This window comes from Bacillus cereus group sp. MG1 (genome assembly GCF_040460035.1).
Classification (GTDB): Bacteria; Bacillota; Bacilli; order Bacillales; family Bacillaceae_G; genus Bacillus_A; species Bacillus_A cereus.
In genome coordinates this window covers 1,210,116-1,325,458 of record NZ_JARVGY010000001.1, presented here as the reverse complement: position 1 = coordinate 1,325,458, position 115,343 = coordinate 1,210,116, and the positions used below count along the sequence as shown (strand labels likewise).

Genomic DNA, 115,343 nt, shown 5'->3' with positions numbered 1-115,343 from the left:
AGCAAAAGCAAATGCTACAAGTCTTATTAATTCAGGGTTCGGAGGACATGTCCGTATTTATCCAGATCGTATTTTAATTATGGACACGAAAGATGAAAAGAGTGCTAAAAAGGTTTGGCAATGGAACCTGAATGGATTAGGGTATTCTTCCACAGGGGTGAATGGACCATATGGAACTGCTATTACAAGTGACGGCAGAATTGTTGCTGATTTTATTACTGCAGGTACGTTGAGTGGAAATCTTGTGCAAGGTGGAGAAATAACAGGTGCAACATTACGAACTTCAGATAGTGTGAACTATGTAAATATTTCAAAGCAATTTATACGTTTGTATGAGTCATCTAAAACAAGGGTGTTTGTAGGGTATTACAAAAATAGTAGAAATGAAATACAGCCTACTCTTATTTTAGGTGGAGATTCAGATTCCACAGGGGCAAATGGAGCTATTATGGTATACCAATTCTCAGATACAAGTGTTAAGTCTGGTGGAATTGGAATTACAAAGGGACTCGATGGCAATGGCTACTTGAATGCAGCTTCTTTATACTTTTCGCAAACAGGGAATGCAATGCTTGATGCTGACAAAATGATTGTCCTAAATGCTCAAAGTGATATGAGGTTTAAAGTCAAAGATCAGTTCCGCTTTTATCGTAATGACAATTGGATTGCGAGTATTGGGGTTTCATCTGGAGGAGATACAGATATCGTACTTCCAAATGCAATGATACGAAATTCGAGTTACGAAAATGGTTATATTCAAATAAAGACAGCTCTTGGATCGTATTATCACGGGATAATCGCTTCAGATTTCAAAGTTTCTTCAAAAGAAACATATAAAACTAATATCCGGCCTATTGCATTCAGCGCACTTGAAAAGGTAATGGAATGGGAAATTAAACAGTACAATTTGAAAAACGATATTCCAAAACTGTATGAGATGCGTATGAATCGTAAAGAAGGAGAGCCAACGATTACTACAGATGCAATTCCTACACATTATGGTTTAGTTATTCCAAAAGAAGCAGAGGAAAATGGTGTAGGCCTATACGGGATGCTTTCACAATTGACAAGCGCGTTTCAAGAGTATGTGATGAAAACGGACGCCAAATTGGAAGAACTAGAGCCGTTAAAACCTAAAGGAAACATAAAGAATAGGAACAGAGTAAAACGTCAGAGAAGACCGCCCAGACACGTAAAAAGGAGTAGCTAGAAAGAGGTGTAGTCATGCGAAATGAGGAAATTATGATAGATTTAGCAGATCCTGTGTTTACAAAAACAATTCGTTCTCGGCAGAATGACAAGAATGGATTGAAGCTTACGGTGTACGTAAGAGAAAAAGGGGAGAAGGTGGATTTAACAGGATATGTGGTTAAATATGAAGCGACAAATCATACAGGAGTATTCATTCGAGATGATGCTCAAATAGTTGATGCAAAGAATGGTGTGTTTTCATATTCGTTTACATCTCAAGCTGTTTCTACATCGGATGATTGGACAGCTTATTTTGTGATGGAAAAAAATACAGAACGAATGAGTACACCAGACATTCGAATTGCATTAAGACGTGATGTGAAAGAAGGAAATATTAAAATAGAAAATTATATTTCTGATTTTGAGGTTCTTAAGAAAACGATAGATGCTTTACAACAAGCTGTTGATAAAATGGACGTCGTAAAGCGGTCAGGCGGGATGATGACAGGGTATCTAACAATGAGACCGACACTCGGTTCGAATATCGGAGTTGGATTCAATAGTGAGGATAAGCTATTAGATACCGGTCTTGTGGGAGTCTCTGATGGTCAATTATATTTAAAAGACTGGAAAAATAATAAAGTATTGTTTGAAAAATCGCCTACTGGGACATTCAATGTTTTTGCTGATAATCTTCTAAAAAAAGCTGGCGACATCATAAATGGATTACTTGAATTTAAGAGCGATAATGCAATTGTTTTGGGAAGTCGTTCTTTCAAGTCAGTTATTCATAAAGGGGCGCAAGGAGAGCTGATTTTTGCGCCTTCCACAAAAGAACAAGGGGATACTTGGGATTGGTCTAAAAGAGTAGAATTTCGAACAGATGGGACAATTAGACAAGCAAATGATACAGGTTGGATTAACCTTCCTACAACTGGGGTAGAGAATATTCCTGATAGAATTTTGAAGTACAAGAGAAGTGGGGAACAAATATCTGTCATTGGATCAGTTAAATATTTAGCAAATACAACAGTATTTGCAACCCTTCCGGCTGGATTTCGCCCTGTACAAAATATTGCTTTCCCAGCACTTGCATATGGCAATGGACCAACGGCTTGTGAAGTTACAGTTAAAAGTGATGGTGGAATTTTCTTGAATGGTGTTCAAAATGGAAATGTCATCCATATTGCGATGAGCTTTTTAATTTAGATATTACAGATTAAGCGTGCATAAGCAGGCTTTTTTATTTTGCTAAAAGGAGGATAAGAACAGTGGAGGAACAGATTTTCAATTCAATGATTCAACAAGGAGCATTCGCAGCGTTATTTGTGTGGATGCTTTTTACTACGCAAAAAAAGAATGAACAGCGTGAAGAACAGTATCAAAAAGTAATCGAAAAAAACCAGGCAGTCATCGAAGAACAAGCGAAAGCATTCGGTTCACTTGCAAAGGATGTATCAGACATTAAACAAAAAATTATGGGGAATGGTGACGACAAATGAAAAAATCTATTAAATTATTAGCCTCAATTTCTACGGCAGCTATCATTGCATTTACTTCAACAGGTAGTGTTTTTGCTGATCGAGAAATGATTATTCCAGGGTTACCTAAAGTTGAATATCGCAATGGATATGGAGCGTATGAAGGTGTAGTAGCACATTCTACAGCAACTCCTGAAGCGCCTGCTATTAATATCCGAAACTACGAGGCAAGAACATGGCGCTCTGCATTTGTACATTATGCGACAGATTGGGATGAAACAATCCAAATTGCTTCTACTAAGTATCAAGCATGGGGAGCAGGTCCAGCGGCCAATAAGCGATTTGTTCATGTAGAGCTCTCTGAAACTAGTGACTCTATTAAATTTAAAAAATCATATGAAAGATATGTAAAGTTACTTGCTAAAATTTTAAAAGATAGAAATATCCATCCAAGCATTGGATTGTGGACGCATAAAGATATTACGTATAAGCTTGGTGGCACAGATCACGAAGATCCGATTGACTATCTTCGCAGTCATGGTGTATCAGAATCACAATTTAGAGCGGATGTACAAAAGGCGTATGAAGGCGAAACAGTTACAGTTAAACCAAAGCCACAGCAACCAAATGAAGTACCTGGTGTTATTAATGAAGTGGGAGTAGCGTATATTGATGGATACAATGTAAACCTTCGTTCTGGTCCATCCACAACAAATAGTGTTATTCGTAAATTACAAAAAGGTGAGGCATATAAAGTCTGGGGTAAAGTAGGAAATTGGTTGAATCTTGGAGGGAATCAGTGGGTTTATAATGATTCATCATACATTCGCTATAAAGAGGAATCTTCATCTGTGGAAGGTAAACGTGTTGTTTCTAAAGTGAATGACTTACGATTCTATTCAAAACCTTCCTGGTTAGATAGGGATGTAGCAGGGACTGTCGATAAAGGATTAGGATTTACTATCCTTGATAAAGTATCTGTAAATGGCTCTTCACAATATAAAGTAAAGAATAGTAGAGGTAATGTGTACTATATTACAGCTAGTTCTTATTATGTAGAAATTAAATAGTAAACATAAAAAGTGCCGGCTCTTAATTGAGTCGGCTTTTTTTATTGAGTATGTTAAAAAAGTAATGGAGTCTTCTAAAAATACCTCTAAGTTCGTCAAAGTTTATTTTTAGAACAAAACTTTGATTTTCATGTTTAAAGGTCTCAATTACATTTACAACATGTTTATTAGTTATTTGTACAGATAAATTTCGGTTTTTATTATCTGTCACTGTGACAATTCTTTTTTCATCGTCCACTAGATGTGGTCCCATTCCCCAAAAAATATTATTAGGATTTGATTTGTATTGTTGCCTTAAAGAATTATCAACGCATTCTTTTACTAATTTATCCATTTCAATATATTCATCATAAGTCATTTTAATTTCATTTATGCTTTGTGTTTTAAAATATTCTTGTTTAATCTCAATTAATTTCTTTTCTGAATCAGCTCTTAAAACAATCTTTTGATAAGTATTTTCCTTGAGTAAGCTTGTACGTCGCAATATAATCACCGTCAACTTTAATAAGGATAGGGTTTATTATAAATCAGAAATTCTTCTAACTTGTTTTTTCTTCTTCTTAAAATTCCTTTTATATTCTTTAAATTCTTGCTTATCCACATGAAATTTTTCACCTGTAGCTACATTTTTAACTAAGTATGTTTTGCATGTGAATTCTCTTATATAGTAAATAATAACTCCTAATATAAGAGATAAACAAAATGTTGGAATAGCTAAGATAATTGCAAGTGCAGCTAGTATATTATCAGTTTTATGATCTCTCTGTAATACTAATCTTTTTCCCGCAGCAGCCTGAGCTTGTTCTAATTGCTGCATGCGTTGTAGTGATGCAATCGTATCATAACTCATGAAAAACCCTCCTTAAGAGTAGTAGACAAAGTCCCACTTGTATAAGAGAGACTTTGGATTTTTATTATTTAACAGTAACAAACTTTTTGAAGAATGCACTGCGTTTGTCTTTGTCATAAACATAAGGCTTATCAAACTTCTGTTGCCAAGATTTATCTTCAGTTTTTAAATTCTCTATTTTATATCCAATGTAAGAATTTAATTCTTTTCTATCTAAATTTATACTGTATGTTTTCCCTTCAAATGGTATTGTCATCTTTACAGTGCTTAAAGTTGGGAATTGTCTTAGTAGTCTAGCTGGTTCGCTTACTAATAATTTTTCAATTGTATGTCCCGTTGAAAAGTATTGCTTATATGCTTTATCATCTAATTTATTGTCAGGGTTGTCAGTTTTATAAGATTCAAATGAATCATAGAAAATAATTTCAGCTTGATTATTATTTACTTTCATTTCTTTTACGAAGCTTGCTCCTCTAATATTTTTAGCGTAGGAAACAAATTCTTCTTGTGTTACGGTTTCTTTGGTAGCAGAGCTTTTGCGAGAAGGATCTAAATTAATAAATACCATACAGACAATAAATGAAATTAGAGCTGTAGAAAGATAAATTTTTACTACTCGTAAACGATTGATTTTCTCTCCTCGTAATACAATTTTAGGCATGAATAAGCCTATAACTAGAACGATAATTGACACAATAGATACTAGAAATAGTATCACTTCTAATGCGTTTAACAAAAAATCCACTCCTTAAAATTAAAATTGGTATAATACCTAAATCATACCAATTTCATGTAATACCTGTAAATGTTCGTTTCTAATTTATTGACGAAACAGAACGATTGTTCTATAATTTACACAAACAAACGTTCTTGTGGAGGTCATTTTATGAATCATTTACTTACATGCTCATTCAATCAAAAAGTACCAATTGAATTAATATATTTAAACGGTTCAGGAGATTTCTCTCAAAGAACTGTAATTGTTAGAAAGATATATGAAGATCGTATATTGGTGTATTGCATGAAAAAACAACAAGTTAGAACAATGAAATTAGCTAATATACTATCTGTTGATAAAGTAAGAACAAAATATCAGTACGCTTAAAACGCTCAATGAGGTGATATTATATGACAAATGGAGTACCAAAACCACCAAAGAAGAAAAGTGGTTCAAAGAAGGAACCTAGACCATACATGGATGAATTTGAACAACAAGAAGCTGCTGAATTAATACAATTGGCGGTACAGGATGATACAGAATTAGTCTTTACTGTGTATAGAAAATTTAATGAACCAACTATTATTCAAGGTGAAATTGTTAAACTGGAACAACAAATGGGTAGAATTGTAGTAAGTGAAGATCTAAATACAATACATAAGATTCAATTCATGGATATTTTGAAAATCGCAACGCCTAGTTAATTTAGCTAGGTGTTTTTTATATGGTCATAAATTCTTTATCAAAGTAGAACTTGTCCATTAATTTATTTACAATCCCGTTGAAATAAGCGAATTTACCCTTTTTCATTTTCGTTCCAGACTTAATTTTCATAACAAACTCTTTAATAGCTTTTAAGCCAATAGTAAGTTCCTGGTCTTTAGTAAATGCTTTATCACCTGTAGAGAAGTTTGTAACTTTATTACACTGTCTTACGACCTTCCACAGTTCTTGAATTGTTTTAGATTCACTGTAAAAAGAGCTAACTAAAGAAATAAAACGTTCTGGTACCCAGTGAGCAACAAAGTTAGCTTGTTCAATATTCTCTTTTGGAGTATTGCTATTCTCATTACTATTACGTTTGTTTATATCTTTTATATTTTGTTTTAAGGTTTTAGTAGTTGTTTTATTGGTGTGACATTTTTCTTCATTTTTAATAGGTGCTTGTGTGACAACCTGTTCCTTCACAATGATTGGTTGAATAACAATCGCATTGCTTGTTTGTCTCATATCGCTTTTACGCTTCATTTCTAGTTGTTTAATAATACCTAAAGACTCTAAGTGTAGGCATGCGCGAATAACCGTTCTACGGCTAATATTGAGGTCTTCAGCGATGTGTTTTTTTGTTCTGAATGATACACCAAAGAACTTAGAAGAGTAGTTGTGTAATTTATTTAATACAGCCAATTGAGTTTTATTTAACTGATCTACGAATTTTTCTTTGTATGCACGAACAGTTTTGTTTAATTCATCGACTGTTTTAAATGTTGCTAGGTTTTCGTATGTGTCATTACCCGCAATAATTGTAATTCCTTGTTTCTTTTCCATAACGATTTGTCTCCTTTTTGGAAACAAAAAAGCAACGTCACCAATAATTTGGTAAACGTTGCTTAATATACCCTGCATGATGTACAATAACTCATGAGAGTATAGCAAGTGTTTACCTGGTCAGCTCAGGTGAACGGTATATAAAGTGTTAGCGCACGATATATACACGCTGTGCTCTTTTGTTGTATTTATATGGTGTTTGGTCAATTGATGACTGGGCCACAGCTTTTAGCTCATTTAGCACAAATTCATGTTTGGTTTAAAGAATATGGGGTAAATATTAAGGAATAAGGGAAAAGCGGCTTACAATTATGTAAGTCGCTTTTTATTAAAGAAATTATCATATAAAATTCAAAATCACCTTATAAATAATACTTAATTAGAATTATTATTTTGACGTACTTATTATTACTTGTTATAATTGGAAACAAACGTTCTGAAAAAGATTCTCATTTATAAAATTGAGGTGTTATATAGATGACAAAGAAAAGAATAGGTTTACTCGTAATGGCGTATGGAACACCAGAATCATTAGACGATGTAGAGGCATATTATACACATATCCGTCACGGGCGTACGCCATCAGAAGAAGCGCTTGAAGATTTAATTGGGCGCTATAAAGCGATTGGTGGAATTTCACCGCTTGCAAAAATTACGAAAGAACAGGCGCATAAATTAACAGATTCAATGAATAACATATTTACAGAGTATGAATTTACTTGTTACTTAGGTTTAAAACATATTGCACCATTTATAGAAGATGCGGTAGAAGAAATGAAGCGTGATGGGATTGAGCAAGCGATTAGTATCGTATTAGCGCCACATTACTCTACATTTAGCATTAAAGCGTATAATGACCGTGCTATTCGTCTTTCGCAAGAAATTGGTGGTCCTGTTATTGAACCAATTGAACAATGGTATGATGAACCGAAATTTATTTCGTATTGGGCAGACCAAATAAAAGAGACGTTTACAGAAATTGATAATAAAGAGAAAGCAGTCGTAATTTTTTCAGCGCATAGTTTGCCAGAAAAAATTATTGCAACAGGAGACCCATATGTAGAACAACTAAAGCATACGGCAGATTTAATTGCAGAAGCTGCAAATATTCAAAACTATACAACGGGTTGGCAAAGTGCTGGGAATACTCCAGATCCGTGGATTGGTCCAGATGTGCAAGATTTAACGAAAGATTTATATGAAGAGCATGGGTACGAATCTTTCGTATATTGCCCAGTTGGTTTTGTAGCGGAGCATTTAGAAGTTTTATATGACAACGATTATGAATGTAAAGTTGTAACGGATGAATTAAATGCCAAATATTTCAGACCAAATATGCCGAATGCACAATCTGCATTTATCGACTGTTTGGCTGAAATTGTTTCCAAAAAAGTGAAGGAAATAGTTGACAAAGATTTAGTTTTAAATAATAATTAATTTATAATAATTTTAAATAAATAATGATTACTACGAAAGAAAGAGGAGGATCCCCCTAGATGAATCCAAATAATCGCTTAACAACAAACCAAGGTGCTCCAGTTGGAGACAACCAAAATTCTCGTACAGCTGGTCGTCGTGGACCAGTATTATTAGAAGACTATCATTTAGTAGAAAAACTTGCGCACTTTGATCGTGAACGTATTCCGGAGCGTGTTGTGCATGCACGTGGTGCAGGTGCTCACGGTGTATTCGTAACGAAAAATAGTATGAAGCAATATACGAAAGCAGCATTTTTACAAAATGAAGGAACTGAAACGCCTGTATTTGTTCGTTTTTCAACGGTTATTCATGGTCAAGGTTCTCCTGAAACAGCACGTGACCCACGTGGGTTTGCTGTTAAATTTTATACAGAAGAAGGAAACTACGATATCGTAGGTAATCATTTACCAGTTTTCTTCATTCGTGATGCAATTAAATTCCCTGATATGGTACATTCCTTAAAACCAGCACCTGATACGAATATTCAAACGCCAGATCGTTATTGGGATTTCATGACGTTAAGTCCAGAATCTACACATATGATGACATGGGTATTTTCTGATTACGGTACACCAGCAAGCTATCGTGAAATGGAGGGTTTCGGCGTCCATTCATTTAAATGGATTAATGAAGAAGGTAAAATTGTTTATATTAAATACCACTGGAAACCACAGCAAGGTGTACGTAACTTAAATGCGAAAGAAGTGCAAGAAGTACAAGGGAAAGACTTCAATCATGCAACTCGTGACTTGTTCGATGCAATCGAAAAAGGAAATTACCCAAAATGGGATTTACACGTACAAGTTATGCAATTAGATGAAATGGACTCTTTAGACTTTGATCCACTAGATCCAACGAAAGTATGGCCAGAAGATCGCTTCCCATTAATGGAAGTAGGGACAATGACGTTAAATCGTAATCCGAAAAACTTCTTTGCAGAAGTAGAGCAAGTAGCGTTCTCTCCAAGTGCAACTGTAAATGGTATTGAGCCATCGGAAGATAAATTATTACAAGGTCGTTTATTCTCTTACCCAGATACACAGCGTTATCGTCTTGGTGCAAATTACTTACAAATTCCTGTAAACTGCCCATACGCAGCTGTTCATAATCAACAACGTGATGGTGCGATGCAAGTGAATCAAAACCCATCTACAATCAACTACGAACCGAGTCGTCATGCAGAGAATCCAGTTGAAGACAAAGCTTACCGCGATTCAACTATGAAAGTAGAAGGCTATGTATCTCGTGAAAAAATTGAGAAACCAAATGACTTCAAACAAGCAGGTGAGCGTTACCGTTCATTCTCTAAAGAAGAGCAAGATAACTTAATTGCAAACTTAACAAATGATCTAAAAGACGTAAATGAACGCACAAAATTATTAGCTGTTTGTAACTTCTTCCGTGCAGATCAAGAATACGGTATGCGTTTAGCGCAGGCATTAAATGTTGATATTACGCAATATGTAGGAAATGCTCCGAAATAAATAGGAAAAGACGACCGGGTTTCGGTCGTCTTTTTTGTATAAAGTTATGTCGGTATTTTGCATGTAAAACATGTCGCAATTTGTTGGTAAATCGATATGTTGTGTCGAACCGTTGATATATTGAAAGAAACAATCGATATATTTGAAAAATCGTTGATATATTCAAAAAATCGCTGATATATTCTCCCTAATACCAGATTGGGTATTGAGAAATCTATGTAACAAGTTCCCATTATTTAATAAGGCTAAGTGGCCTGAGTTCTACGATAGATAGGAACTCAGGCTTTTTTATGCAAAAAATTTATGAAATCTTTTTGGAATAAAACTGAGGACAAGAAAGAGGGCGATTTCTCCTAAAATAGCGACAATGATATTGAATAAAAAGGTACGGAAATTTGCAGTGATATGAGTAAGAATCGCGTATTTCCAATAAGATAAGCTCATGAAAATCACTCCTTGTAGCATTTTTTATAGTATATAAAATTTGTTTCGTAAAAGTGCGTGTCTTAGTTTGTGATTTGCGAAAAAACAAAATAAATTCTCAATATAATTTCAACAATTGAGTAATAAAACATGGAATATATTACCTGTTTAATTGCATAGGAATAGGAGTGTTTACAAAAATATTTTCTGAATTAACATAAAATTTACAAAAAACTAATAAATTGTTGAAATAATACAAACGTAAATATATACTCTATATATACTTTTTACAAAAAAAGGATGTGATGAAATGAATTACATGTTTACTTGGTAGGATAAGATTGATTCATTTTACAAATTCGAAAAAATTAAGTGAGGAGAAATGTACATGTTTCAATTTATGAAATCACCAATCGGTATAGCGGTTGGAGTAGCAGCGGTTATATTAGCGTCACCAAAAGCGAGAAAGGGGCTAAGAAAGCTAGCGGTAAAAACAGTATCTGCTTTTCTCGGTGCAAAAGAACAAATTCAAAATGCTAGTTCAGAAATGGAAGAAGCTTTACCGAAAGTAAAAGAAGCGGCACGTAAAGTGGCAGTAAAAACAGTATCGCCAATTATTGGAGCAGTAGAAGCTGTACCGACAACTATTTCTAAATTCCAGGAAAAATGGGCGTCTCGTGTAAATGCATATCATTCTGAGCAGAGTGTAGATTACGAAAGCATACCTGTTACTCCTTAGATAGTAAGTGATTTTACTTCCTTTACAAGGATAAGGAGGATGATGATGCAGAGTAAATTATTAAAAACGAGATTTATACGATCGTTACCTGGAAGAATTCGAATTGAAATATATAAACTAAAATACAACTTGGACATGGCGAACTTGATAGTAGAACGTTTTCGTGACGTGGAAGGTATTTATCAAGTGAGTCCCTCTATCTCTACAGGAAGAGCCCTGATTACTTACGATATCAACAAGACCTCTCTACATACCGTTTGTGAAATAATTAAACTCCTAGAAGAACAAACTACAAAGAATACTAACTTTAACAATATTGAAGAAACGAAGAAAGCAGAAGATTCTTCATCTAGTGTAATTTCTTACGAGAAAAAAGGTGAAGGTGTTCCATTGCCACTAGCGCTTTCTGTCGCTGGATTAGGTGCGTTCGGTATAAAGCAACTATTTATGGGAAGATCAGCTTTAGCTAGAAGTCCAGGGCTTTTTTACTTGTCGGGGGCTTTATCTGTTTTGACGGGATACCCGTTTTTAAAACGAGGATTCAAAAAAATGGTTGCTAGCAAAAAAGTGAATTCTGATCTAGTGCTTGGCATAGGAACGCTTGCACTCGCACTAGCGCGGGAAAATATCGTCGTACTAGCGGGACTTAGTCTATTAAATTATTTAAATTGGAAGCGTAGTCAAGCGAACATAAATGAAGAGAAAGATTCGTATAAAGAAAGAATTTTATCCCCGGAGATTAAAGCATACAGTGAAAAGCAATCGAAATGGGGCATGCTTTTTGGGGGAGCAACATGGGCCTTTACGAGAAATCCACTACGCGGAATGGCGGTTTTATTAGCTGCGAATCCGAAACCTGCAGTTTCGTCTGCTGAGTATGCATGGCGACAAGGAGATCTCGTTGCGAGGGAAAGAGGATATCTTATTCCAAATGAAGGATCATTATCTCAACTGTCCCGAACGAGAACAATCGTATTTGACGATGTATCGCGTATATTCTGTCATGAAGAAGCGGAGATTAGCTGCATTTCAGAAGATGAAGGGCAAGTTTGGTGCACGGCAGCCTCACTGCTGGAGAAAAGTGGGCATGATTGGAAAGAGGAAGTTGTGCAACGAGCGAAGCAAACAGGAAGAACGTTAAGGAAAGCTTTTGAAATCGAAGTTGATGACGAAGGGATAAAAGGTGACATACAAGGCATTCCATCCTTTATCGGGAGTAAAGTATTTGTGCAGCGAAATGGTGTAGATATAAGTGCTTATGAGTTAGAAGCGAAAGGACTTGGCAAAGAAGGATTTAACGTTCAGTTCGTTGCTAAAGGTAAAAAATGTGTAGGATTGTTAGTTGGATCGAAAATGACGATTACACCTGAATTCACAGAAATAATGAAAGAATTAGGTGAAAATCAGTGGAAGTTTGCAGTTTTGCAAAATAGTTTACATGTAAATCATAGTGTTCTTTCGCAGCACGGTATTGATGCAAGTTGGCAACATAGTGATGTTGTAGAGCGTGTGGAGCGTATTCGTTCGGATGGGGAAGAAGTATTATTTGTTTGTGAGGATAATATTGAATTTCCGTCTGTATCTTATTATGAAATGAAAAATATATTTCAGTCAATCGCCTATGCGAAACAAATCGATTTATTAGTGAAAGAACATTTTCGAGTAGCGAAAATATGGAATATTGCCGGGGAGATGCTGGCTGTTTGGTCTATATTCACGGCACCTATTATCGCTTTAATGGCAAATGCTCTATCTTTAACGTTTTTATCTAGAGCGAAGCGAGTAAGTGAGAAGATTTTTTCTAATAAAAAGTTACTGAATATGAACCACTCGGTAGCTAGAGAAACTTCTACAAAATGGTATGCACTCTCGCAAGAAGATGTAATAAAAGATTTACAAGTGGAGAAACAGCAAGGGCTAAGCGCTCGAGAAGTGCAAATGCGACAAGAAAAGTATGGAATGAATAGAATTGAACCGAAGCAGTCTGTTCCTTGGATTGTTTCATTTATGGGGCAATTTAAAGAGTTTACATCGCTTATTTTACTTGGAGCAGCTGGATTATCTGTATTATCAGGTGGGGTGTTTGATGGATTAGCGATGGGGACAATTCTCGTCGTCAATGCGGTAATTGGAACCCTTCAAGAGCGAAAAGCAGAAAAAGTAGTAGAAGCTTTAAATCAATTCCGTGCGCCAAATTGTATAGTAACCCGTGAAGGGGAAGAGATAGAGGTAGCAAGTAGTGAGCTCGTCCCAGGTGATGTTGTCTGCCTTCAAGCTGGAGACCGCGTACCTGCGGATCTTCGTATTATAGACTCTTGGAATTTAGAAGTTAATGAAGCGATGCTAACGGGTGAGTCTCTACCAGTTGAAAAGAAAGTGGATGCGGTAGGGGAAGAATGTTCGTTAGCGGAGCAGAATAATATGCTCTTTATGGGCACATCCGTAACGCGCGGCAAGGCGAGAGCTATAGTAGTGGAAACCGGGATGAGTACAGAGATGGGCTATATGATTTCCTTAATGAAGGGGGAAGAAACAGAGCCTACACCACTACAGCAAAAGGTGACGTCTATTAGTAAAACCTTTATTAAAGGAGCATTTGTGGCTGGCGGTATTGTGCTTGTAGCAGGATTGCTACGCGGTTTACCGATTACGCAAATGATTACAACATCAGTTGCTCTTACAGCATCTGCTGTGCCAGAAGGTTTACCGATTATGATTACAATCGCTTTAAGTGCAGGAATCTTTCGTATGCAAAAGCAAAATGCACTTGTTCGGAAGCTTTCTAGTTTAGAAACGTTAGGTAGAACAACTGTTATTTGTTCTGATAAAACAGGTACTCTTACGAAGAATGAAATGACAGTTAAAGTCATTGCCACACCAAATCGTATGTGGAGTGTATCGGGTGATGGATATGAACCAGTTGGTACAATATCGGATGTAACGTCGTCTAAAGTCGCAGCTGCTGTAGAGATGGAAGTAGAAGAAGCGACTTATCAGGAAAGTGAAAAAACGCCGTTAGAACATCCAGATTTTGTTCGCGTTCTGCAAATTAGTGTTCTTTGTAATAATAGTAAGTTAGAACATGAAGACGATCAGTGGATTGTGAAAGGTGACCCAACTGAAGGGGCTTTATTAAGTTTTGCTTCTAAAGCGGGTGTTTCATATAAGGATATGGCATCATTTGAACGACATCATGAAGAACCGTTCGATTCTGAGACGAAAATTATGAGTGTCGTTTGTAAGGAAAATGAATCATTGTATAAGTTTTCGAAAGGATCTGTAGAGGCGATCCTTACTAGATGTAAATGGTATCAACATAACGGTGAAATCTATCCGTTATGTGATAAAGAAAAAGAGGTCATTTTACAACAAAATGAAGGTTTTGCAGAACAGGCATTACGTGTATTAGGTTTTGCGTATAGTAATGTTGAGAATAATGACCTTATTTTTGTTGGGTTAGTTGGTATGATTGATCCGCCAAAACCTGAAGTGGAAGAGAGTATTCGTGAAGCGATTGAACTTGGTGTAAAACCTGTCATGATTACTGGGGATCATCCGACTACGGCAATTTCTATTGCGAAGCAGACCGGTATTTGGAATCGTGATGATCGTGTTTTGACAGGGGTAGAAATCGACAATGTAACAGATGAACAATTAAAAGAAATTGTAAAAAATACTTCTGTTTTTGCTCGCGTAACACCGGCACATAAGTTACGTATAGTAGCTGCATACCAAGCGGACTGTCAAATTGTAGCGATGACTGGGGATGGTGTAAATGATACACCTGCTATAAAGAAAGCGAACATTGGTATTGCGATGGGGCAAACAGGAACAGAAGTAACGAAAGAAGCTGCCGATCTTATATTGAAAAAAGATCATTTCGGTTCCATTGTGGAAGGGGTAAAAGAAGGTAGAACGATTATTGGTAATATTCGTAAAGCGGTTGGATGTTTATTGACGGGAAATTTAGCTGAAGTATTAGTGACAAGTGCGGCAGTTATTGCGGGAATGCCGATTCCGTTAGTACCAATTCAAATTTTATTAATGAATCTTATTACAGATGCTTTACCAGCGATGATTTTAGCTGTAAATCCTGGAAACAAAACGAAGCAAACGAAACGTCAAGACATTGTTGATAAAGAGTTGTACAAAAAAGTTGTAACGCGAGGAATACTGCTTGGAGCAGGGTCACTTGCTTTATTCGGTATGAGCTTAGCGGCTGGCGTGCCTCTTGCGGTAGCGCAAACATCAGCATTTGCAGCATTAGTTGCAGGTCAACTTATTCAAACATTCTCTTGGAGACAAGAAGGATCGGACGAAACGATGCGTGATTGGTCAAAAGATCGTTTCTTTGTGACGGCGTTAGGAACGTCTTGGCTTGTATTATTATCAGCTATATATGTTCCGCCATTTGCTCGTATATTCCATACCGCTCCATTAACATTTATGCAATGGGTACCTGTTCTTTTTGTAGCTGGTACAGTATCTCAAATTTCAAAACCTATTATTAAATTAATCTCATATAAGAATGATGACTCGAAAAAGTTGGTAGTTAATGAACTAGCATTATTAAAAACAGTGTAAAGGAGTAATGAAAATGATACGAAAAATTGTTATTGGATCTACTTTAGCGTTAGCAAGTGCCGCTTTATTACCTGTTGTAAGAAATACACTCCGTCCACTTGTTGAATCAGGTGCAAAAGGTGTGAAGTCTACTTTTGAAACGATTAAAGAAGAAGTGGAAGATATTATTGTAGAAGCGAAAATGGATAGAATGCAAAAACAATTCGAGAAAGAACTTTCTTATGTTGAAGAAGAACATTCTAATGAACAAGAGATAATTGAAGCAGCTGCAAAGGTTGAGGAAAAGGAGGAAGTAAGAAATGACGCATAAAGCTGTTGAACAAGATGTGGATTACCATTTAGAAAAAGCGTTAGTACATTTTGAACAGGCGCTAGACTTGAGTGTAAAAGCGGCATCTGAAAATAAGGCGATGCAAAAAGAGATTGCTACTAAAATGGGATCTTTTACGGGAGATATCTTTCAATCCGTTCGTGAAAAAGGAAAAGTGAATCGCATGAATATAATGAAGTGGTTCACTCTACCCCGTTTTTAAACAGAGCTGTTAAGTGGAAGGAATATAGGGAGTTATTTTCTCCCTATATTCATATTCCATGCTATGTATGTCACGTTAGTTTCCGGGATGTTCAACAATACGAAGGGGTGAACGAAATGGCAGCATGGATGATGGTATTAGCGCTAACGTTTTCATCAAGTATTGACAACTTAGGGGTAGGGATTTCTTATGGCATTCGAAATATAAAAATTAGTCATCTATCAAATTTTATTATTTCGGTAATTTGCTTTTTATTTAGTGTAGTAGGAATATATTTTGGCTTATGGCTATCAAAAATTTTACCTGGGATAATGCCGGTTGTAATCGGTTCGTTCTTATTAGTTATAATCGGTCTCCGAATCATCTTACTAGCAATTCCTCGGAAGGTTTCGGTGCAAGAGATTGAAGGAGAAGTGGGGGACACTGAAATAAATGGCTTAACGAAAAATATCGGTAAATCTGGGGAAATCGGTTTTGTGGAGTCTATTTTTCTTGGGATTGGTTTATCTGCTAATGCGCTCACAAATGGATTAGGAGCGGGTTTGTTCGGTTTGAATCCAATTGCTATTTGTATTGCAGCTGCAGTTGGTAGTTTTATTACAGTATGGGGCGGAGTTGTGTTGGGAAGAAAGATAGCTCACGTTCGCATCGGTAAATTCACTTTAGGTCAGTTTGGTACATTGATTAGTGGAACATTATTATTAGTTATTGCCTTTGCTGCATTTTTTGATTAATTCATAGAAGGTGAGTGAAAGTGAGATTACTGTATAAAAGACTGAAATATTCTGAATTAGAATCGGAGTTACAATTAGTAGAAAGTGTTTTAAGTTCGGGGTATTTTATTTTATTGGATTTAATCTTCGTATCTTTCTTATTAATGGTACTGACCTTTTCTATGCATCATTCATTTTTTATAGCAATTGTCACATTCGTGAGTTCTTACATAATTTGTGGTAGTGTATTTTTATTATTACGGAAATGGTTAAAATGAGTTGAAAAGCTATCTTAATTTTTTAAGATAGCTTTTTTGTTTACAAAATGTAAACATATAAAGGACTTCTATCTTGTAAATAGTCGAAAAAATTTGTTAATATGAATTGTATAGAGATTATAGTTGTTTTTCTTATAATAACTATGGTTATTCTCGTGAATAAAGGGGAATGAGATATGTCTCAAGATAATGAAAAAAGTAATCTTGGATTGTTGTTGAAAAAGTTACTTAAGGAAAAGTCTTTATCGATGCGAAAGCTTAGTTTGCTTACTGAAATTGATACGGCTACTATTTCAATGATTGTAAATGGTAAGCGAAAGGCAAATCCGAAGCATTTGCAAAAGTTCGCGGAGAGTCTTGGTGTTCCAGTTGGTGATTTGTTTGTGGCAGCAGGCTATTCTATTGAAACGAAACAGGAGGAGCAATCGGATATTCATGTTTCCATTAATAACATTGAACATTTACTTGAATCCGCACAGCTCTATGATCAAAAGTTTAGTATATCGAATGTAGAGCAGCAATTAACGAATTATGAACAATATTCGCAAACAGAAGAAGGCAAAGAAACGATTGAAAAGGGGTTTCTTGAAAAGATTCAAAAGGTAAGCAGTATTGGCCCGTTTATTAATGATTTAAAAGAATTGTATGAAAGATTTACGAAGAAGAAGGGAACGACTGCAGAACTTGCTTTAATGGGAAGTGCGCTGATCTACTTTATATTATCGGTCGATGTAATTCCGGATTATATATTTCCAATCGGCTATTTAGATGATGCGGTTGCAGTACAACTCGTTTTAAATGCACTAATGAAAAGGTAAGATGTTTATATGAATAGATAGATAAGGATATTTATATACCAATAGTTTGAGATAATTGTATCGTTATGAATATACGAAAAAGGTGTACCCCGTGTTAGAACGGAGTACACCTTTTTCGTTTTAATTTGCCGATTCTTCTACATACTCATAAGCTTTCTCACCATGCATCGAAATATCAAGTCCCATGTGTTCCTCGTGCTCATCTACTCGAACGGGGAGGAAAAAGCTAATAACTTTAATAATGGTGTACGTCATTATGATTGTAAAGGCATAGGTTGCCCCGATTGCTACAAGTTGTTTAAACAGTAACGCGGCGTTTCCGTAAAACAATCCGTTCGCACCATCCCCGTTTACGGCAGTAGTTGCAAATAGTCCTGTTGCAATACCGCCCCAAGTTCCTCCGATGCCGTGGCATCCAAAGGCATCAAGTGTATCGTCATACCCGAATTTTGTTTTTAAGAAGAAAACGGCGCCAAAGCATAATATACCACCAATTGCTCCGATAAGAAGGGCGGAGAAAGGTGTAACGAACCCGCAAGCTGGTGTAATAGCGACTAGACCAGAAACAACTCCGCAAGCAGCTCCCATTGCGGTCGGTTTTGATTGGAAGAACCATTCAGAAAGCATCCAAGTTAGAGCCGAGGCAGCGGCGGCTATATTTGTATTAATAAATGCAGTTAACGCTACGTCGTTTAAGGATAATGCGCTGCCGACGTTAAAGCCGAACCAGCCAAACCATAATAAACCTGCGCCTAACATTGTAAATGGCAAATGGTGAGGAGAAGAACCATTTATGTTTTTTCGTTTTCCAAGGAAAATAGCTAATACAAGACCAGCAACTCCGGAAGTGATGTGAACGACGTTTCCGCCAGCGAAGTCTAGGGCGCCAAGTTCCCTTAGCCACCCACCGACGCCCCATACCCAATGAGCGACAGGATTGTAAACGATTGTTGTCCATAGAAGGATAAAAATAAGAAAGGCAGAAAATCGCATTCTTTCAGCAAATGCACCTGAAATTAAAGCTGGAGTTAAAATGGCGAACATGAGTTGAAACATCATGAATAAATTGTGAGGAATAGTAGATGAGTAGTCTGGATTTGGTGCGTAGGTAACTCCGTTTAGACCGAACCAATCAAGTGTACCGATAAGCCCGTGCCAATCTGGTCCGAATGATAAAGAATAGCCGATAACAATCCATTGAATCGAAACGATAGCCATTGCACTATAACTATGCATCGTTGTACTGAGTACATTTTTGCTGCGAACCATACCTCCATAAAAAAGTGCCAATCCTGGTGTCATCAACATGACCATTACTGTCGCCATAAACATAAAAACTGTATCTCCCATATCCATGATCTCTCCTCCTATAATGTTAGAAAAAATAACATATATTTGTTATGTTTCATATCATATTCGAAATTAAACCGAAAATCAACTAAAAATTCAGAAGATTATATATATGATGTAATAAAACCTAACATGAATTATTTTGTGAGGATTAAAATCGACATATGCGCTTCATTCAGAAAATTGGTATAATATTCTTACAATTAAAGAACTTGGGGGATGCGTGTGGGAAAAATACGGACTAGGAAACTATTCATTTGTTTTTGCTTAGCTGTTGTTTTGTTTGTACCAATACATACTTTTGCAGACGAAAAAAGAGAGTGGCGAGATGAAGTTATATACTCCATTATGATTGATCGCTTCAATAATGGAGAACCGAAAAATGACAAGCAGTTAGAAGTTGGTAATTTAGAAGGGTATCAAGGCGGGGATATAAGAGGAATTATAAAAAGGTTGGATTACATAAAAGAAATGGGTTTTACTACCGTTATGCTTTCGCCGCTTTTTGAAAGTGGAAAGTACGATGGATTAGACGTGCGAAATTTTAAAAAGGTAAATGAACATTTCGGGACAGACAATGATGTGAAAGAACTTGTAAAAGAAGCTCATGCAAAAGGAATGAAAGTTGTATTTCAATTTCCACTTGGAGAAAACGAACGACAGGTAATTGACGCAATGAAATGGTGGATAAAAGAAGTTGATTTAGACGGAAGCTATGTTATACATAGTGAAAAAAAGCCGCGTTCCTTTTGGGATAACGCGCAAAAAGATATGCAAGTGATAAAGAAAGATTTTCGTATTATGACAAAGGAGGATGGTGAATACAACGAAAAAATAGTAGAATCGTTTTCTAAAGCAGATGTATCGGTGAAATCGTTATACGATGTGAGTAAAAAAGAAGGAGAATTTGTTACGTTTTTAGATGATCAAGAAACAAAAAGATATGCGCGTATTGCAAAAGAAAATATGTATTATCCGCCATCACGTTTAAAACTGGCGCTTACTTATTTGTTAACATCACCTGGAATTCCGAATTTTTATTACGGAACTGAAATTGCATTAGATGGAGGAAGTGTACCCGATAATAGACGATTAATGGATTTTAAGTCAGACGAAAAATTTATGCAGCACATAACAAAACTAGGTGAACTTAGGCAGGCGAGACCGTCTTTACGACGCGGTACGTTTGAGCTTCTGTATGATAAGAGCGGGATGAGCATACTAAAACGAAAATATAAAGATGAAGTAACTTTAGTAGCAATTAATAATACGAAAGAAACACAAAAAGTCTCCTTACCTGCAAGTGCAATTGGTGAAAAACAAGAGTTAAGAGGATTGTTGCAGGATGAAATTATAAGAGAGGGAAACGGAAAATTTTATCTCGTTTTAAAGCGTGAAGAATCAAACGTGTATAAAGTTAACGGAGAAACAGGTGTGAATTGGTTATTTATCTCCTTAATCGTTGGTGTGAATGTATTATTTATTGCGTTTTTAATTGCAGTTAAAAGGAAACGTAGATGAGAAGTTGCTGGCTCTATGTTCATGTCTTCTTATTGTATATGTAAGTTTGTTCGGTGGCGCGATAGTATTTATTCTGTTGATATGAAATTTCTTAAGAGAAACGATGTGAGAATGAAAACGTCCCTAGTGAGAGGAGGGCCAGGTTAGGAAGGGGATGTTCTTCCTAACCTGTTTTTTGTGTTAGCACCGATAGGGAAGAATCTTTGAAGCAATCAATAATTGTAACTATATTGATTTTACATTACATTAAAAGTTAGAGAATACTCTTATACTAATACAGTGCTAAATAGTAGGTGGAAAATGGAATTTTACGATTTGGGTATTGCCATTAAAGAGCTTAGAATTAAAAAAATATATCACAATCCGAATTATGTCATGGAATATGTTCACAAAGTCAAATTAGCTATTAATCTAAATACTTTATACTTATTAGGTGAACTTTACTATTTAAAGGGATGGAATTTATTGAGATTTAAACAACAGAATGAAGAAGATATTGCAAATAACATGAAAAAAGCATTATTTATATTTGAACTAACAGAAAAAGAAAATCTGATAAAAATGGTTAAAGAAAAATATTTTGAAAACCAAAATGAAAAAAGCCACTCATAATTCATTTGGGGATTACTTGAAATATAATAGAACCTACAGGGAAAATCCCTGTAGGTTCTAAACTTATAAACTTTCTTCTAAAATATTAGTGTTTAATATAAATTTTTGAATAAGAGTTTACTTAGTGTACTTTTTATTTTGAAGTCTGCATCTTTATTAACCATTTATGCTTCTTTTTAACTCCATCCAAATATAATTAAAATTAAGATGGTTCAAGTCGGAGGAAGGCGCTTTGAGGTGTCTTTTTTTATGACTTTTATCATTAACTATTTAATGTTTTTTAAATGATTACATGACATAGTTTTTTTGTACCAAGCTTTGTTGATACAGTTAGACTTATCCGTTAGTGAATTCGCATTATTAGAACATCCTACAGTATTTAGGGAGAATGTGGCCAATAAAAACCATAGTATTAATTTCTTCATATAACCACTTCTAACTCTTTTTTAATTAACATTTTTTAAGTTCCTTATTAATTTTACAATACATTAAAGGTTGGGAAATATTCTTATACTCATAAATTGTTACGTTTTGGCGGGGGGAGGAATTATGAGTTACAGCGATTTTTAAGATGACTTTGGTCTAGGGTGTAGTTACTAAGAAAAGTAATTCAAATCGAAGGGGGAAACGTCTTGAGGTGTCTTTTTCTTATTTTCAATAAGGTCTGCTAAATACATGTATAAAACAAATTCTACAATAAGGCCTAGTTTAATCATACGGTCACTTGTAAAGTATGCGTATGGTTAGACCCTGTTCACTTAGCGATTTTCACCGCATATACCTTTTTCTATAGTTTGTTCTCGTAATATTGTCTCTACAAGACAAAAAAGAAAACTCCTCTAATTAAGAGGAGTTTTCTTTTTAGCGGTAGTTAATGAACTGTACGTCGATTGGTAAATCAGCGCTACGAACAGCTGCGATTACTGCTTGTAAGTCATCACGGCTTTTTGCTGTAACGCGTACTTGATCATCTTGTACTTGTGTTTTTACTTTTAATTTCATTTCTTTAATGATGTTGTTAATTTTTTTCGCGTTATCTTTATCGATACCTTGTTGAAGTGTTGCGCGTTGGCGAACAGTGTTGCCAGTTGCAGCTTCAACTTTTCCGTAATCTAAGTTCTTAATTGGAACGTTACGTTTTACAAGTTTAGAGATAAGAACGTCTTTTACTTGCTCTAATTTAAACTCGTCATCAGAAGTTAAAACAAGTACTTCTTTTTCTAATTTAATATCACTTTTACTTCCTTTAAAGTCATATCGGTTCTGGATTTCTTTTAATGCGATATTAATTGCGTTTGTTACTTCAGGTAATTCTACTTTCGAAACGATGTCAAAAGAACTATCTTTTGCCATAGTTAGCACCTCCAAATAAATTTCTAATCTTTTTATGTACTGTACATACTAAAGTATAGCTGAAAACGAGTCTAGACTTAAGTGTTTTCGTACTTATATTCATGTAACCTCATTTTATTATAGTGAATTTTGGGCAGTTGGACAAATATAGGAAAAATCATGTTATAATTAACTTTTGTTTGGAATGATAAAAAAGATAATTTTATATATATAGAAGGGAATTAAAAAATATGTATTTGCAAATAGGATCGATTGAACAGGTAACTGTTTTACGCGAAACGGAAATCGGATATATGGTTGGGAATGAAGAAGAAGAAATTTTCCTACATAAAAACGAAGTGGCTGGAGAAATTGAAGAAGGCGATACGATTGATGTATTCTTATACCTTGATCACCAAAATCGTATTTCAGCAACAATGAAGGAACCAATTATTACAACTTATGATTGGAACTGGGTAAAGGTTGTAGAAGTTATTCCTAGTTTAGGTGTGTTTGTTGATATTGGTGTGTCAAAAGATATACTAATTCCAGCTGATGAGTTCCCGATTTATATGCCGGTATGGCCAGAAGTAGGCGACGAATTATATTGTACGTTAAAATTAACGAATCGTGATCGTTTAATTGCTCTTCCGGCAAGAGACAGTGATATGCAAGAAATTATCGTAGATGCAACGCCATCTATGCGTAATAAAAACGTAAACGGACGTGTATATCGTTCACTTCAAGTTGGTTCATTCATACTAACGGATGAGCATTTCCGTGCTTTCCTACACCATACAGAAAGAAAAGAACAAGTCCGCATCGGTCAGCGTGTAACGGGCCGTATTATTGACGTAAAAGATGACGGTACAATTAACATTTCACTTCTTCCTCGTAAAGAAGAAGGAATGGAAGATGATGCTGCAGTAATTTATGCATATATGGAAGAACGAGGCGGAGCAATGCCGTTTTGGGATAAGAGCCATCCAGAAGATATTAAAGAACGCTTTAACATGAGTAAAGCTGCATTTAAGCGCGCACTTGGTAAGTTGATGAAAGAAGAAAAGGTTTACCAAGAAGAAGGTTGGACGTACTTTAAGAAATAAGGTGGATGAAAAAAGAACTATTCTTTCTCTGAATTTTTAAGAGAAGGGATAGTTCTTTTTATTTTTAATAATGTATTCGCTCTATAAGGTAGATATTGTGAAAGAAGTAGGCAGGATGGAAACTAAAGTTATAGAAGAGGTATGTTATAAAGTTTTAAAAATATATGGTTAATTATTATGTAGTTTTTTAAGTGAGATTTTGATTGTAGTATTTCTTATGTGATTCATTAAAAAGGCTAAAAGAATATAAGAGATTTATCGCAGTGTTTGTACTGCCTATCCTGCTATTTGCCGGGCAGTAAGATCATCACTGATTAAAGTTTCATTTTATGTATAAAATTGTGATAGCTTTTACACTGTGTTTTGAATTTTTACAACGCTGACAGTATTAAAAATATAAAATAATTAGGATGATTATATGCATATTTGGATACTAACAAATTGGCGGAAATATTATAATCTAGAAGAGAAGAGTCATCGCATGGGACTACGAGTAAAATTCGATAAAGATGTTGATCCTGAAGTGAGAAGAGCTATTAAAGAGTTTTGTAAATGGATACGCCGAGAATATTTTTTTCCAATTAGAGTACCTATTTATGTAAAATCTTCATATAAAATAAAGGCGATGGATGGTGAGTTGGTCTATGGTACTTTCTTTGAACCATTTGATCGAAATGATGAGCCGTATATTCGTATTTCGACAGGAGATTATTACGATGAGCTAGAGAAAAGAGGGAAAGATGACGCTTTGGGAGGATATTTGTTTACTATTGCGCATGAACTAACACATTATTTTCAATGGATTAATGATATAAGACTAACGAGAATTGGATATGAGAGGCAGGCTACTGCTTATTCAGGATATATTATTGATGAGTATAAAGAAACTAGAGAGCATCCGTGAAATAGAAACTTTATGGATAATTGGAAGTATGATAATTAGCAATGGGCTTGAATGAATGCCCTAATATTTAGGGGCTATCCGGGATTAGATATCTGAGTTATTAAACAAAAATAAGTGTGGGTAATACGCTTTGACGAAAAGGTGTGTATATGAAATTTTATAACGCAGTATATCTTATAATTTCTTATGATGATGAGATATTGAAAGAGAGGTACGAAAATGCAAGATAATGTACTGGAACAATTGATAAAGAGTCTCTCGGTATTATCCCTTGAAAAAGAACACGAAATAGCAGCAGTTGATTTACATGATATATATGAGAGCACTGAAAGATTCGAACAATTACTTGAAAATATTATGAACTCACAACAGTCTAAAGAAGAATTAATAGATGCGCTAATTGAAGTGGAGATAGAATTAGATCACATCAATTGGCATTACAAAAGCTTGAAGAAAAAGTTGGAAATATTGATGAAAGATTAAAAAGCACAACCTTATTTAAAAAAATAAGGTTGTGCTTTTTTAATTTCCTTGCGGAGAAACAAGAGTAAATGTATCTTTCAAATCACTATCATTTATTTTAATATTTGCCTTTTTTAATTCCTCTTGTAACAATTTTTTGCTGAATACAGGATCAGCAGTACGTTCTTCCTCTAAGTTTTTGCGAATAGAGTTTTTTACCTCATCGTAAGGTTTTAAATCTTTTTTATCAGTTAATTTAATAACGTGATAACCGTTTGATGATTTTACGGGATTGCTAATTTGTCCAACATTTAGTTTGTAGGCAGCCCTTTCGAATTCAGGAGCCATTGTACCTGAATTGAAGTATCCAAGGTCTCCGCCTTTATCTTTTGATAGTAGATCTTGTGATTCTTGTTTTGCTAATTCTTCAAATGAAGCACCAGCATCTAGTTTACTCTTTATTTCTTTCGCTTCATTTTCGTCACTTACTAAAATGTGACTCGCTTTAATTTCTGGCTTATAGTGGTCTTTTACGTCTTTCTCTGTAATGCTTTTCTTAATCGCTTCATTCATAGCAAGTTTGAACTTAATTTGATTTTTGAAATCCTCTTCATCTTTTAAACCATTATTTTCTAATACTTTTTTGAATTGATCTCCATATTGTTTTTTTACTTTTTCTACTTCTTTATTTACCTCTTCATCAGATACTTTATATTTTTTTGTGATGACGTCTTGTGCCATCATTTCGTATAGCATGTCTTTTCCGTAACGATCTTTCAATTGTTTTTCGAAGTTATCCTTTGTAATGGTCGAGTCTGTTGCTGTAGCGACTGTAGCTGAGCCGTTTTTTTGTCCGCAAGCAGATAACATCAATATACTTATTAGTGCAGTAATAATGAAAATATGTTTCCCTCTCATGCCAACACCTCATCCGAATATGTTATCGCTATTGTAGAATATAGAAGTGAACATGAAGTGAATTTTTAATGTTTTTTTCCTTTAAAATGTAAAAAAGTACATCAACATAATTGTTGATGTACGATGGAATCAAAGGTGATCGGTCTTTTTAGAGTATGCACGTTTACCTTGCTGAATATTTTTTTGCTCTTGCTCATTTTTTTGTGTGCGTTTTGCGTTATTATCGCGTGCTTTTTTGTCGTTATCACTCGTATGTGGCATATGTATCAACTCCATTTCTAAACGTTGTACGTTTATCATTTCCTTTTTCGTAAAGACTATGTATAGCGGTGCATTTATGAAGGGTAAAGGTGGATTCGAAATGGATTTGAAGTTGAATTATACTGAACTTATAAAGAAGTTAATCGTTGTAATCATCGCAGGTTTATTAAACGCGATTGGGATGAATTTATTTTTAACGCCAGCAAAAGTGTATGCGAGCGGCTTTGCTGGATTGTCTCAATTATTATCACAAATATTAGGTGATTTTTTATCGATTCACATATCTACGGGAGTATTGTTTAGCTTATTTAATATTCCTGTCGTTATTTTAGCGTGGAAAAAGGTTGGAAAGGCCTTCACCTTTTTTAGTTTTCTTTGTGTTATATTTATGACTCTGTTTCTAGAAATCATCCCTGTTAGAGCGGTTTCGAATGATATCATATTAAATGCGATTTTTGGCGGGATTATTTCGGCAATTGGAGTAGGGATTGCTTTAAAGTGGGGTGCTTCTACAGGTGGATTAGATATTATCGCCATGATTTTATCAAAAATAAAAGATAAGCCTGTCGGTACATACTTTTTCTTTTTTAATGCAATTATCATTATCGCTGCTGGCTATGTATATGGATGGGAAAAAGCGTTGTATACGCTAGTGACTTTATATGTATCAACGAGAATTATTGATGCAATTCATACTCGTCATGTAAAGATTACAGCATTAATTGTTACGAAGAATGGGGCAGACGTAAGAAAGGCGATTCACTCGCGATTAGTAAGAGGGATTACAACGATACCAGCAACAGGTGCTTATACGAATGAAAATAAAGAAATGTTAATGATGGTTATTACCCGTTACGAGTTATACGAATTAGAGAGGATTATTAGACAAGTGGACCCAGGTGCATTTACAAATATACTGCAAACAGTTGGGGTGTTCGGATTGTTTCGGAAAGATTAAAGAGGACCAAAGTTGGTCCTCTTTTTTAATGTAAATTCGTAATGTTTTGCAATTGCTCTTGCATTTCACGGAGCTGAACTTTTTCAGCAGTTGAAGAGTTTGCGTAAGCGGATTGCAAAGCATTTTTTGCTCTATACACGAGATCTTGTTGCTCAGTACCGCTTGAACAAGATACGGCATTTTCAACAGCATCTCTAGCTTGTTGGAATAGTAAGTTCCCCATTTAAACCCCTCCAAAAGAAGAGTTACTTCTTGCTTTTTCTGCCTCAGCTAATGTACCTCTGTACGGGAATCTTGCATCATGCTTCATAACAGCATCGGCTCCTTGTTGGATAAAACGTTTTGATTTGTTCTTTTTACCCATTCGAAAAACCCCCTTTATTTAGCTGAAAACAATCGACGCAATGTCTCATGCGTCTACTTATAGTATGGACATTTGGCAGGAAACTATAAGTAGGGAATTTTTAGATTACAACCCAAGAACCTCTTCTAAATATAAAGCAATACCATCTTCTTCGTTCGTTAACGTCGTATGGTTTGCGAGTGATTTTAATTCAGGGATGGCATTTCCCATTGCGATGCCATGACCAGCAAATTCAATCATTTCAAAATCATTATCTTCATCACCGAAAGCGATAATGCGCTCTTGTGGAATGTTGTAATGACTAGAAATTTTTTGTAATCCAACTGCTTTATTTAATCCGCTTTTCACAATTTCAATAATCGGCCAAGGTGCGCCCCATTTTCTATGGTCGATTACTTCCGCATGCATATCCGTTAAATGTTGACGAATTGCAGTAGAATGCTCGTCATGTGCGTCAATTAATAAGCAAGTTGGATGATCGTTTAAAATATTTAATAAGTCTCCGGTAAAAATCTTAGGAGAGCCGAATTCGAAAATATGTTTTTTATCTTCATCAATTTCACGAACATACACATCGTCCATTACTTCCGCGTATATATTTTTTACGCCAAAATCAAAGCAAGCTCGGACAATTTCTTGCGCTGTTGCTAGCTCAAGAGGAGAGTGATGTGTTCCCCAGTTTGAATCAAGAGGATGATGTACGTAAGCGCCGTTAAAGTTTACGATAGGTGTGTTAAGATCAAGTTCTTTATAGTAATCGTAACTAGCACGGAATGGACGTCCTGTTGAAATAACAACAATATGTCCCTGTTCCTTTGCTTTTGCAATTGTATGTTTCGTTCGAGTGGAAATTATTTTGTTGTCTGTTAATAAAGTGCCGTCTAAGTCTAATGCGATTAAATGTTGTTTGTTCATAATTTCACCTCTTATAATAATTTTTTTGTATCTATCTGTATTTCCGTTTTTAATATGCAGAAATAAGAGGTTAGGCTCGGTGAAATCACCATAGATGGAAGTTTCACTATATATCCATCTTACGTCTCAAAGTGCTGTGGTGTCTACTATTTATCGTTGAAAATTAAGAAAAGTCAACATCTTTTTAGAAAGTTCAAACAATGTTTCTTTCATTATGTACAAATTGTGAAAAGGGTTACATTGCTCGTGTGGTGAGGCATATAATGAACATGTAATCTTCTCGTATATGTTTGACTCTCCTTTGAAACTAGCCTAGAGTAGGTTGGTTTCTTTTTTTTTCTACAAGTAGGAAAGAAATCCCTGCTTACGCTTGTGTCATTCATATATATGTACAAGAATGAGATGTAGTACTGTTTCCTAAACATGACAGAAAAGCTTTCTTTTAAAATGGATATACTAATGAGGCAAGACGTCATGGAAGGAGAATGAAGATGGGACAAAATCGCAGGTTTCGTTCTGGACAAAAAGCGCCGAATGATGGCATTTACGTAGAAATTGGTGAAACGGGAAGTATGGTGAAAGATCCGCAAATGGTGAAATTAACTGCCGGTGAAAAGTTTCCGGATAACACGAATCATAACCGCCAGTGGACATATAAAAGAAAACCGTAACAGAAGCCGCAATCATTATTGCGGCTTTTTTGTCGTTACACATTGTAATTTCATTTACCGTATTTTTTAGCAGTATAATGAATGCTCTCTTTTTCTTTTTCAAATAATAAGTTTGAAAATACATAGGCAAAATTATTGTATAAAAAAGTCAGTTGGCGTATAATCAAATCAAAGGTCAAAGAAAGTCAAACTTTTGGAGGGCTGTAAAGATGGACTTAAATCAAATGACAACAAAAACACAAGAGGCGATTATGAGTGCCCAATCTTTAGCGGTATCTCATCATCACCAAGAGGTGGATACTGTTCATCTATTACTTGCATTATTAGAAGAGCAAGATGGATTAGCAGTACGTATATTTCAAAAAATGAATGTTGATATAGAAGCATTAAAGCAAGGTGCTGAAAGTTTAATTAAAAAGAAACCTTCTGTAACGGGGAGCGGTGCAGAAGTTGGAAAATTGTATGTAACGAGCGCTCTGCAACAACTGCTTGTAAGAGCAGGGAAAGAAGCAGAAAAACTGCAGGATGATTACATTTCAGTAGAACATGTGTTGCTTGCTTTTTCTGAAGAAAAAGGCGATATAAATCAATTATTTACAAGATTGCATATTACGAAAGATAACTTATTACAGTCTTTAATGACAGTTCGGGGGAATCAAAGAGTGACGAGTCAAAATCCAGAAGCAACTTATGAAGCGTTAGAAAAATATGGTCGTGATTTAGTGGCGGAAGTGAGAGCAGGGAAAATCGATCCTGTAATCGGCCGTGATAGTGAAATACGACGTGTAATCCGTATTCTTTCACGTAAAACGAAAAACAATCCGGTTTTAATTGGGGAGCCAGGTGTTGGTAAAACAGCAATCGTTGAAGGGCTAGCCCAGCGTATTGTGAAAAAGGATGTACCTGAAGGATTGAAAGATAGAACGATTTTTGCGTTAGATATGAGTGCACTCGTAGCTGGTGCGAAATTCCGTGGTGAGTTCGAAGAGCGTCTGCAAGCTGTATTAAATGAAATTAAAAAGAGTGAAGGACGCATTTTATTATTCATTGATGAACTTCATACAATAGTTGGAGCTGGTAAAACAGAAGGAGCCATGGATGCAGGAAATATGTTAAAACCGATGCTTGCGCGTGGTGAACTGCATTGTATCGGGGCGACGACGCTCGATGAATATCGCAAATATATTGAGAAAGATCCAGCGCTAGAAAGACGTTTCCAACAAGTATTAGCAGAAGAACCAACTGTTGAAGATACAATTTCAATTTTACGTGGATTAAAAGAACGCTTTGAAATTTATCACGGTGTAAATATTCATGACCGTGCGATTGTAGCAGCGTCAGTTTTATCAGATCGATATATTTCAGATCGATTCTTACCTGATAAAGCAATTGACCTTGTTGATGAAGCGTGTGCAACAATTCGTACAGAAATCGATTCTATGCCAACAGAATTAGATGAAGTAACGCGCCGCATTATGCAGCTGGAAATTGAAGAAGCGGCTCTTGGAAAAGAAACGGATCGTGGTAGCCAAGAGCGTCTAAAAACATTGCAACGTGAATTATCGGATTTAAAAGAAGTTGCAAGTGGTATGAGAGCAAAGTGGGAGAAAGAAAAAGAAGACATTCACAAAGTTCGTGACTTACGTGAACATTTAGAACGTCTGCGTCGTGAATTAGAAGAAGCAGAAGGTAATTACGATTTAAATAAAGCAGCCGAACTTCGTCACGGGAAAATTCCAGCAATTGAAAAAGAGTTAAAAGAAGCGGAAGAAATGGGCGCGCATAATAAACAAGAAAATCGTTTATTACGTGAGGAAGTAAGTGAAGAAGAAATTGCAGATATTGTTTCACGCTGGACGGGTATTCCTGTTGCGAAACTCGTGGAAGGTGAACGCGAGAAATTATTACGCTTAGAGCAAATCTTATCAGAGCGTGTCATCGGACAAGAGGAAGCAGTAAGCTTAGTGTCAGACGCAGTTCTTCGTGCTCGCGCTGGTATTAAAGATCCGAACCGCCCGATTGGTTCTTTCATCTTCTTAGGACCAACAGGTGTTGGTAAAACAGAACTTGCAAAAACGTTAGCGCAGTCTTTATTCGATAGTGAAGAGCAAATGATTCGCATTGACATGTCTGAGTATATGGAGAAACACGCAGTGTCACGCTTAATTGGTGCACCTCCTGGATATGTAGGATATGAGGAAGGTGGTCAATTAACAGAAGCGGTAAGACGTAAACCATATTCCGTTGTTTTATTAGATGAAATTGAAAAAGCACATCCAGAAGTATTCAACATTTTATTACAAATGTTAGATGATGGGCGCATTACAGATTCGCAAGGTCGTACAGTGGACTTTAAAAATACAGTTATTATTATGACTTCAAATATTGGATCTGCTCATTTACTAGATGGATTAGAAGAAGATGGTTCGATTAAAGAGGAATCAAGAGATCTTGTAATGGGACAATTAAGAGGACATTTCCGCCCTGAATTTTTAAACCGTGTTGATGAAATTATTTTATTCAAACCTCTTACAACGAATGAAATTAAAGGCATTGTTGATAAAATTGTAAAAGAACTACAAGGTCGTCTAGCTGACCGTCACATTACAGTAGAATTAACAGATGCAGCAAAAGAATTTGTTGTAGAAGCTGGTTTCGACCCAATGTACGGAGCTCGTCCATTAAAACGATACGTACAGCGTCAAGTGGAAACGAAATTAGCACGAGAATTAATTGCAGGAACAATTACTGACAATAGTCACGTAGTTGTTGATGTAGAAAATAACGAATTAGTCGTTCATGTGAAATAAAAATAAAAAAGAGTTCGGATAAAATCCGGACTCTTTTTTTAGTGTTGTTCTACTGGCTCGTTTGGAATTGCAGCTGAAATTGCTAGTACTAACACAGCAAGAACAACTGAGAAAATAGACGCTTGGTTAAAGTCGTATGTACCGCCAGTCATAGAGCCGATTACATAGCTCATCATATGTACAAGTAAGAACGACCAAATTAATGCCCAAATGAAACGCATATTTTACACCTCTATTCGTTCAATCTGTCCTTATTGTAACACAATTGAAAAAAGAATATAGAAAAATATTTGTAGATTTTTCAACGCAAATTTGCATTCCGTTCATACATTATAAAAGAGTACTTTTATATGTTTAGAAAATAAGGCGGGGGAAAAATGAGTATTACGGAACGTTTTTTTTACTTAGAAAAAGAACCATGTGTCATTTATTTACCGGAGAAGCCAAATGGATTTTCTGTTATGCTCCTCGGTGATTATAACTACTTTATTGAGAATGGTACAAGTTTATGGACACAACATGCGGGTAAATCTTATTTTTTACATGGTCTTATTGAACAAGGCTACACGGTCTTTTCCTCTAATTTATACGGAAGACATTGGGGAAACGATCAATCTGTTCGTCTGGCAAAACGTTTATATGATGTTGTTTTGAGAAAAGAGACGTTAAATGCGAAAATGCACATTATGGCAGATGGTATGGGAGCGCTTGTAGCACTTGAAATGATGAACAAATATCCTGAATGTATTCGTTCTGTTGTTATGCTAAATCCGTGTTTAGATTTACCAGAATATGTAAGTTTTGAGAAAGAGCATAAATTTTTTTACAAGAGACTCGTGAAGGAATTAAGTTTGGCGTATGATGCCAAAGAAGAAGAATTAGAATCAAAAATAAATAAGAAATCATTTACGCTTCTTCCATCTTGTGTACCTGTTAAAATTTTCGTATCAACACAAGAAAAAAGAGGAAGAAAACAGCAGTTGCGTAGATATGAGAAAATGAGGCAACTAAATCAATGTGATACTTCTGTCTTGTTCCATCTGCAAGATGTGAAATATAAAATGGTTAGGCAAACGACTGATTTCTTTAAAAAATATGAAGAAGAATTATGAAGCTCCCATATACATAAATGAGGAGCTATTTGTTTCAGAGGGAAAGGATTGGTGGTATGGAACGCGTGCTGATAATAGGTGCACTTACGTTTGTAGGTTATCACCTTGTAAATAAAATGATTGCAGAAGAAGTGGAAGTCTATGGTCTTGATTTTGATGAATTCGATAGTATGACCAAAATTAATGAAGAGAAGTTATTATTAATTGGGCGAAATGCGTTATTTACGTATTATTCGATAAGAGATGAAGATGGATGGAGATCGGTTGAGGAAGAGAGATTCGATACTGTTTATTTTTGCTTATATGAGCCAAATCAGCAAAGTGGATTTCGGAATGAAAGAGTCATATTACAATATTTAAAGCGAATTATAAGAATGTGTGAAGAACAAAAAGTGAAGTTAAATTTAATTTCTTCTATTGAAGTAGGCAGTACAGATGAATCCGAAAATAAGCGCCTATTTTTGAAAGTAGAAGAAGGATTGAAAAAAGGGAATTTACAATATAGTGTATTTCGAGTTCCAACATTATATGGACCGTGGCAACCGTCCTTTATGATGTTTCATCAGCTTATTTTATCAGAATTAGTTGAAAAAGAGTGCCGTTGTACGATTGAGGAAAAGGGGAATGATTTACTTTACGTTGAAGATGTATGTGAATACTTATGGGAACATGGAACGAACGGGGCGCATCTTGGTATATACAATTTACTTAGTGGTAAACAGTCATTATGGGAAAAAGGTATGAATCTTTTACGCGCGGATGATAAAGTAAATAAAAATAACAGCGAAGTAAGAGATGAGGCTATCGAAGTAATTTCGATAAAAAGAAATACTCCGTTAGAATACGGTTTAAATAAGCAACTGGCACACATGAAAAAATATAAAGAGTTATACGAAGGGTAGTACGCGTGTTACACTATTGTATGTGAAAGTTTTAATGGAGAGGAAGAGTATAATATGAACGAAAAAAGCATGCAGTTTTTACAAATCGCAATGAAGCATTTACCGGAAGCAAAGGCAATTTTAGATGATAATGGAATTGCACTTGATATGGAGAAGGCACAGCCGGTGTTAGAGTTGTTAATGAAAGTTATGAACGAAGCTTACGAGCTTGGGAAAGCAGATAAAGAATAAAAAGCATCTTTTTAAGATGGAAGAGAGGCCCGAACCGTGGATAGAAGCGGTCAGGGCCTTTTTTATTCTCGCCTGGGGGAAAACCAGAGATATGAAGAGGATAAAGGAAAAGTAGTGAGGAGAACTGTCTAGTTTAGAAGGAAAGCAGATAAAGAATAAAAAGCATCTTTTTAAGGTGGAAGAGAGGCTCGAACCGTGGATAGAAGCGGTCAGGGCCTTTTTTATTCTCGCCTGGGGGAAAACCAGAGATATGAAGAGGATAAAGGAAAGGTAGTGAGGAGAACTCTCTAGTTTAGAAGAAAAGCAGATAAAGAATAAAAAACATCTTTTTAGATGGAAGAGAGGCTCGAACCGTGAACAGAAGGGTTTGAGTCTTTTTATATTTGAGAGGTATGTTTCTGTTTCTTTTAATGAAAAATAAAGTGGATAATGCGTTAGCTTTCTGTTTTATGCGAAATATATTCTAGACAAAAATACATTTATGTTTTAAAATTAGTACCAAGTCATAATAATTGATATAAAACGGAGGGCTGCGATGTGAACGTGGGCATTTTAGGGATCGGAAGATATGTGCCAGAAAAAGTAGTCACAAATCACGATTTAGAAAAAATAATGGATACATCCGATGAATGGATTCGTACGAGAACGGGAATTGCAGAAAGACGCATTGCCGATGATACAATAGATACTTCATATATGGCCGTAGAGGCTGCAAAAAAAGCACTTGAAGATGCAGGGGTTAGCGGAGAAGATATCGATCTTATTTTAGTGGCGACAGTAACACCAGATCGTGCGTTTCCAGCAGTAGCTTGTGTCATTCAAGAAGCGATTGGAGCGAAACATGCAGCTGCAATGGATGTAGGTGCAGCATGCGCTGGTTTTATGTACGGAATGATTACAGCGCAGCAATTTATTCAAACGGGGACTTATAAAAACGTATTAGTAGTTGGTAGTGATAAGCTATCTAAAATTGTAGACTGGAATGATCGAAATACAGCGGTATTATTTGGAGACGGAGCCGGTGCTATCGTAATGGGAGCAGTTTCAGAAGGAAGAGGCGTTCTATCTTTCGAATTAGGAGCAGACGGAAGCGGCGGTAAGCATCTATATCAAGACGAGTATGTTATGATGAATGGCAGAGAAGTCTTTAAATTTGCCGTTCGTCAACTTGGTGAATCTTGTCTTCGCGTGCTGGATAAGGCTGGTCTTACAAAAGAGGATGTGGATTTCTTAGTACCGCATCAAGCGAATATTCGTATTATGGAATCTGCAAGAGAGAGATTAAATTTACCACAAGAAAAAATGAGTATGACAATTGAAAAGTTTGGTAATACATCAGCTTCTTCAATTCCAATTGCAATGGTAGAGGAATTGCAAAATGGACGTATTCAAGATGGTGATTTAATTATACTTGTTGGTTTTGGTGGCGGATTAACATGGGGAGCAGTCGCTCTTCGTTGGGGTAAATAAGGACTGAGAGAAAAAAAGGAGTGTATTTTGTATGGAAAAAAAGAGGGTCGTAATTACAGGACTAGGAGCTGTTACACCGGTCGGAACAGATGTTGAAACAGCATGGGAAAACATTAAAAAGGGTGTATCTGGAATCGGACGACTTACAAGAATTGATCCGGAACTATTTCCAGCAAAAGTAGCAGCAGAAATTAACGACTTTGAAGTCGAGAAATATATTGATAAAAAAGAAGCGCGCCGTATGGACCGCTTTACACAATATGCAGTAGCAGCAGCGAAAATGGCAGTTGCAGATGCAAAGCTTGAAATTACAGAAGAAAACGGACCTCGAATTGGTGTATGGATTGGATCAGGTATTGGCGGTATGGAAACATACGAAGAACAATTTAAGATTTTTACTGAGAAAGGCCCACGCCGCGTGAGCCCATTCTTCGTACCGATGATGATTCCGGATATGGCAGCAGGTCAAGTATCAATCGCAACAGGAGCAAAAGGAATTAACACTTGTTCTGTAACGGCTTGTGCATCTGGTGCAAACTCAATTGGTGATGCATTTAAAGCAATTCAGCGTGGTGATGCTGATGCAATGATTACAGGCGGAGCAGAAGCACCGCTAACAAGTATGGCATTCGCAGGATTTAGCTCAGCGAAAGCATTAACATTTAATGAAGACCCAGCAACGGCTTGCCGTCCATTTGATAAAAACCGTAGCGGTTTTGTAATGGGTGAAGGCTCAGGTATTCTAATTCTTGAAGAATTAGAGCACGCATTAGCGCGTGGTGCTCACATTTACGCGGAAATTGCTGGTTATGGTGCAACTGGAGATGCGTTCCATATTACAATGCCTGCTCCTGGTGGTGAAGGCGGAGTGCGTGCAATGCGTCAAGCTTTAGCTGATGCAGGCCTACAGCCAGAAGATATTGATTACATTAATGCGCATGGTACAAGTACGGATGCGAATGAAAAATATGAAACGATGGCAATTAAAGAAACTTTCGGTGAGCACGCGTATAAAGTAGCGATTAGCTCAACGAAATCAATGACAGGTCACTTATTAGGAGCAGCTGGTGCTGTTGAAGCGATTTTCTCTATTAAATCAATTACAGACGGAGTAATTCCGCCAACAATTAACTATGAGACACCAGATCCAGAATGTGACTTAGATTACGTACCGAATCAAGCGAGACACCAAGAAGTAAATGCAGTATTAAGTAACTCATTAGGATTTGGTGGTCATAACGCAGTGTTAGTATTTAAATCGTATAAATAATAGATGAAATAAGGAGTTTTTTCGCAATATATTGCGAAAAAACTCCTTATTTATTTTTACGCCTTTTTCTCCTGTAGCATATACATAAGAAAAAGGAGGGATAAAGATGGGGATTGTTGAAACAGCTGAATGGCTACATTTATATTATGGGCGGCCAGAAAAACTTTGTGAGAAATTTACGAAGTATATTCCGTTGCCAAAAGAAAGGTTGTATCGCTTTTTAATTTCAAAAGGGATGTATCGCCCGATTATGCGCGGAGAAAAGGAAATTAAAGAATTAGAGGAAAAGGAAATTTGGAAAGAATTGAGCCTGGAGTATGATAAACTGAAAAACTGGTTAAAAGGTCCAGATGTCCCTGTCTTTATTTTATTATCAGATTCCTATAATCGAACTGTACAAGAAGAGTATAACGGTAGGGCTGGATTATCTATGCGTCATGTTATTTTCTTATTCGTATGTGGACGGAATTCGGTAGAAGAATTAAAAGTGTTATTAGCGCATGAATATCATCACATATGCAGGTTACATCAAATTGAGACGAAAGAAACAGAATATACATTACTTGATACGATGATTATGGAAGGGCTAGCTGAACAAGCAGTAACAGAAAGGTATACAGAAAAAAACAATGCACCGTGGACGGCGTATCTTTCAAAGGAAGAGGCTATTTATTATTGGAAAAATATTGTACATGAAAGAATAAGTATAAAACGAGGAACAAGGGAACATGACATCTTATTAAATGGCTTTCACTCTTATCCGAAGATGCTTGGCTATGCGCTTGGATTTCATATTGTCAAAGATTGTGTAACTTTGGAAGGAGAAGATACACTTTCTTTATTATCTATAGATGCAAAAGAAATATTGAATAAAGCAAGTACATTTCATATATAAAAAAACAGGAGTTCTATTTCCTGTTTTTTTAGTATTAATAGAAGAAAAAATAATAATTAGAATATATTTCCTCAAGTGGAATAAAGTTAAGCAAAAATGAACATAATGATTGGTACAAACAGTAGTGAAGTGAGGGGTAGTGAATGTTATATCTACATGATGTATGGGTAAATTGGTTTGAAGGTGAAGAAAATGGGTATAACGTTTGTCATTTTTACGAATGGCGGAAAGATGATACGATTGAGCTATTAGATCAAGTGCCATTATTAAAAGTAGATGCCACATTATATCATTACATCGAGAACGAATTGTTAGAGCTTCCGCAAAAAATGCTGGAAGACGTACATCATAAGGCTTATATTCGTAAAAATCATGAACGTTTGCAGCAAGAGTATTGCTTTGTTGTTACAGATGGAAAAGGAATTATTGCGATTGACACAATTGGTTACAATGTACCAATTCGCAAAAGCAGACTTATACCACGCCAAGAGCAGATGGTATATGAGATGGTAGAAAACGTACAAGCAGAAAAGTATGAGTTCCAAGTAGAAGAAACAGAAAAAGAACATCACATTTTATCACCATCGCCTTTCATTATGAATGGCTTGACTCGTAAAGAAAGACAGCTAAAACAATTATTATTTATGGCGTTAGATCAATTACATACAACGAAAAATACAGCAGAAATTCGCTATTGGTTCACAGAGTGGGATCCATCAGCATATGGAATGGTTCAACATATGGAATTTGAAGATATTTGGGTTAAGCTGTATGATGAAGCGAAAACAGGCTGGTCTGATAAGCATGAACAATTATGCGAGCGTCTCGTAAAAGGACAGCCATTTTTTGAAAAGTTATGGGAAATGGAAAATGAGCAAAAGGTAAATTAAAAAACCGCCAATTGGCGGTTTTTTAATTTTGTAGTAATCCAGCTCCAGCGGCAAGAATGTTCGGTGGCTTCGCGCCTTCCTGCGAGGCAAAAAGCGCCTCTACGTCAGGAGCTCCATCCCCCTCACATTCTAAACGAGCCGCCTCCACCTTATATGTAATCCAGCTCCAGCGGCAAGCTCTTCGTGTCTAAGAACCTTCCGCATAAGAAGGAAAAAAGCTCCTTTTATGCGAAAGAACCTTAGCCAGTCAGAGCTGAACGAGCCGCTTCCACTTTATATGTTACCTACGTTTTCTGCTTAGTCCCATTGCGTTTTCTACTTTGCGTAGTTGTTTGAATGCAACGCGGTTTGCTTTTTCTGCACCTTTGTCTAGAATTTCGTCTAGTTCTGGTGAGTTGATTAGTTCGTTATATTTGTCTTGGATTGGACGAATTGCTTCTACGACTACTTGCGCTAGGTCGCCTTTGAAGTCGCCGTATCCTTTTCCTTCGTACATTGCTTCAATTTCTTCAACTGTTTTTCCAGAGAATGAAGAGTAGATTGTTAATAAGTTAGAGATACCAGGTTTGTTTTCTTTATCAAATTTCACAATACCTTCAGAGTCAGTAACAGCACTCTTAATTTTCTTTTCAATTGTTTTTGGTTCATCAAGCATACTGATCATTGATTTTGGATTCGGATCAGATTTACTCATTTTCTTCGTAGGTTCTGTTAATGACATAACGCGAGCGCCTACTTTTGGAATACGAATTTCAGGAATTGTGAACACTTCACGGAAGCGTTTGTTGAAACGCTCTGCTAGGTCGCGTGTTAATTCCATATGTTGCTTTTGGTCATCACCAACTGGTACGATTTCAGTGTTGTAAAGTAAAATATCAGCAGCCATTAATGGTGGATACGTAAGTAATCCAGCTGGAACTGAATCTCTACCCGAAGCTTTATCTTTATATTGCGTCATACGTTCTAATTCTCCAACGTAAGCAACAGATTGCATGATCCATCCTAATTGAGCGTGTGCTGGTACTTCTGATTGTACAAATAAAGTAGCTTTTTCAGGATCGATGCCGCATGCTACATAAAGTGCAGCAAGACTGCGGATGTTTTTACGAAGTCCGACGGGATCTTGAGGTACTGTAATCGCATGTTGGTTTACAATACAGAAATAACAGTCGTGTTCATTTTGAAGCTCTGTAAACTGCTTCATTGCGCCTAAATAGTTTCCAAGTGTAATCGTTCCACTTGGCTGAATACCAGAAAAGATAACTGACATAAGTAATTCCTCCTAAAATTGAATGCGTGATGGGGGGGAGAGAAGGCAAACAAAAAAGCCCATTCATCCCAAAAACTATAGGGACGAATGGACCGCGGTACCACCCTAATTATTTCACTACTGTGAAATCTCTCTAATCCATAATAACGTTAGGATATAACGCCAAAGCCTACTACTTTCGGTTCGGTTTGGTGCTCAAAAGCCCATTCCATACTGTACAATTACTTGTTCACACCAACCACAAGCTCTCTGAAATTGCCTCAATATGTACTCTTCTTTATCATCGCATACATATAAATTTATTTATTGTTACTTGAGCTCTTTTAATATGAAAGAACTAAAGTTTTATAACAAAATGTTTTGCTGATTATTATATCATATGGGATAGTGTTTGCAAACTACATCAAAATAGTAAAGCTAATAAGGGTCGAGAACAACCCAAGGAAGATACCTGTAATACAAATTGGATATGTCCATTTGAATGAATATGTTTTATAAATACGTTCTTTCTTATCTGTAGGTTCCTCGACTTCTTCAATTAAAGAGTCAATCTTTTTGTTCGTACCAAATACTCTTTGGAATGCGTAAATGGTTACATTGAAAAAACCATTTTGAAATATGTATAAAAAACCGCCGATAAGAATAAAAAACAGTGCAATATAAAACAAAATGTTGACAAAGTTCAACAAAAATTGAGATGAAATGAGGAATGCGCCAATACTAGAAGCAATCATCGCTATAAAAATTAGTATACAAGTATGAAAAAAAACTTTATTCAAAATATTCCCCTCCGTCAAAATATTACTAGAATTATTATACTATAAAAGCTATAATAAGTACTAGGATTAATTTTTTGAAAATTATACGCAATTAAAGGTCTGATTTTAAGATGATGGTAGCAATGTTAATGTATCCCTTTACGAAAAATTTAAAATATAAATATTTTATTAAAAATTTTAACAAAAAAACAAAAAACTATATTCACAATTGTTATATTATATGTATAATGAAAATTGTAGAAACTTGGAGATTATTCTTTCAATTCTACTTTTTAACAAGTGAGGGTACAGGAAGTGCAATTAGGGGAGGCAACACAACATGAAGAAAAAGATACCGTTATTACTTGCATCAACTTTAACTGCAAGTATGTTGCTTAGCGCGTGTAGCTACCAAAAAGATGACGCAAAAGCAAAAGGGAAAGAGAACGCTACGAGTAGTAGTAACGGAAAACAGATTCTTAATTTAACAGAGTTATCTGAAATTCCGTCAATGGATGCATCATTAGCATCTGATTCTTCATCTTCTACAGCATTAAATAATACGATGGAAGGTTTATATCGTATTGGCAAAGACCAAAAGAGAATGCCTGGAGTTGCAGAAGATGTCGAAAAGCTAGATGATGGGAAGAAATACATATTTAAATTAAGAAGAGATGCGAAATGGTCGAATGGGGAACCTGTAACAGCTAAAGACTTTGTGTATTCATGGAAAAGAGCAGTAAATCCAGATACAAAAGCAACGTATTCATACATTATGTTCGATATTAAAAATGCAGAGAAAATTCATAAAAAAGAATTACCTGCTGACCAATTAGGTGTAAAAGCGATTGATGATTATACATTAGAAGTAGAATTAGACAATCCCGTTCCTTACTTTATCGATTTAACAGTTTATCCAGTATTTTACCCACTAAATGAAAACTTTGTAAAAGCACAAGGTGATAAATTTGGTTTAGAGGCAAATACAACATTATATAACGGTCCATTCGTTATGAGTGATTGGAAACATGAACAAAGTTTCCAATTCAAGAAGAATCCTTCATATTGGGATAATAAAACGGTTAAAATCGAAGAAATCAACTTTAATATTGTAAAAAATACAGCAACTGATGTAAATTTATATGAGACAAACGCGATTGATCGGGCGGCTTTAACGTCTGAATTTGTTGATAAGTTTAGAAAAAGCCCAGAGTTCCAAACAAGAAAAGAGGCAGGGGTTGCTTACTTAAGATTTAATCAAAGTAATCAGTACTTAAGTAATAAAAACTTAAGAAAAGCAATTTCAATGTCCTTTGACCGTGATAACATTGCAAAAGTTATTTTAAATAACGGCGCAATTGGAGCTTACGGATTTGTTGGAAAAGATTTCGCTGAAGGTCCAAATAAAAAAGATTTCCGAGCTGAAAATGGAAAGCTAGTTGAAACAAATCCAAAAGAAGCAAAAAAGCTTTGGGAAACAGCGAAGAAAGAGCTTGGAACTGATAAAATCGAACTAGAATTCTTAAACTTTGATAATGAAGATGCTAAAAAAGTTGGGGAATTCTTAAAAGGTGAGATGGAAAAGAACTTACCAGGTTTATCAATTAAAATTAAACAGCAACCATTCGCACAAAAAAATAAATTAGAAGATTCTCAGCAATATGATATTGCGTTTGGTATTTGGGGACCAGATTTCCCAGATCCAATCTCATATTTAGATATGTTTGTTACGAATGGTTCTCAAAATAAAACAGGGTATTCTAATCAGAAATATGATGAGTTAATCCTAAAAGCTAAAACAGATACAAAAGATTTACAAGCTCGCTGGGACAACCTTCTAGAAGTAGAGAAGATGTTAATTAAAGAGGATGCAGTTATCACTCCAATCTTCCAAAAAGGTTCAGCGTATGTAGTAAAAGGTGCCGTAAAAGATATTATCCCAATTAACTATGGTGGTAAATTAACTTACAAATGGGCATCTGTTGAACAAAAATAATCTTTTTTTTCCATCGTTTACAAGGGTATATGCCTATGATGGGCATATGCTCTTATTTTAAAAAAATAAAAGTAAGAATATTTTAAACTATCTTATTGCTTTTGAGAAAAACGGGGAGGTGCTTGACTATGGGACGTTATGTATTAAAACGTTTCGTGTACATGGCTTTGACATTATTTTTAATTACTACAATGACTTTCTTTTTGATGAAATTACTTCCGGGTTCTCCGCTTAAAAACCAGGAGAAGCTATCACCGGCACAAAAAGAAATCATTCTTGAAAAATACGGATTGAATGATCCGGTACCAGTTCAATATGCACGTTACTTAGGTAACTTAGCAAAAGGTGATTTAGGGGTATCATTCCAATATGATAACCGCCCGGTAACAGACATGATTGTGGATCGTATTGGACCATCAGCCCAATTAGGTTTACAAGCGATTATATTAGGAACATTTATCGGTTTAATTTTAGGTATTGTTGCCGCACTTCGTAATAATACGTGGGTAGATTATAGTGCAACAGTTATTTCGGTACTCGGAATGTCGGTACCATCATTCGTATTCGCCGCATTACTGCAATATTTCGTAGGGGTAAAACTAGGCTGGTTCCCAGTAGCATTCTGGAAAGGACCAGAGTTTACTGTAATGCCTACAATTGCATTATCGATGGGAGTTATCGCGACAATCGCACGTTTCTCTCGTGCAGAATTAATTGAAGTTATGCAAGCCGATTACATTTTAACAGCGAAAGCGAAAGGAATTAGCCAAGGCGTTATCATTGTCAAACATGCACTTCGTAACGCGTTAATTCCAGTTGTAACAATTTTAGGACCAATGGTTGCGGCATTAATTACAGGAACACTTGTTATCGAGCAAATTTATGCTGTACCAGGACTTGGGGAACAATTCGTTAAATCGATTACTTTAAATGACTATACAGTTATTATGGGAACTACGATTTTCTATAGTGCGATCTTCATTTTAGTTATTTTCATTGTCGATATTTTATACGGAATTATTGATCCTCGTATTCGTTTAGCGGGAGGGAAAAAATGATGAAAGATGTACAAAAATTATCTCCAGATTTATTTCAACAAGCCAATCAAAATAATGTTGATAATGAAGTCATTGCCCGTCCAAGCTTAACGTTTTGGCAAGATGTAAGAAGACGTTTATTCCAACATAAAGGTGCGATGCTTGGCCTTGTATTGTTAGTTATCATTGCGCTATTAGCGATTTTTGGACCGATGGTAAGTAAACACTCGTATAAAGAGCAAGATTTAGGTCGTGCGAAATTACCACCAAAAATTCCAGTTATTGAAAATGTTCATTGGTTACCATTTGACGGTACAGATCAATATGGTGTTGACCAATATGAAAAACGTGATATTAAAGAGTACTTCTGGTTTGGTACAGATGACCTTGGCCGTGACTTATGGACAAGAACATGGGAAGGTACACGCGTATCATTATATATCGCTCTTTTAGCGGCAGCAATTGACTTAGTAATTGGGGTTGCATACGGAGGTATTTCAGCATTCTACGGCGGTAGAGTAGATAACATTATGCAACGTATTATGGAGATTATTAACGGTATTCCATACTTAATCATCGTTATTTTAATGGTAATCATTATGGGATCTGGTATTTGGTCAATTACACTTGCGATGGCGATTACAGGTTGGATAGGGATGTCGCGTATTGTTCGTGGACAAATCTTAAAGTTAAAAAACCAAGAATATGTATTAGCATCTCGTACATTAGGTGCAACAAATACACAATTAATTGTGAAACATTTAATTCCAAACGTAATGGGACCTATTATCGTAATGACGATGTTTACAATTCCATCAGCGGTGTTTGGTGAAGCGTTCTTAAGTTTCATCGGTTTAGGAATTCAGCCACCATTTGCGTCACTAGGTTCTCTTGTAAATGATGGTTATAAATCTATTCAAACGTATCCGCATATGATGTTCATCCCTGCGGTTGTCATCAGTATATTAATTTTAGCGTTTAACTTAATGGCAGACGGATTACGCGACGCGTTAGATCCAAAAATGCGTAAGTAAAAGAGGGGAGAGGCAAAGATGAAAACATTGTTAGAGGTAAAAGATTTACAAGTCTCCTTTGATACACATGCAGGTGAAGTACAAGCTGTACGCGGCGTTACTTTTGATTTGAAAAAAGGAGAAACATTGGCGATTGTAGGAGAATCTGGTTCAGGGAAATCAGTTACTTCTAAAGCGTTAATGGGATTAATTCCGAATCCTCCTGGACGCATTAAAAATGGTGAAATCGTATTTGAAGGTCGTGACTTAACAAAATTAACAGAAAAAGAAATGCAGCAAGTACGCGGTAAAGATATTGCGATGATTTTCCAAGATCCAATGACATCATTAAACCCAACGATGACAATTGGAAATCAAATTATGGAAGGTCTAATTAAACACCAAGGGATGAGTAAAGCAGATGCACGTAAAGTTGCTTTAGAGTTAATTGACCTTGTAGGTATTCCAAATCCAGAAGCTCGTTTAAAACAATATCCTCACCAATTCTCAGGTGGTATGAGACAGCGTGTAGTTATTGCGATGGCGTTAGCTTGTAACCCGAAATTATTAATTGCCGATGAGCCGACAACAGCGCTAGACGTTACGATTCAGGCGCAAATTTTAGAACTTATGAAAGACATTCAGCAAAAAACAGAAGCAGCAATCATTTTCATTACGCATGACTTAGGTGTAGTAGCAAACGTTGCGGACCGAGTGGCAGTTATGTACGCTGGTAAAGTTGTTGAAATTGGAACTGTAGATGAAATTTTCTACAATCCGAAACATCCATATACTTGGGGTTTAATCGCATCTATGCCAAGTTTAGATGGTTCAGAAGAAGAGTTATATGCAATCCCTGGAACACCTCCGGATTTATTGAAGCCGCCAAAGGGAGATGCTTTTGCACCACGTAACCCACAGGCACTGAAAATTGATTTTGAAATGGACCCACCTTTATTTAAAGTAAGTGATACGCACTATGCGGCAACTTGGTTACTTCACGAGCAAGCTCCAGAAGTAAAACCGCCGGCAGTCGTTGAAAAACGCATTCTTCAAATGAAAGCAGGTGAACAACATGACTAAACAACGTGAGAAATTAATTGAAGTAAAAAATGTAAAGCAGCACTTCGACGTGAGTGGTGGTGTTGTCAAAGCGGTTAATGATATTTCATTTGATATTTACCGCGGAGAAACATTTGGTCTTGTAGGAGAATCAGGTTGTGGTAAATCGACAACTGGAAGAACGATTATTCGTTTATATGATGCAACTGCTGGTGAAGTGTTATTCGATGGTGAAAATGTACATGGTAAAAAATCACGCGCAGAGCTGAAGAAATTCAACCGTAAAATGCAAATGATTTTCCAAGATCCATATGCATCATTAAACCCTCGTATGACAGTAGGGGATATTATTGCAGAAGGTATCGATATTCACGGACTAGCGAAAAGTAAAAAAGAGCGCATGGACCGTGTTCATGAACTATTAAACACAGTTGGTTTAAATAAAGAGCACGCAAACCGTTTCCCACACGAATTCTCAGGTGGACAACGTCAGCGTATCGGTATCGCTCGAGCGCTTGCTGTAGACCCAGAATTTATCATTGCCGATGAGCCGATCTCAGCACTTGACGTATCGATTCAGGCGCAAGTTGTAAACTTACTGAAAAAGCTACAAAAAGAAAAAGGTTTAACATACTTATTCATCGCCCATGATTTATCAATGGTAAAATACATTAGTGACCGTATTGGTGTAATGTACCGTGGCCAAATCGTTGAGTTAACAACAAGTGATGAATTATATGCGAATCCAATTCATCCATATACGAAATCACTATTATCAGCGATTCCACTTCCAGATCCAGATTATGAGCGCAATCGTAAACGTATCGTATATGATCCATCACAGCATAATTATGGTAGTGAAGCACCAACAATGCGTGAAATTCGCCCAGGACATTTCGTACTATGTTCGGAAGCGGAGTACAAGAAATATAAAGAGATTTATCAATAAGAAAAAGAGCCATTCTTCTGTTATGGAAGGATGGCTCTTTTCTACTATATAAAAGAATTGTATACATTTGTCGGTCAGTCGATATATTTAAAGAATCGCCGATATAAATCTCATGTATCATTAGTGATATCCATATGCAAAATTACTGAACTTGAACAGAAACATTCTCCTCTTGTTCTTCAGGTTTAACAAGTGCATAACGCTCCCATGCTCTACTTTTCCAGCGGAAGAACATAATAATGGCACGTGTCCATTCGTCGATGGCGATTGCTAGCCAAATACCAACGAGCCCCATATCTAAATGAAAGGCGAAAAAGTAACCTAGTGGTAAACTCATTAACACCATAGAGAATGCACCGATTAAAACAGGATATTTTGCATCACCAGCTGCACGAAGCGAATTAATGATGACGATGTTCATCGTACGTCCCGTTTCAAGTAGTACACTTAGTAAAAGAACACTTGCGCCTAACCCGATAATGTGCGGATTATCTGTAAACAGTCCCATTAATTGTGTACGGAATGTAATAACGAGAGCGACCATACATAAAGTTACACCAATTGCCCATTTTACACTTTTCCACAAGCGTTCGTATGCTTCATCTTTTTCGCCACCACCAACGAGGCGGCCAATAATAATGGCTGTTCCCATACCAATTGCAATTGCAAATAAATAAGTGAACATGGAAATGTTAGTAGCGTATTGTCTAGCAGCTAATGATTCCGTTCCTAAGTACGTTGCGTAATAAAGGAAGACGATTTGACAAGCTTGATACATCACTTGTTCAAATGCAGATGGAATGCCAATTTTTAAAATTTTCCCAATGTATTCTTTGGATAAAGTGAAGTAATATTGTAATTTCACACGATATTCCATAACGCGGTATAGTAACCAGAAGAAAACAATAAGTGCGATCAATCGACTGATAGCGGAAGAAATTGCAGCCCCTTGTACACCGAGCTCAGGGAAACCAAATTTCCCGAAAATGAGTACGTAGTTTCCAACGATATGAATCATATTCATTCCGAGTGAAATAAACATCGCTTGCTTTGTAAAACCGTGTACACGGATAATTGCGGCTAATGAGTTAATAATAGCTTGTAGGAAGATGGCTCCTCCGACGATAGATAAGTAGTTTTGCGCATACGTTAGTACATCGCCTTGTAAGTTCATTGCGAGCATCATATGTTTCGAAAATAAAAGAAAACCAGCGCTTATAACGAGCCCAACTATTAAATTTAATGTGACGGCTAATGCTGATATTTTAGATGCTTCCATAAAGCGTTTGGAACCGAGGTATTGAGATACAACGATAGCAGCGCCGTTCCCGATGACTTCTAATACCAAAATCGCAATATGAAGATATTGATTCGCTGCACCAACCCCAGATACAGCATCGTCTGATAATGCACTTAACATGAAAGTATCAGCGATCCCCATTAACATAAAAAGAAAAACTTCTAGAAAAATAGGCCATGTTAATAAGAATAAACTTAATTTCTCAGTAGGCCCGTTTTTTGCCTGAATTGCTGCCATGTCCGTCCCCTCTTTACCGATATCTATTTTTAGCAAAATGTATCGTAACATACTTTCTTAACCTTTGCACTCATTTTAGCCTACATATTTTTATTATGAAGAGAGTGCTATTTTATGATAAAAACAAAAGGATAATTATACATAAAATATTATGAGATATAAAATTCGTTTTTCTCTGATAATTTAGAAAAGTGTAAAAAAATATTATTTTTAACACTTTAGTATGAATAATCAGCAATATGAAACGTTTACAAAGGTATATTTTTTAACGGAAAATTTTAATGAAATAGAAATATAAATATACAAAAAATATATTTGTGTGTATAATATGAATTATTAGAACATATATATATTTCTTTTTGTTTGAAAATGAAAGGGTTAACATTTTTTTGGAGGGTGGAAGTATGAAAAAAAAGATACCAGTTTTTGTAGCATCAACAGTAGCGATGAGCATGATGTTAGGGGCATGTAGCTATCAAAAAGATGAATCGCAAGCAAACGCTAAAGGGGATAGCGGAAAAAGCGGTGCGAAGCAAGTTATTAACTTAATTGAAACACAAGAAATTCCAACGATGGATCCAGCGTTATCAGCTGATGCAGTTTCTTCAAGAGTAATGACTAATACGATGGAAGGCTTATACAGTTTAGGAAAAGATGATAAGCTAGTTCCTGGTGTAGCGAAGGAATTCAAAAAATCAGAAGATGGTAAAAAATATACATTTAAATTACGTGAAGACGCAAAATGGTCAAATGGTGAGCCTGTGACGGCAAAAGATTTCGTATATGCATGGCAAAGAGCGATTAACCCAGATACAGCTGCGAAATCAGCGTACATTATGTATGATATAAAAAATGCAGAGAAAATTAATAAAAAAGAGATGAGTCCGGATCAATTAGGGGTAAAGGCGATTGATGATTATATATTAGAAGTGGAATTAGATAATTCAATTCCATACCTTGTAGATTTAATGGTATATCCAATCTTCTATCCTGTGAATGAAAAGTTTGTGAAAGAGCAAGGTACGAAGTTTGGTTTGGAAGCGAATACAACTCTTTATAACGGGCCATTTACATTAAGTGATTGGCAACATGAACGTAGCTTTAAAATGACAAAGAGCGCGTCATATTGGGACAATAAAGAAGTGAAGATTGAAGAAGTAAACTTTAATATTGTAAAAGATACATCTACGCCAATTAACTTATATGAAACAAATGCAATTGATCGAGCGTCGTTATTAGCGGAGTTTATTGATAAATATAAAGGAAAACCAGATTTCCAAACAGTAGAAGATACATCTGTATTCTTCCTTCGTTTAAATCAAAAAGATCCAGCTTTAGCAAATAAAAATATTCGTAAAGCAATTTCACTTGCTTTTGACCGTAAGCCATTCGTGGATACATTATTAAATAACGGTTCTAAGCCAGCGACAGGATTAATTCCTGATAACTTCATTAAAGGACCAGATAAAAAAGATTTCCGTGCTGTAAACGGGGATATTGTAAAACCAAACGTGAAAGAAGCGAAGAAATATTGGGAAGCTGGTAAAAAAGAACTTGGTAAAAATGAAATCGAATTAGAATTATTAAATGAAGATGTAGAGTTATCAAAGAAAACTGGTGAATATTTAAAAGGTGAATTAGAAAAGAATTTACCAGGTTTAACAGTAAAAATTAAACAACAACCATTCGCACAAAAACTAAAATTAGAAGATGCGGGCGATTATGTCATGTCATTCTCTGGATGGAGTGCGGACTTCCCAGATCCAATTACATATCTTGATATGTTTGTAACAGATGGGTCACAAAATAAGATGAAGTACTCTAATCCAAAATACGATGAAATCATTATGAAGGCGAAAAAAGATGGAAGCGATGTAAATGCTCGTTGGAAGAACTTATTAGAAGCAGAAAAAATGTTACTTGATGATGCTGCGATCGTTCCAGTATATCAACGTGGTAGAGCATATTTACAAAGAGATTCAATTAAAAATATGTATAACCATAAATATGGCGGCGATTTAAGCTTTAAATGGGCGTCAGTAGAGAAATAAGAAAAAAAAGCAGGTGATCACCTGCTTTTTTTAATACGTTCGTTTCTTATAAATGCCTTTTCCGCCAACTTGGTTCCAGCCAGATTGTACATCCAAACTTTTGTTAACAAACTTCATTTTTTCTTTTCCACCAAAGAGCTTTTCGCCGATGCTATTTGTAATGACACCAATCAATGCTGTTATTCCGATGATGAGGGCAGCAACCGTAATAAAATCAATAAAAAAAGCAATCATTTGAAAACTCCCCCTTTGCCTGTCTGTATGTTTATTGTATGAGATAAAAAATGAAAAAGAAAGAAATGTCAGAAAAATATTTAATTTACTTTAGAAATCATGTAGACAGGAGGGAGGATATTTGTTAAAATAAGAACAAATGTTCCTTTTTATTCTCATTTGTATAGTCTTACATTTCTTAATTGATTTATCAAGAAAAAGTAAGAAAACGTTCTCTTTTTCATAGGGAAGATTATAGATAAATAACTATATATTATATGAAAAATCTATGGGAAGTGAGTAGTAAAAGGGTTGAAAGTTATTGTTAAAGTACAGCTGAAATGAGCGTAATCATGTTACATAGCAGTGAAATACACGGGAGAGTTTTCTCAACTAGCAGGAAATTTACTGTATATTTCTTGCAAAATCTATTGTATAATGATTATAGAAGTTACTTATTAAAAGTAATTGTTGTTTATTATAAGTTGTTGCTTACATGAAATGTGATTTTTGTACTTTTCAATAAGACAAGTTATCACGAAAAATTGCTGAAGTTAGAAATTAAAACTGTATTTAGTACAGAATTTGTACTCTTTAAGGAGAGTGAGCTTTGTATGGTAACATTATATAGTTCTCCAAGCTGTACGTCTTGTAGAAAGGCGAAATTATGGCTAGAGGAAAATCATATTCCCTATACAGAACGTAATATTTTCTCAGATCCATTAACGATTGAGGAAATTAAAGAGATTTTACGTATGACAGAAAGCGGAACGGATGAGATTATTTCTACTCGTTCGAAAGTTTTCCAAGAATTGAATGTAAACTTAGAGTCTTTACCACTTCAAGATTTATATAAGATGATTCGTGACTATCCAGGGATTTTACGTCGTCCAATTATGATTGACGAGAAACGCCTTCAAGTTGGTTACAACGAAGACGAAATTCGTCGTTTCTTACCACGTACAGTAAGAACGTTCCAATTACGTGAAGCACAACGTCTTGTAAATTAATTATAATAATATGAAAACCTTCTACCTATTATATAGTAGAAGGTTTTTTTTAATGTTTCACATTGCGTAATCGAACTTGTTGTACAATAAAGCCGATGCATAAAATAGTGAAAATGAACAAATAAGGAATGCTTGCAGTGAAACTTGGATTGTTATGAAAAAAGGTTGCAAGTCTGTCTTCATGTGTAACCATTTTTCCTGCAGTATAGGCAAGAATTGCTGCACCGCAATAAATGAGGAATGGAAATCGCTCCATAAGTATTAAAATAAGTTTGCTGCCCCAAATAATAATCGGGATAGAAATGAGTAAGCCGATTATGACGAGTAAAAATCTCCCGTGAGCTGCACCTGCAATGGCAATAACATTATCAAACCCCATAACGAGATCCGCGAAAACAATTGTCCGCACAGCTTGAAATAAAGTTGTTTTTCCTTGAATAGAAGAAAGATCGTTGCTATTATCGGTTAATAAATTGACTGCAATTAATGTAAGTAAAACCCCGCCAATCAATTGTAGAAATGGAATGTCGAGTAAATAGACAGCTAGTATAGTAAGGACAATTCTTAGTACAATCGCTAAAAGAGTACCGATCAAAATAGCCTTATTTCGTTTCGATTCAGGTAAATTTCGGCTAGCTAGTGCGATGACGATTGCATTGTCACCACCTAATACAACATCGATACCGACAATCATTAGTACGGATGTTAAAAACTCTAAGTCCATTCGTCTGCCTCCATTTATGATGTTTTAATAAGCGAACTATATGTATGTGATGAAGAAAGTTGTTGTTAAATAATCTCTTCTAATAGAAGTTTCACTTTATTACAGTGTACGGGGGAATGTGGAAATGTATGTCCAAATTTTTTGTAAGTAAGAAATCGCTATAATAATATATTTACGTAGTTGATCGAGTAAAGATAGGCATATAACTATTTTTGTAAAATAAATCGATTTTATTTCCATTCTGGAGAATCTTATCATAAAATGAGAGTACAAGAATCTATTGATTTGTCATATGAGTGGGGAATCCCTTCATAACAATTCTAAGCAGGAAGGGAGAGTTGTATTTTGGATATTGAAAGAATTAATGATCATACGATGAAATTTTTTATTACGTACATTGATATAGAGGATAGAGGATTTAATCGTGAAGAGATTTGGTATGATCGCGAACGAAGTGAAGAGCTCTTTTGGGAGATGATGGACGAAGCTCGTGATCATGACGATTTCTTTATTGATGGGCCGTTATGGATTCAAGTGCAAGCAGTCGATAAAGGGATTGAAGTACTTGTCACGAAAGCAGAGCTTTCAAAGGACGGGCAAAAGCTGGAACTACCGATAGGGGTAGACAAAATTATAGATATTCCTCTAGATGAAGGCATCGAATCATTATTCCAGCAAGAATTAGTCGAAGAGGTAGAAGAACAAACAGGAACAAACTTTAATGAAGATGGTACGTTTGGCTTTTTAATTAAGTTTAATGATTTTGAAGATGTCATTTCATTAAGTCATCGTCTTATCTTTGAAGATATAAAAGATGAGCTGTATTCATTTGAGAACCGCTATTATGTATATGTGGAATTCGATGAAGTGCTACATGATGAAGAAGAAATCGATCGTATTTTAAGTATTATTTTAGAATATGGAGAAGAATCAACTTTAACAATTCATCGTGTAAGTGAGTATGGAAAACAAATTGTGAAAGAGCATGCGCTTGAAACGATTCGCAATAATTTTCCTGCTAAAACGTAGGCCGATTTCTGTAGTATGAAATCGGCTTTTTATATGAAGAATAGGAAAGCTTTCTTAGTTAGGAGGTAAGAGATGAAAAATACGTTAAAGCTGATTTTCTTTATACTGCTATTGTTCGCATTATTTGTTTCGTTACGTATGTTTATTGATGTAGCATTTTATTCAGATGTGATTGGGATAAAAGATGTTTCGGTTTTAGGTATTATTAGTATTTTATTTACAGTATCTGCGTTTTTAATTGGTTGCGTTATTTTCTTAGAGAACCGTCATCCGTCAAAAACACTTACATGGCTCATTGTGTTAGGTATTTTTCCGGTATTTGGATTCTTCGCTTATTTATTATTCGGACAGAACTTTCGGAGGAAGAGAATGTTCCAAAAGAAGGCGTTGCTCGATGAACAAGCGTTTTTACAATATAAGGGGCATGAAGATTACGAAGAACGGATTTTACGCAATCATAAGCATCAAGAGCTGTTATTTCGTTTAGCGGATCGCTTAGGCGCTTTAAATATTTCATTTCAAACTGAAACGAGAACATTAACAAATGGAGATGAAACGTTTCAGGCCATTTTAGATGGATTAAAACGAGCGAAACATCACATTCATATGGAATATTACATTGTGCGTGATGATAAGCTTGGAACGGAAATTAAAGATATTTTAATACAAAAATCAAAAGAGGGCGTAGTCGTTCGTTTTTTGTATGATGCGGTTGGAAGTTTTAAATTATCAAAATCGTATATTGAAGAATTAAACGATGCAGGAGTCGAAATGATTCCGTTCTTCCCTGTACGCTTTCCGATTTTAAACGATAAAATTAATTATCGAAATCATCGAAAAATCGTTATTATTGATGGAAAAGAAGGCTTTGTAGGTGGATTAAATATTGGTGATGAATATTTAGGGAAGGATAAGTACTTCGGCTTTTGGCGAGACACACATTTATATTTGCGTGGTGAAGCTGTACAAAGTTTGCAGCTTATTTTCCTTCAAGATTGGTTTTATATGACTGGTGAGGCTGTGCTAGCCCCTGAATATTTACAAGCGAAAGCAGTTGAGGGGGAGCATTGGGGAGGCGTGCAGCTTGTTGCAGGTGGGCCTGATAATAAATGGGAAACGATTAAGCATTTATATTTTGCCATGATTGCTTCTGCTCGGAAATCCATTTGGATTGCAACGCCGTATTTTATTCCGGATGATGATATTTTATCCGCATTAAAGGTTGCTGCACTTGCTGGTATTGATGTTCGTTTATTAATGCCGAGTAAACCGGATAAGCGTACTGTCTTTTACGCATCGAGATCTTACTTCCCAGAGCTTTTAGATGCAGGTGTAAAGATATATGAATATGAAAAAGGTTTTCTTCATAGTAAAGTTGTCATCGTCGATTCTGATTTAGCTTCAATTGGGACAGCTAATATGGATATGAGAAGTTTTCATTTGAATTTTGAAGTAAATGCCTTTTTATATGATACAGATAGCATTCGAAAACTTGTTCAAGACTTTAAAGATGATTTAGAAGAATCAAGTGAAATTCATGTTGATCATTTTCATAAAAGACGTCTTCATAGACGAATTGTTGAATCAACATACCGCTTATTATCACCTTTATTATAAAAAGAGATGTCCGAAATTGGGATATCTCTTTTTTAAAAGGAATTTGTAACAAATTGTAGAATATAAGGAGCTGAAAGGGTGTGATTACGATATTTATCGCTAAAAGAGAAAACGGAGAGAAAATTCATTTACTCTATAATTGTAATGAAAAGCTTTTGCGCCGTATGCGTCAACAAGAACGATTCTTTTGTGTAGCTTGTGGAAAGGAAGTGCAAATGAAATTAGGGAAACAAAAAAGTTGGCATTTTGCTCATAAAAAAGTGGATTCATGTCTTGCCTTTTATGAAGCGGAATCAACGTATCATATGCACGGTAAAGAATTGTTATATAGATGGTTCAAGCGTCAAAACTTTCAGGTGGATATAGAGTACTACCTTCCAGAAATTAAGCAACGACCAGATGTTTTTGTAGAGAGGGCGGGCAGAAAAATTGCAATTGAATACCAATGTGCAAACCTCGCTATAGAGCAGCTGTACAAAAGAACATATTCGTATTGGCAAGCTGGTATACAGGTCATTTGGATCGTTGGTGGAAATCAATTGAAAAAGCAATCTGCATATTGGATGAAATTTTCCTCACTTATGGCTTTCTCCTTACAATCTTATCCTCAGCCACTTCTTATTTTCTTCTGTCCGAAACAAAAATCATTTATGAAATGTGCATTTGTCACTCCCTTTTCTACAAATGTCTTTTTCTCACATACTATATATTTACCAACTGATACGACTACTTTTGAAATGCTTTTTTCTCCCGTTCCTTTCGGGAAAGAAAGATTGGGTGAAGAGTGGAAGAAGAGAAAGAACTACTTCCGCAAAAATGCCCTGCCGATTTGGAATTATAATTATAAGTCATTATTACGCCTCTTATATCAATTTAAATGTACCCCAGCAAGCTTTCCTTCTGAAATTGGTGTTCCACTCCCTTCTGCATTTGCTTTACAAACAAACCCATTTATATGGCAAGCTTTTCTATATATGAAGTGTATAGGGAAGCTTGCAGTGGGAGAGTGTATTTCTCTTCAATACGTGTGTAGTTATGTAAAAAGGTATACGAAAAGGCGGATACTTCCGTACTTTTCAAAGCATATATGGAAAGTGGCAGTTACTGAATATATGACATTTTTATGCTATATAGGTGTTTTGCGTAAAGTGGGAACTTATACGTACCGGAAAATAAGGGATGTCATGATGTTAAAAACAGAGGAGGAGATTATAAAACATGATGAGATTTGCTTAATACATGCGCTATCTTTATTTGAGGCAAATTTTAACATGAGAGGAGGAAAAGGGGATATAATAAAGAATGATTGTGAAGGAATTACATAAGAAAAAAACGAATTGTACTTAAGTAGAGATATTTAAAGGAGGGCTTAAAGAATGTCTGAACAAAACAAAGCGAAAGCATTACCAGATCGCAACGAGATTGAAGAAGCAAGTACGTGGCGATTAGAAGATATTTTCCAAACGGATGCAGAATGGGAAAAAGAATTTCAAGCTATTAAAGAGCTATTGCCGAAGTTAACTGAATTTAAAGGGAAACTTGGTGACTCTGCGGACAATTTACTTGAGGCATTGCAATATGAAGATGAAATTTCAATGCGATTAGGTAAGTTATATACATATGCTCATATGCGTTACGATCAAGATACAACAAACTCTGTATATCAAGCATTAAATGATCGCGCAACAAATTTATATTCACAAGTATCTAGTAGCACAGCGTATATTGTTCCTGAAATTTTATCGATTTCAGAAGATACACTGCAAACATTCTTGAAGGAAAATAGAGATTTAAGTGTATATGAACATGCATTAGAAGAAATTACACGTCAACGCCCGCACGTATTATCAGAAGCTGAGGAAGCTTTATTAGCGGAAGCATCTGAAGTAATGAGTTCATCAAGCAATACATTCGGTATGTTGAATAACGCGGATTTAAAATTCCCATCTATTAAAGGGGAAGACGGAGAAGAAATAGAAATTACACATGGCCGTTACATTCAGTTTTTAGAAAGTGATGATCCTCGTGTTCGCAAAGATGCATTTAAAGCTGTATATGAAACGTACGGAAAATTTAAAAACACATTCGCAAGTACGTTAAGTGGAGCAGTAAAACGTAATAATTTCAATGCGCGTGTTCGTAAATATGATTCTGCTCGCCAAGCTGCATTGAGCAATAATAATATTCCGGAAGCAGTATACGATCAACTCGTTGAAACAGTAAATGACAACTTACATTTATTACACCGTTACATCGATATTCGTAAGCGTGCACTAGGACTTGATGAGCTTCATATGTATGATTTATATACACCACTTGTACCAGAAGTGAAAATGAATGTGAAATACGAAGAAGCGCAAGACCTTTTATTAAAATCTTTAAACGTACTTGGTGATGAATATGTTGATATTTTGAAAGAGGCATATGAAAATCGCTGGGTAGATGTGTATGAGAATAAAGGAAAACGAAGCGGGGCATATTCATCTGGTGCATATGGAACAAATCCGTATATTTTAATGAACTGGCATGATAATGTAAATAATTTATTTACACTTGCTCATGAGTTTGGTCATTCGGTGCATAGTTACTATACAAGAAAAACACAACCGCACGTATATGGTGATTATTCCATCTTCGTAGCAGAAGTGGCATCTACTTGTAATGAAGCGCTTCTAAATGATTATTTATTAAAAACGACAGAAGATAAGAAAGAGCGTCTATATTTATTAAATCATTATTTAGAAGGGTTCCGTGGTACTGTATTCCGTCAAACGATGTTTGCAGAGTTTGAACATATTATTCATAAGAAAGTACAAGAAGGACATGCTGTTACGCCAGACATGCTAACGGAAATTTACTACGATTTAAATAAGAAATATTTCGGTGACGCTTTAGTAATCGATGAAGAGATTGGTTTAGAATGGTCTCGTATTCCACACTTCTACTACAACTATTACGTATATCAATACGCAACAGGATTTAGTGCAGCGACAGCTCTATCTAAACAGATTTTAGAAGAAGGACAACCAGCAGTAGAACGTTATATTAACGAGTTCTTAAAAGCAGGAAGCTCTGATTATCCAATTGAAGTGCTGAAAAAAGCAGGAGTAGATATGGCATCTCCTGAACCAGTAAAAGAGGCACTACAAGTATTTGAAGAGAAATTAAATGAATTAGAAGCATTATTATTTGAAGAAAAGTAATGAAAAAAGACGAGGGATTGTATCCTCGTCTTTTTTGTTGAATAGATTTAATGTCGATATTTGTTGAAAAAAAGATGAATTTCTTTATTTTTTCTAACTGAAAGGATAGCTTTACGGCTGATTTTTGAACTTAAAACCCTTTGAATCGTTTTTTATAATTGAAATAAGAGAGTGTGATAACGATGATTCCGAATAAAAGAGGTAAGGCAATAATTTTAGGAAAAGCTTGTAGTAGAGAGAGGATGTACAAGAAAAAAGAAACGATGACAGCTAGAAAGAGAAGAGCAATATAAGATTTTTTCATAAATAAACCCCCTAAATGACCTTTTTTATAGCTTATTCAAAAATGAAAACGTTTAGAATGTGACAAAAGTGTGAAATTCGACAAAAGGGGTTGTCATCTGACGTCGAATCTTGTAATATAATAAGCGTGAACGAATTCACATACAAACATATACCCCTTTGTTTGAACGTGAAAATTTCTCCCATCCCCTTTAATATTTTTATAAGCCGTAAAGAAAAAGACCTGGTGTTTACACCAGGTCTTTTTCTTTTGCTATCCATTTCCAATAACGTTCGCATTTTACTTCAATCATTTGTACTTTTCGTTTCAGTTGTAATTTTTTTAGTTCGCGCTCAATTTCTTGCTGCGGACAGTCATAAATAAATGCTACTTCTTTTGAAGATATAAATTGTGTTGCTTCTAGTAGCACTTCTAAAGGTGGTAATGGTTCTGGCTCAATTTCACATTTTACAAGTTCTTTCAATAATTGTACGTATACATCGTAGGAATAATTTCCAGCGATTTTAATACCTTCTTCATCTGAGTTCGCATGAAAAAAGACGAGGGAAGGTATTTCTGTAATATGCATTTCATTCGTGAATTTCAAGTCACATTGGAAAGCTTTTTTTGCACTAGCAGAATGTAGATCTTTTTTAAATTCTTCTACATCAATATTGCTATCTCTCGCACATGCAAGTAATAGTTCGCAATCAGGGTTTGATACATTTTCAAGGAAAATGTATTCTTGGAGTTTTCGCAAAAACTTCGAACCTGCTTTTCGGCCTTGCAACTCCGCTGCCTTAATTGCCATCGAAACTAAATATGGTGTTGACGATGCTTCTTGCATATGTACCTTTCCATCACATGAAAAACCTTGTAAACTGGTTGTCTTTTCCCACACAAATCGAATATTAGCAGGTTTATTCCATTTGTGTGAGGAAGCGTTCGTTCCATCCACTTTCCCTGTTACGATATGACGAATAGAGAAGTATTTCCCGTATTCAAGCCATAGTTTAATAATAAAAGGCTCAATTTCCCAGCAATCTTTACAAAGTGGATCAATAAATAAATATGCTTCTACAGACTTATGCTCGCATGCGGAAGGAGATGGCATATTTATATGCTTTGCTTCCTGCTTATCCATTACACTTCACCTGTTTCGTTTGGAGTATTAACCATATGCTGAGCGGTTAATGCTAAACGTTCAAAAACAAACTCTCTTATATGACCATGCACTCCAGTATCATCCATTGCTTGCTCCATACATGATAGCCAAGCCTCTGCTCGTTTTGGGGTAATCTCAAACGGGAGATGGCGTGCTCTTAACATAGGATGACCATGTTCTTCAGTGTACAAATTAGGACCACCTAAATATTGGGTTAAAAATTGCTTCTGCTTCCTAGCGGTTTCTGTTAAATCTTCCGGGAAGATGGGAGATAAGTCAGGGTGTTTACTGACATAGGAATAAAATGTATCTACTAATATTGCAATGCATTGTTCACCGCCAATTGCTTCAAATGGTGTCATCGGTTGCTTGCTCATCCTTTATAAACTCCTTTTTCCATGAAATGTATATCTATTGTAGCAATGGAATGTTCGAGAGGGCAAATAAACAGCCTTCTCAAAGATTCTTTGCTTATTCTACGGGTGTAACCTTTTTTAGTGAGATGTATCCACTAGTGAAACATATTCACTAGTGGAATTTTCACTTTAGCGTGCTTTGTTTTGTTTGGCAAGGAAAAAGCGTTTTACTTTGTTATTTGTATGGCGAACGGGTATGTTATGTTGCGTTAATAAATCAATAAATGCAGCTTTTCCTGTTTCTTCATCTTGCACTTCAAATTCAATTTCATAATCATCGTGATTGTAATAGAAACTATGATCAAAGACAAGCGTTCCGCCTTTAAATAATGTTTCTGCTCTTTCTGTTGTTAAACTACCCATATATGTTAAAGCAGAAACAGGAATTTGTAATTTGTGTAATTGATCTACTACTGCTCCTTGAATGATTGTGTTTGTTTCCATCATCATTTTTGCTTCGTCTTCTGTTACGACTTGATGCGTTTCTAATAAACCAATTTCTGCAGGTTGTTTCAACGTTAACGTATAAGTTTTTCCTTTATGACGAATACGAAGTGCAGAGCCAGCTTCTTTTAACGAGAAGTCAGGTGTTTCAAAGTAGTGATTCACTTGTTTTGTAAATGCTTCAATAGAAAACGATTTACATAATGTATCGAATTCTTCTTTTGTAACGATATTTTTGAATTCAATTTCAATTTCTTGTGTCATTGTATAATCTCCTTTTGAAAAATAATTCTTTACACATTATCGCTTTTTCATAAATTTGGTTCAATGTTTTATTTGTTTGCGTCCATGTTATGATACAATAATACTGTTAAGTAAGACAGGAAGTTGAGATGGAGGAGTTAGAGCATGCAAAATAAAATCCAAGTTAAGAGCGTAGAAAAGAGAGAGAATGCTCTTATTTTTTGTGCGGAAAATAGTGAAATAGAGGTAAAGGAGTTAAGTGCGCGTAATCACGTACTTGTAGACTCAGACAATTTATCATTTTTATATATCTTAGAAAATGAATCATCTTTCATTTATGTAAGTATTCCGCACACATGCTGGGAAGCAATGCATGAAGCGATGAATAGCGATGTGGTTATGTTCGTTCGCGTGAATGACATTGAAATGGAATTAGAAGGATTAAAAGAAGAAGTAGAATATTTAGTTGAAAATATTGAAGGTAATGCAAATTACGGAGAAGAACTAGTAACTGCTGTAGAAAAAGTATTTCTATAAGCAAATGGATTGATTTTGGTGGTGGTTGAAATGAATCGAAATTGGGAAGAATTTTTAGCACCTTACCACCAAGCGGTGGCAGAGCTGAAAGTGAAACTAAAAGGAATGCGTACTCAATTTGCAATGTTAACAGAGCATTCTCCAATTGAGTTTGTAACAGGAAGGGTAAAGTCGGTTGCAAGTATTATTGATAAAGCGGAGAAGAGAAATGTACCGCTAGACCGATTGAGAGAAGATATGCAGGATATTGCTGGGCTTAGAATGATGTGTCAATTTGTTGATGAGATTAAGCCTGTTGTAGAATATCTTCGAAAACGAAATGACTTTGAAATCGTGGAAGAACGTGATTATGTTACGCAAAAGAAAGATAGTGGTTATCGTTCTTATCATGTTGTCATTAGTTATCCTGTTCAAACGATTCAGGGTGAACAAAAAGTATTGGTAGAAATCCAAATACGCACGCTAGCAATGAACTTTTGGGCAACAATTGAGCATTCTTTAAATTATAAATATAGTGGACGTTTTCCTGAAGATATTAAAATAAGGTTGCAACGTGCAGCTGAAGCGGCGTTTTTATTAGATGAAGAAATGTCTTCTATTCGTCTTGAAATTCAAGAAGCGCAAAAGGCTTTTTCAAGAAAGCAAGAAACGAAAGATTCTGAATCATAAACTAAAGGGTGTTGGGCGATGAAATTTACAATTATGTCAAAGGGAGATCAATCATCAGATACACTGGCAAGCACGATGAAAGAGTACTTGCTAGATTTTGGATTTATAATGGATGAAAAGGAACCCGATATTGTAATTTCTGTTGGGGGAGATGGAACGCTTTTATATGCGTTTCATCGTTATTATAATCGATTGGATGAAACAGCATTTGTTGGTGTACATACAGGACATCTAGGTTTCTATGCAGATTGGTTACCGACAGAAGTAGAGAAATTAGTAATTGCAATTGCGAAAACACCATTCCAAGTGGTGGAATATCCGCTTTTAGAAGTTATTATTCGCTATGTGAATGGAAGTAAAGAGTCACAGTATTTAGCGATGAATGAGGCGACTGTAAAAAGTGCAGAAGGTACATTAGTAACAGAAGTAGAAATACGCGGAGAATATTTTGAAACATTCCGCGGAGACGGCCTATGTATCTCTACTCCTTCAGGAAGTACCGCGTATAATAAAGCGCTTGGCGGAGCGATTATTCACCCATCTATTGAAGCGATACAAATTGCAGAAATGGCGTCCATTAACAATCGTGTATTTCGTACTGTAGGATCGCCGCTCGTATTGCCGAAGCATCATACATGTGTGTTAAAGCCAGCTGCAGGAATGAACTTACAAATTACAGTGGATCATTTAACGATGGTTCATCAAGATGTGAAATCAATCCAGTATCGGGTCGCAAACGAGAAAGTACGATTTGTTCGTTTCCGTCCATTCCCGTTCTGGAAACGAGTTCGTGACTCGTTTGTTGCGGATAAATAGAAAGGGTTATATATTTGAACAGATTTACATTGAAATGGGATATAGGTCCGGCTGAAGAGGGAACTTTAGTTAGGGAATTTTTGAAAACGAAATGTATTTCTAAAGCCGCTTTAACGGATATAAAGTTTCACGGCGGGGCAATTGAAGTAAATGGTCAACATGCGAGTGTTCGTCATCAGTTGCGTGCTGGTGAAGAATTACGTGTCTTTTTTCCAGTTGAGGAAAGAAGTGAAGGGATGATGGCAGAAGATATCCCTTTAAGCATTGTATATGAAGATGACGCGGTTCTTATCATTAATAAAGAGGCGAACATGTCAACGATTCCGTCTAGAGAACATCCGACAAGGAGTGTTGCCAATGCGCTTTTATCTCATTATGATAAGCAGCACCTTGCAAGTACAGTGCACATCGTAACACGTTTAGATCGTGATACTTCGGGGCTTATGCTTATTGCAAAAAATCGTTTCGTGCATCATCTTTTATCGAAGCAGCATCAACAAAAAGCTGTGAAACGAACGTATGAAGCAATTGTTCACGGAAAGATTGTAGAACGAGAAGGAATGATTGATGCACCAATTGGTCGAAAATCTGATAGCATTATTGAGCGAACGGTTTGTGAGGATGGACAAAGGGCAGTTACTCATTTTAAGGTAATTGATAGTACATATCATAAGACACATGTAGCGCTTGAGCTTGAGACAGGAAGAACGCATCAAATTCGTGTGCATATGGCTCATATAGGACATCCGTTACTTGGTGATAGCTTATATGGAGGGAGAAGGGATGAAATGAAACGGCAAGCACTTCATAGTAAATCTTTGACGTTTTATCATCCTATTTTAGAGAAAGAGATGTCTTTCACTATAAAGCTTCCAAGCGATATGCAAGAAGTGTTGCGGCATACTTAAAAAGGGGACAAAATTCTTATATTATAAAGAATTTTGTTCCCTTTTTTCTTAGCGGAATAATATTAAAATTTGGTTTTCACCCGTACGCTTTATAACGAAAAATCCACTTTCGGCTTTTGTAGCAATGCCATTGTCATTTGGACGACAATATCCATGTGCTTCGCAAGTGCCGTCATCACGTACTAACATTTGTCCAATTAATCCGACAGGAAGCCACTCGGCGCGATCTTTTCTTGCTACATATTTGCAAGTTGGATCCCATTCTGTATTTAAAAGAGGTTGTATTTCTTCGGCTTCCGTCCATACATATTGGCGTTTTCCAAAGTTATCTGTTTTATAACGTTTTTGCCAACTTAAAGCCCCGCTATTTCCTATAAGGGCAGGGGTTGCACTAGATATTCCTAAAATGAACGAATCGCGTGAAGTAGCTATCCGAATTTTTTCTTCGTTACTAAATGTAACGAAATAACCGACATCAATAGGTTTATAACCTTCGGTTTCAAACATTTGTGCAAAATCCGTTCCGCTTGCATTGTAAGACGCGCCCTCAATGTACATTTCTCCATTATGAGCAAGCCATTTAGCCCCGATATTATGGTCGGTGTCGCTTACACCATTTGCAATAAACCAAGAATAAGCTTCTTCTGCAATGCCGAAGCGCCCCATAATATGGCTACCTGCAAAATGAGCTGTTGATGTATGATGACCTTCCGCATGAGAAGAGGATCCGTTAGCGATAGTTGCGTTTCCTTCTGCGTGTGCTGCTTCGCCTAAAGCAATTGTCTGTTTACCCTCCGCATGAGAATAAGCCCCGCCTGCTGTCGTTTCACTTCCCTCACTATGCGAACTATGTCCAGTTGCTTTTGAGTTTGATCCTTCTGCATGAGAGAAAGAACCTTTTGCGTGTGTTAATAAGCCTTCCGCATGTGCTGCCATGCCCTCCGCATGAGAGTGAAGCCCCTCTGCATATGCATATCGGCCGCCCCTTTTAACTTTTGTATTTTCAGGTGTAGGTGTCTCAATTATGAGGGGTTTTTCAGTTTGTATATCATTCGATGAAGCCAATGCCTCTTTTATTTTTTTTACTTTGTTTATAATAGCAGCTGGAATTTCTGGTTCCACTTTTTTATTTATTGCTACAGAAATATTTTCTTCCGTCTTTTCTTCTGCTTGATTAGAATGTATTACCTGTTCATCTTGATTTGAGAGCTGTTTATTTTTTTGTTGCATCTTTATTTTTCTGCGATCGATTATGCGGCTCATCACAGCATTTTCTAAAGAGACATATGTTGGTTTTACTTTGCTTTTTTTTGATGACTCTTGTTCTTCCAGTTCTTCTATCGCTGCAGCCCGAATACTACACCAGTTGTTAATTCCGTACATGGGCAGATATAAAGGGGGAAATTTTCTTTTTTGTTTAGAAGATTTTTTCTTCATTCTGTCACCTCCTGCGACATTATATGTAGTGTAATTAAAAAAAGATGCACTTTATTGCATCTTTTTTTAATTACTTTACCTAGTTTTATATGAGATCTGCCTAAATAATGCTAAGTAAGGTAGTTATGAAATTGGACGGAATTTCTCAGCGACAAAAGGTAAAGAAGAAGGGACAGAGATAGTCTCCATTTCAGGATAACGTAATCCGGTTAATTTGCCACCAAATACAGCACCAGTATCAATATTGACTGTCTGATTGACGAATCGAGGTTCTGTTACTGGTGTATGTCCATATACAATCCAAGCTTGCCCCTTGTATTCTTGCGCCCAATCGCGACGGACAGGTGAGCCATCGGCATGCTTTTCTCCTGTAATATCGCCATATAATACAAAGGTTTGTACTTTTTTATCTCGTCTTCCTATGTAATCTTGCCGAATCCCAGCGTGACATACGATTACTCTTTTTTCATCTAGTATGTGGTAGAGCGGTGATTGTTCATAAAGAGTGATAAACTTTTCTTTTATAATGTTTTGCTTATTAGGAGGAAGTGCCTCATATTCAGCAACAGTTGTTTCAAGTCCGTGAGCGACTGTTACATTACGCCCAAGGAAAAATCGATATAGTTTATTACAGTGATTTCCAGGAGCGTAATAAGCTTCTTTTTTATGTATGACAAGTTCCCATACAATTTCAATCATACGTAATGAATGAGGACCACGGTCTGTAATATCGCCAACGAATGCAAGTTTACGTTGGTCAGGGTGAACCGGTAGACCGCTACTCCAGTTATATCCTAGCTTCTCTGTTAAATTTTGAAACTCTTGGAAGCATCCATGAATATCTCCTATAATGTCATATTTCATATTTAAACCTCCATCGTATTTTTCATTAGTATATCTAAAAAAGGATAGAGATAAAAATATAGCGTTTTTGTGTTGTTCATTTAAACATAAAGATTTTCGTTCTTGAGCGAACATTTAAAATGAATCCAATCGCAATCATGTATGTAAGCAGTGAACTTCCTCCGTAGCTCATAAGAGGTAATGTTATCCCTGTAATGGGAAGTAATCCGATTGTCATCCCGATATTTTGGAATACTTGGAAAGTAAACATTCCGATTGTACCAGCGCAAATGTAACTACCGAAAGGATCATTACTTTCTAAAGCAATATGAATCATTCGAAAAATGAGTAAGAAAAAAAGAGAAATAATGACACTTGCGCCTAGAAATCCAAATTGTTCAGCGACATTAGTGAAAATAAAATCTGTATGTGGTTCTGGAAAATATACTTGTCCATTTTCCCACCCTTTTCCTTGCATTTCTCCGGATCCAGTCGCTAAGAATGCTTGTCTTAATTGATAGCCTTGTGCATCATATTTGTAAGGTGCTAACCATCCGTAGAAGCGATTTAATTGATATTCTTTTAAAATGTGTGCTTTAAAGAAATCTGTGTGAGTAAAAAAAATATATATTAATGTAGTTCCAGCAACGAAAGTAGCTGAAACTAATCCGAAAATAAAACGCCATCGTATGCCAGAAACTAGTATCATTGCTGCAAGCATCGCTGAAATGACCATTGTATTTCCTAAATCTGGTTCCTTTGCGATGAGTAGTAGTGGTGGCAAACTTGTTGCAAATATTTTTCCAAGTAGTAAAAAATCGTCATGTATTGTTTGGGAAAAATATTTCTCATTATGGTTTGCTATAATTCGTCCAATGACGATAATTAAAAATAATTTCATAATTTCAGAAGGCTGAAAATTTCCGATGCCTGGGAGCCTGTACCAAGCGGTAGCGCCTTTAATTGTAACGGCACCTGGTACTTGAAGTTCTAGTCCAATAAGTAGTACCATTGCAAAGCTGTACAAATACCAAGCAATTTTTTGATAACGATCGAAGTCGATAATCATAATAACACCAATGGCTATAAATCCAATGAAATACCATTGGATTTGCTTTAGTACAAAATTGACGTTTTGTAAAAATGGCGGTAAAGAGGCTTGCGCACTTGCAATAGCACAACAACTAACAATCCCAATGGCAAATAAAATAAATAGTAATACGTAGTCTATTTGATATTGAGAATTTGGATCTTTCAATGTAGGTATTCCTTTCTACTGCTCTTTATAGTAATGGATTTTATCCCGCATTAATGGGCAGTAAGACCCCTACCTCAAAATTCAGCGAAAGCGAAGAAGTTAGGTGGGGGATCAACTGCCCGTAAAAGCCCGATTGGTGAGAGCTGATTAAAGTTTCACTTTATAGTATGAGAAAGAATGTATGAACTATACGAATGATTCACATATAGTCCATACACTTTTAATTTTGCAGAGTAGTTTAATTGTTTAACTCTTTAATAATTATATCCAAACAATGGGAAAGACGTACATGTGCGTCAGGAAAAATATCTAGTTGATGAAGATAGTATTTTAAGGAACTTTTACACCATTGGTAAGCACTAAGTAGAGCTGCTCTATAGTCTGTAGTATTTTGTAAAAAGCCATATTCTTTTGCTGTTATAACGAGGTGTGTGAAATCTTCACAACCTTGAAGGAGCTTATTGTGTATTTGTTGTCCAGCATGGTAGCGAAATTGACTTAAAGGCTCAGAAATGTATATTGCATTTCCTTTAGAAAGTAAAGAAATCCATGAGGCCATATCAACACTACAAGAATATTGTCGCTCTTTAAGAGTGCCAAAAGGTTCAGTGAGCAATTCCTTTCGGAACAAGGTAGTTGTAGGCTCACCGATAATGTTGTGTCCACCTTTTAACATCCAATTACCTAAAAATATCCCGTTTAATGGGGTGTCTTCACTATATAACCTTTGTGTTGGATGGGAATCACCTATTAGATTTCCATGATCATCAATGCGTACTCGATAAGAAGTAACAAGAGCAAGATTTTTATTGGGATCTTGCTCAAAATAGGTCATCATTTTTTGTATTTTATGCTTATAAAACACGTCATCGTCCATTAAAAAATTTATATACTCACCATTTGATTTTTCTATGAGCATAAGGTCATTGTGAAATTGTCCTAGAGTAGGAATATTTCGAATGTATGTTATATTTTTATAATTTGGTAAGTATTGTTCGCGTATTAAAGTTGCTGTTTCATCATTTGTACTATCATCTCCGATGATGATTTCAATATTAGAATAAGTTTGTGCCAATGCACTTTCTAGAGCAATTTTGAAATAATGAGGCCGATTATAAGTGGGAATAAGGATGGAAACGAGAGGTGGATTTTTTTCATTCATCATACATAACTTCCTTTCAGAAGCTTTTTTTTGTAAGAACAATATCTTGGTAACTTGTATATTCATGTCTGCCGCACCATAAACCGTAATGCGGCTTATTGATTATTTCTAGGCCGTACTTATTCAATAGATTGCAAATATCTGTCTCAGGATAAGCAACTGCGAAATTCGGAATATCTTTATTTACAACGTAGCAATTTTCGATTCGATGATAAAAACCTAATGTACTTTGTCCTGCATTTAAATAATAGGACGATTCAGGATTTATAAGAAAGAATGTAATGAAACATCTCCCGTCTTTTTTTAATACACGTACAATTTCAGATACGTAATGTTCTAATTCTTTTGGGAGAAGATGCGTAAATACAGAAGTTAAAAAGATAAAATCGAATGTCCCGTCTTCATAGGGGAAACGATATTGAGAGGCATCTTCTTTTCCTTCTGGATTATAGAATTGATTGTATATGTCAACATGTTCAAAGTGAAAATTATTACGCATAGTTGAAATGTTATTTTGGCACCAAGTAATTCCATCTTTAAACAAATCAAATCCATAATACGCTCCATCATCATTTAAGTAATTCAATAATGGTACAGCCATTCGACCGACGCCGCAGCCTACATCTAATACTTTTTCATTTGGTTTTAAAGCGCCAATTTGAATAAAATGCTTTAGGAACTCTTTTCCAACTTTTTTGAAGTCGCCACCTACATATTGGACGAGTTCAGGAGGGGGGAGTAAAGTCATTTCTTTGTTAAGTTCACTCATGAGTATACCCCTTTCTTGTATGAGAAGATGCAGTAAATCTATTAATAAAATTTTCAATTTGTATTGAGAGAACACAGGAAAACAATTGTTATATGTAAGGAGATTCCGAAAAAGAATACTTAATTGGATTAGAAGTGAGAGAAGGATGAGTGAAAATGAAATCTCCTATAGATTAAATCTTTTTTATTCTTTTCTCCAATAAACGCCAAATACATCAATTTTAGTAATAGGGGCTTTTAAATTTCGTTGGTTTCTAAAGTCTGTCACAGCCTCAGCGCATGGCGGTAGCCCGTAGTCATCGATAATTATATAGCCACCTTTAGAAACTTTATCATATAAGTTCACGAGACCATCCATTGTGGATTCGTACATATCACCATCAAGCCGTGCAATTGCTATTTTTTCAATTGGTGCTGTTGGTAAAGTATCTTTAAACCAGCCTTTTAAAAATTTCACTTGATCATTTAGTAAATCATATTTTTTGAAATTCTCTTGTACTTGTTCTAAAGAGACGCGTAAATAATCGAATGTGTGCAAATAATCACCGTAATCTTTTGGATATTGTTCTAGATTCGGTGCTGGCAAACCTTCAAATGAATCAGCGACCCACACATTACGATTCGTAATGTTGTTTGCTTGTAAAAAACCATTCATAAAAATGCACGATCCTCCGCGCCATACACCTGTTTCAATAAAATCTCCCTCTATATTTTCACGAACAACGGTTTCCATTGCCTCTTGTAATTGGTTCATACGTTCTCGACCGATCATGCTATGTGCTGCTCTTGGCCAATCCATTCCATCATGGCGTTCACTTTTTGAAACATTTGGTTTTACAATTTTTAAGTTATGGTTTTCAGCATATTGCTTAATGAATAAAGGGAGGGGGACTGTAACTGGCTCGAATTCTAGTTCTTTTGAAATATGTAGAGATGCGGGTAAGTATGCCTCATATTCTAACCATATTTCAAATAAAATGGTCTTCTTTAGCAATTCGAGATAAAGCTGAACAGCAGATTTACTTTCCATATTTGTGCCTCCTGCAAAATGTCATACAACAATATGATTATGTAGATAGCGAATGTTTCATGATTGAATTTGAAATTGAAAAAGCAGTAAAACTGATATCAGTTTTACTGCTAAGTAAAAATTTAAGCGATTTTTTCAATAATAATAGATGCATTTGTACCAACAGCTAATGATAGCCCAAGCCCTGTAACGATTACTTCAATTAATGATGGAGTTGTCGTAATTTGCGTAATTGCTTGAACAACGATAGGTGCTCCAACTGAGATTAAAGTGGCCCCAGTACCTGGAACAGATACCCCATTTACTTGGATTGTAAGTCCTCCTAATAGACTTACTGCTGCAGTGTATACGATAACGGTAATTTTATAGAATCCAGTTTGACTAATTACGAAAGTATCAGGATCTAATTGAGAAATTGCTGTACCAAACTGAGATCCAACAGTATTAAATGGTACTGGAGCATTAAGTCCAATATCCAAAGAAATCCCAGCGGAGTTAAATGCATACAATCCTGCTGGAAGCCCTAGTCCAGATGGTCCAGTCGGTCCAGTCGGTCCAGTAGCCCCAGTAGCCCCAGTAGGCCCCGTAGGTCCAGTAGCCCCAGTGTCACCAGTCGGCCCTGTAGGTCCAGTAGCCCCAGTGTCACCAGTCGGCCCCGTAGGTCCAGTAGTCCCAGTGCCACCAGTAGGCCCCGTAGGTCCAGTAGCCCCAGTGTCACCAGTCGGCCCCGTAGGTCCAGTAGTCCCAGTGCCACCAGTAGGCCCCGTAGGTCCAGTAGTCCCAGTGCCACCAGTCGGTCCTGTAGGTCCTGTAGGTCCCGTAGGTCCAGTTGGCCCAGTCGGTCCAGTTGGCCCGGTAGGTACAGTCGGCCCCGTAGGTCCAGTCGGTCCAGTCGGCCCGGTCGGCCCAGTCGGAAGGGTAAACGGTGGTATCGGTGGTAATGTAGGTCCTACAAGATTAGGGTCAAATGCACTAGCTGATAAAGATTCATCGGGATTTAATCCATTTGAATAATTATTATTTGACATAAATTCACCTCCATAAAGCGTTCATTATATAGTAGATGCAAAACCGAAAGAAAATGACACGGACATTTGAATTATTGAAAAGAAATCTTAAACTACTTGAACAATTTAAAAAAATGGAAAGTTTAGTATATGTATAACATATGATTGATTTGGAAGAGGGTGATTATGTTGAACAAGCAAGGAATTACAATTAGTTTATGTATGATTGTTCGAGATGAGGAGGAGACAATAGCCCGTTGTTTAGAAACAGTTGAAAAAATTGTGGATGAAATTATAGTAGTTGATACAGGTTCCGTCGATCGAACGAAAGAAATCGTAGAGAAATACACTTCTAACATATATGATTTCCAGTGGATTGATGATTTTGCAGCAGCAAGAAATTTTTCTTTTTCAAAAGCGACGCAAGAGTATATATTGTGGCTAGATGCAGATGATGTCTTATTAGAAGATGCTCAAGAAGCATTGAAACTTTTAAAAAGAGAATTAGATCCTAAAATTGATGCTGTTTCGATGCCTTATCATCTTGCAATGGATTCTAACGGGAAACCTTTATATTGTACAAAAAGAAATCGACTTGTAAAGCGTGAAAAACAATTTCAATGGTTTGGAAAGGTTCATGAGTATTTAGCTATTTCTGGTGAGGTTTTTAGTAGTAATGTTGCTATTACACATAAAAAAGAAAAAAAAGTAACAAATCGTAATTTGAAAATTTTTCAAAATACTGTAGCGGCAGGTGAAGAATTAAGTCCGAGAGATTTATTTTATTACGCAAATGAATCTACGGATAACCAAAAATATGATGATGCAGTTCTTCTATATGAAACATTTCTTAATCAAGACGAAGGATGGTATGAAGAGAAAATTTATGCATGTGGTAAGTTAGGAGATTGCTATGCAAAGCTAGGAATGTGGGAGAAGGCAATCGAATCTTGTGTGAAGTCGTTTCGGTATGACGTCCCTAGAGGAGAGAATTGTACAAGAATAGGATATATATATATGGAACAAGAAAAATATAATGAAGCGATATTTTGGTTTAAACTTGCCACGGAAGTACCAATGGCAACGGAAAGTCCTTTCCATAGTCCAGCTAGCTACACATGGCTACCCTATTTACAAATGTGTATTTGTTATAGCAGGTTAGGGGAGCAGGATAAAGCGTATTATTACAATGAATTAGCAGCTTCTTATGTTCCGAATAATGCTGCAATTGAATATAACCGTAAATATTTTCGGGGAGTTTTTGATAAACCATATAAAGTGTAATAGGTTTCGTTTTTTAGAAATGATTTATCGCTATTCTAACTCTAATAGATTGGTTATATATTAGAGTATCAGTAACGTAACCAATATAAATAAAAGATTTTATACTGCTATTTGCGGGCTAATAATCATTGGGGGATGAACAAAATCTGCACTTTATAGAATTCATATGAGATTTATATTTCTAATTCAATTTGCATAAGGAGTGTGTGAAATGAATCGCGAAAAAAGTTCTTTATATGAAGAAAAATCCGAGCATTATTATAATGCAGCGAATCCGAATTTATTAAAGCATATAAAAAAGGAATGGAAAGAAGTTCTTGATATTGGTTGCTCGAGCGGTGCATTGGGAGCAGCTATTAAAGAAAACGGTACACGTGTATCAGGAATAGAGGCATTTCCAGAGGCGGCAGAAAAAGCGAAGGAAAGACTAGATCATGTTATTTTAGGGGATATAGAAAAAATAGATCTTCCTTATGAGGAGGGGCAATTTGATTGCGTCCTATTTGGGGATGTATTAGAGCATTTATTTGATCCGTGGGCTGTGATTGAAAAGGTTAAGCCATATATAAAGCAAAATGGTGTGATTTTAGCAAGTATACCAAACGTTGCTCATATTTCAGTATTAGCTCCCTTACTTGCTGGAAATTGGACGTATACAGAATATGGTTTATTAGATAAAACACATATTCGTTTCTTTACATTCAATGAAATGCTAAGAATGTTTTTAAAAGCAGGATATTCAATTAGTAAAGTAGATCGTGTATATGTTGATCATAAAATGTATGAGCCGCTTATTGAGGAGTTATATGGAATTTGTAAAAAATATCGTCTTGGAAGTGGCTTCATGGCTGAGACAGTTGTATTTCAGTATATTATTGAAGCTGAAAAATCACAATTATGAGTGCTGCAGACAAAACAATATTATTTGTTACATGCATAAATGATCGGAAATTGTATGCAAACTGCGTGCGACATATATTGCAATTGTTAGTACCGCCAGGGTATATTGTCCAATTTATGCCGATTCGAAATGCGAAAAGTATGACGAGTGGATACAATCAAGCCATTTCGCATCCAGCGAAGTATAAAGTGTATTTACATCAAGATGTTTTTATTATAAATAGGGCTTTTTTATACGGATTACTTCAATTATTTGAGGAACATGAAAACCTTGGGATGATTGGGATGGTTGGAGCGCAATATGTTCCTCCGACTGGCGTATGGAACGAAGGGCGTGGAATTGTAGGAAAAGTCATTGGTTATATGAATGATTTGTTTTATATGGCAAGTTTAGAACAACCGTATCATGAATCAAAAACATTTATTCCTGTAGAATGTATTGATGGTTTATTAATGGCGACACAATATGATGTTCCGTGGCGAGAAGACTTATTTGACGGATTTGATTTTTATGATGTATCTCAATCATTTGAATTTAAAAAAGCAGGATATACAGTCGGTGTACCTGTACAGCGCGATGCTTGGTGTATCCATTATCATTTTGATGTGAATATGACGAACTATGAAAAGTATCGGAAAATATTTGTGGAACACTATATGTCAGATGTAAATAAGGAAGAATAAAAGGGGGGACAAAAATGAAAGATCATACAATATTAGTCGTTGTTTGTGTAAATAATGAGGAGCTTTTCAAACAATGTGAGAGCCAAATAAGAAACATTTTTGTTCCCTCTGGTTATGTCGTGCAAATTTTTCCGATACGAGATGCGCAAAGTATGGCAAGTGCATACAACCGAGCCCTTTCATATCCAGCGAAATACAAAGTGTATATACATCAAGATACATATCTTATTAATCGAGACGTGTTTTCTACACTTATATCTCTTTTTAAAGAAAATGAAAAGCTTGGTTTAATAGGAGTCGCTGGGGCTCAGTTTTTACCGAATAACGGGATATGGTGGGAAGGAAAAAATTTAGTAGGGAAAGTGATTGAGTATAGAAGACGGAATTATCAATTATTAAATTTAGATCAGGTTTTTTATGGTAATCAACCATTTTTGTCAGTTCAGGCAATTGATGGTTTATTCATGGCAACGCAGTATGATATTCCGTGGCGAGAAGATTTGTTTCAAGGGTTTCACTTTTATGATGTGTCACAGTCTTTAGAGTTTCAAAGGGCTGGTTATTTAATTGGTATCCCAAATCAAGCAAATTTATGGTGTATTCATTACAACGGGGATGAGTTTGATGCGGATACATATGAGAAGTACCGGAAAGTGTTTGTAGAACATTACAAAGATATATTATCTCCATCATAAAGGAGAGATGAAAAGTGAAAGGAATTATTTTAGCAGGTGGTACTGGATCGAGATTATATCCAATAACGAAAGTAACGAATAAACATTTACTTCCTGTTGGTCGGTATCCGATGATTTATCATGCGGTATATAAGCTAAAACAATGCGATATTACAGATATTATGATTATTACGGGTAAAGAGCATATGGGGGATGTTGTTAGCTTTTTAGGGAGTGGTCATGAATTTGGAGTGTCCTTTACGTATCGTGTGCAAGATAAAGCGGGCGGGATCGCACAGGCGTTAGGGCTTTGTGAAGATTTCGTCGGGAATGATCGTATGGTAGTTATATTAGGGGATAATATTTTTTCAGATGATATTCTTCCGTATGTTGAAGAGTTTGCAAATCAAAAAGAAGGTGCGAAAGTGCTATTGCAATCTGTAGAAGATCCCGAAAGATTTGGCGTAGCACATATTCAAAACCGAAAAATAGTTGAAATTGAAGAAAAGCCGAAAGAGCCGAAAAGTTCTTATGCGGTTACGGGAATTTATTTGTATGATTCGAAAGTCTTTTCTTATATTAAAGAATTAAAACCTTCTGCACGGGGAGAACTTGAAATTACAGATATAAATAATTGGTATTTAAAACGAGGGGTACTTACTTATAATGAAATGAGCGGCTGGTGGACTGATGCGGGAACTCATGCTTCGCTTCAAAAGGCGAATACGTTAGCGCGTGATATTAATTTTGGGAAACAGTTTAACGGAGAATAGGTGAGAATATGAAAGTTGTAGAAACAAATTTTACCGATGCAAAATTGTTAGAACCGAGGTTGTTTGGAGACGAGCGTGGCTTTTTTTCAGAGAGTTATAATAAGCAGGTGCTAGAAACATTAGGGATAACGTATTCATTTGTACAGGATAACGTATCTTATTCGGCTAAGGCAGGAACGATTCGGGGACTACACTTTCAAAAAAAACCGAAAGCACAAACGAAACTCATTCAAGTTATGCAAGGGGCAATTTATGATGTTATCGTTGATTTACGAAAAAAATCACCAACATTTAAACAATGGAAAGGATATATTTTAAGTGCAGATAACCATCGGCAATTACTAGTGCCAAAAGGGTTTGCGCATGGATTTTGCACGCTTGTTCCGCATACTATCGTTATGTATAAAGTAGATGAATATTATAGCGCAGAGCATGACTCAGGATTACTTTGGGAAGATAAAGATTTAGCAATTCCTTGGCCAGTAACCGATCCTATATTGTCCGATAAGGATCAGATATTACCATTATTAGAGGAATATGAAGATAGTTTTTAAGTAGGAGCGTTGTTTATGAATATATTAGTAACAGGTGGGGCTGGATTTATTGGAAGTAATTTCGTTCATTACATGCTACAAAGTTATGAAACATATAAAATTATTAATTACGATGCCTTAACATATAGCGGGAATTTAAATAACGTAAAATCTCTTCTGGATCACCCGAATTACTCTTTTGTAAAGGGAGAAATTCAAAATGGAGAGCTATTAGAACACGTTATAAAAGAGCGGGATGTACAAGTGATTGTAAATTTTGCAGCTGAATCACATGTGGACCGTAGTATTGAAAATCCGATTCCTTTTTATGATACAAATGTAATTGGAACGGTCACTTTATTAGAACTAGTTAAAAAATATTCGCATATAAAACTTGTGCAAGTGTCAACGGATGAAGTGTATGGCTCTTTAGGAAAAACAGGGAAGTTTACAGAGAAAACACCGTTAGCTCCAAATAGTCCATATTCTTCAAGTAAGGCGAGTGCGGACATGATAGCTCTATCTTACTATAAAACATATCAATTACCAGTTATAGTAACGCGTTGTTCCAATAACTACGGGCCGTATCAATATCCTGAAAAATTAATTCCGTTAATGGTTACGAATGCACTGGAAGGAAAAAAATTACCGTTATATGGCGATGGATTAAATGTAAGAGATTGGTTACATGTAACGGATCATTGCAGTGCGATTGACGTTGTTCTGCATAAGGGGCGTGTAGGAGAAGTATATAATATAGGTGGAAATAATGAAAAAACAAATGTAGAAGTTGTGGAACAAATTATTAATCTTTTAGGAAAAACAAAAAAAGACATTGAATATGTTACAGATCGTTTAGGGCACGATCGTCGTTATGCGATTGATGCAGAGAAAATGAAGAATGAATTTGATTGGGAACCGAAATATACGTTTGAACAAGGATTACAAGAGACGGTGAAATGGTATGAAAAGAATAAGGAATGGTGGAAACCACTAAAAGACCAGTAAGGGGCATGTTAAATGAAAGAGAGGGTTATCATAACAGGAGCAAACGGTCAATTAGGAAAGCAACTATTTGAAGAGTTAGACTCTGAAGAATATGATATATATCCATTTGATAAAAAGTTATTAGATGTGACAAATATATCCCGAATACAACAAGTGGTACAAGAAATAAAACCACATATAATTATTCATTGTGCAGCTTATACGAAAGTAGATCATGCGGAGAAAGAACAGGACCTTGCATATAGAATAAATGCAATCGGAGCTCGAAATGTAGCGGTTGCTTCACAATTAGTAGGAGCGAAGCTAGTTTATATTAGTACTGATTATGTATTTCAAGGCGCCAGACCAGATGGATACGACGAATTTCATAGTCCAGCGCCGATAAATATATATGGGGCCTCTAAGTATGCGGGGGAGCAGTTTGTCAAAGAGTTACATAATAAATATTTTATCGTTCGCACATCGTGGCTATATGGTAAATATGGAAATAATTTTGTCAAAACGATGATGCGATTAGGAAAAGAAAGAAATGAAATATCTGTTGTAGCGGATCAAGTTGGCTCTCCTACGTATGTGGCGGATTTAAATATGGTTATTAATAAGCTCATTCATACTTCTTTATACGGTACATACCACGTATCAAACAGAGGCTCATGCTCTTGGTTTGAATTTGCACAAAAGATATTTTCGTACGCCAATATGAAAGTGAATGTATTACCTGTTTCAACGGAAGAATTCGGGGCTGCGGCTGCGAGGCCCAAATATTCTATTTTTCAACATAACATGCTACGATTAAATGGTTTTTCACAAATGCCGTCTTGGGAAGAAGGATTAGAGCGGTTTTTTATAGAAACCAAAAGTCATTAACAAATTTCTGTTAATGACTTTTTTGTTTGCCTTTAAGCGGTTTTATGGTACTATAATTATAGTATCAGGTACTAATAACAAGTATAAGTATTTCTGGGAGGATATATCATGGAACTATTACAAGGGAAAACATTTGTTGTTATGGGCGTTGCGAACCAAAGAAGTATTGCATGGGGAATAGCTCGCTCTTTGCATAATGCAGGTGCAAAATTAATATTCACATATGCAGGAGAACGTTTAGAAAGAAACGTTCGTGAATTAGCGGACACATTAGAAGGACAAGAATCACTTGTATTACCTTGTGATGTAACGAATGATGAGGAACTTACAGCTTGCTTTGAAACAATTAAACAAGAAGTAGGTACTATTCACGGTGTAGCACATTGTATTGCTTTTGCAAATCGCGATGACTTAAAAGGTGAATTTGTAGATACTTCTCGCGATGGATTTTTACTTGCACAAAATATTAGCGCATTCTCTTTAACAGCTGTAGCAAGAGAAGCGAAGAAAGTAATGACAGAAGGCGGAAATATTTTAACATTAACATACCTTGGCGGCGAGCGCGTTGTGAAAAATTATAACGTTATGGGTGTTGCGAAAGCTTCATTAGAAGCGAGCGTGAAATATTTAGCGAACGATTTAGGTCAACACGGTATTCGTGTTAACGCTATTTCTGCAGGACCAATTCGTACGTTATCTGCAAAAGGTGTAGGCGATTTCAACTCAATCTTAAGAGAAATTGAGGAGCGCGCACCACTTCGTCGTACAACAACGCAAGAAGAAGTTGGCGATACAGCAGTATTCCTATTCAGTGATTTAGCACGCGGTGTAACAGGAGAAAACATTCATGTTGATTCAGGGTATCATATCCTAGGATAAATATAATATTAATTTTTAAAGGACAATCTCTAAATGCTGAGATTGTCCTTTTTATTTGTTCTTAGAAAGAACGATTTTTAACGAAAGTTCTTACCACGTGATGAATATAACTATAATAGTACACGATTTATTTAGCTACGTATGGAAGTGGGAGGGACGAGTGTGAAGAATAAAAATAAAAGTTCAACAGTTGGAAAACCGTTGTTATATATCACGCAAGTAAGTTTAGAACTTGCTGCACCGAAAATAAAAAGGATTATCCTGACAAACTTTGAAAATGAAGATCAAAAAGAGAAAAGTAATAGACAAGAAAATATTGTAAGAAGTGCTGTGGAAGAGGTAATAGAACAAGAACAACAAGAAGAGCAGCAAGTGGAAGAAAAAATAGAAGAAGAAAAAGAAGAACACATAGAACAAGAAGAGCAAGAACCAGAACCAGTAAGAACTGTCCCGTATAATAAATCATTTAAGGATATGAATAATGATGAAAAAATTCATTTTTTACTAAACCGCCCTCATTACATTCCGAAAGTAAGATGCAGAATAAAAACAGCTACAGTCTCATATGTTGGATCGATCATATCGTATCGTCATGGCATTGTATCTATTATGCCGCAAAATAGTATGAGAGATATTAGGTTGTCTATAGATGATATCCAATCGATTAGTATGGCCGGTTTTTAAATATGTAAAGGTGGTAGAAAGCTTCTACCACCCCAATAGTTTTTTAGTTTACTTTACGATAGAAACGTCGCGTAAGCATTGAATCGCACAGAAACAGCTTAAATCAACAGTAATGCAAGTAGTTGTAGATATTAATCTTGCATTTGGTACAGCTAAAAACGTACAAATTGGATCGTCACCAGGTGGTACCGGAGTACCGTCACCTAATACTACAGTTAATACACGTAGCACAGCACAGCTATCATCATCTACACTTTCCACACGGAAAATTGGAGATCGGCAGCTAGTAAGGCTTGAAGATGGTGCAAATGCTTCAAAAGGTTCTCCAGTTTTTGTGTATAAAATAAAAGGGCGTGTATTTGCTACTGATGCAGTATTGTGTGCACCTAAAAATGGGATTTCACAACCAGATCCACATGTTGTTGTAGAACAATCTTGTAATTCATTGATGAATTTTACAACGTCAACTACACAATGAGAAGAGCCATGGTGTTTATTTTCGTTACAACTCATTAATGTCACTCCTTATCTTCTTGTTTGTATTTACATTAATAAGATATTGGAGTCGAGGAGATTTGGTCACAATCTCAAGACCTTTTTTTTAAAATAGGCGAAAGAGGATAAGGGTAGGTGGAATTATGCTGTTTACAAGCTGGCTTTTATTTTTTATTTTTGCGTTAGCTGCTTTTAGGCTCACTCGTTTAATTGTTTATGATAAAATTACAGCCTTTTTGCGAAGACCATTTATTGATGAATTAGAGATTACGGAGCCGGATGGAAGTGTATCAACGTTTACAAAAGTGAAAGGTAATGGATTAAGAAAGTGGATTGGCGAATTATTAAGCTGTTATTGGTGTACAGGTGTATGGGTTAGTGCTTTTTTATTAGTCTTATATAATTGGATCCCTATCGTTGCGGAACCGTTACTTGCATTATTAGCTATTGCAGGAGCGGCAGCAATCATTGAAACAATTACAGGATATTTTATGGGAGAATAATATATTTTCATAATACGAGAAAAAGCGGAGTTTAAAAGAATGAGGGAACGGAAATAAAGAGTTGTTCATATAGTAAATAGACAGAATTGACAGTAGAGGAGATGTTTGCTGTGAGCAATAATCTAAGGCAGAATTCATATGACCTGCAGCAGTGGTATCATATACAGCAACAACACCAAGCACAACAACAGGCATATCAAGAACAATTACAACAACAAGGATTTGTGAAGAAAAAGGGATGCAATTGTGGGAAAAAGAAGAACACAATAAAACAATATGAAGAATGAAACACTCATGCTACTGTGAGTGTTTTTTATTATATATAAAAAGCGGTATTTCTGTATAAGAAATACCGCTTTTTACTAGCTAATTTGTGCAACTGTTAATGCTGCAGCACGAATGTCTACAGTTCCAATTAACTGAACTGGCACAATTTGAATTAAGTCACCAGGATTTAAGTTAATAAGAATAACACCGCTGGATACGTCTACTTCACCAGTACCAATAACGTTAGAACGAACTGCTGTACCTGATCCAGGAATAATGTTAGCTGGTGTATTTAATGATAAGAAGAAACGACCAGCTTCTGGTGCAGTAGGTACGTTATCAAGACTAATTGTTAATGTATAACTAATTTGATAAATACCAGCTCGTAGAATTCGAATGCCATCTCCGACACTTACTGTATCATTTATTACAGGAACAGTAATATTTGGGTTTGGACTTACGCTAGGTAATAATAGTGGTGTAAATAGTGAAGCAAACTGAGGTGCAGACGCGTTGAAAGCAAAACCAAAGGCAGGTAGTGTACTAGCTGGCTTCGCCTCACAATCGATTTTAGTAAATTCGCAATCAGAAGAGAACATGTTTTTCACTCCTTTATCTGTTTCTACTTTCAGTTAATGAAAAGGACAGGTTCTATGTTCTAGACAAGTTCCCAATTTTAAGAAATTTACATAAGAATACTCTTTAAGCATGGATTGGGTGGCAGAATACTCTGCCACCCAATCCATGCTTAACTCATTATTTAGTTTTAAATAGAAACATCACGTAAGCATTGAATAGCGCAGAAGCAACTTAAATCAACAGTAATGCAAGTGGAGGTTGATATTAGTCTTGCATTTGGTACAGCTAAAAACGTACAGATTGGGTCGTCACCAGGTGGTACAGCGGTACCATCACCTAAAACTACAGTTAATACACGCAATACAGCACAGTCATCATCATCTATACTTTCTACGCGGAAAATAGGAGATCGGCAGCTAGTAAGGCTTGAAGATGGTGCAAATGCTTCAAAAGGTTCTCCAGTTTTTGTGTATAAAATAAAAGGACGTGTATTCGCTACTGATGCATTGTTATGTGCACCTAAAAATGGAACTTCGCAACCAGATCCACATGTTGTCGTTGCACATTCTTGTAGTTCATGTATAAAACGAACAACATTCGATACACAGTTGAAATCACACTCATGTTGATGATCTTCATTACAATTGCAGCTCATTATGTTCACTCCTTCTCGTGAGTTCTGACATACACTATTACAATATGAGTGGGATATGGCTGATATTACGTTAATTCTCACGATAAAAACAAGGAATTTATATAGGAGGGATGTACATAACGTGATATAAAAAAAGACATCCTTATTTAGTGGATGTCTTTTCAGGTAAATCTTTTCGCACAGTATATAAAAAACGAGATATATCTAATTTCTTTCCTCTGAAAAATTGCGGAGAAGAAATGTAAAGTTCTTCTTTCGCACGTGTAATGGCAACATAAAGTAATCGGCGTTCTTCTTCTAACGCTTCAGAAGTTTCCGTAACACGATCATTTGCATCTTTTAAAGAAGAAGTATGAGGCAGGATTCCATCACTCGCTCCAAGTAAAAAGACACATGGAAATTCAAGGCCTTTTGCGTTATGAATTGACATAAGTGAAACGGCATCTTTTTGCGGCATTGTTTTTAATGCTTCCATTTCTTTTTGACCTTGAATCGCCTCGTCGATAAATTGTAAATAAGCTGGAATATCGGTGAAACGAGTTGCAGACTCCATTAATTCTTCCAACATTTCTTCTTGTATGTCTTTATGCATTGTAAAGGAAGAACGATCGTTATTTTGTAAGTACTCTAAATATTTTCCTTTACCATGAATGATTTCTTTTAATGCTTTTTTCGGTTCTAATTCTTTAATAAACTTAATAAAATCGATGCGCTCATTTACCTTTTTCACTTGAAAAGGTTTTAAGCTTGGATTTAATAGTAAGAAATGAAGAAGAGAAGGGAAGCGCCCCTCACCATATTTCCATTGTTCACGTTCAATAAATGAAATACAATCATCACGTCCGATATACATCGTCGGCAATATGTTTGAAAGTGATTCTAGTCGAAACGGCTCAATCACGAGTCTTAAATGATCTAATACAGGCTTAATTAAAGAATGTTCATAAAATGATTGGCTCGCTCCGTGTTTAATAAACGGGATTTTATGAATGGTAAGCTGATCAAGTAACGAACGACTTACAGAATGTGTGCGATACAGTAAACAAAAATCTTTAAAGTTACGTTCACCACTCTCTACTTTTTCTTGAATAAGCTGCAAAATTTGATTTGCTTCATCAAGAGTCGTAGCAGGTCTTGCATAAAAAGGTTGTACACCTTCCTCACGAACAGAGTATAGCTCTTTATCAAAACGTTCTTGATTTAATTTTATAACTTCATTTCCAAGCCCGACGATAAAGGGATTGGATCGATAATTCGTATTTAGTGCAATGATTGTTGTGTTATCAAATTCTTTTGGAAAAGATAAAATAATTTGGTGACTTGCTCCTCGCCAGCCGTATATCGCCTGGTCGTCATCACCTGCGATAAATAAATTATTTCTTGGCGTGGCTAACAATTTTACGATTTCATATTGTGCATACGATGTATCTTGAAACTCATCTACTTCAATATAGTGAAAACGTTGTTGTAATTGAGTTAGTAAAGGAGCATTATTTTCTAACATATAATATGTTTCCAATAAGATGTCATCGAAATCAATATAATTGTATCTTTGTTTTACCTCTTCAAAACGTTCGTATACTTCTTTAAATTCTTGTTCGACTGGTGTTTTCGCTTTTACATCTTTCGGACGATTTAATTTGTTTTTCTCAAGTGAAATCATCGCGAGCATCGTTTCAGCATCATAATCGTCTTTTAAACGCAATTCTTTTAAGATTTTCTTTATCATAATTTGTTTATGTTTTTCATTTGCTAAAATTTGCTGATTATAACCTTGACTACGAAGTAATTTTAAGAAAACAGAGTGGAATGTACCAGCAACTACGTAGCTACTTGCTGCATGATTCATACCTGGTAACTTCGCAACACGACTTCGTATTTCTTCAGCTGCTTTTTGTGTAAATGTAAGTAATAAAATATTTCGTGGATGAACTTGTTTTACATTTACTAAATAACCAACGCGAGTTGTTAAAACAGATGTTTTCCCGCTTCCGGCACCAGCTAGTGTAAGAACAGGACCTTCTGTTGTGCGCACGGCTTCTAATTGTTTTTCGTTTAAAAAAACATTTTGTTGTTCAAGAGCGCGGAAATAAGCCGCATCTACATCTTCTTCCATAATTAAATGGGTAGATGTTTTCGGAATATGATATGTCGCACGCGGAATATCAGCGTGTGTTAACGATTTTTGTGAAAATTTTTCTTGTGTCATATGTTCACCTTCAAAACTATAGCATCAACATTTAACTTTAGCGGAAGAAAAAGAAAATAGCAATGTAAAAAAACAGGAGGGATCACCTCCTGCTTTCAAATTACAATTCTTTTATCATTACGACGTGCGGGATATTCGCTTCCATAAATACATCAGAACTTGTTACATATCCAAGTTTTTTATAGAAATCTTCGGCATGTGTTTGAGCGTGAAGTTTCAATTTCGGTAGCGAATTTTCTTTTGCATACGCTTCAAGAGAATCCATAACAATTTTTCCAATCCCTTTTTTGCGATGGGAATTTAGCACGCAAATGCGTTCCATTTTTCCTATACCATCAAGGATGCGAAAACGTCCAGCACCAACTGGAACATCATTGTCATATATAACAACGTGTGTTGAAATTTCTTCAAACTCATCGTACTCTTCTTCAGCAGAGACACGTTGTTCATTTACAAACACTTGTTTACGTACAGAGAATGCATCTCTTAGTTGTTCGTCCGTTTGTACAATCTGTGCGTGCAAATTAGTTGTTCCCCTTTCCAAGACGGAATGTTTCGTGTACAGTCCATGTTCCATTTTCTAATTGATATAGAAGATGGAAACGATCAATTGGTTGTTCGTAATAGAAATCTTTCATACGTAATCGGCCCAACACATCAGCATGCTCTGCATCTGATAAGCCTTGTCCGATTGTTAAATGAGGTACGAAAGCATATTCGCGTTCTTGCGTGAATAACCCGCTATGCATTTCTTCATTTAAGAAAGTAAGTTCAGGTGTTTTTTCTACTTTAAAGTAAAGGACGTTATTAACAGGTGCGAATGAACCAACTTTCCCAACATGAAGGGTGAAAGGGTTCGTTTTACTTGCGATTGTATGTAACTCGTTTACAATCGACTCTAATTGTTCATCTTGCGCCTCAAAGGGTGTTTTCAATGTAATATGTGGCGGAACTAATGCGTAGTGCGGGTCATAACGTTTACGCAATCCGTTCGCTTTATCTTGAATCATTTTAGATGGAAAAATTACAATGCCTAATTTCATGTTCCAATTCCTCCCTTTGTAAGTCTAGTTAGATTTTGAGATAAATAAATCTCTTTATCTATTATATCAAATTATTCTGAATACTGCTCTCTATTATTTCATTGATAGAATATGAGAGAAGGCTTTCGGTAAATCAGTCTGCCAATATTTCCAAGTATGATTGCCTTCAAATTCCTCATAATGCGTGATGAAGTTTCTATCTGTAAGAAGTGTATTTAACTCACGGTTCGGCCCTACGAAATCAGATACTTGTCCATCAGTACGCTTTACAGCCGTTTCTTCTGTACCGATGACGTGATACAGTTCTAACGCCTGTGGATCTTTGAATTCTTTTGCTAAGTTCATCACTGTCTCATCCACAAATGGTGATTGCATAACGACTTTACCGAATGTATGCGGATACATAAGTGCAGTCATAAAGGAAACTGTTCCGCCAAGAGAATCACCAATTAAAACACGACCTTTTCCCATTTGGTACGTTGGATAATTTTCATCAATATATGGTGCAAGTTCATGAGCAAGGAAACGAATATATGCAGCATTTTTTACTTCATTTGGGAAATATTTTTCTTTACGATCATGTACATTTTTATATGGAATACCGACAATAATTGTACGGTCAATTTCTTCGGTTTCACGAAGGCGCTCAATTACACGGTGCGCTTTACCAAGCTGAAAATAATCTCTACCATCTTGTGCAATTACAACTGTATGTTTGTGCAGTGGTGTGTAATTTACTGGTAAATAAACGAGAAGTGTAACATCTTCTTGAAGTGATGCGCTATAAAATGAAATTTCTTCAATTCTCCCTATTGTTTGACTCATGTAGATCCCCCTAAATAAAAATTTACTGTAACGATTGTAAGAGCGACGCTTGTAGTGAAAAGGAAAGAAATATTCACTAATTGGTGCCTTAATTTCTATTTTACCATAATGATACGAAGAATCTAAAAAATTAGTATTTAAGTTGCGAAAGAAAACGGATATAATGAAGTGGGATTTTTGACAGGTGAGAGGGGAGACAGGATTTGAAACAAGAAAAATCAATCGCACTACCATTAGCAATTTCTATAATTGCCATTTCCTTTGCAGCAGTTTTTGTAAAGATGTCCTCAGCACCATCTTCAATATTAAGTATGTACCGCTTATGGATTATCGTACTTATTATGCTGCCTATCGTATGGAAAAAAAGAGAGGAATTTAATAGGATTCAAATGAAAGATTGGGGCTTTTTAATTGGATCTGGTTTCTTTTTAGCACTTCATTTTCTTTTATGGTTTGAATCTTTAAAGCATACAACAGTTGCTAGTTCAACAATTATTTTGGCACTTCAACCAATCGTATCTTTAGTTGGAGGTTTTTTTCTATTTAAAGAAAGAACAACATATTCAGCCATTGCAACGATGGGAATCGCTATTTTAGGAGTAATGTGCATTGGTTGGGGAGATTTAGGTTTAAGTAAGCAAGCAATTTATGGTGACATATTATCCTTTCTAAGTGTAATAGCGGTTGTCGGTTATTTATTTATCGGGCAAACGACAGTGAAGAAAGTATCGCACTGGATTTATAGCTTTACAGTCTTTGCGTTCGCAGGTCTTTTTATGGGGATTTATAATGTTATATTACAAGTACCCTTTACAGGTTATACGAAGTGGGATTGGACTGTTTTTCTTTTACTTGCGGTTGTGCCGACAGTGTCACATGTAATTAATAACTGGCTATTAAATTATGTAAATGCAACGACAATTTCAATGAGTATTTTAGGAGAACCTGTTGGAGCATCTATACTTGCGTTCTTCTTACTTGGAGAAAAATTAAATGCAATGCAAATGATCGGTAGCATGCTCGTATTGTTTGGTGTATCTGTTTTCTTACTGCAGCAACAAAAGCGAACAGCAAAAAATGTCGTAAATGAGCCAGTGTATACACAGGAATTATAGTGTTAGGGGAGAAAAGAGAAGTTGTGATACTTCTCTTTTTGTTTTATAGAAATACGGGCGTAGAAGGGGGAAGAAAATGGAAGAGATATTAAAGAAGTATATGAATAGATTTACAACACTAAGTGAAGAAGAGCAGCAAATGATTCTCAGTGAATTACAAATTGAAGAATATAAAAAAGGAACAGTGCTCCTAAGACAAGGAAATGTTCCGTTAAAATGTTATTTTGTATTAAAAGGATGCGTTAGGCAACATAGTATAGATGAAGCAGGGAAAGAAGTTACATCAAATTTTTATACAGAAGAGCAGGCAATTTCGAATTTCAACCATCATAAACAAGATAAATCTTCATCATATACGTTAACGTGTTTAGAAGATTGTACTGTAGTTGTTGGTGATCTACATAGTGAAAAGGACATGTATAATAAGTATTCACAATTAGAAGAAATGACGCGTAAAATGATCGAGTACAATTTCGGTGAAGTACAAGATGAACTTGCTGTATTTATCTCATCGACACCAGAAGAGCGATATAAAACATTGTTACGAAAACGCCCGTATTTAATTCATCGTGTTCCACAATATCAGCTAGCAAGCTATCTTGGCATGACACCAGAATCATTAAGTAGAATTAAGAAACGGCTTAATTAGAGTGTTTACCACCTTTCAATAGTAGCCATATCGCAAGTCCTAATTCACCTGCAATCATAGGTAATTGGAATAGTGATTGTATGAGTGAAATCATTGTATCGTATTGTGTAAACATTGTATTCATGACGTGAATTAGCATATAACCGGTAGCAGCAATGAACAGCAGTATACTAATAAACTTTGGTATCTGTTTAGAGAGAAAAGCTACATAGCCTAAAACGAAAAGATGCAATCCAAAAATGATCAATCCTACAGACCAAATGTATTCGAATGCACTGAGAAACAACATTGTATATGTTTCTGGATTTGCAATTGTATTTTTTGAAAGCAATAATGCCAATATTAGATTGAATATAGCAATCCCAAGTATAGCTGTATACATAAGACGAAGCAAAGCGGCTAGTAATGAGAGGCTAGTATGAATTGGTTTTAGAAAGAAATAAAGAGCCCACGCAGCGACAATATCAGTGATAAAAATGATAATCCACCCAAAAACTTCCGCTTTGAAAAGTGAATTTGAAGTTTGGATATTATGGAATGTTGTACTCGCATCTCCTTGTATAACGAGGTTTCCATGAACAAAACCGTAAGAGAAAAATGCAATGAATGCCATAACAAGAAGAGATGTGCTAGCAAATAAGGCGTACTTTCGTTCAGTCATAATATGTCCTCCTTTTCTAATATTGTTTTCATTGTAATAGGGAAGAGGAGGAGATTCATTGACTTAAATCAAGACGGGGAAAGTTTAGTAGAGTTTCCATCAAAAAAAATGTATGGTTATATCCAATTTTTTATTAACCTTGTAAAAAGTAAAAACTCAAATATTGAAATCAAGTAAAAGAGTGGCTACGAAGCCACTCTTTTACTTTGGATTTGTCATATAAGGTTGTACATGAATGACACATAGGTCACGAAATTTGCCTTCAGCAGTTGTGACAATTACGACTGCTTTACCTGCACTTTTTCCAGTAATCGTCACGGTGTCACCTTTTGGATATATGGTGATGATATCAGAATTCATATTTGACCAAATAAGCTCTTTATTCGTTGCTTGTATTGGTAAAATGGAAGCTGATAACACAATGTTTTGTCCCGTTTTTATTTTTAATTTATGTTTTTCCATATGAACACCGATGACTGAAATAACAGAAGGAGCAATTGAAATTTTAGGCGGGTTAGGTTGCATGTTTAAACAAGACGCAGAAGTATTTGTGATAGGTGAAAATTTTCGTGTTTGTTGTTGCTGGAAAGCTGCTAACATGTTGGAGTCCCCTTTCTGTATAAGTGCTGATACTCATACTATAAAGGAGTAGTGTTATGTTAAATTTAACGAAACATAAAGAATTTGTTAAATTTGATAAAAAGATTGTCGAACTGTAAAAAATCTCTGCTGTTATGATAACAGCAGAGATTTTTTTATAAATTATGACGATGTTGTTTTTCGAAATCCTCAAATTGCTCTTTAACTTCTTTTGAAGGTTGTGTTAGTAAACTAACAATTACGATGGCTAGTAAACTAATAGCGAAACCTGGAATCATTTCATATAAGAAATCTTTTAAGAATTTGAATTGAGTCCATATAATAACAGTAACGGCACCAGAAATCATACCGGCAAGTGCGCCCCACTTCGTCATACGTTTCCAATATAAGCTTAATAAAATAGCAGGTCCGAATGAAGAACCAAATCCAGCCCAAGCGTATCCAACAAGAGCTAAAATCGTATCATTTTGTTTAAACGCTAATGCGCACCCAACTAATGCAATAACAAGTACAGCCATACGACCGACAAATACAAGTTCTTTATCAGATGCAGAACGTTTGAAGAATGTACGATATAAATCTTCAGTTACAGCACTAGAAGTAACGAGTAGCTGTGATGAAATTGTACTCATAATCGCTGCTAGAATGGCTGCTAATAAAAATCCAGTAATAAGTGGATGGAATAAAATTTTCCCAAGTTCAAGGAAAATTGTCTCTGGATTAGATAATGTCAACTCTTGTTGTGAATAGTAAGCAATACCAATAAGACCAGTAAACATAGCTCCAACAACAGAGAAAATCATCCAGCTCATACCAATTCTTCGTGCACTTTTAAGTTCTTTTACAGAAGAAATTGCCATAAAGCGTACGATAATATGAGGTTGTCCGACATAACCAAGGCCCCATGCGAATAGAGAAATCATTCCTAAAGTAGAGGCACCTTTAAAAATATCTAGACGTGTTGGATCTACAGATCGAATTGTATCAAATGCAGGTCCAAGTCCGTTCGAATTCATAATTGTTACGATAGGAACAAGAATAAGAGCGACTACCATAATGATTCCTTGCACGAAGTCTGTCCAACTTACTGCTAAGAACCCACCAAATAATGTGTAAGCTACAACAACGCCTGCAACAATGAATAATCCAACGTGGTAGTTCATACCAAATGAATTTTCAAATAATACAGCGCCTGAAACTAATCCTGAAGCTACATAGAAAGTAAAGAAAATCATAATAACAAGTCCAGATACTAAACGTAGCATATGAGATTTGTCGTGGAAACGGTGTTCCAAAAATTCTGGAATAGTAATAGAGTTATTTGCAATTTCTGAGTAGGTACGTAAGCGAGGAGCAACATAAAGCCAGTTTGCGTATGCGCCTAGTGTTAGGCCGATCGCAATCCAACTACTACTTAATCCAACGCTAAACATTGCACCTGGTAATCCCATTAAAAGCCAACCACTCATATCGGATGCTCCAGCACTTAATGCCGTTACTGCGGGGCCTAGTGTACGCCCGCCAAGCATATAATCTGTTAAGTTGGACGTTCGTTTATAGGCGAAATAGCCGATTACTAACATCCCGAGCATGTAAATAGAGATTGAAGTTAAAGTTAACATCTGCGTACTCATGAAGTTCCCCTTCCTTTTGTCATGTCTTTTGATGCGTTATGCATATTTATCCCGCATAAACGGGCAGTAAAATTCCCACCTTAAAATTGGCTGGGCAAGGAAGTTAGGTGGGAGAGCAACTGCCCGTAAATGCCCGATTGATTTAACTAATAATCAGTGGGATGAACAAACCCCTACTGATTAAAGTTTCACTTTATAATCTATCATGATTATTCTGAAAAATCCATATAGAAATACGAATTTTCAGAAATGTAAGCGTTTTTTGATGTCATTTTACTTTTTTAATATATAATATTCATACAAAAAACCTTATTTTTAATAGAGTATTTATTATATTTACATAAAAAGAGGTTGTTTTGTCAATATAATATTGAAAGGAAAGAAAAATAAAATTTTTGAAAAAGTATTGACTTGTGAAAAAAGTCAGGTCTATAATGAGTGCAACTTAAAAAAATGCAAGCGTTGATGAAGAAGAGTACACATGATGAACATGTCAGAGAGCTGATGGTTGGTGCGAATCAGTATGGAATTGATGTGGAATGGGCTTCGGAGCTTCCAAACCGAAACGAAAGAAGTAGGCTTTGGCGACATGATCTCATCGATACAAGAGACACGTATTGTTTTTGATACGGTAAAGTGCGTTACATTTGTAACGAATTAAGGTGGCACCACGGGAGTACCCGTCCTTTCTATAGGATGAGTACTCCCTTTTTGTGTATAAAAAATTAAATAAATGAAATCGTTTAAGTAAGAAGAGTACGTATATTGGAGACGTTACAGAGAGCCGGGAATAGGTGGGAGCCCGGTACGGTGCCGTATACGGAATGGGCTTACGAGAGGTATGCTGAACAATTATTTTCAGTAGGCAACCCGGGTTCCGCCGTTACAAGGATAAGGTATAAATTTTGTACCTGAACAAAGCGGGATGCTTTTGCATCCAACACGAGGTGGTACCGCGGTATATTTATCGTCCTCTACATATTTTCGATATGTAGAGGACTTTTTTATTTTTCAGAGCGAGGTGAAGGACATGATGACGAAAGAAGAATTTATAAAACAAAAAAGAGAGAGAAAGACATTTTTAGTAATCACTGAAGAAGAAGGAGATAGCATTACGCCAATTTCTTTATATAGACGTATGAAAGGGAAGAAGAAATTCTTATTAGAAAGTTCACAGCTTCATCAAGATAAAGGGCGTTATTCTTACTTGGGATGTAATCCTTATGGAGAAGTGAAAAGCGTTGGTACGGGAGTGGAACGAACGATTTACGGCCGCGCAGAAAAGTTACAAGGTAACGTACTACAAGTGTTAGAAGAAGTAATTGCACCATCACAAGTAGACAGTCCATTTCCATTTTGCGGAGGAGCAGTTGGTTATATTGGGTATGATGTCATTCGGCAGTATGAAAACATTGGAGCGGATTTACACGACCCATTAAATATTCCAGAAGTACACCTTTTACTATATCGTGAGTTTATCGTTTACGATCATTTACGCCAAAAGTTGTCGTTTGTATATGTATGCAAGCAAGATGATTCAGCAGATTATGAAGAAGTATACGAAAGGCTGCGAGTATACAAAGAGGAAGTGCTACAAGGAGAAGAAGCTGAAGTAAATGCAATACAATCCACATTATCATTTACTTCTTCTATAACGGAAAAAGAGTTTTGTGAGATGGTAGAAATTGCGAAAGAATATATAAGAGCAGGAGACATATTCCAAGTCGTATTATCACAGCGTTTACAAAGTGAATGTATTGGGGATCCATTCGGGTTATACCGAAAACTTCGAATTGCAAATCCATCACCATATATGTTCTATATCGATTTTCAAGATTATGTTGTACTCGGTTCTTCGCCGGAAAGTTTACTATCAGTAAGGGAGGATAAAGTGATGACGAATCCAATTGCTGGTACAAGGCCGAGGGGGAAAACGAAGAGGGAAGATGAGGAAATCGCAAAAGAACTGTTAGGCAATGAGAAAGAGCGAGCAGAGCATATGATGCTTGTAGATCTTGGGCGAAACGATATTGGTAGAGTGAGCGAAATCGGTTCGGTTACGATAGATAAATATATGAAAGTAGAAAAATACTCTCACGTTATGCACATTGTATCTGAAGTTTACGGAACATTGCGAAAACAAATGGGCGGATTTGATGCGTTAGCGTATTGCTTACCAGCAGGGACGGTTTCTGGAGCTCCGAAAATTAGAGCGATGGAAATTATAAATGAACTAGAGAATGAAAAAAGAAATGTATACGCTGGTGCAGTTGGATACGTTAGTTTTTCAGGAAATCTTGATATGGCGCTCGCCATTCGAACGATGGTCGTAAAGGATGAAAAAGCATACGTTCAGGCAGGAGCAGGAGTCGTTTACGATTCAGATCCAGTAGCTGAATATGAAGAAACATTAAATAAAGCGAGAGCGCTTTTGGAGGTAATGAAATGATTGTACTTATTGATAATTACGATTCGTTCACATATAACTTGTATCAACTGTTAGGCGAACATGAAGAAGAAATTGTAGTTGTAAGAAATGATGAAATAACGATAGAACAGTTAGAAGAGATGAATCCAAGAGGAATTGTACTTTCACCAGGACCAGGAAAACCAGAGGATGCTGGCATTTGTATCGACGTCATCCGTCATTTTTATAAGAACGTTCCCATATTAGGGATTTGTCTTGGCCACCAAGCGATCATATCTGCATTTGGAGGAGACATTGTTAGAGCAGAGCGTATTAAACACGGAAAAACATCGCGTGTGAAACATAACGGAACGTCAATCTTTTCATATGTTACACAGCCCCTAACGGCGATGCGCTATCATTCCCTTGTTGCAGAGCAAACGAGCTTGCCAAAGTGCTTTGACATATTAGCGACAGCGATGGACGACGGAGAAATAATGGCAGTCCGTCACAATTATTATCCGCTCTTCGGATTACAGTTTCATCCGGAATCAATCGCAACAGAAGAAGGCGGAAAGTTAATCCGTGCCTTTTTAACAGAAGTAAAAGAGGAGGAAAGAGTATGAACAACTATCTTCGTAAATTAGTGGAGGGTCAACATTTAACAGAAGAGGAAATGTATAAAGCAGGACTACTTTTATTAAGTGAAAACATATTAGAAAGTGAAATTGCAGCTTTCTTAGTCTTACTGAAAGCGAAAGGTGAAACTGCAGAAGAAATATACGGTCTCGTTCGAGCTCTTCGCGAAAAGGCATTGCCGTTTTCGAACCATATACAAGGAGCAATGGACAATTGCGGGACGGGTGGTGGTGATGCTCAAACGTTTAATATTAGCACAACATCAGCATTCGTACTGGCAGGAGCAGGTGTAAAGGTTGCAAAACATGGTAATCGTGCTGTTTCTAGTAAAACAGGAAGTGCAGACTTATTAGAAGAACTAGGTGTAAATATTAGTAGTACGCCAAACGAAATTGATTATTTACTAGAGCATGTAGGTATTGCATTTTTATTTGCACCAGCGATGCATCCAGCACTAAGGCGCATTATGAAAATAAGAAAAGAGTTAAACGTGCCGACGATCTTTAACTTAATTGGCCCTTTAACAAATCCAGTGAATTTAGAAACACAATTTGTCGGTATTTATAAACGAGATATGTTATTACCAGTTGCACAAGTATTACAAAAGTTAGGCCGGAAACAAGCGCTTGTCGTAAATGGAAGTGGTTTTTTAGATGAAGCGTCATTACAAGGGGAAAATCACGTAGTCCTTTTAAAAGATAATGAAATAGTAGAAAAGAGTATTAATCCAGAAAAGTATGGTTTTTCAAGAGTGAAAAATGAAGAAATTAGAGGGGGGAATTCAAAAGAAAATGCAAAGATTACGCTTGAAGTATTGAGCGGAGAAAAGAGTGTTTATCGTGATACAGTTTTATTAAATGCAGGTCTAGCTCTTTTCGCAAATGGAAAAACGGAAACGATTGAAGAAGGAATTAAACTCGCGGCACATAGCATTGACTCTGGAAAAGCATTAGCCAAATTAAACTTATTAATTGTAGCAAGCAACGAAAAATTAGAAAGGGTGAACTAAAGTGGGGACGATTTTAGATAAAATTGTAGAACAGAAGAAAAAGGAAGTTGCGGAGTTATATGAAATATATACACCAGTAAAAACAAAAAGAAAGACACATTCACTTGTAGAAGCGTTACAGCAGTTTACTGTCATTGCAGAAGTAAAGCGAGCATCACCATCAAAAGGAGATATCAATTTACACGTTGACGTACGAAAACAAGTGGGAACATATGAGAAATGTGGTGCAGGAGCAGTATCTGTTTTAACAGATGGTCAATTTTTTAAAGGATCGTTTCACGATTTACAAACAGCAAGAGAAGAAAGTAACATTCCGCTTTTATGTAAAGATTTCATAATCGATAAGATTCAAATCGATAGAGCGTATGAAGCGGGAGCAGATATTATTTTACTAATCGTAGCAGCGTTAACGAAAGAGAAGTTAAAAGAGTTGTATAGCTACGTGTTAGAAAAAGGATTGGAAGCGATTGTTGAAGTTCATAATGAACAGGAATTAGAAACTGCGATTGTATTAAATCCGCACGTTATTGGTATTAATAACCGTAATTTAAAAACGTTCGAAGTAGATTTAAGCCAAACTGAAAAGCTTGGAAAAAGATTGAATGAGGAGAAATTACTTTGGATTAGTGAAAGCGGGATTCATTCAAAAGAGGATATTATTCGTGTTAAAAAAGCAGGAGCAAAAGGTGTATTAATTGGAGAGGCACTTATGACATCATCTTCTATTAGTAACTTTTTTGAAGACTGTAAGGTGAATATATGAAAGTGAAAATTTGCGGCATCACTGATATGGAAACAGCAAAACGTGCTTGCGAATACGGCGCAGATGCACTCGGATTTGTTTTTGCAGAAAGTAAGCGGAAAATCACTCCAAAGAGAGCGGAAGAAATCATTCAGGAGCTTCCAGCCAACGTGTTAAAAATCGGTGTTTTCGTAAATGAATCAGTAGAAGTGATCCAGAAAATTGCAGATGAGTGCGGGTTAACACATGTACAACTACATGGAGATGAAGATAATTATCAAATTAGAAGATTGAATATTCCGTCTATAAAATCACTAGGAGTAACTTCAGAAAGTGATATGAAAAATGCTCAAACATATGAAACGGATTATATATTGTTTGATAGCCCGAAAGAAAAGTTTCACGGAGGAAATGGGAAGACATTTTCATGGGAACTACTTGTGCATATGCCAGAAGAGTTGCGAGAGAAAACGATATTAGCTGGTGGATTAAACGCTCTTAATATAGAAGAAGCGATTCGAACTATTCAGCCATACATGGTCGATGTAAGTAGCGGAGTAGAGACAGAAGGAAAGAAAGATCTAAAGAAAATAAAACAATTTATTAAACAAGCGAAGGAGTGTTCCAAATGAATTACGCATATCCAGATGAAAAAGGTCACTACGGTATATATGGAGGACGATACGTTCCAGAAACGTTAATGCAATCTGTATTAGAACTAGAAGAAGCATATAAAGAAGCGATGCAAGATGAAGCGTTTCAAAAGGAATTAAATCATTATTTAAAAACGTACGTTGGAAGAGAAACACCGCTTTATTTCGCTGAAAATATGACGAAGTATTGCGGTGGTGCAAAGATTTATTTAAAACGTGAAGATTTGAACCATACAGGAGCTCATAAAATTAACAATACAATCGGTCAGGCACTACTTGCAGTACGAATGGGCAAGAAAAAAGTTGTCGCTGAAACAGGGGCTGGACAACACGGAGTGGCAACCGCTACTGTATGTGCCCTACTCGGATTAGAATGTGTCATCTTTATGGGAGAAGAAGATGTGAGACGTCAAAAATTAAATGTGTTCCGAATGGAATTACTCGGAGCGAAAGTAGAAAGTGTAGCGGCAGGTAGCGGCACATTAAAAGATGCGGTAAATGAGGCGCTTCGTTACTGGGTTGCACACGTGCACGATACGCACTACATTATGGGATCTGTTCTCGGACCACATCCATTCCCGCAAATTGTCCGTGATTTCCAAAGTGTAATTGGAAATGAAACGAAAAAACAATATGAGGAGTTAGAAGGAAAGTTACCAGAAGCAGTCGTTGCTTGTATTGGCGGTGGTAGTAATGCGATGGGTATGTTTTATCCATTCGTACACGATGAAGAAGTTGCTCTTTACGGCGTAGAAGCAGCAGGGAAAGGCGTTCATACAGAACAGCACGCAGCTACTTTAACGAAAGGAAGCGTTGGGGTTTTACACGGATCGATGATGTACCTTCTGCAAAATGAAGAAGGACAAATTCAAGAAGCTCATTCTATTTCAGCAGGGCTCGATTACCCGGGTGTTGGGCCAGAACATAGCTTACTAAAAGATATTGGCCGTGTTTCTTATCATTCGATTACAGATGATGAAGCGTTAGAAGCATTTCAATTATTAACGAAAAAAGAAGGGATTATTCCGGCTTTAGAAAGCTCACATGCTGTCGCATACGCTTTAAAATTAGCGCCGCAAATGAAGAAAGACGAAGGACTTGTTATTTGTTTATCAGGCCGCGTGGATAAAGATGTAGAGAGTATAAAACGTTATATGGAAGAGGTGTAAAAAATGGGAGTAGAAAAAATTAAAGCAGCGTTTGAAAATGGTAAGAAAGCATTTATTCCGTACGTAATGGGCGGAGATGGTGGCTTTGAAAAATTAAAAGAAAGAATTCGTTTTTTAGATGAAGCAGGAGCGAGCATCGTTGAAATCGGCATTCCTTTTTCGGATCCAGTCGCAGACGGTCCAACGATTCAAAGAGCAGGGAAACGAGCGCTAGATAGCGGTGTAACAGTAAAAGGTATTTTTCAAGCATTAATAGAGGTAAGGAAAGAAGTGCAAATTCCGTTTGTACTCATGACATATTTAAATCCAGTACTTGCATTCGGAAAAGAACGATTCATCGAAAACTGTATAGAAGCAGGTGTAGACGGCATCATCGTTCCAGACTTACCGTATGAAGAACAAAATATTATTGCGTCGTTACTTCGAGAGGCAAACATTGCGCTCATTCCACTCGTTACCGTAACGAGTCCTATTGAAAGAATTGAAAAAATTACGAGTGAATCAGAAGGGTTCGTTTATGCTGTTACAGTAGCGGGCGTAACGGGAGTACGTCAAAACTTTAAAGAGGAGATTCATAGTTACTTAGAAAAAGTAAAATCACACGTCAACTTACCAGTAGTCGCTGGATTTGGCATCTCAACAAAAGAACATGTAGAAGAAATGGTTACAATATGCGACGGAGTTGTCGTTGGAAGTAAGATCATTGAGCTTTTAGAAAATGAAAAGCAAGAAGAAATATGTGAATTAATATATGCAACAAAACAAAAAGAAGAGGCGTAGTCTCTTCTTTTTGTTTTGCGTAATAAATGTTAAAATATACAGAAAATACATATAATTTAGAGGGTGAGAAGGCATGCTAAGACGTAAACTACTATATCTATTTTTAACTGTACCGCTATACGCTTGGCTCATTAGCATGACGAAAATAGAGTTAATGGCTCTATTTTTAGGGTATGTATTCATCTTTTCCAACTTAAATCGCATTCAAGAACAGTCTATTTTAGAAATATGTCTATTTTCGATTAGTATAGAATTATTTAGTATCGTTTCGATTGTATTATTAAACGAATTATTTCTACGGATTCATTCATTTACATTAATGAAATTTTGGAATATTATATTGCAAGCAATATGTACTTACATTGTGTTTGTTGTGTTGAAAGAAATAGTCGGAAAGCAGACCGTTTTTCAGGATAATAGAAAATGGGAGTGAATGAAAAGGAGCCGTTTGGTTCCTTTTTTGAATCTGTTGTAAAAACAATTGAAAATTATAGTATCTGTTATATAATAGTTAAAAATTGTATTTTAAACGAAATGAGATGATAACATGGCCATATTGTTGGCACTTATCCCAATTATGATGATTTTCATTTGTTTATTTTTATTTAAACAAACGTCATTAAGGTCCTCGTTAATTTCTTATGCTGTGTCTGTTGGAATCGTTTTACTCTCGCCAATGTTTCAATTAGGGATAAGTGAAACTGTGCACGCAACGATTAAAGGATGGTTAATTTGTTTTATTGTCGGGTACGTTTTATTTTTCGGTATTTTTTTATTTCACCTCATGAACAAAATGGGGTACATCGATCAAGTAGCACGTTTTCTAGAAGCAGTTACTCAGGATCGCTTATTACAAATGCTGCTTATGTGTTTTGGCATTTGCCCGCTTATTGAATCAGTAAGTGGATTCGGTATTGGCTTCATGGTTGCAGCACCTATTTTTCTTTCACTAGGATATAAACCATTTCAAGCTGTACTACTCTCATTCATCGGCTTACTAGCTAGTTCATGGGGCGCAATGGCAACTGGTACGATTATCGGTTCGCAGCTAATAAATATGCCTCTTACAACATTTGGCACAAATACAGCGCTATTAAGTATTCCGATGTTTGCTTACTTCGTTATTCTTTCTTTACACGTTGTTGGCGGCTGGCAAGCGGTTATAGAAAAGTGGAAAGAAGGAGTAGGGTTCTTTCTATTATTTTCTCTCGGAATCTATCTTTCTAATGCGTACGTAAGTGTTGAACTAGCCGGGATATTAAGTTCTATCGTTACGATTACCTTTGGCTTTTTTATCATTAAATTAAAAGGAAAAAGTGGGCAAAATCTTATAACAGAACATGCGGCTGCAACGGAGAGAGAAGTATCCATTATAAAAATTATTAGCCCTTATATATTTCTAACAGTTTGTATTTTACTTTCTCGCCTCGTTCCAGCATTACATGATTTGTTCAGATCATATGCGGTTCTTGATTTGAAATCATACTCTTACAAACTAGAGTTACTATATTCACCAGGATTTTGGCTCGGTATGACTTGCTTATTTACTATTATTTTCTTCCGCATCCCGTCTAATATTATTAAACAATCACTCTCACAAACGATTAAACAATGGATTCCATTTGCTATTACGACGACAATGTTTATCGCCATTTCAGAACTAATGGGTGCATCTGGCATGCATTCATTACTCGCAAAGACAGCTGGTGAAACATTTGGAACCTTTTTCGTTTTCGTTGCTCCGTTTATTGGCGCTATTGGTGGATTTTTAACAGGTAGTAACGCAGGATCAAATGCAATGTTTATAAAACTACAAATGCAAACCGCACAAAACGTAGCACTCCCGTGGCAATATGTCACAACACTTCAAAACACCGCATCATCAGTAGCGACAATTGCTTGTCCATCACGGATTACACTAGGTGCTTACTTATGTAATATCCCTTACCGTGAAAATGAACTATTAAAGAAGACGACGTTAATGATCTTTGGTGCGGTTTTGCTTGTAGTGGTAGAAGTTATTGTTTGGTATATGTTGAGAAATTAAAAATCCTCCTAACATAGGAGGATTTTTTTTATGAGTGGATAATGATTTAAATATGAATAGCTTCTACTAAATGAATAGGAGATGAAATGTATGCCCCTAAAAAACTACGGTGTGTTAAAAGGTACAGTTATACAATCAAAGATTGGAAAAGGGAAAACACCTCATTATCAAGTTCATTTACAGGGCGAGACAGGAGTAAATTATCGTATTGCAATTAACGTAAAATCGCAAAGCTATCCGTCAGAAGTTTTATATTTTGCGAGTAACAATATTAAGTCAGAGGCGATTCATATTTTACCGACATTACCATTCGATTTTACAGAAATAAAAAACAATGAACCGAAAGTAGCTTTAGATTATGTAAGAGGAAATCTATTTGACTCAAATCAAATGATTCCTTTGCCTCCCGAAAAAGCAGGAGCAGATAATGATTTAAATGAAAAAATAGAACGTTATATAAAACGAGCAATAGAAGAAAAAGCAATTATTTACGCGTTTGGTGAAAGATGGGGACCAGAAGAAAATACACCAGATTCCTATTTTCATTTCAAACCAGGAAACGGTATACATGATATTCATATGAATCAAGGGAATGTAGAAAAATGGCAAGGTGATGATGGCATATGGCAAGATGGAGGAATACTCATTCACTTTGAAAAGGAAGAAGAATGGATCGGTATCTTTCTTGCCTTCCAATCACAGTCATGGTGTACCGATGAAGAGGGGCATGCTCGTGTGCCTGTTGAGCATTGTGATTATAAGGGGAATAATTAATAAGAAGAGGGCGTTCAAAAAGAACGCCCTCTTCTTATTTTATAAAACGAAAAACTAACGAGTGTAGAAAGACAAGAGAACAGCAGTGCCACACTAGAAAACGCAATGAGATACATATTATATTTCATAACCTGTCCAATTAGCTGATTACTGTCGTATTGAAACAGTCCTGCTATTATGTTGAATAAAAATAACACGATAAACATGACGACAACACCGTCTATTGATCCTTTAATGTCTGGTTTACTTAAAGCGATATGCGCGGAAATGCAAATGGCGATAAATAAAAATAACCAAAAGGAAGGATTCAATAAATTGCCGATTGTAAATAAGCTTTTCAATAATACAAACGTCGACAAGAGCATGTTTTGGATCATTTCTACATTAATAGAAGTAGAAGCAATCGTTTTTTCGAGAGTTGTATTAAATAAAAAATATGATTCTGGTACGAAATAGCGCATTAAAAGGATTAACGCAGTAATACCAGAAATAATAGGCCCAATGCCGATGAAGAAATTCCCAATCCGTTGATACACACTTTTTTGATTGTATTGATGTTGTACGTAACCTAAAGCCCCTTGACTTGTATCTGTCGGGAAGAACTGCGTTGCTACAATCTTATGACGGAACAGCACGCACATAATGGCATGTCCAAGTTCGTGAATAGGAACACCAATCCAAGCCGTTAATAGGAATCCTTTTCGTCCAAAAGCTCTCGACCAATACATCCGTGTGAGAGATTCTAAATAGCCTAATAGAAATCCAATTACAATGATAACGCCAATTAAAGATAATAATTGGATTACGCTTGTAAGGAGTATTTGAAAAATTGAGTTTACCAATTCCATTGCCAGTCATCCAATCTGTTAAAAATATTATTTATTCTGTTTCATAATAGCATTTTTTTTCAAGATTACTAGCACATATATTTTCTTTCGGAAGAAGGATTTCAGAATCTTTTTCTTGTAGTCATGTTTTATGTACAAATTCATATATTGAATTTGTAACACCCTATACGGTATATCCTTAAGGAGGGATAAGAGAATGAAATGTCCGTCATGTCATACAGAAAATGCAGCGGAGGCAAAATTTTGCGGGAATTGTGGACATTCGTTAACGGAAGAAGTAGTGGCAAGTAGTGGCCAAGAAGAAGGGCCGGAACAAGCACGTGCGGCACAAGCAAAGGAAGCTCGGCAAAATGAAACGGTAGAGCAAGCGAAGCGGTTTGCGAGCGGCTATTTTCAATTTTTTAAACATGCATTACAAGCACCGACAGCGATTATGCAAAGCGGCGCTATTGAAGTACGAAATGGAATTGTAAGTCTTGTTCTTATTTGTTTTTTAGGAGCATGTATTTTTTATAGAATGATGAGTGCAGCATCAGCAGTTACGAGAACATTTGCACCAGATATATCTACTCCCACGTTTTTTGTAGAATCTATAACGGTCTTTTTCTTTTTATTAATTTTAACTTTATTTGTCGGATTTATTATTTTTGTAAGTGGTAAGATGATGAAATCATCTTTTTCGTTTCTTGAAGTATTCGGTATATGGGGAACGATAGCGACGCCGGCTATTGTCATATTAGTCCTTTCTTTTCTTTTTAGTTTCTTATTAATCTTTTTCTTACCGATATTATTATCCGTAGCTGCAACTTATATAGGGATTAGTATAACTGTAGCCGTATTAAAGCTAGACAATGGCGGATTAGATCTCGTTTACACACTTATTATTGCAAATGTTTTAATTGGAATTGCAACATTCATTGTACTTTGGTCTTACATTAGCACGATAATTCAAGCCTTAACACAGGGAATAACTGGCTTCTAATGAAAAGGTGGTTGACTGGATGAATGTATGTACAAAGTGCGGAGTTCAGTTTGAAGATGGTGTGCAGTTTTGTCAAAACTGCGGGACGAAGAGGGGACGTTCTGTAGTAAAGAAGAACATGAGCGGTGGTGTAAAAGTTGGCATTACACTGTTAGCGCTATTTGTTATAGCGATTATTGGATTGTATTTGTACGGATTGTCGTATTATACGCAGGTGGCACAAGTAGACCGGATGATTACGATTTTACAAGAGAGGGACGGAGAGAAATTAGCTGAGATCGTTACGGCAGATGATCCATCGGTTATGATAACGAGAGAGAGCGTAACGCCTCTATTTTCATATATAAAAGAAAATCCATCTTACGTGAATGAATTAAAAGAATATTTGAGACAAGGTGAAAAACAACGGGACGGAATAGAAAGAGCTGATTTTTCATTAACGAAAGACGGAAAGTATTTCTTTATATTTGATCGATATAAATTGAAAGCGAAGACGTACTATGCAACTTTGCTTTCAAATGAAAAAGACGTATCGTTAAAAATGAACGGAAAAGAAATTGATAAGACAGATGACAAAAAGTTTGAGAAGCAATATGGGCCATTTCTTCCGGGAAATCAAGTGTTTCAATCAGAATATAAAAATGACTACGTAAAACTATCACGTGAGGAAAAGGTTGTACTTATGAAACAAAGCCAAAATAACGTAACGATAGATTTAACGTTGCAAGGTCAATATATTACAGTTCAAACGAACGCGCCTGGTGCAACATTGTACGTAAATCAAAAACCAGTTACAGCGCTCGCAGGAGAAGAAATTACATGGGGGCCTGTAGCGACTGATGGAAGCGCGAAAATTTATTTAGAACGAAATGGAGAAAATGGACGGGAAACGACAAAAGTAGAGACGGTAACGGCACTTTCGTCTTATAATCTTCCATTCCAAACGAAAAGTGCAGAAAAAACAGTTGTTTATAATGTTACTCCAACGCCCGCGACTGGGTATGTATATAATGGTTTCATCTTTCCTGATAGTGATATTCGAAAATTAACGAGCACAGATTTAACATATTTATCGAAAGAACAGTTGAAAATTGCTAGAAATGAAATATATGCAAGGCATGGACATATTTTTCAAACGAAAGATATGCAAGCGTATTTTGCAAAACAGTCTTGGTATAGAGAAAATCCTTATTTTACAGGAAAGTTAACAGATATCGAAACTTATAATATTGAACTAATTAAATCAAGAGAATAGAGCGCGGGAAAAAGGTACAGTGTATATTACTGTACCTTTTCTATCGTTATTTGGCTGGACGAGGTTCCCTAGAGAAAAAGATATGAAAGAGAAATGTGACTTTACTTGCCCCTCCTGATGTACTGGCTTGCACATCAGATAAAGAACTAGACGTTAAAGCAGCTTCAGAATGAGGAGGGACGATTATTTTAAGAGCATCATCTGATTCTGAGGATGCAGTAACTGTTATTGTATCGTCAGAAAAATTTAAAATTTTAACAGTACCGACTGGAAAGATGGCCTTGCGAGCATGTGATGAAGAAGCGAAGCGGGTAGCTTTCCAGATAGTTTGTGAGAAAGTGTCATTGTCAGATAACCAAGCACGAGCACTGTATAAAGTTACACTAACCGTAAACTCCTGTTCAAGCGGGAGGGCGGGTTTCGGTTCTATCGGTTCCTCTGGAAGCTGGACGAGAAGGCCGGCGCACATGTATGTTTCACCTACTTTCAACTGGTTACTGTTATAGGATATTAAACATGTTGTTTATAAGACACGACAGTTACCTATTCAGGCATAAGTTTGTGCACAAAATTTGAAGATGAAATTCTCTTTCTTTACAATGGAAGTAGGTGTTATTTCTATAAAATATGGAAAACGTAAAGAGTATGTAAAAAAGAAGGAGTGGTAAAGTGAACTATGTCATTATTGGCGGAGATGCAGCTGGTATGAGTGCAGCGATGCAAATTGTTAGAAACGATGAAGATGCAAATGTTGTAACTTTAGAAAAAGGTGAAATTTATTCGTACGCGCAGTGTGGGTTACCGTATGTCATTAGTGGTGCTATCGCTTCAACGGAAAAGTTAATCGCGCGTAATGTAAAGACGTTTCGTGATAAATACGGAATTGATGCGAAAGTACGACATGAAGTAACGAAAGTAGATACGGAGAAGAAAATTGTGTACGCAGAGCATACGAAGACGAAAGATGTCTTTGAATTTCCATACGATCGTTTATTAATTGCGACTGGCGTGCGTCCTGTTATGCCAGAATGGGAAGGACGGGAATTACAAGGTGTTCATCTTTTAAAAACAATTCCGGATGCTGAGCGCATATTAAAAACGCTAGAAACGAATAAAGTTGAAGATGTAACCATTATTGGCGGCGGTGCAATTGGACTTGAGATGGCAGAAACTTTCGTCGAACTTGGTAAGAAAGTAAGAATGATTGAGAGAAATGATCATATCGGTACAATTTATGATGCAGATATGGCGGAATATATACATAAAGAAGCAGATAAGCATCATATTGAAATTTTAACGAATGAAAATGTAAAAGCATTCAAAGGGAATGAACGAGTAGAAGCAATTGAAACGGATAAAGGTACGTATAAAGCAGATCTTGTTTTAGTGTCGGTTGGAGTGAAGCCAAATACTGATTTTCTTGAAGGGACAAATATACGTAAGAATCATAAAGGAGCAATCGAAGTAAATGCATACATGCAAACGAATGTGCAAGACGTATATGCAGCCGGTGATTGCGCAACACATTACCACGTTATAAAGGAAATTCATGATCATATCCCGCTCGGAACGACTGCCAATAAACAAGGGCGACTTGCTGGACTGAATATGCTGGATAAACGAAGAGCATTTAAAGGTACGTTAGGTACAGGCATTATTAAATTTATGGATTTGACACTCGCAAGAACAGGATTAAATGAAAAAGAAGCGAAAGGGCTACACATCCCGTATAAAACAGTCAAAGTAGATTCTACAAATATGGCGGGCTATTATCCAAATGCAAAACCACTTTACTTAAAATTACTATATCGCTCCGATACGAAACAATTATTGGGCGGGCAAGTAATTGGAGAAGAAGGGGTAGATAAACGGATTGATGTGATCGCAATGGCGCTTTTCAATAAAATGAGTATTCACGATTTAGAAGATGTCGACTTAAGTTATGCACCACCATATAACAGCGTGTGGGATCCAATTCAGCAAGCGGCAAGGAGAGCAGAATAGCACTTTTTAAAGTGCTATTTTTTTGTTAAAGGGGAATTATCATTTTTGTCGAATGAAGAGGATCGGGAAATAGTTACATATGAGGAAGGGGAGTTTTTTTATGATTGTAGCACTTCAAAAGGTTCAAGAATCAGAAAAAGAAATATTACGTAATTTGTACGCTTTATATCTTCATGACCTTTCTAAGTTCACTATGAATATAACTATCGGAGCGAACGGATTTTTTGAATACGAAGATTTGCATATGTTTTGGAAAAATGACGGAATCACGCCGTATTTTATAAAAGTTGATCATAGTATTGTAGGATTCTTATTACTACTGGAACGTCCGTTTTTGAAGAAGGAAAATGATTTTGGTATTAATGATATTTTCATATTGAATCAATATAAAGGAAAAGGAATCGGTAAACAAGTAGTTGAGAATTTACTAGAAGAGAAAAGAGGACAATATTTCGTTATCGAACTTCTAAAAAATGTACCAGCAGTGTCGTTTTGGAAGAAAGTATATAAAGAATTAAACATTGAATTTGATGAGAGAGCGCAGCTAATTGATGATGAAGAATGTCTTGTTCAAACGTTTAAAATTTAATGAAATTGGTGTTCCTTTTATATTACTTTGAAATTTAACTTTATCCTGCTATTTGCGGGCAGTAAGACCCCACTGATTAAAGTTTCACTTTATTTTGAATATACCGTTTCCCCTTGAAAACATATTACGTATCGCTTATATTTTCATATAGTATTTATTTTTTAAACGAAGCAATGAACGAACCAGGGGGCGCAGTATGGCAATTAACATGAAAACAATCGAAGAATGGATTGCTGAATCAAATGCAAGACATGAAGAAGACTTTGGACACGTTGTGGAAGAAATGAAAGAAGTATGTGTCGGACTTGATAACGCGACATTAATTTATACGAAAAATGTATTTTGTTTCGGTAAAAAAGTAGAAGTCTTTTTCTTCTTCCAAGACCATGTCGTGATTGGACAAGAAAAAGACGAATATGTTGAGATTGAAAAATTAAAGTATGATGACATTACAAATAGTAACTTAAAAACAAATGATAAAAATACTACGTTAGAATTAAAGTTTGCTAACGGACAATCTATCAATTTAGATAGTTTAAATGATAACTACGGTACGAAAAATTGGTTATTTGCTAGACAAATTAAGAGTATTTTTAAGTTAATCTAGTAAAAAGAGCAGACCTCAAAGGGTCTGCTTTTTTATTTGTTTCCTATTACACAAAGGCATCCTCTTTCTTCATAACATTTCACATTTGTAAATCCTGTCTTATAAAATAGGTTTATTAATTCTTCATTCGTTTTCCATTTCTCCATATGATATTGAATTTTAAAAGTTTCAGCGACCAATAAAAAGGATCCGTTTGGTTGTAGGACGCGAAATAGTTCTTTTATATCTTGTTCCACATCAGGCCAAAAGTAGTGTGTTTGAAAAGCGGTTATGAGATCGAAGAAGTTTGTATGATAGGGAATAGAAGAAACGCTTGCTTGTTGAACAAGGACTTTTTGTTTTTGAACATCCTTTATATTCGTCTGTATAGAATTTTTTACAGCTTGATCGGAGTAATCAATCCCATATATTTTCCCAAGTGGAGTTCGTTTTGAAAGAGTGTGTATCGTTTTACCGCCGCCACAACCGATATCCAATATGATTGCATCTTTCTTTATATGTACTTTTTGTAATGCCCAATTGGTTAGTCTCGTATGTGCACTGTTCATAATACAAAGCATGGAAGAACCAATTGTCCCGCGAGGCTTTTTCGCTTGCTGGATTAATCGTTGTAAAATACTCAAGTTAAATTCTCCTTTTATGTAAGAATATATACTCATTTCGCTTTTTATAAATTAAATCCTTTAAAAAAAGCACGCCGATAGACGGCGTACTTCTAACAATGCAAAGCCCCTTTTAACCAATTCCGCGCCCGATATGCCCCGACTGGAACTTGAATAAGAGATGTTTCATTCCCAGCATCAATACCGTACAATTGATCACATGAATTTGTATCAAAACTTAGTAACGGATGCCCGCCCATCCCCATAGCAGTTGCAGCAAAAACGAGTTTATGAACGAGGATACCAGCTTCCATTTGGTGAATGCGGTATCCTCTATAGCCTAATGCACGTGTATAGTAATCTTTCTGTCCGACTACATGTAAGCAAAGTGGTACTTGAAAAAGGTTTACGTTATCCATCGTCATACTAGACTGAAGTGGGTAGCGAAGGTCTCCATATCGAATTGGTTGTATGGAATGTGTTTTACTGTTATAAGCGTAAGCTCCGTTTTCAATATTTTTCACGCTATAAAAACATCCGTATAAGGAGACGCGTGTATTTTCATTTGTATACTTACCGTCAAGGTCGTTGTAATAGGGGAAGGAAAGGCTCGCTTCTTGTAGTAAAGTAGCGAGCTCAGCTTCATCCCATTTCGTTAAAATAAAATCCGCATCAGGAGAATATCGTTTTTTACAAAGTTGTAGGAAATCATACGATAACCGTTCTACTTTTGGTAGCTGTACAGCGTACGGATTATGTTGATAGTGCTCTTCATGATGTAGTGTTTGGAAGTGTGCTGTTGATTCGATCATAGAAGCTTCATTTATTTTTGTTATCATCGGATATTCACCTACATGTTTTGAGCGAATGAAATGTTCATGTGCGAGCGGCGGAATTTGTTGCAACAACTCATGAGAAGTAACTGTTTTATTTTCACGGTAATCATTGTGAAACCAATTAGTTTCTGGCTCTGTACTTAAAGGAATAACGGCATACACACTTTCTTCACCTTCTGACAATCCGAGTAAATGGTTCAGTGCACGGTCTAGAAATTGAAAGTATACGCCGTTTGTATAACCGAATTGCTTTGCACATTCTAGCAATTGTCCAATGAGGACCCCGCTATCTAATCCTTGAAGACGATATGAAAAATTATTGTATTTAAAGAAATTTTTCCAAAACATAGTGGATACGAATGCAGCACCGAAACAATCATCTATATTACAGCGATTACCGAGTGTGTCTGCCAAATAAGAATCGAAATTTCCTTCGCGAAGTAAAATAAGTCGGTGATGTGCGGCGTCATAATGGTAAATGCCGTCTGGGTAATCGTCAATCTTTAAATAGATATACAATTCATTCGGATATAAAGCACCACCCGAAGGAATAGATCTTCGTAATACATTTCTCTCGCTATTTAGCTGACATAATTGTGTTACACCAAATGAATACCAAAGGTAGTGACCAATCTCATCTAAAGTAGGTGTAGTAGAAGAGTTCGGTAAAGATAATGGGATTTCTAAGGAGAGCGGGATGGTAGGTAAATTTCGATATAATTTATAAGGAAGCGGTGCGTCTTTCCAGTCCACCTCATGATTCGGCATAATTTCATCGATAGAGAAATGGAGATGATGTAAAAAAGTATCTAGCTGCATGAAATCCCTCCTTTACTATGGAAACGGATGTGGATGTGGATTTAATCTTTCATTCGTTAAAGGTTCGTCTGTATATCCAAGTGTCATCGGTACGGTATATACCCGGTCCAGTCCTGTAACTCGAGTAAGATGGTGACCAAACGTCATCGGTAGCATGCCTGGAATAATAACTTTTACACAATGTAATCCATTCTTTTCTATGAGGGGAACGGTTTGATCTACAACGATTATTTCAAGATTAGATTGATGCAAACGATTTAAAAGTTGGTGGAGATCGGATGTTAAATCCATATCAAATGATTGTGATACATTCATTTCTTGGAACGTTTGCACCGGTGCATCTTCCCGTAAAAGGAAGTGAAGACGTTCTTCTGTTTCTTTCAATCCATACAGCATACTATGGTCTTCCATTTTATTAACGAAATAAGGATCTTGTAAGCATTTTTCGTAGTATTCTCTTTTGTGCTCGAGCTCATCGTCTGTTATAAGTAACATGCCTGCTATTTCTTGAATGGCGCTTTTTAAGGCTCGAATAGGATCTAAATGAGCGCCTCCTGCACAAACAACGTTCATTCCATTTTCACGCGTATTTTTTGCAATTACCCATAAGCTAGGAATGCCGTGTTCCATCGTCGCGTTAAAAGCGTGTAATTCATATCCGGTAATCGTACGTAACCGCTGAATCATTAATTGTAATTCTGTATCATTTGCTGAATTAAGATCCAGGCGGGGAAGAGGTAATTCGGCATACCAAGTGAGTAAGAAGGCATCACGCTCTACAATTTCTAAAATGCCGTGAAAAATCGCTTCTTCTAAACTACCGCCAATTGCACATCCATTTGATGTTTCATACACGAAAGCATCTCGATGACCGAGGCTATAATAAGCAATTGATTCAGGAACTAAAAGCGGTCTGTTTTGTGATAAAGAATATCCCCATACCCAGTTTTGCTCATAATCAGGATCAAACGGCTTGAATGGAAAGTTATCACGATTGTAATGTTCATTTGTATGGACACCGAGTGTGAGGGGATTTAGTGCATGTTCCTCTAAATCATGAAAACTACCATGCACATTTGTCTTTTTCCCTCGAGGCGACATACCGCAATATCGTTCTAAACCTTCTAAAATAGCAGTTGCTTCACTCACTGCAAATGAATGAGTTCGTCCCGCAACACCTTCATTTCCGAACATTAATGGCATGTTTATAATGACGTCAGCGAATGGTAATACAGAATGCTGCATTTTTCCGTTCAACATACCGACCCGATAATCTAAATAGTCTCTCGTTAAAAATGTGTTTAGCTCATGAATGGAACGGCAGCGATACGTTTCGGTGCTTACTTTTAAACTCGGTTGTAAAGAAACTTCCGCCGCATCCGCAGTATCATCAGGTAAATTACTACATACAGGACAGAGAGGATCTGGAAGAAAAGAATGCCGCGTACATTGTAATGTTTGTAAGTTTAGTAAAATAAGTTCATTTTCTAAAGAAGAATGGTTATGAGTTAATATTTTTCCTGTTTCTGCGCAAATAAGATGGCACATTTGCAACATTCCATTTTGGGTGGCACGTACGTCACGTCTCGTTACATTATCTGCTTTAAAGGCATATTTCCGCTGTAGTTCCCACATTTCTTTTTGATCAAAGCCAGCGATAAAACGGCGTCCATCAGAACAATGGGAACATCCAGGCGTAAGAGGATGAATGTAAGGACCGATAATACCTTCGCCAAATGAAGTAAAACCACGAAGCCATGGAATATGATTTGAGCGAAAAATAAGTTCGGCATCATGATGAATAGTAGAAGGAGATCCGTCATGTAATACGAGAGCGAGATGAATATTTTCAGGAAGTTCTTCTGTAAGGGTCTGCTGACGAATGATGGAATATTGTTTGCATAATTGATCATGTACATAGTCTGCAAGAAGGCCATCTCCTATAAGCAATATATTTTGAATCATAAACCGTCCTCCTTTGCAATTAATACCCCATACACACCGTCTAGGTTTTCTTTTAAAAATGGTTCGATTGCTAAATCGAACACGAAGGGATAAAAATTATGTTCTTCTAAATGCTGTAAGGCAAGCTGTAAAGATTGCACACTTGGAATTTCTTCTTCCGCTTGTATTTCCACTCTAAAAGAATCCGTGTCATATAAAATAATAGAGGATTCAGGCAAGATATTAGCTCTGTAAGGAATTTCTTCATTTTGAACGTGAAAGAGTGATAGTTGTAGTGCGTTTCGTAACGCTAACGTCATATTAATATTAGATGCACCGTACCATCTATCATTTATACCAACCCAAACGACTGGAAAACTGAGAATCTCTTCACTCATTGCGATTTTAGGTGTTTCATGGATTGTAGAGAGAGCATCGTAATAAAATTTACAATGTTTATCTTGAATATCAATTAAATCAACAGTTGTAAGTTCCTCTAGAATATGTGACTGCCGCTCATACAGTTTATTGTTTAAATGTTGTTGTAGTGCCCGGTAAAATCCTTCTGTCATCGTTTCTCCAGCACCGATACCGATATTGTTATGTTCAGGAATAAGGCGGTGAATGATTTCTGCTACATATGTTTCAATTCCTGTTAAACCAGCTTCTCGGCGTGCTTCATTATGAGTCAATCCACTACGAGTCATAAGAGGCAGAAGGGGAGCTGGGCCATCTGATAGTGGAGTAGCTACTTGAATATAGCATTGTGATAATGGTAATTGATATGAATCTTGTTCATCCCATACATGGAATATACCGGCTTCTTTAGAAGTTAATGAATCGAAAAAGCGGAATACATCAGTTGAAGTATGTTGGCCATACCGATGCTCAAGTTTTTCAGAAATATTTTCTATCGTATCAATTGTAAAACTTTCATCAGTTGCAAGAGGGTGTTTTATAAAAGGATGCCACGTTCCTTCAAGTGTTTCATAGTTTAATAAAAAGAATTGTGATTCTTTTTCACGATATGAATCATCCGCGACATGTTTAAACAATTCAAAAACGATTACATTTGCTAACATGGCAGATGTAATTGGTGAGAAGGAATCCGATGAATTTTCATTTTGTAAAGTCGTTTCATGTAGCCGATGCCATGCGGATTCCCAGCATTCATCACGATTTTCTGTTACGACAGGTCCAGCTATACCGAGTGTTGATAAACAAATAGCTGGTATGAAATTCTTTTTCGTTTCTCTACAAATAGTGTGAACTGTTTTTAAACCGTCAATGTCTCCGTTTTGAGAAACATATAAAATCCAATCAAAAGGTTCGAATACTTCACGCAAGGGACGGTCAATTGTAGTATCGATTTCTTGAAGGAGTACACTGTTATCAACTTCATATGCACGTTCTATTAGCTCATGTATTCTGTCATAGTTTGTTTCATCCCGATCTGTAACGAGGTAATGAAATGTAGGTAAACCAGATTCTAATAAAGAAGAAACTAAGGAAGTGAGCATATCCCCAGAACCAAGTACAAGGACATTTGCTCCGCGGTATGTTTCAAACTTTAAAGCACCTGAATGAGAATCAGCTTCTAAAAATTCAATTTGTGAAGCATATCTGTCGAGTAATGTACTGTTTAATTCATGAGGTGCATCTTGATTTGCATCGCGAACGAAACCATTTTCATATAAAATCTCTCCAATTTCAAATACACGGTTTTGATAGGGGAGAGGGAGGCCATCGGTTATTTCGGCTAAAGAATAATTCCCGTTAAACATTGGCATTAATTTTTCAATCCAATCATAAATTCCATCACCGTCCATACGAAATGAACTGGCGTTATTTCGAAAATAGACACCCCCGTTTGAATCGGGGAGGAAGAAAGTATCCTTATTTACTTTAAGTTTTGCATGAATTGGAAGGTTATTCATTTTAATCCTCCTTACGTTTAGGCATACATTATTACCTTATGTCATGAAATTTGTCCCGTATGAACACAATAAAAAAAGGCTGTAGAATGATTCATTCTACAGCCTTTAATAGATTTTTAATCTATCAACCTTCTAATAATAATGACTTTGGATCTTCAAGCATATCTTTAACAGCAACAAGGAAGCTAACTGCTTCTTTACCATCAACAATACGGTGATCGTAAGATAAAGCAATGTACATCATTGGGCGGTTTTCCATACGCTCGTTATCAATTGCAACTGGGCGTACTTGGATTTTATGCATTCCTAAAATACCAACTTGTGGGCTATTTAGGATCGGTGTTGACATTAGAGAACCGAACACACCACCGTTTGTAATTGTAAATGTACCACCTTGTAGTTCTTTTAATGAAAGTTTGTTGTCACGTGCTTTTTTACCTAATTCACGAATTTCACTTTCAATTTCAGCGAAATTTAATTGGTTGGCATCGCGTACAACTGGAACAACTAATCCATCTGGAGCTGCTACTGCAATACCGATATCATAGAATTTTTTAATGATAAGCTCGTCACCTTGAATTTCAGCATTTAATAATGGGAATTGTTTTAATGCTGCAACAACTGCTTTTGTGAAGAATGACATGAAGCCAAGACGTACATCATGTTTTTTCTCGAAAGCATCTTTGCGTTCTTTACGTAATTCCATGATCGCACTCATATCAACTTCGTTAAAGGTTGTTAACATTGCAGATGTTTGTTGAACTTCTACAAGACGTTTTGCAATTGTTTGACGGCGGCGGGACATTTTCACGCGCTCAACTGGTTTTTCGAATTCCGTTTTTGCAACTGGAGCAGGAGCTGGACTCTTTGGAGCAGCTGGTGCTTCTTTTGGTGCTGCAGCATGAGCTTGTACATCATGTGGTCTCACGCGTCCAAGTGGGTCTGTGCTACGTACGTCGTTTAAGTCGATTCCTAATTCACGAGCCATTTTTCTAGCAGCTGGTGATGCGATAGGACGGTTTGTATTTGGTAACCCTTGTAGTGTTGCAGTTTGCTCAGCATTTGGTGCCGCAGCTTTCGGTGCTTCAGTCGTTTCTTGTTTTGGTTGCTCAGCCACTGGTGCAGGTGTACTTACTGCAACTGGTGCTCCATTAGCATCTAAAATTGCGATAGTTGCACCAACTTCAACTGTATCCCCAGGTTCGCCTAGTAACTTCGATACAATACCTGAATCTTCTGCAATGATTTCTACATTGACTTTATCAGTTTCAAGCTCAACAACGCTGCCACCTTTCTCAACTTTGTCGCCTACGTTGATAAGCCATTGTGAAATAGTTCCTTCAGTAATAGATTCTGCAAGCTCAGGTACTTTAATTTCGATCATTTTAAATGTCCTCCCCTTATTTGCCTAACGGTGTGTTTTTTCTTCTTTTGTCTTCGGTAATCTCCATTTGTTAGCCTGGCCTTGGGCAGAATATCTGCCCAAGGAACAAGCTAGAAAGCTTCATTGTTACTTTTTAGTTGCTGTAAACTTCAATTTCTTGTTTATCTTGACGGAAGTTATACTTCACATCTAAAGCATGTGCAACAATTAGTTCTTGCTCAGCTTTGTGAGCGAATGGATCGCCGCCAGATGGACTAGAGCGATCAGGACGTCCAATGTAGCCTGTTTTCACTTTATCTCCAGCAAGTTCGAACAGAATTGGAGCCATGTAATGCCATGCGCCCATATTACGAGGTTCTTCTTGAACCCAAATGATTTCTTCTAAGTTTTTAAAGCGTTTAATAATAGATTGAACTTTCTCAGCAGGGAATGGGTACAATTGCTCAATACGAACGACATGAACTTCGTCTAAGTTGT

The 115,343-nt window shown here is 36.2% G+C and carries 119 protein-coding genes, 2 pseudogenes and 3 other annotated features (2 of these 124 cut by a window edge); of the genes and pseudogenes, 75 read left to right on the top strand and 46 right to left on the bottom strand.

Annotated elements, in window-relative coordinates; genetic code table 11:
• The 4 genes from QCI79_RS06760 to QCI79_RS06745 form a co-directional block, all read left to right on the top strand.
• Positions 1–1,210 carry the 3' portion of a phage tail spike protein gene (locus QCI79_RS06760; protein ID WP_093998174.1) on the top strand. 1,133 nt of this gene lie to the left of the window's left edge, so only the last 1,210 of its 2,343 coding nucleotides appear in the window; its start codon lies off the left edge, out of view; its stop codon occupies positions 1,208–1,210.
• 14 nt (positions 1,211–1,224) lie between these two features.
• Positions 1,225–2,400 (top strand): BppU family phage baseplate upper protein, encoded by a 1,176-nt coding sequence (locus tag QCI79_RS06755; protein ID WP_071700037.1) that lies wholly within the window; start codon positions 1,225–1,227, stop codon positions 2,398–2,400.
• Between the two features lie 62 nt (positions 2,401–2,462).
• On the top strand, positions 2,463–2,693 hold the full coding sequence (locus QCI79_RS06750; RefSeq protein ID WP_000392439.1) for a BhlA/UviB family holin-like peptide: 231 nt from the start codon (positions 2,463–2,465) through the stop codon (positions 2,691–2,693).
• Positions 2,690–3,742, top strand: a complete 1,053-nt coding sequence (locus QCI79_RS06745; RefSeq protein ID WP_325816320.1) for an N-acetylmuramoyl-L-alanine amidase — start codon at positions 2,690–2,692, stop codon at positions 3,740–3,742. Before QCI79_RS06750 ends, QCI79_RS06745 begins: the two co-directional genes overlap by 4 nt.
• A gap of 22 nt (positions 3,743–3,764) precedes the next feature.
• Here the strand turns inward: QCI79_RS06745 and QCI79_RS06740 are convergent, their stop codons facing one another.
• From QCI79_RS06740 to QCI79_RS06730, 3 genes are all read right to left on the bottom strand, one after another.
• On the bottom strand, positions 3,765–4,226 hold the full coding sequence (locus QCI79_RS06740; RefSeq protein WP_021728101.1) for a hypothetical protein: 462 nt from the start codon (positions 4,224–4,226) through the stop codon (positions 3,765–3,767).
• A gap of 36 nt (positions 4,227–4,262) precedes the next feature.
• Positions 4,263–4,592 (bottom strand): hypothetical protein, encoded by a 330-nt coding sequence (locus tag QCI79_RS06735; RefSeq protein ID WP_000119474.1) that lies wholly within the window; start codon positions 4,590–4,592, stop codon positions 4,263–4,265.
• A 64-nt stretch (positions 4,593–4,656) separates the two neighbouring features.
• On the bottom strand, positions 4,657–5,337 hold the full coding sequence (locus QCI79_RS06730; RefSeq protein WP_242325392.1) for a hypothetical protein: 681 nt from the start codon (positions 5,335–5,337) through the stop codon (positions 4,657–4,659).
• Between the two features lie 141 nt (positions 5,338–5,478).
• On the opposite strand from QCI79_RS06730, the gene QCI79_RS06725 reads away from it, so the two are divergent.
• Positions 5,479–5,697, top strand: a complete 219-nt coding sequence (locus QCI79_RS06725; RefSeq protein WP_071699942.1) for a hypothetical protein — start codon at positions 5,479–5,481, stop codon at positions 5,695–5,697.
• A 23-nt stretch (positions 5,698–5,720) separates the two neighbouring features.
• Positions 5,721–6,014: a YolD-like family protein gene (locus tag QCI79_RS06720; protein WP_071699943.1), complete on the top strand. Its 294-nt coding sequence runs from the start codon at positions 5,721–5,723 to the stop codon at positions 6,012–6,014.
• A gap of 16 nt (positions 6,015–6,030) precedes the next feature.
• Here QCI79_RS06720 and QCI79_RS06715 read toward each other — a convergent pair whose 3' ends face one another.
• Entirely contained in the window at positions 6,031–6,858 is an 828-nt protein-coding gene (locus QCI79_RS06715) for a helix-turn-helix domain-containing protein (protein WP_071699944.1), read from the bottom strand.
• Between the two features lie 198 nt (positions 6,859–7,056).
• On the opposite strand from QCI79_RS06715, the pseudogene QCI79_RS34950 reads away from it, so the two are divergent.
• From QCI79_RS34950 to QCI79_RS06670, 10 genes and pseudogenes are all read left to right on the top strand, one after another.
• Positions 7,057–7,149, top strand: a pseudogene (locus tag QCI79_RS34950) (aspartate--ammonia ligase); the annotation flags it as partial.
• Between the two features lie 186 nt (positions 7,150–7,335).
• The gene (gene hemH / locus QCI79_RS06710; protein ID WP_000163133.1) at positions 7,336–8,295 is read left to right on the top strand and encodes a ferrochelatase; all 960 of its coding nucleotides are present in this window, start codon (positions 7,336–7,338) and stop codon (positions 8,293–8,295) included.
• Between the two features lie 59 nt (positions 8,296–8,354).
• Positions 8,355–9,821 carry a catalase KatB gene (gene katB, locus QCI79_RS06705; RefSeq protein ID WP_001069180.1) on the top strand — a complete coding sequence of 489 codons (1,467 nt, stop codon included), beginning with the start codon at positions 8,355–8,357 and terminating at the stop codon, positions 9,819–9,821.
• An 811-nt stretch (positions 9,822–10,632) separates the two neighbouring features.
• Complete coding sequence (locus QCI79_RS06700) at positions 10,633–10,983, top strand: YtxH domain-containing protein (RefSeq protein ID WP_000486133.1); 351 nt, start codon at positions 10,633–10,635, stop codon at positions 10,981–10,983.
• 45 nt (positions 10,984–11,028) lie between these two features.
• The gene (locus QCI79_RS06695; RefSeq protein ID WP_021727517.1) at positions 11,029–15,567 is read left to right on the top strand and encodes a cation-translocating P-type ATPase; all 4,539 of its coding nucleotides are present in this window, start codon (positions 11,029–11,031) and stop codon (positions 15,565–15,567) included.
• A gap of 13 nt (positions 15,568–15,580) precedes the next feature.
• On the top strand, positions 15,581–15,877 hold the full coding sequence (locus QCI79_RS06690) for a hypothetical protein (RefSeq protein WP_000619724.1): 297 nt from the start codon (positions 15,581–15,583) through the stop codon (positions 15,875–15,877).
• Entirely contained in the window at positions 15,867–16,100 is a 234-nt protein-coding gene (locus QCI79_RS06685) for a hypothetical protein (protein WP_000148974.1), read from the top strand. The genes QCI79_RS06690 and QCI79_RS06685 overlap by 11 nt, the downstream gene beginning before the upstream one ends.
• 116 nt (positions 16,101–16,216) lie before the next feature.
• On the top strand, positions 16,217–16,834 hold the full coding sequence (ytaF, locus tag QCI79_RS06680) for a sporulation membrane protein YtaF (protein WP_000741933.1): 618 nt from the start codon (positions 16,217–16,219) through the stop codon (positions 16,832–16,834).
• A gap of 20 nt (positions 16,835–16,854) precedes the next feature.
• Entirely contained in the window at positions 16,855–17,091 is a 237-nt protein-coding gene (locus tag QCI79_RS06675; RefSeq protein WP_001238640.1) for a hypothetical protein, read from the top strand.
• Between the two features lie 176 nt (positions 17,092–17,267).
• A complete protein-coding gene (locus QCI79_RS06670; RefSeq protein WP_000076219.1) occupies positions 17,268–17,909 on the top strand; it encodes a DUF1232 domain-containing protein in 642 nt (213 codons plus the stop codon).
• A gap of 120 nt (positions 17,910–18,029) precedes the next feature.
• On the opposite strand, the gene QCI79_RS06665 is transcribed toward QCI79_RS06670, so the two are convergent.
• Positions 18,030–19,265: an ammonium transporter gene (locus QCI79_RS06665; RefSeq protein WP_000367127.1), complete on the bottom strand. Its 1,236-nt coding sequence runs from the start codon at positions 19,263–19,265 to the stop codon at positions 18,030–18,032.
• Between the two features lie 213 nt (positions 19,266–19,478).
• Here QCI79_RS06665 and QCI79_RS06660 point away from each other — a divergent pair, with 213 nt between their 5' ends.
• Both QCI79_RS06660 and QCI79_RS06655 read left to right on the top strand, forming a co-directional pair.
• Positions 19,479–20,780: an alpha-amylase family glycosyl hydrolase gene (locus QCI79_RS06660; RefSeq protein ID WP_044129256.1), complete on the top strand. Its 1,302-nt coding sequence runs from the start codon at positions 19,479–19,481 to the stop codon at positions 20,778–20,780.
• Positions 20,781–21,173: 393 nt separating this feature from the next.
• Positions 21,174–21,392, top strand: a pseudogene (locus QCI79_RS06655) (hypothetical protein); the annotation flags it as partial.
• Positions 21,393–22,253: 861 nt separating this feature from the next.
• Here the strand turns inward: QCI79_RS06655 and QCI79_RS06650 are convergent.
• Entirely contained in the window at positions 22,254–22,745 is a 492-nt protein-coding gene (locus QCI79_RS06650) for a YajQ family cyclic di-GMP-binding protein (RefSeq protein WP_001040149.1), read from the bottom strand.
• A gap of 230 nt (positions 22,746–22,975) precedes the next feature.
• On the opposite strand from QCI79_RS06650, the gene QCI79_RS06645 reads away from it, so the two are divergent.
• From QCI79_RS06645 to QCI79_RS06635, 3 genes are all read left to right on the top strand, one after another.
• On the top strand, positions 22,976–23,830 hold the full coding sequence (locus QCI79_RS06645; protein ID WP_000281260.1) for a CvfB family protein: 855 nt from the start codon (positions 22,976–22,978) through the stop codon (positions 23,828–23,830).
• Between the two features lie 418 nt (positions 23,831–24,248).
• On the top strand, positions 24,249–24,734 hold the full coding sequence (locus tag QCI79_RS06640; RefSeq protein ID WP_000548429.1) for a hypothetical protein: 486 nt from the start codon (positions 24,249–24,251) through the stop codon (positions 24,732–24,734).
• A gap of 219 nt (positions 24,735–24,953) precedes the next feature.
• Positions 24,954–25,217 carry a hypothetical protein gene (locus QCI79_RS06635; RefSeq protein WP_001153798.1) on the top strand — a complete coding sequence of 88 codons (264 nt, stop codon included), beginning with the start codon at positions 24,954–24,956 and terminating at the stop codon, positions 25,215–25,217.
• Positions 25,218–25,256: 39 nt separating this feature from the next.
• Here the strand turns inward: QCI79_RS06635 and prsA are convergent, their stop codons facing one another.
• Entirely contained in the window at positions 25,257–26,114 is an 858-nt protein-coding gene (gene prsA, locus QCI79_RS06630; protein WP_001214215.1) for a peptidylprolyl isomerase PrsA, read from the bottom strand.
• Positions 26,115–26,243: 129 nt separating this feature from the next.
• A complete protein-coding gene (locus tag QCI79_RS06625) occupies positions 26,244–26,375 on the bottom strand; it encodes a DUF3941 domain-containing protein (protein ID WP_001120851.1) in 132 nt (43 codons plus the stop codon).
• A 100-nt stretch (positions 26,376–26,475) separates the two neighbouring features.
• On the opposite strand from QCI79_RS06625, the gene QCI79_RS06620 reads away from it, so the two are divergent.
• Positions 26,476–27,333 carry a YitT family protein gene (locus QCI79_RS06620; protein WP_000364432.1) on the top strand — a complete coding sequence of 286 codons (858 nt, stop codon included), beginning with the start codon at positions 26,476–26,478 and terminating at the stop codon, positions 27,331–27,333.
• A 25-nt stretch (positions 27,334–27,358) separates the two neighbouring features.
• On the opposite strand, the gene QCI79_RS06615 is transcribed toward QCI79_RS06620, so the two are convergent.
• From QCI79_RS06615 to QCI79_RS06605, 3 genes are all read right to left on the bottom strand, one after another.
• A complete protein-coding gene (locus QCI79_RS06615; RefSeq protein WP_000527407.1) occupies positions 27,359–27,556 on the bottom strand; it encodes a DUF3813 domain-containing protein in 198 nt (65 codons plus the stop codon).
• Positions 27,557–27,697, bottom strand: a complete 141-nt coding sequence (locus QCI79_RS06610; RefSeq protein WP_000516816.1) for a hypothetical protein — start codon at positions 27,695–27,697, stop codon at positions 27,557–27,559.
• Positions 27,698–27,802: 105 nt separating this feature from the next.
• Positions 27,803–28,612: a Cof-type HAD-IIB family hydrolase gene (locus tag QCI79_RS06605; protein ID WP_001041232.1), complete on the bottom strand. Its 810-nt coding sequence runs from the start codon at positions 28,610–28,612 to the stop codon at positions 27,803–27,805.
• 491 nt (positions 28,613–29,103) lie between these two features.
• Here QCI79_RS06605 and QCI79_RS06600 point away from each other — a divergent pair, with 491 nt between their 5' ends.
• On the top strand, positions 29,104–29,283 hold the full coding sequence (locus QCI79_RS06600) for a YjzC family protein (RefSeq protein ID WP_000531421.1): 180 nt from the start codon (positions 29,104–29,106) through the stop codon (positions 29,281–29,283).
• Positions 29,284–29,492: 209 nt separating this feature from the next.
• Positions 29,493–32,093 carry an ATP-dependent chaperone ClpB gene (clpB, locus tag QCI79_RS06595; protein ID WP_000365401.1) on the top strand — a complete coding sequence of 867 codons (2,601 nt, stop codon included), beginning with the start codon at positions 29,493–29,495 and terminating at the stop codon, positions 32,091–32,093.
• A gap of 38 nt (positions 32,094–32,131) precedes the next feature.
• On the opposite strand, the gene QCI79_RS06590 is transcribed toward clpB, so the two are convergent.
• Positions 32,132–32,314, bottom strand: coding sequence for a YjzD family protein (locus QCI79_RS06590; protein ID WP_001211116.1), 183 nt, complete (start codon positions 32,312–32,314; stop codon positions 32,132–32,134).
• Between the two features lie 156 nt (positions 32,315–32,470).
• Between QCI79_RS06590 and QCI79_RS06585 the strand changes: the two genes are divergently transcribed.
• The 7 genes from QCI79_RS06585 to QCI79_RS06555 all read left to right on the top strand — a co-directional run bounded on the left by QCI79_RS06585 (position 32,471) and on the right by QCI79_RS06555 (position 38,863).
• A complete protein-coding gene (locus tag QCI79_RS06585) occupies positions 32,471–33,205 on the top strand; it encodes a lipase family protein (RefSeq protein ID WP_000028691.1) in 735 nt (244 codons plus the stop codon).
• Between the two features lie 29 nt (positions 33,206–33,234).
• Positions 33,235–34,107, top strand: a complete 873-nt coding sequence (locus QCI79_RS06580) for an NAD-dependent epimerase/dehydratase family protein (RefSeq protein WP_000487722.1) — start codon at positions 33,235–33,237, stop codon at positions 34,105–34,107.
• Positions 34,108–34,161: 54 nt separating this feature from the next.
• Positions 34,162–34,338, top strand: coding sequence for a ComZ family protein (locus QCI79_RS06575; protein WP_001986215.1), 177 nt, complete (start codon positions 34,162–34,164; stop codon positions 34,336–34,338).
• A 537-nt stretch (positions 34,339–34,875) separates the two neighbouring features.
• The gene (gene fabH / locus QCI79_RS06570; RefSeq protein WP_001100533.1) at positions 34,876–35,808 is read left to right on the top strand and encodes a beta-ketoacyl-ACP synthase III; all 933 of its coding nucleotides are present in this window, start codon (positions 34,876–34,878) and stop codon (positions 35,806–35,808) included.
• Positions 35,809–35,839: 31 nt separating this feature from the next.
• Complete coding sequence (gene fabF, locus QCI79_RS06565) at positions 35,840–37,078, top strand: beta-ketoacyl-ACP synthase II (RefSeq protein WP_000412656.1); 1,239 nt, start codon at positions 35,840–35,842, stop codon at positions 37,076–37,078.
• Between the two features lie 106 nt (positions 37,079–37,184).
• Positions 37,185–37,973, top strand: a complete 789-nt coding sequence (locus QCI79_RS06560) for a DUF2268 domain-containing putative Zn-dependent protease (RefSeq protein ID WP_000513275.1) — start codon at positions 37,185–37,187, stop codon at positions 37,971–37,973.
• 143 nt (positions 37,974–38,116) lie between these two features.
• The gene (locus QCI79_RS06555) at positions 38,117–38,863 is read left to right on the top strand and encodes a YjbA family protein (protein WP_000966128.1); all 747 of its coding nucleotides are present in this window, start codon (positions 38,117–38,119) and stop codon (positions 38,861–38,863) included.
• Between the two features lie 280 nt (positions 38,864–39,143).
• Here the strand turns inward: QCI79_RS06555 and trpS are convergent, their stop codons facing one another.
• Together trpS and QCI79_RS06545 are read right to left on the bottom strand one after the other, a co-directional pair.
• On the bottom strand, positions 39,144–40,133 hold the full coding sequence (gene trpS, locus QCI79_RS06550; protein ID WP_000110985.1) for a tryptophan--tRNA ligase: 990 nt from the start codon (positions 40,131–40,133) through the stop codon (positions 39,144–39,146).
• 76 nt (positions 40,134–40,209) lie between these two features.
• Positions 40,210–40,426: a binding site (T-box leader), on the bottom strand.
• Positions 40,427–40,531: 105 nt separating this feature from the next.
• Positions 40,532–40,912, bottom strand: a complete 381-nt coding sequence (locus tag QCI79_RS06545; RefSeq protein WP_001044997.1) for a DUF3899 domain-containing protein — start codon at positions 40,910–40,912, stop codon at positions 40,532–40,534.
• 319 nt (positions 40,913–41,231) lie between these two features.
• Here QCI79_RS06545 and QCI79_RS06540 point away from each other — a divergent pair, with 319 nt between their 5' ends.
• From QCI79_RS06540 to QCI79_RS06520, 5 genes are all read left to right on the top strand, one after another.
• Positions 41,232–42,887 (top strand): peptide ABC transporter substrate-binding protein, encoded by a 1,656-nt coding sequence (locus QCI79_RS06540; protein WP_000727219.1) that lies wholly within the window; start codon positions 41,232–41,234, stop codon positions 42,885–42,887.
• 128 nt (positions 42,888–43,015) lie between these two features.
• Positions 43,016–43,945 carry an oligopeptide ABC transporter permease gene (gene opp3b / locus QCI79_RS06535; protein WP_000534172.1) on the top strand — a complete coding sequence of 310 codons (930 nt, stop codon included), beginning with the start codon at positions 43,016–43,018 and terminating at the stop codon, positions 43,943–43,945.
• Positions 43,942–44,958 carry an oligopeptide ABC transporter permease gene (opp3C, locus tag QCI79_RS06530; protein WP_000974106.1) on the top strand — a complete coding sequence of 339 codons (1,017 nt, stop codon included), beginning with the start codon at positions 43,942–43,944 and terminating at the stop codon, positions 44,956–44,958. The genes opp3b and opp3C overlap by 4 nt, the downstream gene beginning before the upstream one ends.
• A gap of 18 nt (positions 44,959–44,976) precedes the next feature.
• Positions 44,977–46,020 carry an ABC transporter ATP-binding protein gene (locus tag QCI79_RS06525; protein WP_000854346.1) on the top strand — a complete coding sequence of 348 codons (1,044 nt, stop codon included), beginning with the start codon at positions 44,977–44,979 and terminating at the stop codon, positions 46,018–46,020.
• Positions 46,013–46,948, top strand: coding sequence for an ABC transporter ATP-binding protein (locus QCI79_RS06520; protein WP_000166348.1), 936 nt, complete (start codon positions 46,013–46,015; stop codon positions 46,946–46,948). The genes QCI79_RS06525 and QCI79_RS06520 overlap by 8 nt, the downstream gene beginning before the upstream one ends.
• A 142-nt stretch (positions 46,949–47,090) precedes the next feature.
• Here QCI79_RS06520 and QCI79_RS06515 read toward each other — a convergent pair whose 3' ends face one another.
• Positions 47,091–48,536, bottom strand: a complete 1,446-nt coding sequence (locus QCI79_RS06515) for an MATE family efflux transporter (protein ID WP_002100828.1) — start codon at positions 48,534–48,536, stop codon at positions 47,091–47,093.
• Positions 48,537–48,889: 353 nt separating this feature from the next.
• Between QCI79_RS06515 and QCI79_RS06510 the strand changes: the two genes are divergently transcribed.
• On the top strand, positions 48,890–50,536 hold the full coding sequence (locus tag QCI79_RS06510; protein WP_000727248.1) for a peptide ABC transporter substrate-binding protein: 1,647 nt from the start codon (positions 48,890–48,892) through the stop codon (positions 50,534–50,536).
• Positions 50,537–50,566: 30 nt separating this feature from the next.
• On the opposite strand, the gene QCI79_RS06505 is transcribed toward QCI79_RS06510, so the two are convergent.
• Positions 50,567–50,770 (bottom strand): hypothetical protein, encoded by a 204-nt coding sequence (locus QCI79_RS06505; RefSeq protein ID WP_000559971.1) that lies wholly within the window; start codon positions 50,768–50,770, stop codon positions 50,567–50,569.
• Positions 50,771–51,363: 593 nt separating this feature from the next.
• On the opposite strand from QCI79_RS06505, the gene spx reads away from it, so the two are divergent.
• Positions 51,364–51,759 (top strand): transcriptional regulator Spx, encoded by a 396-nt coding sequence (gene spx / locus QCI79_RS06500; RefSeq protein WP_000258267.1) that lies wholly within the window; start codon positions 51,364–51,366, stop codon positions 51,757–51,759.
• Between the two features lie 49 nt (positions 51,760–51,808).
• On the opposite strand, the gene QCI79_RS06495 is transcribed toward spx, so the two are convergent.
• A complete protein-coding gene (locus QCI79_RS06495) occupies positions 51,809–52,483 on the bottom strand; it encodes a TerC family protein (protein ID WP_000362615.1) in 675 nt (224 codons plus the stop codon).
• A 345-nt stretch (positions 52,484–52,828) separates the two neighbouring features.
• Here QCI79_RS06495 and mecA point away from each other — a divergent pair, with 345 nt between their 5' ends.
• The 4 genes from mecA to pepF all read left to right on the top strand — a co-directional run bounded on the left by mecA (position 52,829) and on the right by pepF (position 58,332).
• Positions 52,829–53,512: an adaptor protein MecA gene (mecA, locus tag QCI79_RS06490; RefSeq protein WP_000350716.1), complete on the top strand. Its 684-nt coding sequence runs from the start codon at positions 52,829–52,831 to the stop codon at positions 53,510–53,512.
• A gap of 72 nt (positions 53,513–53,584) precedes the next feature.
• The gene (locus QCI79_RS06485) at positions 53,585–55,129 is read left to right on the top strand and encodes a cardiolipin synthase (protein ID WP_000799197.1); all 1,545 of its coding nucleotides are present in this window, start codon (positions 53,585–53,587) and stop codon (positions 55,127–55,129) included.
• A gap of 80 nt (positions 55,130–55,209) precedes the next feature.
• The gene (locus QCI79_RS06480; RefSeq protein ID WP_000628331.1) at positions 55,210–56,454 is read left to right on the top strand and encodes a competence protein CoiA; all 1,245 of its coding nucleotides are present in this window, start codon (positions 55,210–55,212) and stop codon (positions 56,452–56,454) included.
• A 51-nt stretch (positions 56,455–56,505) separates the two neighbouring features.
• A complete protein-coding gene (pepF, locus tag QCI79_RS06475) occupies positions 56,506–58,332 on the top strand; it encodes an oligoendopeptidase F (RefSeq protein ID WP_000003348.1) in 1,827 nt (608 codons plus the stop codon).
• A 130-nt stretch (positions 58,333–58,462) separates the two neighbouring features.
• Here the strand turns inward: pepF and QCI79_RS06470 are convergent, their stop codons facing one another.
• The 4 genes from QCI79_RS06470 to QCI79_RS06455 form a co-directional block, all read right to left on the bottom strand.
• Positions 58,463–58,636 carry a hypothetical protein gene (locus QCI79_RS06470; RefSeq protein WP_000750355.1) on the bottom strand — a complete coding sequence of 58 codons (174 nt, stop codon included), beginning with the start codon at positions 58,634–58,636 and terminating at the stop codon, positions 58,463–58,465.
• A 229-nt stretch (positions 58,637–58,865) separates the two neighbouring features.
• Complete coding sequence (locus tag QCI79_RS06465) at positions 58,866–59,759, bottom strand: ClpXP adapter SpxH family protein (protein WP_000360656.1); 894 nt, start codon at positions 59,757–59,759, stop codon at positions 58,866–58,868.
• The gene (locus tag QCI79_RS06460; protein ID WP_000043386.1) at positions 59,759–60,157 is read right to left on the bottom strand and encodes a globin domain-containing protein; all 399 of its coding nucleotides are present in this window, start codon (positions 60,155–60,157) and stop codon (positions 59,759–59,761) included. Before QCI79_RS06460 ends, QCI79_RS06465 begins: the two co-directional genes overlap by 1 nt.
• Positions 60,158–60,325: 168 nt before the next feature.
• Positions 60,326–60,904 carry a CYTH domain-containing protein gene (locus QCI79_RS06455; protein ID WP_000191125.1) on the bottom strand — a complete coding sequence of 193 codons (579 nt, stop codon included), beginning with the start codon at positions 60,902–60,904 and terminating at the stop codon, positions 60,326–60,328.
• A gap of 144 nt (positions 60,905–61,048) precedes the next feature.
• Here QCI79_RS06455 and QCI79_RS06450 point away from each other — a divergent pair, with 144 nt between their 5' ends.
• From QCI79_RS06450 to QCI79_RS06435, 4 genes are read left to right on the top strand one after another with little or no spacing between them, the layout of a single operon-like run.
• Entirely contained in the window at positions 61,049–61,420 is a 372-nt protein-coding gene (locus tag QCI79_RS06450; protein ID WP_001180006.1) for a UPF0738 family protein, read from the top strand.
• A gap of 30 nt (positions 61,421–61,450) precedes the next feature.
• Positions 61,451–62,089 (top strand): GTP diphosphokinase, encoded by a 639-nt coding sequence (gene yjbM / locus QCI79_RS06445; protein ID WP_001081482.1) that lies wholly within the window; start codon positions 61,451–61,453, stop codon positions 62,087–62,089.
• An 18-nt stretch (positions 62,090–62,107) separates the two neighbouring features.
• Positions 62,108–62,905: an NAD kinase gene (locus QCI79_RS06440; protein WP_000673190.1), complete on the top strand. Its 798-nt coding sequence runs from the start codon at positions 62,108–62,110 to the stop codon at positions 62,903–62,905.
• Between the two features lie 14 nt (positions 62,906–62,919).
• Complete coding sequence (locus tag QCI79_RS06435; protein ID WP_001079131.1) at positions 62,920–63,813, top strand: RluA family pseudouridine synthase; 894 nt, start codon at positions 62,920–62,922, stop codon at positions 63,811–63,813.
• Positions 63,814–63,861: 48 nt separating this feature from the next.
• On the opposite strand, the gene QCI79_RS06430 is transcribed toward QCI79_RS06435, so the two are convergent.
• The 7 genes from QCI79_RS06430 to QCI79_RS06400 form a co-directional block, all read right to left on the bottom strand.
• Positions 63,862–65,250 (bottom strand): peptidase G2 autoproteolytic cleavage domain-containing protein, encoded by a 1,389-nt coding sequence (locus QCI79_RS06430; RefSeq protein ID WP_000730516.1) that lies wholly within the window; start codon positions 65,248–65,250, stop codon positions 63,862–63,864.
• 123 nt (positions 65,251–65,373) lie between these two features.
• Entirely contained in the window at positions 65,374–66,114 is a 741-nt protein-coding gene (gene prpE / locus QCI79_RS06425) for a bis(5'-nucleosyl)-tetraphosphatase PrpE (RefSeq protein WP_000872695.1), read from the bottom strand.
• Positions 66,115–66,190: 76 nt separating this feature from the next.
• Positions 66,191–67,351, bottom strand: coding sequence for an FtsW/RodA/SpoVE family cell cycle protein (locus QCI79_RS06420; protein ID WP_000654700.1), 1,161 nt, complete (start codon positions 67,349–67,351; stop codon positions 66,191–66,193).
• A 238-nt stretch (positions 67,352–67,589) separates the two neighbouring features.
• Entirely contained in the window at positions 67,590–68,516 is a 927-nt protein-coding gene (locus tag QCI79_RS06415) for a glycosyltransferase family 2 protein (protein WP_002004643.1), read from the bottom strand.
• 13 nt (positions 68,517–68,529) lie between these two features.
• On the bottom strand, positions 68,530–69,282 hold the full coding sequence (locus QCI79_RS06410) for a class I SAM-dependent methyltransferase (protein WP_001292838.1): 753 nt from the start codon (positions 69,280–69,282) through the stop codon (positions 68,530–68,532).
• Between the two features lie 183 nt (positions 69,283–69,465).
• Positions 69,466–70,311, bottom strand: a complete 846-nt coding sequence (locus QCI79_RS06405) for a TylF/MycF family methyltransferase (protein ID WP_000444386.1) — start codon at positions 70,309–70,311, stop codon at positions 69,466–69,468.
• A gap of 122 nt (positions 70,312–70,433) precedes the next feature.
• On the bottom strand, positions 70,434–71,339 hold the full coding sequence (locus QCI79_RS06400; RefSeq protein WP_021727508.1) for a BclA C-terminal domain-containing protein: 906 nt from the start codon (positions 71,337–71,339) through the stop codon (positions 70,434–70,436).
• A 165-nt stretch (positions 71,340–71,504) separates the two neighbouring features.
• Here QCI79_RS06400 and QCI79_RS06395 point away from each other — a divergent pair, with 165 nt between their 5' ends.
• From QCI79_RS06395 to QCI79_RS06350, 10 genes are all read left to right on the top strand, one after another.
• Positions 71,505–72,602 (top strand): glycosyltransferase, encoded by a 1,098-nt coding sequence (locus QCI79_RS06395; RefSeq protein WP_000932913.1) that lies wholly within the window; start codon positions 71,505–71,507, stop codon positions 72,600–72,602.
• Between the two features lie 211 nt (positions 72,603–72,813).
• A complete protein-coding gene (locus QCI79_RS06390) occupies positions 72,814–73,503 on the top strand; it encodes a class I SAM-dependent methyltransferase (RefSeq protein WP_001078432.1) in 690 nt (229 codons plus the stop codon).
• Complete coding sequence (locus QCI79_RS06385) at positions 73,500–74,186, top strand: glycosyltransferase family protein (RefSeq protein ID WP_001271187.1); 687 nt, start codon at positions 73,500–73,502, stop codon at positions 74,184–74,186. Before QCI79_RS06390 ends, QCI79_RS06385 begins: the two co-directional genes overlap by 4 nt.
• 14 nt (positions 74,187–74,200) lie before the next feature.
• Positions 74,201–74,881: a glycosyltransferase family protein gene (locus QCI79_RS06380; protein ID WP_000651531.1), complete on the top strand. Its 681-nt coding sequence runs from the start codon at positions 74,201–74,203 to the stop codon at positions 74,879–74,881.
• 14 nt (positions 74,882–74,895) lie between these two features.
• Positions 74,896–75,633 carry a sugar phosphate nucleotidyltransferase gene (locus QCI79_RS06375; protein WP_000676160.1) on the top strand — a complete coding sequence of 246 codons (738 nt, stop codon included), beginning with the start codon at positions 74,896–74,898 and terminating at the stop codon, positions 75,631–75,633.
• 8 nt (positions 75,634–75,641) lie between these two features.
• Complete coding sequence (rfbC, locus tag QCI79_RS06370) at positions 75,642–76,187, top strand: dTDP-4-dehydrorhamnose 3,5-epimerase (protein WP_000869415.1); 546 nt, start codon at positions 75,642–75,644, stop codon at positions 76,185–76,187.
• Between the two features lie 15 nt (positions 76,188–76,202).
• A complete protein-coding gene (gene rfbB, locus QCI79_RS06365) occupies positions 76,203–77,174 on the top strand; it encodes a dTDP-glucose 4,6-dehydratase (RefSeq protein WP_001024159.1) in 972 nt (323 codons plus the stop codon).
• Positions 77,175–77,186: 12 nt separating this feature from the next.
• A complete protein-coding gene (rfbD, locus tag QCI79_RS06360; RefSeq protein WP_000664656.1) occupies positions 77,187–78,041 on the top strand; it encodes a dTDP-4-dehydrorhamnose reductase in 855 nt (284 codons plus the stop codon).
• Between the two features lie 108 nt (positions 78,042–78,149).
• Positions 78,150–78,920 carry an enoyl-ACP reductase FabI gene (gene fabI / locus QCI79_RS06355; protein ID WP_000421886.1) on the top strand — a complete coding sequence of 257 codons (771 nt, stop codon included), beginning with the start codon at positions 78,150–78,152 and terminating at the stop codon, positions 78,918–78,920.
• Positions 78,921–79,061: 141 nt separating this feature from the next.
• Positions 79,062–79,604 (top strand): spore coat CotO family protein, encoded by a 543-nt coding sequence (locus QCI79_RS06350; RefSeq protein WP_002196304.1) that lies wholly within the window; start codon positions 79,062–79,064, stop codon positions 79,602–79,604.
• A 48-nt stretch (positions 79,605–79,652) separates the two neighbouring features.
• Here QCI79_RS06350 and exsY read toward each other — a convergent pair whose 3' ends face one another.
• On the bottom strand, positions 79,653–80,117 hold the full coding sequence (gene exsY / locus QCI79_RS06345) for an exosporium assembly protein ExsY (RefSeq protein ID WP_001277743.1): 465 nt from the start codon (positions 80,115–80,117) through the stop codon (positions 79,653–79,655).
• Positions 80,118–80,242: 125 nt separating this feature from the next.
• Between exsY and QCI79_RS06340 the strand changes: the two genes are divergently transcribed.
• Together QCI79_RS06340 and QCI79_RS06335 are read left to right on the top strand one after the other, a co-directional pair.
• Entirely contained in the window at positions 80,243–80,602 is a 360-nt protein-coding gene (locus QCI79_RS06340; RefSeq protein WP_000899664.1) for a DUF1360 domain-containing protein, read from the top strand.
• Between the two features lie 101 nt (positions 80,603–80,703).
• A complete protein-coding gene (locus QCI79_RS06335) occupies positions 80,704–80,889 on the top strand; it encodes a hypothetical protein (RefSeq protein ID WP_021727509.1) in 186 nt (61 codons plus the stop codon).
• A gap of 75 nt (positions 80,890–80,964) precedes the next feature.
• Here QCI79_RS06335 and exsF read toward each other — a convergent pair whose 3' ends face one another.
• The 6 genes from exsF to QCI79_RS06305 form a co-directional block, all read right to left on the bottom strand.
• Entirely contained in the window at positions 80,965–81,468 is a 504-nt protein-coding gene (gene exsF / locus QCI79_RS06330; protein WP_000492943.1) for an exosporium protein ExsF, read from the bottom strand.
• Positions 81,469–81,635: 167 nt separating this feature from the next.
• Positions 81,636–82,103, bottom strand: a complete 468-nt coding sequence (gene cotY / locus QCI79_RS06325; protein ID WP_001277719.1) for a spore coat protein CotY — start codon at positions 82,101–82,103, stop codon at positions 81,636–81,638.
• A 142-nt stretch (positions 82,104–82,245) separates the two neighbouring features.
• Complete coding sequence (locus QCI79_RS06320) at positions 82,246–84,312, bottom strand: ATP-dependent helicase (protein ID WP_000191202.1); 2,067 nt, start codon at positions 84,310–84,312, stop codon at positions 82,246–82,248.
• A 100-nt stretch (positions 84,313–84,412) separates the two neighbouring features.
• Positions 84,413–84,835: a GNAT family N-acetyltransferase gene (locus tag QCI79_RS06315; RefSeq protein ID WP_000543288.1), complete on the bottom strand. Its 423-nt coding sequence runs from the start codon at positions 84,833–84,835 to the stop codon at positions 84,413–84,415.
• A 1-nt stretch (position 84,836) separates the two neighbouring features.
• Entirely contained in the window at positions 84,837–85,355 is a 519-nt protein-coding gene (locus QCI79_RS06310; RefSeq protein ID WP_000765863.1) for a YjcG family protein, read from the bottom strand.
• 93 nt (positions 85,356–85,448) lie between these two features.
• Positions 85,449–86,180, bottom strand: a complete 732-nt coding sequence (locus QCI79_RS06305) for an alpha/beta hydrolase (protein ID WP_000084013.1) — start codon at positions 86,178–86,180, stop codon at positions 85,449–85,451.
• Positions 86,181–86,383: 203 nt separating this feature from the next.
• On the opposite strand from QCI79_RS06305, the gene QCI79_RS06300 reads away from it, so the two are divergent.
• A complete protein-coding gene (locus QCI79_RS06300; RefSeq protein WP_000806940.1) occupies positions 86,384–87,295 on the top strand; it encodes a DMT family transporter in 912 nt (303 codons plus the stop codon).
• A gap of 76 nt (positions 87,296–87,371) precedes the next feature.
• On the top strand, positions 87,372–87,944 hold the full coding sequence (locus QCI79_RS06295) for a Crp/Fnr family transcriptional regulator (RefSeq protein ID WP_000391242.1): 573 nt from the start codon (positions 87,372–87,374) through the stop codon (positions 87,942–87,944).
• Here QCI79_RS06295 and QCI79_RS06290 read toward each other — a convergent pair.
• The 3 genes from QCI79_RS06290 to putP form a co-directional block, all read right to left on the bottom strand.
• Positions 87,937–88,605 (bottom strand): DUF4386 domain-containing protein, encoded by a 669-nt coding sequence (locus QCI79_RS06290; RefSeq protein ID WP_000140099.1) that lies wholly within the window; start codon positions 88,603–88,605, stop codon positions 87,937–87,939. The genes QCI79_RS06295 and QCI79_RS06290 overlap by 8 nt on opposite strands.
• A 201-nt stretch (positions 88,606–88,806) precedes the next feature.
• Positions 88,807–89,205 (bottom strand): Ig-like domain-containing protein, encoded by a 399-nt coding sequence (locus QCI79_RS06285; RefSeq protein WP_000878734.1) that lies wholly within the window; start codon positions 89,203–89,205, stop codon positions 88,807–88,809.
• A 155-nt stretch (positions 89,206–89,360) separates the two neighbouring features.
• Entirely contained in the window at positions 89,361–90,839 is a 1,479-nt protein-coding gene (gene putP, locus QCI79_RS06280; protein ID WP_000107212.1) for a sodium/proline symporter PutP, read from the bottom strand.
• 453 nt (positions 90,840–91,292) lie between these two features.
• Positions 91,293–91,530, top strand: a binding site (T-box leader).
• 42 nt (positions 91,531–91,572) lie between these two features.
• Positions 91,573–91,817, top strand: a binding site (T-box leader).
• 52 nt (positions 91,818–91,869) lie between these two features.
• Here putP and trpE point away from each other — a divergent pair.
• The 10 genes from trpE to QCI79_RS06230 all read left to right on the top strand — a co-directional run bounded on the left by trpE (position 91,870) and on the right by QCI79_RS06230 (position 101,059).
• Complete coding sequence (gene trpE / locus QCI79_RS06275) at positions 91,870–93,288, top strand: anthranilate synthase component I (protein WP_002100838.1); 1,419 nt, start codon at positions 91,870–91,872, stop codon at positions 93,286–93,288.
• A complete protein-coding gene (locus tag QCI79_RS06270) occupies positions 93,285–93,872 on the top strand; it encodes an aminodeoxychorismate/anthranilate synthase component II (RefSeq protein ID WP_000636321.1) in 588 nt (195 codons plus the stop codon). The genes trpE and QCI79_RS06270 overlap by 4 nt, the downstream gene beginning before the upstream one ends.
• Positions 93,869–94,894, top strand: coding sequence for an anthranilate phosphoribosyltransferase (gene trpD, locus QCI79_RS06265; protein ID WP_001067372.1), 1,026 nt, complete (start codon positions 93,869–93,871; stop codon positions 94,892–94,894). Before QCI79_RS06270 ends, trpD begins: the two co-directional genes overlap by 4 nt.
• Before the next feature lies 1 nt (position 94,895).
• The gene (gene trpC / locus QCI79_RS06260; protein ID WP_000536700.1) at positions 94,896–95,657 is read left to right on the top strand and encodes an indole-3-glycerol phosphate synthase TrpC; all 762 of its coding nucleotides are present in this window, start codon (positions 94,896–94,898) and stop codon (positions 95,655–95,657) included.
• Positions 95,654–96,268 (top strand): phosphoribosylanthranilate isomerase, encoded by a 615-nt coding sequence (locus QCI79_RS06255; RefSeq protein WP_000865122.1) that lies wholly within the window; start codon positions 95,654–95,656, stop codon positions 96,266–96,268. The genes trpC and QCI79_RS06255 overlap by 4 nt, the downstream gene beginning before the upstream one ends.
• Positions 96,265–97,458, top strand: coding sequence for a tryptophan synthase subunit beta (trpB, locus tag QCI79_RS06250; RefSeq protein WP_021727510.1), 1,194 nt, complete (start codon positions 96,265–96,267; stop codon positions 97,456–97,458). Before QCI79_RS06255 ends, trpB begins: the two co-directional genes overlap by 4 nt.
• Before the next feature lie 3 nt (positions 97,459–97,461).
• Positions 97,462–98,238 (top strand): tryptophan synthase subunit alpha, encoded by a 777-nt coding sequence (trpA, locus tag QCI79_RS06245; protein ID WP_000537815.1) that lies wholly within the window; start codon positions 97,462–97,464, stop codon positions 98,236–98,238.
• A gap of 73 nt (positions 98,239–98,311) precedes the next feature.
• Complete coding sequence (locus tag QCI79_RS06240; protein ID WP_000946131.1) at positions 98,312–98,671, top strand: DUF4029 domain-containing protein; 360 nt, start codon at positions 98,312–98,314, stop codon at positions 98,669–98,671.
• 114 nt (positions 98,672–98,785) lie between these two features.
• The gene (locus QCI79_RS06235) at positions 98,786–100,285 is read left to right on the top strand and encodes an L-lactate permease (RefSeq protein WP_000996239.1); all 1,500 of its coding nucleotides are present in this window, start codon (positions 98,786–98,788) and stop codon (positions 100,283–100,285) included.
• 90 nt (positions 100,286–100,375) lie between these two features.
• Positions 100,376–101,059 (top strand): DUF2278 family protein, encoded by a 684-nt coding sequence (locus QCI79_RS06230; RefSeq protein WP_001128612.1) that lies wholly within the window; start codon positions 100,376–100,378, stop codon positions 101,057–101,059.
• 14 nt (positions 101,060–101,073) lie between these two features.
• Here QCI79_RS06230 and QCI79_RS06225 read toward each other — a convergent pair whose 3' ends face one another.
• Positions 101,074–101,907 carry a hypothetical protein gene (locus tag QCI79_RS06225; protein ID WP_000424532.1) on the bottom strand — a complete coding sequence of 278 codons (834 nt, stop codon included), beginning with the start codon at positions 101,905–101,907 and terminating at the stop codon, positions 101,074–101,076.
• A gap of 196 nt (positions 101,908–102,103) precedes the next feature.
• On the opposite strand from QCI79_RS06225, the gene QCI79_RS06220 reads away from it, so the two are divergent.
• Together QCI79_RS06220 and QCI79_RS06215 are read left to right on the top strand one after the other, a co-directional pair.
• The gene (locus QCI79_RS06220; RefSeq protein ID WP_000650090.1) at positions 102,104–102,889 is read left to right on the top strand and encodes a zinc ribbon domain-containing protein; all 786 of its coding nucleotides are present in this window, start codon (positions 102,104–102,106) and stop codon (positions 102,887–102,889) included.
• Positions 102,890–102,908: 19 nt separating this feature from the next.
• Positions 102,909–104,144, top strand: a complete 1,236-nt coding sequence (locus QCI79_RS06215) for a TcaA 3rd/4th domain-containing protein (protein ID WP_001099939.1) — start codon at positions 102,909–102,911, stop codon at positions 104,142–104,144.
• A gap of 46 nt (positions 104,145–104,190) precedes the next feature.
• Here QCI79_RS06215 and QCI79_RS06210 read toward each other — a convergent pair whose 3' ends face one another.
• Positions 104,191–104,613 (bottom strand): hypothetical protein, encoded by a 423-nt coding sequence (locus QCI79_RS06210; RefSeq protein WP_000332423.1) that lies wholly within the window; start codon positions 104,611–104,613, stop codon positions 104,191–104,193.
• Positions 104,614–104,813: 200 nt separating this feature from the next.
• Between QCI79_RS06210 and QCI79_RS06205 the strand changes: the two genes are divergently transcribed.
• From QCI79_RS06205 to QCI79_RS06195, 3 genes are all read left to right on the top strand, one after another.
• Positions 104,814–106,148 (top strand): CoA-disulfide reductase, encoded by a 1,335-nt coding sequence (locus QCI79_RS06205; RefSeq protein ID WP_001110196.1) that lies wholly within the window; start codon positions 104,814–104,816, stop codon positions 106,146–106,148.
• A 100-nt stretch (positions 106,149–106,248) separates the two neighbouring features.
• Positions 106,249–106,737: a GNAT family N-acetyltransferase gene (locus tag QCI79_RS06200; protein ID WP_000634325.1), complete on the top strand. Its 489-nt coding sequence runs from the start codon at positions 106,249–106,251 to the stop codon at positions 106,735–106,737.
• A gap of 196 nt (positions 106,738–106,933) precedes the next feature.
• Entirely contained in the window at positions 106,934–107,344 is a 411-nt protein-coding gene (locus QCI79_RS06195; protein WP_000996783.1) for a DUF3908 family protein, read from the top strand.
• A 32-nt stretch (positions 107,345–107,376) separates the two neighbouring features.
• Here the strand turns inward: QCI79_RS06195 and QCI79_RS06190 are convergent, their stop codons facing one another.
• The 6 genes from QCI79_RS06190 to odhA form a co-directional block, all read right to left on the bottom strand.
• On the bottom strand, positions 107,377–107,967 hold the full coding sequence (locus tag QCI79_RS06190; RefSeq protein ID WP_000025734.1) for a class I SAM-dependent methyltransferase: 591 nt from the start codon (positions 107,965–107,967) through the stop codon (positions 107,377–107,379).
• 92 nt (positions 107,968–108,059) lie between these two features.
• Complete coding sequence (locus QCI79_RS06185) at positions 108,060–109,601, bottom strand: SagB family peptide dehydrogenase (RefSeq protein ID WP_001175533.1); 1,542 nt, start codon at positions 109,599–109,601, stop codon at positions 108,060–108,062.
• 15 nt (positions 109,602–109,616) lie between these two features.
• Positions 109,617–111,566: a TOMM precursor leader peptide-binding protein gene (locus QCI79_RS06180; RefSeq protein ID WP_000615607.1), complete on the bottom strand. Its 1,950-nt coding sequence runs from the start codon at positions 111,564–111,566 to the stop codon at positions 109,617–109,619.
• Positions 111,563–113,482, bottom strand: coding sequence for a putative thiazole-containing bacteriocin maturation protein (locus QCI79_RS06175; protein ID WP_001061562.1), 1,920 nt, complete (start codon positions 113,480–113,482; stop codon positions 111,563–111,565). Before QCI79_RS06175 ends, QCI79_RS06180 begins: the two co-directional genes overlap by 4 nt.
• 124 nt (positions 113,483–113,606) lie before the next feature.
• Entirely contained in the window at positions 113,607–114,866 is a 1,260-nt protein-coding gene (odhB, locus tag QCI79_RS06170; protein WP_000569926.1) for a 2-oxoglutarate dehydrogenase complex dihydrolipoyllysine-residue succinyltransferase, read from the bottom strand.
• A 133-nt stretch (positions 114,867–114,999) separates the two neighbouring features.
• Positions 115,000–115,343: the 3' portion of a 2-oxoglutarate dehydrogenase E1 component gene (gene odhA / locus QCI79_RS06165; protein ID WP_021727511.1), read on the bottom strand. The gene runs 2,524 nt beyond the window's last position; the window shows 344 of its 2,868 coding nt (coding positions 2,525–2,868); its start codon lies beyond the right edge, outside the window; the stop codon is at positions 115,000–115,002.

Coding starts and splice junctions, on each gene's coding strand:
- QCI79_RS06755 (WP_071700037.1), top strand. CDS start 1,225: ATGCGAAATGAGGAAATTATGATAGATTTAGCAGATCCTGTGTTTACA.
- QCI79_RS06745 (WP_325816320.1), top strand. CDS start 2,690: ATGAAAAAATCTATTAAATTATTAGCCTCAATTTCTACGGCAGCTATC.
- QCI79_RS06735 (WP_000119474.1), bottom strand. CDS start 4,592: ATGAGTTATGATACGATTGCATCACTACAACGCATGCAGCAATTAGAA.
- QCI79_RS06725 (WP_071699942.1), top strand. CDS start 5,479: ATGAATCATTTACTTACATGCTCATTCAATCAAAAAGTACCAATTGAA.
- QCI79_RS06720 (WP_071699943.1), top strand. CDS start 5,721: ATGACAAATGGAGTACCAAAACCACCAAAGAAGAAAAGTGGTTCAAAG.
- QCI79_RS06715 (WP_071699944.1), bottom strand. CDS start 6,858: ATGGAAAAGAAACAAGGAATTACAATTATTGCGGGTAATGACACATAC.
- hemH (WP_000163133.1), top strand. CDS start 7,336: ATGACAAAGAAAAGAATAGGTTTACTCGTAATGGCGTATGGAACACCA.
- katB (WP_001069180.1), top strand. CDS start 8,355: ATGAATCCAAATAATCGCTTAACAACAAACCAAGGTGCTCCAGTTGGA.
- QCI79_RS06700 (WP_000486133.1), top strand. CDS start 10,633: ATGTTTCAATTTATGAAATCACCAATCGGTATAGCGGTTGGAGTAGCA.
- QCI79_RS06695 (WP_021727517.1), top strand. CDS start 11,029: ATGCAGAGTAAATTATTAAAAACGAGATTTATACGATCGTTACCTGGA.
- QCI79_RS06690 (WP_000619724.1), top strand. CDS start 15,581: ATGATACGAAAAATTGTTATTGGATCTACTTTAGCGTTAGCAAGTGCC.
- QCI79_RS06685 (WP_000148974.1), top strand. CDS start 15,867: ATGACGCATAAAGCTGTTGAACAAGATGTGGATTACCATTTAGAAAAA.
- ytaF (WP_000741933.1), top strand. CDS start 16,217: ATGGCAGCATGGATGATGGTATTAGCGCTAACGTTTTCATCAAGTATT.
- QCI79_RS06670 (WP_000076219.1), top strand. CDS start 17,268: ATGTCTCAAGATAATGAAAAAAGTAATCTTGGATTGTTGTTGAAAAAG.
- QCI79_RS06665 (WP_000367127.1), bottom strand. CDS start 19,265: ATGGATATGGGAGATACAGTTTTTATGTTTATGGCGACAGTAATGGTC.
- QCI79_RS06660 (WP_044129256.1), top strand. CDS start 19,479: ATGCGTGTGGGAAAAATACGGACTAGGAAACTATTCATTTGTTTTTGC.
- QCI79_RS06650 (WP_001040149.1), bottom strand. CDS start 22,745: ATGGCAAAAGATAGTTCTTTTGACATCGTTTCGAAAGTAGAATTACCT.
- QCI79_RS06645 (WP_000281260.1), top strand. CDS start 22,976: ATGTATTTGCAAATAGGATCGATTGAACAGGTAACTGTTTTACGCGAA.
- QCI79_RS06640 (WP_000548429.1), top strand. CDS start 24,249: ATGCATATTTGGATACTAACAAATTGGCGGAAATATTATAATCTAGAA.
- QCI79_RS06635 (WP_001153798.1), top strand. CDS start 24,954: ATGCAAGATAATGTACTGGAACAATTGATAAAGAGTCTCTCGGTATTA.
- prsA (WP_001214215.1), bottom strand. CDS start 26,114: ATGAGAGGGAAACATATTTTCATTATTACTGCACTAATAAGTATATTG.
- QCI79_RS06625 (WP_001120851.1), bottom strand. CDS start 26,375: ATGCCACATACGAGTGATAACGACAAAAAAGCACGCGATAATAACGCA.
- QCI79_RS06620 (WP_000364432.1), top strand. CDS start 26,476: ATGGATTTGAAGTTGAATTATACTGAACTTATAAAGAAGTTAATCGTT.
- QCI79_RS06615 (WP_000527407.1), bottom strand. CDS start 27,556: ATGGGGAACTTACTATTCCAACAAGCTAGAGATGCTGTTGAAAATGCC.
- QCI79_RS06610 (WP_000516816.1), bottom strand. CDS start 27,697: ATGGGTAAAAAGAACAAATCAAAACGTTTTATCCAACAAGGAGCCGAT.
- QCI79_RS06605 (WP_001041232.1), bottom strand. CDS start 28,612: ATGAACAAACAACATTTAATCGCATTAGACTTAGACGGCACTTTATTA.
- QCI79_RS06600 (WP_000531421.1), top strand. CDS start 29,104: ATGGGACAAAATCGCAGGTTTCGTTCTGGACAAAAAGCGCCGAATGAT.
- clpB (WP_000365401.1), top strand. CDS start 29,493: ATGGACTTAAATCAAATGACAACAAAAACACAAGAGGCGATTATGAGT.
- QCI79_RS06590 (WP_001211116.1), bottom strand. CDS start 32,314: ATGCGTTTCATTTGGGCATTAATTTGGTCGTTCTTACTTGTACATATG.
- QCI79_RS06585 (WP_000028691.1), top strand. CDS start 32,471: ATGAGTATTACGGAACGTTTTTTTTACTTAGAAAAAGAACCATGTGTC.
- QCI79_RS06575 (WP_001986215.1), top strand. CDS start 34,162: ATGAACGAAAAAAGCATGCAGTTTTTACAAATCGCAATGAAGCATTTA.
- fabF (WP_000412656.1), top strand. CDS start 35,840: ATGGAAAAAAAGAGGGTCGTAATTACAGGACTAGGAGCTGTTACACCG.
- QCI79_RS06560 (WP_000513275.1), top strand. CDS start 37,185: ATGGGGATTGTTGAAACAGCTGAATGGCTACATTTATATTATGGGCGG.
- QCI79_RS06555 (WP_000966128.1), top strand. CDS start 38,117: ATGTTATATCTACATGATGTATGGGTAAATTGGTTTGAAGGTGAAGAA.
- trpS (WP_000110985.1), bottom strand. CDS start 40,133: ATGTCAGTTATCTTTTCTGGTATTCAGCCAAGTGGAACGATTACACTT.
- QCI79_RS06540 (WP_000727219.1), top strand. CDS start 41,232: ATGAAGAAAAAGATACCGTTATTACTTGCATCAACTTTAACTGCAAGT.
- opp3b (WP_000534172.1), top strand. CDS start 43,016: ATGGGACGTTATGTATTAAAACGTTTCGTGTACATGGCTTTGACATTA.
- opp3C (WP_000974106.1), top strand. CDS start 43,942: ATGATGAAAGATGTACAAAAATTATCTCCAGATTTATTTCAACAAGCC.
- QCI79_RS06525 (WP_000854346.1), top strand. CDS start 44,977: ATGAAAACATTGTTAGAGGTAAAAGATTTACAAGTCTCCTTTGATACA.
- QCI79_RS06520 (WP_000166348.1), top strand. CDS start 46,013: ATGACTAAACAACGTGAGAAATTAATTGAAGTAAAAAATGTAAAGCAG.
- QCI79_RS06515 (WP_002100828.1), bottom strand. CDS start 48,536: ATGTTACGATACATTTTGCTAAAAATAGATATCGGTAAAGAGGGGACG.
- QCI79_RS06510 (WP_000727248.1), top strand. CDS start 48,890: ATGAAAAAAAAGATACCAGTTTTTGTAGCATCAACAGTAGCGATGAGC.
- QCI79_RS06505 (WP_000559971.1), bottom strand. CDS start 50,770: ATGATTGCTTTTTTTATTGATTTTATTACGGTTGCTGCCCTCATCATC.
- spx (WP_000258267.1), top strand. CDS start 51,364: ATGGTAACATTATATAGTTCTCCAAGCTGTACGTCTTGTAGAAAGGCG.
- QCI79_RS06495 (WP_000362615.1), bottom strand. CDS start 52,483: ATGGACTTAGAGTTTTTAACATCCGTACTAATGATTGTCGGTATCGAT.
- QCI79_RS06485 (WP_000799197.1), top strand. CDS start 53,585: ATGAAAAATACGTTAAAGCTGATTTTCTTTATACTGCTATTGTTCGCA.
- pepF (WP_000003348.1), top strand. CDS start 56,506: ATGTCTGAACAAAACAAAGCGAAAGCATTACCAGATCGCAACGAGATT.
- QCI79_RS06470 (WP_000750355.1), bottom strand. CDS start 58,636: ATGAAAAAATCTTATATTGCTCTTCTCTTTCTAGCTGTCATCGTTTCT.
- QCI79_RS06465 (WP_000360656.1), bottom strand. CDS start 59,759: ATGGATAAGCAGGAAGCAAAGCATATAAATATGCCATCTCCTTCCGCA.
- QCI79_RS06460 (WP_000043386.1), bottom strand. CDS start 60,157: ATGAGCAAGCAACCGATGACACCATTTGAAGCAATTGGCGGTGAACAA.
- QCI79_RS06455 (WP_000191125.1), bottom strand. CDS start 60,904: ATGACACAAGAAATTGAAATTGAATTCAAAAATATCGTTACAAAAGAA.
- QCI79_RS06450 (WP_001180006.1), top strand. CDS start 61,049: ATGCAAAATAAAATCCAAGTTAAGAGCGTAGAAAAGAGAGAGAATGCT.
- yjbM (WP_001081482.1), top strand. CDS start 61,451: ATGAATCGAAATTGGGAAGAATTTTTAGCACCTTACCACCAAGCGGTG.
- QCI79_RS06440 (WP_000673190.1), top strand. CDS start 62,108: ATGAAATTTACAATTATGTCAAAGGGAGATCAATCATCAGATACACTG.
- QCI79_RS06430 (WP_000730516.1), bottom strand. CDS start 65,250: ATGAAGAAAAAATCTTCTAAACAAAAAAGAAAATTTCCCCCTTTATAT.
- prpE (WP_000872695.1), bottom strand. CDS start 66,114: ATGAAATATGACATTATAGGAGATATTCATGGATGCTTCCAAGAGTTT.
- QCI79_RS06415 (WP_002004643.1), bottom strand. CDS start 68,516: ATGATGAATGAAAAAAATCCACCTCTCGTTTCCATCCTTATTCCCACT.
- QCI79_RS06410 (WP_001292838.1), bottom strand. CDS start 69,282: ATGAGTGAACTTAACAAAGAAATGACTTTACTCCCCCCTCCTGAACTC.
- QCI79_RS06405 (WP_000444386.1), bottom strand. CDS start 70,311: ATGGAAAGTAAATCTGCTGTTCAGCTTTATCTCGAATTGCTAAAGAAG.
- QCI79_RS06400 (WP_021727508.1), bottom strand. CDS start 71,339: ATGTCAAATAATAATTATTCAAATGGATTAAATCCCGATGAATCTTTA.
- QCI79_RS06395 (WP_000932913.1), top strand. CDS start 71,505: ATGTTGAACAAGCAAGGAATTACAATTAGTTTATGTATGATTGTTCGA.
- QCI79_RS06390 (WP_001078432.1), top strand. CDS start 72,814: ATGAATCGCGAAAAAAGTTCTTTATATGAAGAAAAATCCGAGCATTAT.
- QCI79_RS06385 (WP_001271187.1), top strand. CDS start 73,500: ATGAGTGCTGCAGACAAAACAATATTATTTGTTACATGCATAAATGAT.
- QCI79_RS06380 (WP_000651531.1), top strand. CDS start 74,201: ATGAAAGATCATACAATATTAGTCGTTGTTTGTGTAAATAATGAGGAG.
- rfbC (WP_000869415.1), top strand. CDS start 75,642: ATGAAAGTTGTAGAAACAAATTTTACCGATGCAAAATTGTTAGAACCG.
- rfbB (WP_001024159.1), top strand. CDS start 76,203: ATGAATATATTAGTAACAGGTGGGGCTGGATTTATTGGAAGTAATTTC.
- rfbD (WP_000664656.1), top strand. CDS start 77,187: ATGAAAGAGAGGGTTATCATAACAGGAGCAAACGGTCAATTAGGAAAG.
- fabI (WP_000421886.1), top strand. CDS start 78,150: ATGGAACTATTACAAGGGAAAACATTTGTTGTTATGGGCGTTGCGAAC.
- QCI79_RS06350 (WP_002196304.1), top strand. CDS start 79,062: ATGGAAGTGGGAGGGACGAGTGTGAAGAATAAAAATAAAAGTTCAACA.
- exsY (WP_001277743.1), bottom strand. CDS start 80,117: ATGAGTTGTAACGAAAATAAACACCATGGCTCTTCTCATTGTGTAGTT.
- QCI79_RS06340 (WP_000899664.1), top strand. CDS start 80,243: ATGCTGTTTACAAGCTGGCTTTTATTTTTTATTTTTGCGTTAGCTGCT.
- QCI79_RS06335 (WP_021727509.1), top strand. CDS start 80,704: ATGTTTGCTGTGAGCAATAATCTAAGGCAGAATTCATATGACCTGCAG.
- exsF (WP_000492943.1), bottom strand. CDS start 81,468: ATGTTCTCTTCTGATTGCGAATTTACTAAAATCGATTGTGAGGCGAAG.
- cotY (WP_001277719.1), bottom strand. CDS start 82,103: ATGAGCTGCAATTGTAATGAAGATCATCAACATGAGTGTGATTTCAAC.
- QCI79_RS06320 (WP_000191202.1), bottom strand. CDS start 84,312: ATGACACAAGAAAAATTTTCACAAAAATCGTTAACACACGCTGATATT.
- QCI79_RS06310 (WP_000765863.1), bottom strand. CDS start 85,355: ATGAAATTAGGCATTGTAATTTTTCCATCTAAAATGATTCAAGATAAA.
- QCI79_RS06305 (WP_000084013.1), bottom strand. CDS start 86,180: ATGAGTCAAACAATAGGGAGAATTGAAGAAATTTCATTTTATAGCGCA.
- QCI79_RS06295 (WP_000391242.1), top strand. CDS start 87,372: ATGGAAGAGATATTAAAGAAGTATATGAATAGATTTACAACACTAAGT.
- QCI79_RS06290 (WP_000140099.1), bottom strand. CDS start 88,605: ATGACTGAACGAAAGTACGCCTTATTTGCTAGCACATCTCTTCTTGTT.
- QCI79_RS06285 (WP_000878734.1), bottom strand. CDS start 89,205: ATGTTAGCAGCTTTCCAGCAACAACAAACACGAAAATTTTCACCTATC.
- putP (WP_000107212.1), bottom strand. CDS start 90,839: ATGAGTACGCAGATGTTAACTTTAACTTCAATCTCTATTTACATGCTC.
- trpE (WP_002100838.1), top strand. CDS start 91,870: ATGATGACGAAAGAAGAATTTATAAAACAAAAAAGAGAGAGAAAGACA.
- QCI79_RS06270 (WP_000636321.1), top strand. CDS start 93,285: ATGATTGTACTTATTGATAATTACGATTCGTTCACATATAACTTGTAT.
- trpD (WP_001067372.1), top strand. CDS start 93,869: ATGAACAACTATCTTCGTAAATTAGTGGAGGGTCAACATTTAACAGAA.
- QCI79_RS06255 (WP_000865122.1), top strand. CDS start 95,654: ATGAAAGTGAAAATTTGCGGCATCACTGATATGGAAACAGCAAAACGT.
- trpB (WP_021727510.1), top strand. CDS start 96,265: ATGAATTACGCATATCCAGATGAAAAAGGTCACTACGGTATATATGGA.
- trpA (WP_000537815.1), top strand. CDS start 97,462: ATGGGAGTAGAAAAAATTAAAGCAGCGTTTGAAAATGGTAAGAAAGCA.
- QCI79_RS06240 (WP_000946131.1), top strand. CDS start 98,312: ATGCTAAGACGTAAACTACTATATCTATTTTTAACTGTACCGCTATAC.
- QCI79_RS06235 (WP_000996239.1), top strand. CDS start 98,786: ATGGCCATATTGTTGGCACTTATCCCAATTATGATGATTTTCATTTGT.
- QCI79_RS06230 (WP_001128612.1), top strand. CDS start 100,376: ATGCCCCTAAAAAACTACGGTGTGTTAAAAGGTACAGTTATACAATCA.
- QCI79_RS06225 (WP_000424532.1), bottom strand. CDS start 101,907: ATGGAATTGGTAAACTCAATTTTTCAAATACTCCTTACAAGCGTAATC.
- QCI79_RS06220 (WP_000650090.1), top strand. CDS start 102,104: ATGAAATGTCCGTCATGTCATACAGAAAATGCAGCGGAGGCAAAATTT.
- QCI79_RS06215 (WP_001099939.1), top strand. CDS start 102,909: ATGAATGTATGTACAAAGTGCGGAGTTCAGTTTGAAGATGGTGTGCAG.
- QCI79_RS06210 (WP_000332423.1), bottom strand. CDS start 104,613: ATGTGCGCCGGCCTTCTCGTCCAGCTTCCAGAGGAACCGATAGAACCG.
- QCI79_RS06200 (WP_000634325.1), top strand. CDS start 106,249: ATGATTGTAGCACTTCAAAAGGTTCAAGAATCAGAAAAAGAAATATTA.
- QCI79_RS06195 (WP_000996783.1), top strand. CDS start 106,934: ATGGCAATTAACATGAAAACAATCGAAGAATGGATTGCTGAATCAAAT.
- QCI79_RS06185 (WP_001175533.1), bottom strand. CDS start 109,601: ATGCAGCTAGATACTTTTTTACATCATCTCCATTTCTCTATCGATGAA.
- QCI79_RS06180 (WP_000615607.1), bottom strand. CDS start 111,566: ATGATTCAAAATATATTGCTTATAGGAGATGGCCTTCTTGCAGACTAT.
- QCI79_RS06175 (WP_001061562.1), bottom strand. CDS start 113,482: ATGAATAACCTTCCAATTCATGCAAAACTTAAAGTAAATAAGGATACT.
- odhB (WP_000569926.1), bottom strand. CDS start 114,866: ATGATCGAAATTAAAGTACCTGAGCTTGCAGAATCTATTACTGAAGGA.